The 115343-nt window shown below is 59.5% G+C and carries 101 protein-coding genes, 1 tRNA gene, 5 pseudogenes and 1 riboswitch (1 of these 108 only partly in view); of the genes and pseudogenes, 43 read left to right on the top strand and 64 right to left on the bottom strand.

Annotation, left to right across the window (positions count from 1 at the left end):
• Positions 1–29 precede the first annotated feature (29 nt).
• Positions 30–1016, bottom strand: a complete 987-nt coding sequence (locus tag BLW01_RS06490) for a TRAP transporter substrate-binding protein (RefSeq protein ID WP_092568697.1) — start codon at positions 1014–1016, stop codon at positions 30–32.
• A gap of 310 nt (positions 1017–1326) precedes the next feature.
• Positions 1327–1788, bottom strand: a complete 462-nt coding sequence (locus BLW01_RS06495; protein ID WP_092568698.1) for a GlcG/HbpS family heme-binding protein — start codon at positions 1786–1788, stop codon at positions 1327–1329.
• A 209-nt stretch (positions 1789–1997) separates the two neighbouring features.
• On the opposite strand from BLW01_RS06495, the gene BLW01_RS06500 reads away from it, so the two are divergent.
• Both BLW01_RS06500 and BLW01_RS06505 read left to right on the top strand, forming a co-directional pair.
• Entirely contained in the window at positions 1998–2681 is a 684-nt protein-coding gene (locus BLW01_RS06500; RefSeq protein ID WP_092568699.1) for a GntR family transcriptional regulator, read from the top strand.
• Between the two features lie 253 nt (positions 2682–2934).
• Positions 2935–3828, top strand: coding sequence for a DMT family transporter (locus BLW01_RS06505; RefSeq protein ID WP_092568700.1), 894 nt, complete (start codon positions 2935–2937; stop codon positions 3826–3828).
• On the opposite strand, the gene BLW01_RS06510 is transcribed toward BLW01_RS06505, so the two are convergent.
• From BLW01_RS06510 to BLW01_RS06525, 4 genes are all read right to left on the bottom strand, one after another.
• Positions 3806–4555, bottom strand: a complete 750-nt coding sequence (locus tag BLW01_RS06510; RefSeq protein WP_092568701.1) for an ABC transporter ATP-binding protein — start codon at positions 4553–4555, stop codon at positions 3806–3808. The two genes, BLW01_RS06505 and BLW01_RS06510, sit on opposite strands and share 23 nt — an antisense overlap.
• The gene (locus tag BLW01_RS06515; RefSeq protein WP_092568702.1) at positions 4549–5631 is read right to left on the bottom strand and encodes a FecCD family ABC transporter permease; all 1083 of its coding nucleotides are present in this window, start codon (positions 5629–5631) and stop codon (positions 4549–4551) included. The genes BLW01_RS06510 and BLW01_RS06515 overlap by 7 nt, the downstream gene beginning before the upstream one ends.
• A gap of 13 nt (positions 5632–5644) precedes the next feature.
• A complete protein-coding gene (locus tag BLW01_RS06520; RefSeq protein ID WP_229806433.1) occupies positions 5645–6691 on the bottom strand; it encodes an ABC transporter substrate-binding protein in 1047 nt (348 codons plus the stop codon).
• A 294-nt stretch (positions 6692–6985) separates the two neighbouring features.
• A tRNA-Arg gene (locus BLW01_RS06525) sits at positions 6986–7062 on the bottom strand.
• Between the two features lie 174 nt (positions 7063–7236).
• On the opposite strand from BLW01_RS06525, the gene BLW01_RS06530 reads away from it, so the two are divergent.
• Positions 7237–7809 (top strand): hypothetical protein, encoded by a 573-nt coding sequence (locus BLW01_RS06530; RefSeq protein WP_092568704.1) that lies wholly within the window; start codon positions 7237–7239, stop codon positions 7807–7809.
• Positions 7810–7814: 5 nt separating this feature from the next.
• Here BLW01_RS06530 and BLW01_RS06535 read toward each other — a convergent pair whose 3' ends face one another.
• Positions 7815–9578: a TRAP transporter permease gene (locus BLW01_RS06535; RefSeq protein ID WP_092568705.1), complete on the bottom strand. Its 1764-nt coding sequence runs from the start codon at positions 9576–9578 to the stop codon at positions 7815–7817.
• 17 nt (positions 9579–9595) lie between these two features.
• A complete protein-coding gene (locus tag BLW01_RS06540; protein WP_092568706.1) occupies positions 9596–10576 on the bottom strand; it encodes a TAXI family TRAP transporter solute-binding subunit in 981 nt (326 codons plus the stop codon).
• Positions 10577–10792: 216 nt separating this feature from the next.
• On the opposite strand from BLW01_RS06540, the gene BLW01_RS06545 reads away from it, so the two are divergent.
• Positions 10793–11689 (top strand): c-type cytochrome, encoded by an 897-nt coding sequence (locus BLW01_RS06545; protein ID WP_229806434.1) that lies wholly within the window; start codon positions 10793–10795, stop codon positions 11687–11689.
• Between the two features lie 12 nt (positions 11690–11701).
• Here BLW01_RS06545 and rep read toward each other — a convergent pair whose 3' ends face one another.
• Genes rep through pyrE form a run of 3 tightly spaced genes read right to left on the bottom strand, consistent with a single transcriptional unit; the run spans position 11702 to position 14893 of the window.
• Positions 11702–13759, bottom strand: a complete 2058-nt coding sequence (rep, locus tag BLW01_RS06550; protein ID WP_092568708.1) for a DNA helicase Rep — start codon at positions 13757–13759, stop codon at positions 11702–11704.
• Position 13760: 1 nt separating this feature from the next.
• Positions 13761–14234, bottom strand: coding sequence for a tRNA (uridine(34)/cytosine(34)/5-carboxymethylaminomethyluridine(34)-2'-O)-methyltransferase TrmL (trmL, locus tag BLW01_RS06555; protein ID WP_092568709.1), 474 nt, complete (start codon positions 14232–14234; stop codon positions 13761–13763).
• A gap of 5 nt (positions 14235–14239) precedes the next feature.
• Positions 14240–14893, bottom strand: a complete 654-nt coding sequence (gene pyrE, locus BLW01_RS06560) for an orotate phosphoribosyltransferase (RefSeq protein ID WP_092568710.1) — start codon at positions 14891–14893, stop codon at positions 14240–14242.
• Positions 14894–14996: 103 nt separating this feature from the next.
• Between pyrE and BLW01_RS06565 the strand changes: the two genes are divergently transcribed.
• Positions 14997–15764, top strand: coding sequence for an exodeoxyribonuclease III (locus BLW01_RS06565; RefSeq protein WP_092568711.1), 768 nt, complete (start codon positions 14997–14999; stop codon positions 15762–15764).
• A 75-nt stretch (positions 15765–15839) separates the two neighbouring features.
• Here BLW01_RS06565 and rph read toward each other — a convergent pair whose 3' ends face one another.
• Positions 15840–16562 carry a ribonuclease PH gene (rph, locus tag BLW01_RS06570; protein WP_175529788.1) on the bottom strand — a complete coding sequence of 241 codons (723 nt, stop codon included), beginning with the start codon at positions 16560–16562 and terminating at the stop codon, positions 15840–15842.
• 167 nt (positions 16563–16729) lie between these two features.
• Here rph and BLW01_RS06575 point away from each other — a divergent pair, with 167 nt between their 5' ends.
• Together BLW01_RS06575 and BLW01_RS06580 are read left to right on the top strand one after the other, a co-directional pair.
• Entirely contained in the window at positions 16730–17593 is an 864-nt protein-coding gene (locus tag BLW01_RS06575; RefSeq protein ID WP_092568713.1) for a YicC/YloC family endoribonuclease, read from the top strand.
• A gap of 639 nt (positions 17594–18232) precedes the next feature.
• The gene (locus BLW01_RS06580) at positions 18233–19546 is read left to right on the top strand and encodes an aminotransferase class V-fold PLP-dependent enzyme (protein WP_229806436.1); all 1314 of its coding nucleotides are present in this window, start codon (positions 18233–18235) and stop codon (positions 19544–19546) included.
• 213 nt (positions 19547–19759) lie between these two features.
• Here the strand turns inward: BLW01_RS06580 and BLW01_RS06585 are convergent, their stop codons facing one another.
• Both BLW01_RS06585 and BLW01_RS06590 read right to left on the bottom strand, forming a co-directional pair.
• The gene (locus BLW01_RS06585) at positions 19760–21088 is read right to left on the bottom strand and encodes a hypothetical protein (RefSeq protein ID WP_092568715.1); all 1329 of its coding nucleotides are present in this window, start codon (positions 21086–21088) and stop codon (positions 19760–19762) included.
• 8 nt (positions 21089–21096) lie between these two features.
• Positions 21097–21975: a TauD/TfdA dioxygenase family protein gene (locus BLW01_RS06590; protein WP_092568716.1), complete on the bottom strand. Its 879-nt coding sequence runs from the start codon at positions 21973–21975 to the stop codon at positions 21097–21099.
• A 453-nt stretch (positions 21976–22428) separates the two neighbouring features.
• On the opposite strand from BLW01_RS06590, the gene BLW01_RS06595 reads away from it, so the two are divergent.
• The 6 genes and pseudogenes from BLW01_RS06595 to BLW01_RS18670 all read left to right on the top strand — a co-directional run.
• Positions 22429–22719 (top strand): RraA family protein, encoded by a 291-nt coding sequence (locus tag BLW01_RS06595; RefSeq protein WP_092568717.1) that lies wholly within the window; start codon positions 22429–22431, stop codon positions 22717–22719.
• A gap of 55 nt (positions 22720–22774) precedes the next feature.
• Positions 22775–23992 carry an alpha-hydroxy acid oxidase gene (locus tag BLW01_RS06600; RefSeq protein WP_092568718.1) on the top strand — a complete coding sequence of 406 codons (1218 nt, stop codon included), beginning with the start codon at positions 22775–22777 and terminating at the stop codon, positions 23990–23992.
• A 46-nt stretch (positions 23993–24038) separates the two neighbouring features.
• Positions 24039–25100: a hydroxyacid dehydrogenase gene (locus BLW01_RS06605; protein ID WP_229806438.1), complete on the top strand. Its 1062-nt coding sequence runs from the start codon at positions 24039–24041 to the stop codon at positions 25098–25100.
• Positions 25101–25181: 81 nt separating this feature from the next.
• A complete protein-coding gene (locus BLW01_RS06610) occupies positions 25182–26081 on the top strand; it encodes an NAD(P)-dependent oxidoreductase (RefSeq protein ID WP_092568720.1) in 900 nt (299 codons plus the stop codon).
• A gap of 96 nt (positions 26082–26177) precedes the next feature.
• Positions 26178–26711 carry a transposase gene (locus tag BLW01_RS06615; RefSeq protein ID WP_175529789.1) on the top strand — a complete coding sequence of 178 codons (534 nt, stop codon included), beginning with the start codon at positions 26178–26180 and terminating at the stop codon, positions 26709–26711.
• A gap of 96 nt (positions 26712–26807) precedes the next feature.
• Positions 26808–26942: pseudogene (locus BLW01_RS18670) on the top strand (IS3 family transposase); the annotation flags it as partial.
• 74 nt (positions 26943–27016) lie between these two features.
• On the opposite strand, the gene BLW01_RS06625 reads toward BLW01_RS18670, so the two are convergent.
• Genes BLW01_RS06625 through BLW01_RS06635 form a run of 3 tightly spaced genes read right to left on the bottom strand, consistent with a single transcriptional unit; the run spans position 27017 to position 29991 of the window.
• Positions 27017–27946 (bottom strand): dihydrodipicolinate synthase family protein, encoded by a 930-nt coding sequence (locus BLW01_RS06625; RefSeq protein ID WP_092568723.1) that lies wholly within the window; start codon positions 27944–27946, stop codon positions 27017–27019.
• A gap of 4 nt (positions 27947–27950) precedes the next feature.
• Positions 27951–29285 carry an alpha-hydroxy acid oxidase gene (locus BLW01_RS06630; RefSeq protein ID WP_092568724.1) on the bottom strand — a complete coding sequence of 445 codons (1335 nt, stop codon included), beginning with the start codon at positions 29283–29285 and terminating at the stop codon, positions 27951–27953.
• A complete protein-coding gene (locus BLW01_RS06635; RefSeq protein WP_092568725.1) occupies positions 29272–29991 on the bottom strand; it encodes an RraA family protein in 720 nt (239 codons plus the stop codon). The genes BLW01_RS06630 and BLW01_RS06635 overlap by 14 nt, the downstream gene beginning before the upstream one ends.
• Positions 29992–30380: 389 nt before the next feature.
• Here BLW01_RS06635 and BLW01_RS06640 point away from each other — a divergent pair, with 389 nt between their 5' ends.
• The 5 genes from BLW01_RS06640 (at position 30381) to BLW01_RS06660 (ending at position 35183) form a co-directional block, all read left to right on the top strand.
• The gene (locus tag BLW01_RS06640) at positions 30381–31349 is read left to right on the top strand and encodes a tripartite tricarboxylate transporter substrate binding protein (RefSeq protein ID WP_217635493.1); all 969 of its coding nucleotides are present in this window, start codon (positions 30381–30383) and stop codon (positions 31347–31349) included.
• 48 nt (positions 31350–31397) lie between these two features.
• Positions 31398–31856, top strand: coding sequence for a tripartite tricarboxylate transporter TctB family protein (locus tag BLW01_RS06645; RefSeq protein ID WP_092568726.1), 459 nt, complete (start codon positions 31398–31400; stop codon positions 31854–31856).
• 2 nt (positions 31857–31858) lie between these two features.
• Positions 31859–33364: a tripartite tricarboxylate transporter permease gene (locus BLW01_RS06650; RefSeq protein ID WP_175529790.1), complete on the top strand. Its 1506-nt coding sequence runs from the start codon at positions 31859–31861 to the stop codon at positions 33362–33364.
• Positions 33361–34068, top strand: coding sequence for a GntR family transcriptional regulator (locus tag BLW01_RS06655; protein WP_092568727.1), 708 nt, complete (start codon positions 33361–33363; stop codon positions 34066–34068). The genes BLW01_RS06650 and BLW01_RS06655 overlap by 4 nt, the downstream gene beginning before the upstream one ends.
• 140 nt (positions 34069–34208) lie before the next feature.
• Positions 34209–35183, top strand: coding sequence for a D-2-hydroxyacid dehydrogenase (locus tag BLW01_RS06660; RefSeq protein WP_092568728.1), 975 nt, complete (start codon positions 34209–34211; stop codon positions 35181–35183).
• Between the two features lie 222 nt (positions 35184–35405).
• Here BLW01_RS06660 and BLW01_RS06665 read toward each other — a convergent pair whose 3' ends face one another.
• Positions 35406–36086 carry a GntR family transcriptional regulator gene (locus BLW01_RS06665; protein WP_092568729.1) on the bottom strand — a complete coding sequence of 227 codons (681 nt, stop codon included), beginning with the start codon at positions 36084–36086 and terminating at the stop codon, positions 35406–35408.
• A gap of 144 nt (positions 36087–36230) precedes the next feature.
• Here BLW01_RS06665 and tnpC point away from each other — a divergent pair.
• Positions 36231–36848 (top strand): annotated as a pseudogene (tnpC, locus tag BLW01_RS06670) (IS66 family transposase); the annotation flags it as partial.
• Between the two features lie 311 nt (positions 36849–37159).
• Here tnpC and BLW01_RS06675 read toward each other — a convergent pair.
• Positions 37160–38178 (bottom strand): annotated as a pseudogene (locus BLW01_RS06675) (IS110 family RNA-guided transposase).
• 108 nt (positions 38179–38286) lie between these two features.
• Here BLW01_RS06675 and BLW01_RS06680 point away from each other — a divergent pair.
• Positions 38287–38508, top strand: a pseudogene (locus BLW01_RS06680) (integrase core domain-containing protein); the annotation flags it as partial.
• A 205-nt stretch (positions 38509–38713) separates the two neighbouring features.
• Here BLW01_RS06680 and drmB read toward each other — a convergent pair.
• From drmB to BLW01_RS06720, 7 genes and pseudogenes are all read right to left on the bottom strand, one after another.
• Positions 38714–40603 carry a DUF1998 domain-containing protein gene (drmB, locus tag BLW01_RS18355; RefSeq protein ID WP_139243920.1) on the bottom strand — a complete coding sequence of 630 codons (1890 nt, stop codon included), beginning with the start codon at positions 40601–40603 and terminating at the stop codon, positions 38714–38716.
• Positions 40600–44313 (bottom strand): helicase-related protein, encoded by a 3714-nt coding sequence (locus tag BLW01_RS06695; protein ID WP_217635494.1) that lies wholly within the window; start codon positions 44311–44313, stop codon positions 40600–40602. The genes drmB and BLW01_RS06695 overlap by 4 nt, the downstream gene beginning before the upstream one ends.
• Complete coding sequence (locus tag BLW01_RS06700) at positions 44306–46042, bottom strand: nuclease-related domain-containing DEAD/DEAH box helicase (RefSeq protein WP_092568732.1); 1737 nt, start codon at positions 46040–46042, stop codon at positions 44306–44308. Before BLW01_RS06700 ends, BLW01_RS06695 begins: the two co-directional genes overlap by 8 nt.
• Positions 46043–46053: 11 nt before the next feature.
• Positions 46054–47553, bottom strand: a complete 1500-nt coding sequence (locus BLW01_RS06705; protein ID WP_092568733.1) for a hypothetical protein — start codon at positions 47551–47553, stop codon at positions 46054–46056.
• A 2-nt stretch (positions 47554–47555) separates the two neighbouring features.
• A complete protein-coding gene (locus BLW01_RS06710) occupies positions 47556–48482 on the bottom strand; it encodes a hypothetical protein (RefSeq protein WP_092568734.1) in 927 nt (308 codons plus the stop codon).
• Positions 48483–48912: 430 nt separating this feature from the next.
• Positions 48913–49452: pseudogene (locus tag BLW01_RS18675) on the bottom strand (IS3 family transposase); the annotation flags it as partial.
• Between the two features lie 277 nt (positions 49453–49729).
• The gene (locus BLW01_RS06720) at positions 49730–50191 is read right to left on the bottom strand and encodes a very short patch repair endonuclease (protein ID WP_092568735.1); all 462 of its coding nucleotides are present in this window, start codon (positions 50189–50191) and stop codon (positions 49730–49732) included.
• A 45-nt stretch (positions 50192–50236) separates the two neighbouring features.
• On the opposite strand from BLW01_RS06720, the gene BLW01_RS06725 reads away from it, so the two are divergent.
• The gene (locus BLW01_RS06725) at positions 50237–51928 is read left to right on the top strand and encodes a DNA cytosine methyltransferase (RefSeq protein ID WP_092568736.1); all 1692 of its coding nucleotides are present in this window, start codon (positions 50237–50239) and stop codon (positions 51926–51928) included.
• Between the two features lie 307 nt (positions 51929–52235).
• Here BLW01_RS06725 and BLW01_RS06730 read toward each other — a convergent pair whose 3' ends face one another.
• Positions 52236–53144 (bottom strand): LysR family transcriptional regulator, encoded by a 909-nt coding sequence (locus BLW01_RS06730; RefSeq protein WP_092568737.1) that lies wholly within the window; start codon positions 53142–53144, stop codon positions 52236–52238.
• 144 nt (positions 53145–53288) lie between these two features.
• Between BLW01_RS06730 and BLW01_RS06735 the strand changes: the two genes are divergently transcribed.
• From BLW01_RS06735 to BLW01_RS06750, 4 genes are all read left to right on the top strand, one after another.
• Complete coding sequence (locus tag BLW01_RS06735; RefSeq protein WP_217635496.1) at positions 53289–54422, top strand: 4-oxalomesaconate tautomerase; 1134 nt, start codon at positions 53289–53291, stop codon at positions 54420–54422.
• Positions 54423–54488: 66 nt separating this feature from the next.
• Positions 54489–55607, top strand: coding sequence for a Bug family tripartite tricarboxylate transporter substrate binding protein (locus tag BLW01_RS06740; protein WP_092568738.1), 1119 nt, complete (start codon positions 54489–54491; stop codon positions 55605–55607).
• Positions 55608–55686: 79 nt separating this feature from the next.
• Complete coding sequence (locus BLW01_RS06745) at positions 55687–57636, top strand: tripartite tricarboxylate transporter permease (RefSeq protein ID WP_092568739.1); 1950 nt, start codon at positions 55687–55689, stop codon at positions 57634–57636.
• Positions 57637–57769: 133 nt separating this feature from the next.
• Positions 57770–58987, top strand: a complete 1218-nt coding sequence (locus tag BLW01_RS06750; RefSeq protein WP_092568740.1) for an MFS transporter — start codon at positions 57770–57772, stop codon at positions 58985–58987.
• A 14-nt stretch (positions 58988–59001) separates the two neighbouring features.
• On the opposite strand, the gene BLW01_RS06755 is transcribed toward BLW01_RS06750, so the two are convergent.
• Positions 59002–60183, bottom strand: a complete 1182-nt coding sequence (locus BLW01_RS06755) for an MFS transporter (RefSeq protein WP_229806439.1) — start codon at positions 60181–60183, stop codon at positions 59002–59004.
• A gap of 159 nt (positions 60184–60342) precedes the next feature.
• Here BLW01_RS06755 and gmk point away from each other — a divergent pair, with 159 nt between their 5' ends.
• The 6 genes from gmk to BLW01_RS06785 all read left to right on the top strand — a co-directional run bounded on the left by gmk (position 60343) and on the right by BLW01_RS06785 (position 65034).
• Positions 60343–60975, top strand: coding sequence for a guanylate kinase (gene gmk / locus BLW01_RS06760; protein ID WP_092568742.1), 633 nt, complete (start codon positions 60343–60345; stop codon positions 60973–60975).
• A gap of 59 nt (positions 60976–61034) precedes the next feature.
• The gene (gene rpoZ / locus BLW01_RS06765; protein ID WP_092568743.1) at positions 61035–61286 is read left to right on the top strand and encodes a DNA-directed RNA polymerase subunit omega; all 252 of its coding nucleotides are present in this window, start codon (positions 61035–61037) and stop codon (positions 61284–61286) included.
• Positions 61287–61364: 78 nt separating this feature from the next.
• Complete coding sequence (locus BLW01_RS06770) at positions 61365–63497, top strand: RelA/SpoT family protein (protein WP_092568744.1); 2133 nt, start codon at positions 61365–61367, stop codon at positions 63495–63497.
• 70 nt (positions 63498–63567) lie between these two features.
• Positions 63568–63957, top strand: a complete 390-nt coding sequence (locus BLW01_RS06775; RefSeq protein ID WP_092568745.1) for a RidA family protein — start codon at positions 63568–63570, stop codon at positions 63955–63957.
• A 24-nt stretch (positions 63958–63981) separates the two neighbouring features.
• Positions 63982–64497: an RNA 2',3'-cyclic phosphodiesterase gene (gene thpR / locus BLW01_RS06780; RefSeq protein WP_092568746.1), complete on the top strand. Its 516-nt coding sequence runs from the start codon at positions 63982–63984 to the stop codon at positions 64495–64497.
• A gap of 21 nt (positions 64498–64518) precedes the next feature.
• Positions 64519–65034 carry an acyloxyacyl hydrolase gene (locus tag BLW01_RS06785; protein WP_092568747.1) on the top strand — a complete coding sequence of 172 codons (516 nt, stop codon included), beginning with the start codon at positions 64519–64521 and terminating at the stop codon, positions 65032–65034.
• A gap of 6 nt (positions 65035–65040) precedes the next feature.
• On the opposite strand, the gene BLW01_RS06790 is transcribed toward BLW01_RS06785, so the two are convergent.
• A complete protein-coding gene (locus tag BLW01_RS06790) occupies positions 65041–65913 on the bottom strand; it encodes an SDR family oxidoreductase (RefSeq protein WP_342341870.1) in 873 nt (290 codons plus the stop codon).
• A gap of 80 nt (positions 65914–65993) precedes the next feature.
• On the opposite strand from BLW01_RS06790, the gene BLW01_RS06795 reads away from it, so the two are divergent.
• Together BLW01_RS06795 and recG are read left to right on the top strand one after the other, a co-directional pair.
• Complete coding sequence (locus tag BLW01_RS06795; RefSeq protein WP_092568748.1) at positions 65994–66914, top strand: hydrogen peroxide-inducible genes activator; 921 nt, start codon at positions 65994–65996, stop codon at positions 66912–66914.
• Entirely contained in the window at positions 66911–68992 is a 2082-nt protein-coding gene (recG, locus tag BLW01_RS06800) for an ATP-dependent DNA helicase RecG (protein WP_092568749.1), read from the top strand. Before BLW01_RS06795 ends, recG begins: the two co-directional genes overlap by 4 nt.
• Positions 68993–68995: 3 nt before the next feature.
• Here the strand turns inward: recG and yccS are convergent, their stop codons facing one another.
• The 4 genes from yccS to BLW01_RS06820 form a co-directional block, all read right to left on the bottom strand.
• Positions 68996–71218 carry a YccS family putative transporter gene (yccS, locus tag BLW01_RS06805; RefSeq protein WP_175529791.1) on the bottom strand — a complete coding sequence of 741 codons (2223 nt, stop codon included), beginning with the start codon at positions 71216–71218 and terminating at the stop codon, positions 68996–68998.
• Between the two features lie 73 nt (positions 71219–71291).
• Positions 71292–71648: a hypothetical protein gene (locus BLW01_RS06810; protein ID WP_092568750.1), complete on the bottom strand. Its 357-nt coding sequence runs from the start codon at positions 71646–71648 to the stop codon at positions 71292–71294.
• 152 nt (positions 71649–71800) lie between these two features.
• A complete protein-coding gene (locus tag BLW01_RS06815; protein ID WP_175529792.1) occupies positions 71801–72097 on the bottom strand; it encodes an HU family DNA-binding protein in 297 nt (98 codons plus the stop codon).
• A gap of 139 nt (positions 72098–72236) precedes the next feature.
• Positions 72237–73397, bottom strand: a complete 1161-nt coding sequence (locus BLW01_RS06820; RefSeq protein ID WP_092568752.1) for an FAD-dependent oxidoreductase — start codon at positions 73395–73397, stop codon at positions 72237–72239.
• A 73-nt stretch (positions 73398–73470) separates the two neighbouring features.
• Between BLW01_RS06820 and BLW01_RS06825 the strand changes: the two genes are divergently transcribed.
• The 4 genes from BLW01_RS06825 to phoR all read left to right on the top strand — a co-directional run bounded on the left by BLW01_RS06825 (position 73471) and on the right by phoR (position 77057).
• Entirely contained in the window at positions 73471–74019 is a 549-nt protein-coding gene (locus tag BLW01_RS06825) for a chorismate--pyruvate lyase family protein (RefSeq protein ID WP_229806440.1), read from the top strand.
• Positions 74020–74048: 29 nt separating this feature from the next.
• On the top strand, positions 74049–74933 hold the full coding sequence (gene ubiA / locus BLW01_RS06830; RefSeq protein WP_092568754.1) for a 4-hydroxybenzoate octaprenyltransferase: 885 nt from the start codon (positions 74049–74051) through the stop codon (positions 74931–74933).
• 101 nt (positions 74934–75034) lie between these two features.
• Positions 75035–75724: a phosphate regulon transcriptional regulator PhoB gene (gene phoB / locus BLW01_RS06835; RefSeq protein ID WP_092568755.1), complete on the top strand. Its 690-nt coding sequence runs from the start codon at positions 75035–75037 to the stop codon at positions 75722–75724.
• 16 nt (positions 75725–75740) lie between these two features.
• Positions 75741–77057 carry a phosphate regulon sensor histidine kinase PhoR gene (phoR, locus tag BLW01_RS06840; RefSeq protein WP_092568756.1) on the top strand — a complete coding sequence of 439 codons (1317 nt, stop codon included), beginning with the start codon at positions 75741–75743 and terminating at the stop codon, positions 77055–77057.
• On the opposite strand, the gene cysZ is transcribed toward phoR, so the two are convergent.
• The 6 genes from cysZ to BLW01_RS06870 all read right to left on the bottom strand — a co-directional run bounded on the left by cysZ (position 77045) and on the right by BLW01_RS06870 (position 83327).
• A complete protein-coding gene (cysZ, locus tag BLW01_RS06845) occupies positions 77045–77782 on the bottom strand; it encodes a sulfate transporter CysZ (protein WP_092568757.1) in 738 nt (245 codons plus the stop codon). The two genes, phoR and cysZ, sit on opposite strands and share 13 nt — an antisense overlap.
• Positions 77783–77884: 102 nt before the next feature.
• Entirely contained in the window at positions 77885–78613 is a 729-nt protein-coding gene (phoU, locus tag BLW01_RS06850; RefSeq protein ID WP_092568758.1) for a phosphate signaling complex protein PhoU, read from the bottom strand.
• 33 nt (positions 78614–78646) lie between these two features.
• Positions 78647–79462: a phosphate ABC transporter ATP-binding protein PstB gene (pstB, locus tag BLW01_RS06855; RefSeq protein ID WP_092568759.1), complete on the bottom strand. Its 816-nt coding sequence runs from the start codon at positions 79460–79462 to the stop codon at positions 78647–78649.
• Between the two features lie 25 nt (positions 79463–79487).
• On the bottom strand, positions 79488–81044 hold the full coding sequence (gene pstA / locus BLW01_RS06860) for a phosphate ABC transporter permease PstA (RefSeq protein WP_092568760.1): 1557 nt from the start codon (positions 81042–81044) through the stop codon (positions 79488–79490).
• Entirely contained in the window at positions 81041–82285 is a 1245-nt protein-coding gene (locus BLW01_RS06865) for an ABC transporter permease subunit (protein WP_092568761.1), read from the bottom strand. The genes pstA and BLW01_RS06865 overlap by 4 nt, the downstream gene beginning before the upstream one ends.
• A 76-nt stretch (positions 82286–82361) precedes the next feature.
• Positions 82362–83327, bottom strand: a complete 966-nt coding sequence (locus BLW01_RS06870) for a PstS family phosphate ABC transporter substrate-binding protein (RefSeq protein ID WP_092568762.1) — start codon at positions 83325–83327, stop codon at positions 82362–82364.
• A gap of 131 nt (positions 83328–83458) precedes the next feature.
• Between BLW01_RS06870 and BLW01_RS06875 the strand changes: the two genes are divergently transcribed.
• Positions 83459–83866, top strand: a complete 408-nt coding sequence (locus BLW01_RS06875; RefSeq protein ID WP_092569018.1) for an acyl-CoA thioesterase — start codon at positions 83459–83461, stop codon at positions 83864–83866.
• A 22-nt stretch (positions 83867–83888) separates the two neighbouring features.
• Here the strand turns inward: BLW01_RS06875 and BLW01_RS06880 are convergent, their stop codons facing one another.
• The 3 genes from BLW01_RS06880 to hexR form a co-directional block, all read right to left on the bottom strand.
• The gene (locus BLW01_RS06880) at positions 83889–84977 is read right to left on the bottom strand and encodes a TRAP transporter substrate-binding protein (RefSeq protein ID WP_092568763.1); all 1089 of its coding nucleotides are present in this window, start codon (positions 84975–84977) and stop codon (positions 83889–83891) included.
• A gap of 88 nt (positions 84978–85065) precedes the next feature.
• Positions 85066–87273 (bottom strand): DNA helicase II, encoded by a 2208-nt coding sequence (gene uvrD / locus BLW01_RS06885; protein WP_092568764.1) that lies wholly within the window; start codon positions 87271–87273, stop codon positions 85066–85068.
• A gap of 83 nt (positions 87274–87356) precedes the next feature.
• The gene (gene hexR / locus BLW01_RS06890) at positions 87357–88235 is read right to left on the bottom strand and encodes a transcriptional regulator HexR (protein ID WP_092568765.1); all 879 of its coding nucleotides are present in this window, start codon (positions 88233–88235) and stop codon (positions 87357–87359) included.
• A gap of 177 nt (positions 88236–88412) precedes the next feature.
• Between hexR and BLW01_RS06895 the strand changes: the two genes are divergently transcribed.
• Positions 88413–88613 carry a PA3496 family putative envelope integrity protein gene (locus BLW01_RS06895; protein ID WP_092568766.1) on the top strand — a complete coding sequence of 67 codons (201 nt, stop codon included), beginning with the start codon at positions 88413–88415 and terminating at the stop codon, positions 88611–88613.
• 72 nt (positions 88614–88685) lie between these two features.
• On the opposite strand, the gene BLW01_RS06900 is transcribed toward BLW01_RS06895, so the two are convergent.
• The 9 genes from BLW01_RS06900 to cbiE form a co-directional block, all read right to left on the bottom strand.
• A complete protein-coding gene (locus BLW01_RS06900) occupies positions 88686–90026 on the bottom strand; it encodes a sodium-dependent transporter (RefSeq protein WP_092568767.1) in 1341 nt (446 codons plus the stop codon).
• 183 nt (positions 90027–90209) lie between these two features.
• Complete coding sequence (locus BLW01_RS06905; protein ID WP_092569019.1) at positions 90210–91061, bottom strand: DUF72 domain-containing protein; 852 nt, start codon at positions 91059–91061, stop codon at positions 90210–90212.
• A gap of 87 nt (positions 91062–91148) precedes the next feature.
• Positions 91149–92633: a cobyric acid synthase gene (locus BLW01_RS06910; protein ID WP_092568768.1), complete on the bottom strand. Its 1485-nt coding sequence runs from the start codon at positions 92631–92633 to the stop codon at positions 91149–91151.
• On the bottom strand, positions 92630–93346 hold the full coding sequence (gene bluB, locus BLW01_RS06915) for a 5,6-dimethylbenzimidazole synthase (protein ID WP_092568769.1): 717 nt from the start codon (positions 93344–93346) through the stop codon (positions 92630–92632). Before bluB ends, BLW01_RS06910 begins: the two co-directional genes overlap by 4 nt.
• A gap of 83 nt (positions 93347–93429) precedes the next feature.
• A complete protein-coding gene (gene cobO / locus BLW01_RS06920; protein ID WP_092568770.1) occupies positions 93430–94035 on the bottom strand; it encodes a cob(I)yrinic acid a,c-diamide adenosyltransferase in 606 nt (201 codons plus the stop codon).
• A 68-nt stretch (positions 94036–94103) separates the two neighbouring features.
• Complete coding sequence (gene cobF / locus BLW01_RS06925; protein ID WP_092568771.1) at positions 94104–94874, bottom strand: precorrin-6A synthase (deacetylating); 771 nt, start codon at positions 94872–94874, stop codon at positions 94104–94106.
• On the bottom strand, positions 94871–95677 hold the full coding sequence (cobM, locus tag BLW01_RS06930) for a precorrin-4 C(11)-methyltransferase (protein ID WP_092568772.1): 807 nt from the start codon (positions 95675–95677) through the stop codon (positions 94871–94873). The genes cobF and cobM overlap by 4 nt, the downstream gene beginning before the upstream one ends.
• Before the next feature lie 2 nt (positions 95678–95679).
• On the bottom strand, positions 95680–96039 hold the full coding sequence (locus BLW01_RS06935; protein WP_092569021.1) for a cobalamin biosynthesis protein: 360 nt from the start codon (positions 96037–96039) through the stop codon (positions 95680–95682).
• Positions 96036–97244, bottom strand: coding sequence for a precorrin-6y C5,15-methyltransferase (decarboxylating) subunit CbiE (gene cbiE, locus BLW01_RS06940; RefSeq protein ID WP_092569020.1), 1209 nt, complete (start codon positions 97242–97244; stop codon positions 96036–96038). The genes BLW01_RS06935 and cbiE overlap by 4 nt, the downstream gene beginning before the upstream one ends.
• A gap of 137 nt (positions 97245–97381) precedes the next feature.
• On the opposite strand from cbiE, the gene BLW01_RS06945 reads away from it, so the two are divergent.
• Positions 97382–98128: a cobalt-precorrin-6A reductase gene (locus BLW01_RS06945; RefSeq protein WP_092568773.1), complete on the top strand. Its 747-nt coding sequence runs from the start codon at positions 97382–97384 to the stop codon at positions 98126–98128.
• Here BLW01_RS06945 and cobJ read toward each other — a convergent pair.
• From cobJ to BLW01_RS06985, 8 genes are read right to left on the bottom strand one after another with little or no spacing between them, the layout of a single operon-like run.
• On the bottom strand, positions 98107–98862 hold the full coding sequence (gene cobJ, locus BLW01_RS06950) for a precorrin-3B C(17)-methyltransferase (RefSeq protein ID WP_092568774.1): 756 nt from the start codon (positions 98860–98862) through the stop codon (positions 98107–98109). The two genes, BLW01_RS06945 and cobJ, sit on opposite strands and share 22 nt — an antisense overlap.
• Positions 98859–99584, bottom strand: coding sequence for a precorrin-2 C(20)-methyltransferase (cobI, locus tag BLW01_RS06955; protein WP_092568775.1), 726 nt, complete (start codon positions 99582–99584; stop codon positions 98859–98861). The genes cobJ and cobI overlap by 4 nt, the downstream gene beginning before the upstream one ends.
• The gene (locus tag BLW01_RS06960) at positions 99581–100210 is read right to left on the bottom strand and encodes a precorrin-8X methylmutase (RefSeq protein ID WP_092568776.1); all 630 of its coding nucleotides are present in this window, start codon (positions 100208–100210) and stop codon (positions 99581–99583) included. Before BLW01_RS06960 ends, cobI begins: the two co-directional genes overlap by 4 nt.
• Positions 100194–101375 (bottom strand): cobalamin biosynthesis protein CobG, encoded by a 1182-nt coding sequence (locus BLW01_RS06965; protein WP_092568777.1) that lies wholly within the window; start codon positions 101373–101375, stop codon positions 100194–100196. Before BLW01_RS06965 ends, BLW01_RS06960 begins: the two co-directional genes overlap by 17 nt.
• Entirely contained in the window at positions 101365–105201 is a 3837-nt protein-coding gene (gene cobN, locus BLW01_RS06970) for a cobaltochelatase subunit CobN (protein WP_092568778.1), read from the bottom strand. The genes BLW01_RS06965 and cobN overlap by 11 nt, the downstream gene beginning before the upstream one ends.
• Complete coding sequence (cobW, locus tag BLW01_RS06975; protein WP_092568779.1) at positions 105201–106295, bottom strand: cobalamin biosynthesis protein CobW; 1095 nt, start codon at positions 106293–106295, stop codon at positions 105201–105203. The genes cobN and cobW overlap by 1 nt, the downstream gene beginning before the upstream one ends.
• On the bottom strand, positions 106286–107665 hold the full coding sequence (locus tag BLW01_RS06980; protein WP_092568780.1) for a cobyrinic acid a,c-diamide synthase CobB: 1380 nt from the start codon (positions 107663–107665) through the stop codon (positions 106286–106288). The genes cobW and BLW01_RS06980 overlap by 10 nt, the downstream gene beginning before the upstream one ends.
• Positions 107658–109409 (bottom strand): AAA family ATPase, encoded by a 1752-nt coding sequence (locus BLW01_RS06985; protein WP_092568781.1) that lies wholly within the window; start codon positions 109407–109409, stop codon positions 107658–107660. The genes BLW01_RS06980 and BLW01_RS06985 overlap by 8 nt, the downstream gene beginning before the upstream one ends.
• A gap of 144 nt (positions 109410–109553) precedes the next feature.
• A riboswitch (cobalamin riboswitch) is annotated at positions 109554–109764 on the bottom strand.
• Positions 109765–110004: 240 nt separating this feature from the next.
• Here BLW01_RS06985 and BLW01_RS06990 point away from each other — a divergent pair.
• The 3 genes from BLW01_RS06990 to BLW01_RS07000 are packed head-to-tail and all read left to right on the top strand — an operon-like array spanning position 110005 to position 112846.
• Entirely contained in the window at positions 110005–111021 is a 1017-nt protein-coding gene (locus tag BLW01_RS06990) for an ABC transporter substrate-binding protein (protein ID WP_092568782.1), read from the top strand.
• A complete protein-coding gene (locus BLW01_RS06995; RefSeq protein WP_092568783.1) occupies positions 111018–112085 on the top strand; it encodes a FecCD family ABC transporter permease in 1068 nt (355 codons plus the stop codon). The genes BLW01_RS06990 and BLW01_RS06995 overlap by 4 nt, the downstream gene beginning before the upstream one ends.
• Entirely contained in the window at positions 112082–112846 is a 765-nt protein-coding gene (locus BLW01_RS07000) for an ABC transporter ATP-binding protein (RefSeq protein WP_092568784.1), read from the top strand. Before BLW01_RS06995 ends, BLW01_RS07000 begins: the two co-directional genes overlap by 4 nt.
• A 69-nt stretch (positions 112847–112915) precedes the next feature.
• On the opposite strand, the gene BLW01_RS07005 is transcribed toward BLW01_RS07000, so the two are convergent.
• The 5 genes in view from BLW01_RS07005 to cobD are tightly spaced (each overlapping or abutting the next) and all read right to left on the bottom strand, a layout consistent with a single transcriptional unit that may run on beyond the window.
• A complete protein-coding gene (locus tag BLW01_RS07005; RefSeq protein WP_092568785.1) occupies positions 112916–113353 on the bottom strand; it encodes a bifunctional adenosylcobinamide kinase/adenosylcobinamide-phosphate guanylyltransferase in 438 nt (145 codons plus the stop codon).
• Positions 113308–113946, bottom strand: a complete 639-nt coding sequence (locus BLW01_RS07010; RefSeq protein ID WP_092568786.1) for a histidine phosphatase family protein — start codon at positions 113944–113946, stop codon at positions 113308–113310. The genes BLW01_RS07005 and BLW01_RS07010 overlap by 46 nt, the downstream gene beginning before the upstream one ends.
• Positions 113898–114653 (bottom strand): adenosylcobinamide-GDP ribazoletransferase, encoded by a 756-nt coding sequence (locus tag BLW01_RS07015; RefSeq protein ID WP_092568787.1) that lies wholly within the window; start codon positions 114651–114653, stop codon positions 113898–113900. The genes BLW01_RS07010 and BLW01_RS07015 overlap by 49 nt, the downstream gene beginning before the upstream one ends.
• Positions 114650–115195, bottom strand: coding sequence for a bifunctional adenosylcobinamide kinase/adenosylcobinamide-phosphate guanylyltransferase (locus BLW01_RS07020; RefSeq protein WP_092568788.1), 546 nt, complete (start codon positions 115193–115195; stop codon positions 114650–114652). The genes BLW01_RS07015 and BLW01_RS07020 overlap by 4 nt, the downstream gene beginning before the upstream one ends.
• Positions 115192–115343, bottom strand: the end of a protein-coding gene (gene cobD, locus BLW01_RS07025) for a threonine-phosphate decarboxylase CobD (RefSeq protein WP_092568789.1). It continues 958 nt past the right edge of the window; only the last 152 of its 1110 coding nucleotides appear in the window; its start codon lies off the right edge, out of view; its stop codon occupies positions 115192–115194. The genes BLW01_RS07020 and cobD overlap by 4 nt, the downstream gene beginning before the upstream one ends.

A 115343-nucleotide genomic window follows, 5' to 3' on the forward strand; every position in this document is an offset into this window, starting at 1 on the left:
GAGCGGTCCGTGGATTCACTCAGATAGGCTCATTCTTCCTCACCGAGCTCCAGCACGCGGTCGATCAGGTCGCCGCCGCCTTCCACTTCCTCGTCGAAGCGCTTGTAGATCGGATCACTGGCATCGATGAAGGCTTGCTGATCAGCCTCGTTGATCTCCATGCCGGCCGCCTCCATTTCGCCGAGCAGTTCTTCATCCTGCTTGGCAGCCGTTTCGTAGACGAAATCCTGAACCTCTTGAGCCGTTTCCTCCAACACGTCACGAACGTCTTCGGGGAGGCTCTCCCAGTGATCCTTGCCGACCACCACATAGGCAGGGGTATAGACGTGGTTGGTCATGGAGAGGTAGTCCTGCACTTCCTGGAACTTCTGCGAGTAGATTTGTACCAAGGGGTTTTCCTGACCATCCATGGTACCGGTCTGTAACGCCGTGAAGACTTCCGAGAGCGCCATGGGCGAGGGGTTGGCACCGTATTCCTCGAACATGCGCACCCGCCAGGTCCCCTTTGGGGTACGTAGTTTCAGACCATCCAGATCCTCCGGCGTGTTGATGGGCCGCTCATTGTTGGTGATCTGGCGGAAACCGTTCTCCCACACTGCGAGAATCTTGTACCCCTCCTCCTCGACCAGCGGATAGAGATCGGGTTCGAGCACCTCATCGATGACGCGCTTCATGTGCTCCCGATCCTTGATCAGGTACGGCATTTCGAACAGGCCGAATTCATCGACCACCGACGACATCACGGTGGAAGGCAAGGAGAAGGTGACCTGACCAAGCTTGAGTTTCTGCATCATGGACTCGTCACCGCCGAGTTGGCTCGACCCATAGACTTCTACCTCGTAGTCATCGCCCAACCGCTCATTGGCTCGCTCGGCGAACTCGGTGGCCGACACATCGAACAACGACCCTGGATTGCCGACGTGGCCGAACTGTAGCTCGGTCTGAGCCATGCCGAGCGCTGGCGTCAGGCTCACGGCCAGGAAGGTGCTCGCAAATGCTGTCTTGGTGATTTTCATTGAGTGCTCCAGTGCTGGCTTGTTGTTGTATGCATTCTGCCCGGGCATGAAGTCCTCTTTTGTCAGTCTCCGGGCCCACAGGCGACCAACGGGCCGCACAACGGCACGACTCGCCCCAGGTCTCTCTGGCAGCTTGGTGAGTCCGACCGTCACGAGTTAAATTTGAATTCAAAATTCATTATTAGATATTAAACTTTGGTCGACCACCTGACGAATACCTACGATTTACAAGCCGAATCAGTCAGTTGGCACTAACGCAATAGCGCACCTGCTAAACATCATGTGGTTCACGTCATGGGCATGGAATGCATCAATCGGGTTCTATACCATAAGCCAGCCCCGCTGCCTCAATCCCGGCCACCGCTGCCGCCTCATCTTCGCCCGATGAGGCACCACTGGCACCGACGGCACCAATGACGCATTGCTGATCATCAAGAATGAGCACGCCGCCCGGTACAGGAATGAACTGCCCTTCCGAGGCAGCCGCCACACTGGCCAGAAACGCCGGTCGTTCCGCATTGCGCTGCCCGACCACGCCACTGGAGGCACCATTACCGATAGCCGCGAACGCCTTGCCCTTGGCGACGGCATAACGCAGTGGGGCACACCCATCTTCGCGTTCCGCCGCCACCACATTGCCGCCGCCATCAAGCACGACGACAGTCAAAGGCTCCATGCGCATTGCGCGCGCTTTGACAAATGCTCCGTCAATGATCTGCCTTGCTTGCATACGACTTAGCAATACGTGACTGCGATACCCCTTGCCCGCCATGGATGTCTTCCTTACTTGTGAGCACCGAAACCAACATCAACGATAGCGCTTGAGACTCGGCCGATCGTTGACGAAATGAATATTGAATTCATAATATTTTTTGCTTTAGAGTGTCAATGTCCCAGTATTCTGAGCGAGCAAACCGTATTTGATATGATCAGTGTGTTACACGGCTGAACATGGAGCCAACGCCTGACAGGACCCTTCCCATGAGTAAAATCCAGAATCGTAGCCTGTACCTTGAAGTGGCTGACCGTGTACGCGAGCTCATCGAGCAAGGCGAGTTGGCCCCGGGAGAGCGCATATCGGAAAAAGCGCTCTGTGAGCGTTTCGGTGTCTCCCGCACACCGCTGCGCGAAGCATTGAAAGTTCTTGCCTCCGAAGGATTGGTGGAATTGCTGACCAATCGCGGGGCCAGAGTCATGCGCCTGACGGTGAAGATGGTCAAGGATACGTATGACTTGATGGCAGCCCTGGAAGGGCTGTCAGGGGAGCTGGCTTGCCAGAATATCAGTGATGAGGAAATCGAGGCTATCTGCCGACTTCACGAAGAGATGCTTCGGCACTATCAAGAGCGCAACCTCATGCCGTACTTCAGGATCAACCAGCAGATTCACGAGAGCATTCTGGCCGCCTCGGGCAACGAGGTCCTGCAGGAGATGTACAGCAACCTGAGCCAGCGGGTGAAGCGCGTTCGCTACTCGAAAAAGATGACCGACAGCTTCTGGCGACAAGCCGTGCAGGATCACGAGAACATGATATCGGCACTCAAGGCCCGTGATGGCAAGCGTCTCGGTCAGATCCTGCGGGAACATCTCTGCAACAAGCTGGAAGTCGCATCGATCGCCGGCATGATCGAGGACGATGAGGAGCTCAGCGTCGTGAACTCTTGAGCCGCCCAGGCGGCTCGTCGCGATATCAGCCAGGCCCAGGCTCCCGACTCAGCCAGCCTGCTCATGCACGGCAAGCATCACGTTCATAGAAGCAACGCCATCGGACCAGTCGACAGAGCCTGGTCATAGGAAGATCTTTTTTCGATGTGGGCTTCCAGAGCGCAAGGACGACGCATAAGATACCGACAGAAATCCACCAACGGGAAGTCAGCAGGACTCTCGGCCAGTCAAGAATCCAAGGAAAACCGTGTCCATGGAAAACACGACGGACAGGCCGTTGGCCGGCATCGCTCTCCGACTGCTGTCAGGCATTCTCTTCACGGCGATGGTGGTATGCGTCAAAGCGGTGAGTACGGTGGCCCCCCTGGGACAAACCGTCTTCTTCCGGTCGGTCTTCGCGCTCCTGCCTATCGTGGTGTTCCTCGCATGGCGGCGGGAGTTCCCTGCCGGCCTGGCCACCCGCCGACCGGCGGGACATCTGTTGCGCTCGGGCCTCGGCGCGGCAGCAATGTTTTCCTCCTTTGCCGCAGTCGCGCTGTTGCCGGTGGCTGAGGCGACACTCCTGGCACAGCTGACCCCCGTACTGATGGCATTGGGCGGGGTGTTGCTGATGGGTGAGCGGTTCACGGCCCATCGTGCCGGGGCGCTCTTGCTGGCGCTGGCCGGTGTGGCTGTACTGGTGCTACCTGAGTTGGGCGCCGGCGGCACCTCATTGACAGGATATGCGCTGGGATTACTCGCGGCCCTGTTGTCGGCGGGAGCGCTACTGACGGTACGTCACATCTCGCGTACGGAGACGGCGGGTGCGATTGCCTTCTACTTCATCCTCGTTTCGGCGTTGGCGGGGCTGGCCACCCTGCCTCTGGGCTGGGCCACGCTCACGGGGCATACGCTGGGGTTGTTGATCCTCTCGGGACTCTTCGGCGGGGCAGCCCATATCTGCATGACCCTGGCGCTGCGTTACGCGGAGGCGTCGCGCCTGGCGCCCTTCGAGTACGTCGCCCTGATCTGGCCGATCCTGGCCGACTTGCTGGTGTTCGGACTGCCGATATCCAGCGGCTTCCTGCTGGCCCTACCCCTGGTGCTCGGCGGAGCAGGCCTGGCAGCGCTGGAAGGACGGAGCGTCAGACGGCCTGCTCGACAATGAGCTGGGGATAGCCCTTCGAACAAGGCTCGATGCGGGCTTCTACGCGATAGACCTGATGGAGAAGCGTCGGGGTGACTACCTGGTCTGTCGAGCCACAGGCGATCAGGCGGCCATTCTCGAGCATCATCGCTTGATCGGTGAATCGCAAGGCATGGCCCAGGTCATGTAGCGCCACCAGGATCAGCATACTGCGCTCCCGGGCCAGCCGCCTCAGAACCGTCAGCAGGCCGATCTGACGGTGGAGATCCAGGGCCGAGGTCGGTTCGTCGAGCATCAGGATCTCAGGCTCCTGCACCAGGGCCTGGGCGGCACTCACCAGCTGGCGCTGACCACCACTGAGATCGCCGATATCACGCTTGCCCAGTTCGGTGATCTCCAGTTCCTCGAGGGCACGGTCGACCTGGGCGAGGTCCTCGGCTTGCACTGTCAGCGCTCGTCCCTGCATGCGTGCCAGAAGCACCGACTCGTAGACCGTCAACACTGCCTTGGCACCGGTTTCCTGAGGCATGTAGGCCACGGGTCGCTCCGAGGTAGTGCCGGCAACCATCACTTCCCCCGCTCCCTTGAGCAGACCGAGGATACGTCGAAAGAGGGTGGATTTCCCCGCGGCATTGGGGCCGAGCAGGGCAACGACCTGCCCCCCTTCGAAGGTTGGGGTGCTGATCTCCGCCAGGATCTGATGACGACCATAACTGGCTGAAAGGCGGTCTAGCTTGAGCGTTACCATGAAGCCTTCTTGCGGTTGAGCACGAGGAACAGGAAGAAGGGGATACCCACCAGTGAAGTAATGATCCCGATGGGAATGACGGTGCCGGGAATGATGACCTTCGACAGTACCGAACCGACGGAGAGGATCAAGGCGCCGCACAATGCTGAGCCCGGCAGGAAGAAACGCTGATCCTCGCCCAGTAGCAAGCGCGCGATATGCGGTCCGACCAGGCCAATGAAACCGATGGTACCGACGAACGACACGGCAATGGCCGCCAGCAACGAGACGAGCACCAGGACCTCGAGGCGCAGAGCGCGTGGTTTCACGCCCAGGCTCTCAGCCTTGTCGTCACCCAGGCGCATGGCGGTGAGCGCCCAACCGTGGCGTGCCAGCAGCGGCAGTACCGCAGCGAGAACGCCCAAAGCGATCCACAACTTGGGCCAGGTCGCCTTGGTCAGGCTGCCCATGGTCCAGAACACCACCGCGGCTACGGCCTGCTGACTGGCGAAGAACTGGATCAGCGCCATCAAGGAATTGAAGATGAACACCATGGCGATGCCCAGCAGCACAATGGTCTCGATCGTCACCCCACGCCGCAGACTCAGCGCATGGATGAGGAAAGCCGTCAGCATGGCCATGGCAAAGGCATTGATTGGTACCACGTACTCGATAGCAGCGGGAATGAGCACGACGCCGAATGCCAAGGCCAGCGCGGCACCGAAGCTTGCCCCCGCCGAAATGCCCAGTGTGAAGGGGCTGGCCAGCGGATTGCTGAGGATGGTCTGCATCTGGGCACCGGCAACCGACAGACTGGCCCCAACGACCAGTGCCATCAACGCCACCGGCATGCGGATTTCCCACAGAACCACGCGGACCTGCTGGCTGACGGCATCTGGGGTGAGCAGGCCGGCAAGCACCTCGTCCAGACTGAAGCGGGCAGGTCCCAGGGCCAGGTCGATACACAGGCTCAAAAACAGAGCCAGCGTCAGCATCGCGAGAATAAGCTGACGCTTGACCACCAGGGCACGGTAGAAGCCCTGCCCCGGGGAGACACCGTTCACCGCAGTGACCTGATCGGTGGTCGAGACGTCCATGTCGGTGTTTACCCTAGCGGTCATTCAGAGAAAGCCAGTAACCAGGCATATAGTCCACGGGCAGGAAGCGCTCGTGCAACTCCTCCATCGTCGCCTCGGGGTCAAGGTCGGCGAACAGTTCCGGGTGGAACCACTTTGCCAACTGTTGCACCGCAACGAAGTAGTAGGGACTGTTGTAGAACTGGTGCCAGATGGCATGAAAGTCGTCGTTCTCGACGGCCGTGATGCCAGTCATGGCAGTACGCTCGGTCAGCCCCTTCAGCTTGGCACGCGCGGCGTCCATGTCGGCACCCGGCCCCACGCCGACCCAATCGCCGCCGGGGACGTAGGCGTCCCAGTTGCCTCCGGTCACCACCACGTGCTCGGGATCGGCGGCGAGGATCTGTTCGGGGTTAAGTGAGCCGAAGGTGTCGGGAATGATGTCGCTGGCAATATTGTTGCCGCCGGCGATCTCCACGTATTCGCCGAAGTTGCCGGCGCCGAAGCTCATGCAGCAATCCTCGGAATAGCCCCCTGCGCGATCGATGAAGACCCGGGGACGCTCGGGATTCGACTCGGTAATGACATCCCTGACGCGATCCATCTGGGCCTCGACGTAGGCGATGAAAGCCTCGGCATCTTCCTCTTCGCCCAGCAACTGGCCCATTAATCGCATGGAGGGAATGGTGTGCTCGAGCGGGTCCTCGCGAAAGTCCACATAGACGATGGGGATACCGAGTTCCGCGAGCTTGTCGTCGTAGCCCGCATCCTCGGTGGCCGACCTGGCCTCGAGGTTCATCAGCACGACGTCCGGCTCCAGCGCGGCGGCCTGCTCCACGTCGAAGGTGCCATCCTTGAAGCCGCCGAAGGTGGGTATCTCTTCCATTTCGGGAAACTGCTCGGCATAGACGGCATAGTTATCAGGGTCGGCCTGGGAGAAATCCTCCCGCCACCCTACCACACCGTCGAAAGGGTCCTCCGGCTGCAACGCGCCGAGCAGATAGATCTGGCGACCTTCGCCCAGAATCATACGGTCCACAGGCGCGTCAACGGTGACCTGGCGGTCAGCGATATCTGTCACGGTAATCTCTTCGGCCGTTACACTCGTGCCGACGAGAGCAAGGGTAGCGCCGCAGAGGGCGATCAGCAGTCGTTTATACATGGCAGAGCCTTTCACTCTCTGGCTAGGGGATTAATCTGGCCGCCAGGATATGACGTGGGCAACCATTTAAAACAGATTATCCCACGCACTTAATTCTCATTCAACTGCGGAAATGCGTGTGAATCCCGTTGGAGAGGGGTTATCGAGCACGGGCATCATTCGGACACACCCATGAAAAAAGGGCTTGCGCGTTAACGCAAGCCCTCGGGATTCTGGCCCGCCCTGAAGGATTCGAACCTTCGACCTTTGCCTCCGGAGGGCAACGCTCTATCCAGCTGAGCTAAGGGCGGATGCTTTCAGTTTATCGACTGATATCGCTTCACCATGCGGGCAACGCTGCTCATGCTGCACCCAGCAGCTATGGGCGTATCGCTGCAAAGCGGGCACAATGCTACCCGCCCATCGGCGACGTGTCCAGCGCCGCGGGGCTCGTGACTAGAGAACGATCACCAAAGGGGACATTCATGATCTTTGCCACTCTGGGCCCATCAGGCAGTAACCATGAACTGGTGTTGCAACGTTACCTGCATGTCCGACAACCACCGGACGCCGACATTCGCTTGTTCGAGGATTTCGACGATGCCTTTCAGGCATTGACCGAACACCGCGTGGATTTCGTGCTGCAGGTATCGGCCCACCCCAGTCACTCCGACTGTGTGGGCAAGTACATGAATCGTGCCCATATCGTCGACACCTTTATCGCGGCCAGCAAGCCACTGGCTCTCTTGTGCCGCCGCGAGATCGCTCGGCCGACAACGTTGGGCCTGCAACCCGCCACTCGCCATTACACCGACCTGTCCGGCTGGACGACGCAGATCGAAGAGCCTTCCATCGTTCGGGTCGCCGAGGGGCTGCTGGAAGGACGCTACGATGCGGGTATCACCGCGGAGGAGTTCGCTAGACAGCATCCGGGACGATTCTATATGCAGCAGCGTCTTGGTGCTGCTCGTGATGCCTGGATACTGTTCAGTCATCGACCTCTCGACGAGACATGGATCCTGTGGCCCGAGGCGCCCGTCACACGCTTGTTCAGATGACGCGCCTATATCAGGAAAATGACGGCCGCCCCCGCGAGGATCAAGGCCAGCCGCAACCAGACAGGCCGACGGGCAATCACACCGTAGCTGATACCAACCAGCCCTATGCCGATCTTGCCCGTGTCAATCAGCGCAGCGGGCAGATCCTCTGCAAGAGCGATGACACCGGTATTGGCCACCATCGCCAAAGGAATCAGGTAGAGTCCGATTCCCAGTGCCATGGCGCGCAATGCGACTTTCAGCCAGTTTTCTCCGACCATGCCGGCCGCGATGAACACACCCCCACAAACAGGGGGCGTGATGGTCGATAGCAACGCAAACCAGAAGACGAAAAGGTGTGCCAGCAACGGCGCCAGGCCAAGCTCCGTCAGTGCCGGACCAGCCACGGAAACGCAGATCACATAAGCCGCCGTGGTCGGCACTTCCATGCCGAGAATCAAGCAGGCAATGGCGGTCAATAATAGTGCCGGCCATAGCGCCTCCTGGGAGAGAGACAGGATCGCTGAAGTCACCTTCACCCCCAGTCCTGTCATCGACAGCACGCCGATGACCAGCGAGGCACAAATGATGATGGATGCAATCACCGACACCTGTCGCCCGGCCGTTACCGCCGCCTCAGCCAGCCGATGACCAAAATCCCGCCCTGAAACTTGTAGCCGCACATTGAACAGCAACAGAGCCAGTCCGGCGAAGATAGCGATGCTGGCCGCAAACTGGGGCGTATTGCCACCATGGAAGATACGCTCCAGCAGAATGGCGAAAGGTACGGCAAAGAACAGCGACGTGATCAGGACCTCACGGGGGGCCGGGGCATCATCGGCAGCGATGGGGCGCAAGTCATGGCGGGTAGCGAATGCATTGATGCCCACCCAGACCGTCGTGAAATAAAGCAAGGCCGGCAGTACCGCCGCCGCCATGATCTGGACATAGGGCGTACCGGTCAACTCGACCATGACGAAGGCACCGGCTCCCATGAGCGGTGGCATGATCTGACCACCTGACGAAGCCACGGCCTCTACTGCGCCGGCCAGCGAACGTGGATAACCCAGCCGCACCATCGAGGGAATGGTGATCGATCCCGTCGAGGCCACATTGGCCGAGGCCGACCCGGAAATCGACCCCATCAGGGCCGAGGAAATGACCGAGACCTTGGCGGCTCCCCCCGTCAGGCGACCGGCGAAGGCACTGGCCATGTTCATGAAGCCCTGCCCGGCTTCACCGGCGTTGAGGACGGCGCCAAAAATCACGAAGATGGCGACCACACCGACGCTGACGCCCGTCAGCTCTCCCCAGAGCCCGCCTTCCGCAATGGTCAATGTCCCCACCAGGCTCGCTGTCGGCATGCCCTGATGGCCGAATTCGCCCGGCACATGACTGCCAAGAAAAGCATATGCCAGAGCACATAACGCCACCAGCGGCAGCGGCCATCCGATAGCTCGACGCGCCGTTTCCAACGCCAGCAGAATCAGGAATCCACCAATGGTCATCTGCCATGCGTTATCGATGAAGCCGTACTGACTGGCCAGAGCGGCCTCATTGAGAACGATATAACCACAGGCCGCCACACCCAGCAGGGTGAGTAACCAGCCACTCCAGCGCTGCCAGCGCGTCCTGGCCATGAACACCAGAATCCATGGCAGTGCCAGGGCCATGTGCATAGGCCGGCTGATCAACGCCGGGGCCAGTCCGTAGAAAATCAGCCCTAGATGAAACAGGACCGAGATCGCACCGAGCGCTACCCACCCCGGGTGAAGCTGGCGGGACAGCATGTCAGAACCGTGCTCGCTCAACGCAGTGACTCGGGCACGTCGATACCGGCCTCCTCATAGTAGCGCAAGGCACCGGGATGCAGCTCTCCCGCCATGCTCTCGAGCATCTCGGGATCGATGACCTCCCACCAGGATGACTCCTCGGCCATGGCATCACGCCGCTCCCAGAAGGTCCTGGTGATCGCATAAGCGGTATCGTCATCCATCCGGGTCGTGGTGTAGGCAATGACCGGCAAGGATGTCGTCTCGACATCCGCCTCCACGCCCGCATAGGTATCGGCGGGAATGGTCTGAGGCGTTGCACCGGTTGACTCGATCTGCTCCTCCGTCAATGACACCAGGCTGATCGGCATACTGGACGCCGTTTCGATCACGTTGGGAGTCGGGAAGGAACTGGCCGTGACGAAGCCATCGATCTGGCCATTCTTCAGGGCATCGGGGCCACTACCGATTTCCGCATCAGCGATCTCGATATCCCCCGCCAGATCGAACAGCTCGATGTAGCGTTCGGCCTCGCGGGCCCCGAAGGTTCCCCGGCCAATCAGAATTTCCTGCCCTGCCAGGTCCTCCATCGCGATCACTCCGTCATCATCATCGCCATCCTCATTCGCCACGACCCAGTGCATGGTGATGGACGGAATCGGGAACAGACCGCGGATTTCCTGGAAATTGGGGCTCGGGCGTTCAGCGAAATCACCTTCACCCGCCAATGCCTGCTCGACCAGCCCGGGCGGGGTAGTGAATACATAGTTGCCCGTACGGGCCGCCACTTCCATCACGTTCTGTACCGACCCCTGGCTCTCTTCCAATGTCAGAACGATCTCGTCGTCGGTGCCCGATTTGATCGCCTCGGACAACTCGACACCCATCTGGTAGTACGCCGTTCCCGAGGCGGCAGACTTGTAGGTCACACGTGTCTCGGCCTGAGCAGACATGGCGTGAATCCCCAACCAGGAAGAGACAAACAGCAAGGTTGCAAGGCGGACGGAATGAGGCATGAGCTTCCTCTTTATTCTATTCACTGAAGATGATGAAGTGGCGATATAGTAGACGTTTGCAAATGGTATTGAGAACCCCGACCCTCTTCGTCTGGGCCCAAAGGAGCATATGCTGGCCATTTTCCCGGCAAACCGGTTGCCGCTATACTGACACCCTTTGCGCTGATGCACCCAACAGCTCCCGATTACAAGACCGTGAATAATGAGGTGGTGAGAGTGAGATTCAACAATCTGATCATGGGGTGTCTTGTCGCCCTGGTGATGATGGTGGTATCGGCCACCACGCACGCCGACATATCTCGTGACGCTATCGAAGAACGCTTGAAGCCCGTGGGCGATGTCTGCCTGGAAGGGGACGACTGCGGGACGGCGGCGCAAGCTGCCAGCGATGGCGAGGACGGCAGCCAGTCCGGCGAGGAAATCTACGGCGATGTGTGCGCTTCCTGTCACGACAACGGCACGGCCGGTGCGCCGGCACTCGATGATGACGATGCGTGGGCGGAACGCACCGAACAGGGCATCGAAACGCTCTATGATCACGCCATCAATGGCATTGGGAGCATGCCACCCAAAGGGGGCAATTCAGACCTCTCGGATAACGATGTCAAACGCGCCGTCAATCATATGGTCGAGAACCACATGGACGACGTGCCGGAAGTCGGTGGCGACGATGAGGACTCGACCGACAACGACGAAGCCACAGAGGATGAGGCATCCTCCAACGGCGACGATGACAGCGGCAATGGTGAAGACGACTCGTCCAACGGCGAAGAGGAAGGCGGCACCGACGAGGAAGAATCGTCCAATGGCGCGGACGACGGTAACGGCGAGGCATCGGACAGCGACGACGCAAGCGGTGATGGGGGAAGTGACGTCGACGGTGAAGCGGTCTACGCCGACGTCTGTGCCGCTTGTCACGACAGCGGTGCCGCCGGCGCGCCGAAGCTGGGTGATGCAGAAGGCTGGGGTGATCGGCTGGATCAGGACACCGCCACGCTCTATGAGCATGCCATCAACGGCATCGGTGCCATGCCCCCCAAAGGCGGCAACAGCGGCCTGTCCGATGAAGAAGTCGAAGCCGCTGTCGACTACATGATCGAGGGAACCGAATAACGCCGGATCACATCAATCCAGCAGCGATCGCAGGCCCGCAATGGCATCCTTGCCGCGGGCCTGTTTCTTCTCCGGGTCTTCCTTGTCGGCACGCCCTTCCCACTCCAGATCCGCCTCGGGCAGCTCATCCAGGAAGCGGCTGGGCGTGCAGTCCAGCAACTCCCCGTAGGCTTTGCGTTGCCTGGCCAGCGTCAGTGTCAGCGTGCGTCGTGCCCGGGTGATCCCGACATAAGCCAGGCGGCGCTCTTCCTCGACGGTGTCGGCCTCGATCGCATTGCGATGAGGTAGCAGCGCTTCCTCCATACCCATCAGGTAGACGTGCGGGAATTCCAGTCCCTTGGCCGCGTGCATGGTCAAGAGTTGTACCCGGTCGGAATCGTCCTCCTCTTCCTGCTGTTCGAGGATATCGCGCAACACCAGCCGTGAAATGGCAGCCTCCACACCGTCGGTTTCGGTGGCTGTGCTGTCAGCGTCCGTGTCGGCATCACCATCGAGTGATTTCTCGAGTTGGTCGATCAGCGTCCAGACATTGGCCATGCGCCGTTCAGCAATGGCGGGCGAGCTGGCGTTCTGATAGAGCCAGGCTTCATAGTCCATCTCGCGCAGCATGTCGCGGATGGCGGCGATGGCGTCATCCTGATCCATGCGCCGGCGTATGCCATCGATGAAGTGGGTGAAACGCCCCAGCCGCTCCACAGCCCGGGTCGACAGCACCTGTTCCAGCCCCAGTTCATGGCAGGCAGCAAACAGAGAAACGCCACGTTCGGTGGCATAGTTGGCCAGCTTCTCCAGCGTACCGGGACCGATTTCTCGACGCGGTACGTTGACGATGCGCAGGAACGCATTGTCATCGGCCGGGTTGATCAAAAGGCGCAGGTAGGCCATGGCATCCTTGATCTCGTTGCGAGAGAAAAAGGAGGTCCCTCCGGACAGTTTATAGGGGATCTGATAGTGCTGAAGCTTGAGTTCCAGCAACCGGGCCTGGAAGTTGCCCCGATAGAGCACCGCGAAGTCCCGCCACTCGGCACGCTCCTTGATGCGCCGGGTGAGGATCTCGCCGGCGACACGCTCGGCTTCTGCTTCTTCATGGCGATTGACCACCACACGGATCGGGACGCCGGGCCCCATATCGGACCATAGTGCCTTCTCGTAGACGTGGGGGTTGTAGGCAATCAAGGCATTGGCGGCACGCAGAATCGTACCGGTGGAACGATAGTTCTGCTCCAGCTTGATGACCTTGAGGCGCGGGAAATCCTCTCCCAGCGTGACGAGGTTCTCCGGACGAGCACCGCGCCAGGCGTAAATCGACTGGTCGTCATCACCCACCACGGTGAAGGTGCGGCGCTCCGCCATCAACAGCTTCACCAGTTGGTACTGACTGACGTTGGTGTCCTGATACTCGTCGACCAGCATGTAATGAATGCGGCGCTGCCAACGAGCCAGTACCTCAGGGTCATCACGCAACAGCACCACGGGCAGTAGAATCAGGTCATCGAAATCGACCGCGTTATACGCCTTCAGATGACGCCCGTAGGCTTCGTAGACTCTTGCCGCATACTGCTCGTCATCATCGGCGGCATGCGAGAGGGCTTGTCCCGGCAGGACCAGATCGTTCTTCCACTGCGAGATCCGATGTTGCACCCGCGCGATCTGGTCGGCATCGACCTGGGCGTCTTTCTGCATCAGATCGCGCAATAGCGCCTTGGCATCCTCGGGATCGAACAGCGAGAATCCCGGCTTGTAGCCGAGCGTCTTGAGTTCGCTGCGGATGATAGTGAGCCCCAATGTATGAAAGGTCGACACTGTCAGGCCGTGGCCTTCCTTGCCCTTGAGCATCGACCCGACCCGCTCCTTCATCTCGCGCGCGGCCTTGTTGGTAAAGGTCACCGCCGCGATACGGCGCGCACTCATGCCGCATTCGCGTACCAGATAGGCGATCTTGGTCGTGATCACACTGGTCTTGCCGGAACCGGCACCGGCCAGCACCAGACAAGGACCGTCGATATAGCGCACGGCTTCCTGCTGGCGCGGGTTGAGAGCGGAAAGACGCTGTTGAATCGTGGACATCATTTCACTCGTCGAGATCGGCACCGACAAAATCAAGCTGTCGCCAGGCCTCGTAGACGATCACCGCACAGGCATTGGACAGATTGAGGCTGCGACTCTTGGGCTTCATGGGAATACGCAGGCACTGTTCCCCGGGCAGGGCATCGAGCATCGCCTGCGGCAGTCCTCGCGTCTCGGGGCCGAATACCAGGGCGTCGCCCTGGCGGTAACGGGGCGTATGATAGCCGCTTCGCCCACGCGTCGAGACGGCGAAAACTCTCGCCGGTTCGACGGCTTCGATGAACTCTGGCCAACTCGCATGGACAGAGACCCGAGCCCACTCATGGTAGTCCAGTCCGGCTCGTCGCAACCGCTTGTCATCGAGCGTGAACCCCAACGGTTCGATCAGATGCAGCCGAAAACCGGTGTTGGCGCACAACCGGATCAAGTTGCCGGTATTGGGCGCGATCTCGGGCTGATACAACACCACATCGAGCATCGCGTTTACTCTGCCACGCCGTATCGGGCACGATAGGCGCGAACGGCCTCGGCATGCGGCGCCAATTCCTCGCCGGCATGCTGCTCGAGATACGCCAGCACGTCATCCAGCGTCACGATACTGATCACCGGCATGCCATAGCGCGCCTCGACATCCTGAATGGCGCTGGTCGCTCCGCTACCCCGCTCCTGACGGTCAAGTGCGATGACGACACCGGCCGCCGAGGCTCCTGCGGCATCGATCAACGACATGACCTCGCCGATGGCCGTTCCCGCCGTGATGACATCGTCGATGATCAGGATCCGGCCAGACAATTCGGCACCGACGATATTGCCGCCTTCACCGTGATCCTTGGCTTCCTTGCGGTTGAAGGCGAAAGGCATATCGCAGTCGTGATTGTCGGCCAACGCCACGGCACTGGTTGCCGCAAGCGGTATGCCCTTGTAGGCCGGACCGAACAACACATCGGCCGTCACACCGCTGTCGATAATGGCCTGGGCATAGAAACGTCCCAGGCGGGCCAGCGAGGCGCCACTCTTGAACAGGCCGGCGTTGAAGAAGTACGGACTCACCCGTCCTGACTTGAGAGTGAACTCACCGAATCGCAATACGCCCTGCTCGATGGCAAACTCGATGAATTCGCGCTGATAAGGCTGCATTTGCTTGGACACCCAACCCCCTATCACTTTTATAAGCTAATGCCATTTACCTAAACGTCTAATCGTCGGGTATCATACAGGCGCGACGGAAAAGGGAACATGTATGAAAATCGCCAGCATCAATGTCAATGGTATCCGCGACGCGGTCGACCGAGGCTTTCTCGACTGGTTGGCCAACCAGGACGCCGACGTCGTCTGCGTGCAGAATCTCAAGGCCAAGAGCTTCGAGCTCGATGACAGTATTCTCTACCCGGAAGGCTATGAGGGGTATTTCCTCGACGCCGAACAGGATGGTTTCTCGGGCGTCGGCATCTACAGTCGCAAGATTCCCAAGGCCATCATGTACGGGCTGGGCTTTCCTCAATGTGACAATGAAGCCCGCTTCCTCCAGGCTGACTACGAACGTTTCAGTATCGTCAGTTTCCTGATGCCGGACGGCAGCGACCCCGATGCCAAGGCAGCCTTCATGGAACAGTATCAGGAATACCTGGCCAAGATGGCACGCAAACGCCGTGAATATATCATATGCGGCACCTGGCATATCGCCCACAAGACCATCGACCTGGCCAACTGGGCCGACAACCAGACCACGCCTGGTTTCAAGCCGGAAGAGCGTGCCTGGATGGACCAGGTTTTTGGTCCCACCGGCTTCATCGACGCCTTCCGGGAAGTCAACCGCGACGCCGGTGAGTATACCTGGTGGCCAGCACTGGATCAGGATCAGCCACGGGCCCGTCAGGAGGGATGGCGTCTGGACTATCAGGTCGTGGGCACCCAATTCCGACGGCATGTCGTCGATGCCTGGATCGATGAAGATGCCACCTTCTCGGAATTCGCCCCGTTGATCGTGGAATACGATCTGAGCCTGTAACGTACCACTTTCCGTCGCCGTTCCTCTCGTCTGCCGGCCCACAAGCCGGCAGACGGATAGTCGGGTTGGCGTGGGTCAGTGCCGTATATCCAGGGCATCGCTCTGAGCCGCGAACAGTTGCTGTCCGGCGCCTTCGGCCAGATCGAGCATGGCATCGAGTTCACCACGGAAGAACGGTGCCGCTTCCGCCGTGCCCTGAACCTCAATCAAGCCGCCATCCTGCGTCATGACCACGTTCATGTCGGTATCCGCACCGCTGTCTTCGGGATAGTCCAGATCCACGACGGGCGTACCTTTGAAAATACCCACCGACACCGAACTCACGAGTTGTTTGAACGGATCGCTCTTGATCTGCTTCTTCCGCTGCATGTGACGAATGGCATCCACCAACGCGACGCAACCACCAGTGATCGAAGCCGTACGCGTACCACCATCCGCCTGGATCACATCACAATCGACAGTAATGGTGAACTCGCCCAGCTTCTTGAGATCCACAGCCGCACGCAGCGAGCGCCCGATCAACCGCTGGATTTCCAGAGTCCGCCCCCCCTGTTTGCCACGGGTCGCCTCACGGCCACCGCGCGTATGCGTCGCCCGTGGCAACATGCCGTATTCAGCGGTCACCCAACCCTGGTTCTTGCCTCTCAACCAACGTGGCACCCCGGCCTCGACACTGGCATTACAGAGAACCTGGGTGTCACCGAAAGCCACCAGCACCGAGCCCTCGGCGTGACGAGTGTAGTTGCGTTGCAGCCGGATCTCGCGAAGCTGGTCGGGTTGTCGTCCACTCGGGCGCATATCACCTCTCATGCCATTGCCATACGAATTGAGCGCCCTATTCTACACGTTTGAGGGCAGGAATCGGTTACACTATTTCGCCGTAGCCGGATGGCCTCGCCGCCTCTTCCTCTTACGCATCGCGCAGGAGCCTCGTGACGTTCACCCATCTTTGACCAGGAGATCGCATGGTTCACAGCATGACCGCCTTCGCCCGCCGCAGTCAGGATGCGGACTGGGGAAACCTCCAACTGGAACTTCGCTCCGTCAACCAGCGCTATCTCGATCTGCACTTTCGCCTGCCCGAGGCACTACGAGATATGGAACCGACCTGGCGAGATCAACTGCGTTCGCGGCTGGCACGTGGCAAGGTCGAATGCACCCTGCGATTCATTCCCAATGCCGAAGGCACATCGGTGACCGTGAACCGCCATCGCCTCGATGAGCTGGCCCGAGCACTGCATGAAGTACGCAGCCTGGTTCCCGATGCCACCATGCCGGATGCCCTGGCGCTGCTGGATCATCCCGGCGTGATCGACACGGAAGAGACCGATATCGAGCAGATCAAGCATGCCGCTCAATCCCTGTTCGCACACGCCCTGGACGACCTGATTGCCGGTCGGGAGCGTGAAGGCGAGCAACTGGCCACACTGATCCGCACGCGCCTCGCCGGTATTCGCGAGCAAGTGGATGCGATACGCATACGCCTTCCCACTATCATCGAAGGGCAGCGCAACCAGCTCCTCGAACGCCTGGAAGCCGTGCGTGCCGAACTCGACCCGCAACGACTGGAATCCGAACTGACCCTGATGGCCCAGAAAGCCGATGTGGACGAAGAACTCGACCGCCTGGCAACCCACGTCAACGAAGTGGAACGGCAACTCGGCCAGTCAGGCCCCGTGGGCCGGCGGCTGGACTTCCTGATGCAGGAACTCAATCGCGAGGCCAACACCTTGTCATCCAAATCGGTCGTCGCCGACACTACCCGCAGCGCCGTCGAACTCAAGGTCCTGATCGAACAGATGCGCGAACAGATCCAGAATATCGAGTGATGTCCACTACCATCCACACAAATTCATAATGCTATGTTTTTGAGAAAAAATTTCTGACTGCTTGTCTATAGCTGTCTACGAAAATCCAGCTTAAGCCAGCGCAAAGTGGGGAATAAACCAGTGTACTACCCACCAAGAGGCTCGATTTTCCTATGGGTACTCCCCACTTCAAACGCTCACCCCTGGACTGAAGCCTCCCTCCCAGGGAAACAAGTCCTGCGCCAACCTGGCAGAAAAAGCCGTGTAAACATGCTCTTGGATGCTTCGATACACGTTCGCCGGAAAGCGGCGTGAGCTGACGCTGGATAAGTAAGCGGACCGTCGTTCCTTGGCCGAGGCTCGAGAGCATGCTGTGGAAGCCCAGAAGGCCATCCGTAAAGGACTCGATCCTGTCGAAGAACACAAACGTGAGGAGCAGGTTACCATTCATACTGTCCAAGGCTTTTTCACCGATTGGCATCAGATAAAGAGTGGCAGGAAGACGAGCCTGTCTCAGGCCCGCCACCCGACCCCAAATAAGCGATTGATCGCCAGAAGGCTTGTGGTACTGCCACTCTCATGGGCCACGCCGCGATTGTTGCGACTCAGGGTCATGCCTTAGTGTTGAATTCCTTTGCTGAGTCGACGGAGATATCCATCATGACGACTACTTCGGCCCACATTATGTCCATACCTCAGACCATCCCGGCGGAGGGGGTTTTCCTGCCGGATGACCTTCTGACCCAGATACGGGAGTCCTTCCTGCACATCGATGCCTGCCCCTTCACTGGCAAGCGAGTCTTCTTCGAGAATGCAGGTGGTTCATTAACACTCGAGTCGGTCGCTGAACAAAGCGCCAAGGTCGCCGGCATTCCCGATAATGAGCACCGCGACAATCCCGCCTCCCGCGCCGTGTCGCAGATTGTTTCTACCGGACGCAATGATCTGGCCAACTTCATGGGCGCTAACAGCGGCGTTATCTTTGGCGGTGAGACCGGCACAGAGTGTCTATTTCGTGTAATCCGAGCAGCGGCACTTTCCGCCAAGGAGGGAGGCAGCATCGTCGCAAGCTCGGTGGAGCACCCTGCAACCTATGATGCTACCGCCCAGTGGGCGCGCCGCACCAATCGCGAGTGGATCGAAGTCCCCTTCGATGTCGAGACTGGTCAGGTGACAGCGGCGCACTACGCCAACTGCGTGCGTCCGGACACCCGTATCGCGACGATTTTGCATTCCAGTCCGGTAACCGGCATGAGCATGGATATCGTCGAGATCGTGCGAACCATCAGGACTGTGGCCCCCGAGTGCATCATTGTTGTCGATGGTATCCAGCATGCGCCACACGGGACGCTGGCCGTCGATGACTATGATGTCGACGCCTATGTCATCTCGCCCTACAAGGCGTACTGCCGTTTCAACAATGGTTATGCTTGGATCTCTGATCGCCTGAGCATGGTCAAGCACGACCGGCTGTTGGGCAAGCCCGCTGATGCCTGGGAGTTGGGTAGCCGCGACCCCTCAGCCATGGCCGGTGTCAGTGCGATGGTCGACTACCTCACCTGGCTGGGCGGTCACTTCACCGAGGAGACGTCACGCCGCGACTGCCTGGTGGCCGCCAGTCGGGCAATGCAAGCGCATGAGCGTGCCCTGGTGCACAGACTGCTGCACAGCGGTGCGGGCCTGCCGGGATTGTGCAGCTATCCCGGGCTGCATCTGATTGGGTCGGCGGAGTCCCCGAACCGCGAGGGAGTGGTGTCGTTCGCCGTCGAGGGGTACGAAGCCAAGCAGGTCGTCGCCGAGCTCGGGGCTCGGGGGATACGCGTCCACGCCCGAAGCGACGATGTTTTTTCTGGCAATATCCTTCGCCCGATGGGACTGAAGGCAGTGACTCGAATCTCCCTCGCTCACTACAATAGCGCTGCAGAAATTGACCTCTGTCTGGAAGCGCTTGCGGAAATATTGACTCAGGGTTGATGAGTGTTGTTAACCCTTAGGTGCCTATGTCAACTCTACTGGAGTTAACCCTGTTCAGTGGATTTCACCACAAAGGGTCAGATGCCTACCGAAACGGTAAAACGCCAACACTTTGAAAATGCGCGACACTATCATAGGCTCAAATTCCAACGAGGACAGTTTATCCCTCCCGCCACTAAAAGTGCCGGGTATCTCGCGCAAGACTGATGTCCCTTACAGGAACAGCATAAGCGTGCAAGCGATCCCGATGAATACCGCCATGAAACGCATATTCTCGCCCTTGGCGAGGGCTGCAGGCGAGACCGCGAAAGCCTTGCAGGCGGTGAGAAACGCTAATGATCCTAGTGCCGCCATGGCACCATAGGCCCACCCCACCAGTGCCGCGATGCCGAGCAAAGCGACGTGCAGTTCAGTCGGCATGACCGGCCCGAACATCGTCAGAGTGATCGTCGCCGGTACTACCATATGCAGACCTAGCGTGGCGAGAATAGCGATCACCAGCGCCGTCAGCGCGATTAATCCATTCGCGCCGACGCTATGCGCCAGCATAGCCACCCACTCTTGCACTTCCGGCGTCGAGGTCACGGCGACCGCGAAGATCAGAGCGCCGGAAAAGATGGTGATCTCGCTATCGAAATCTCGCCAATAGCCCTCGGTTAGCGTCAGCATCCTGCTGCGAATTCCAGCACCACGCCACAGCGCGAGACCTAGTGCCAGCGGTGGAATGAATAGGGTGGCGCCCTGGAGCGGGTTGAGGCCGATACTCATGTACAGCACCAGATTAAGGGCCACCAGCCCCAGCACAGGCGCCAACACCCAGCATAGGGCCTTCCAGAAACGTGCGGGCAATTGGCGGGGTAAGCGACAGCGACCAGCAAGGAAGCTGAGCGCCAGCAGCGCAGCGGCCAACAAGAGGCCAATCATCAGCACCCGCCATAGCTGCAGCCGTTCGCCGAGGGAGGCGGTCACAATACCCATCGCGACCGTGAAGGGCGAGAAAAGCACCGACAGTCCGATACCACGGATCGACCAACCGGCGATGTCTTCTTGAGCATCCATGTCGTGGTCCTGATAAGTCGCCAGCGGCGCGATGACACTCACGGCCCCCACGGCCAACGGAACACCGAAGCATACGCCAAGTAGTTGCACCATGCCGCGTCGGGGGCGCAGCGACAGAGCAGTGAACGAGGCATTGACTTCACTCAGGCTCGGCGAGGTCTGGATCACCGCACGCAGCACGTAGAGGCTGGCGAGAAAGGCGGAGATCATCGCCGCGCGCTCCAGCCCCTCGGCAATGGCGTTCCAATGCTGAGAATGGGCGTTCAATGCCAGGGTGGCACCGCACAACACCAGGAAGATACCGCGGTTCAACCCGGACCGGGTCAGGCATGAAAGCACGACGATCCATAGCGCGATCCCCCCGGCCAGCTGGCGTATCGCGTCACTATCGAAGAGGATGGACAGGGCCCCGCAGCACCACAGCCCCAGCACCCATACCGGCATCGTCCGGCGCGGGGCGGGGTGCCGAAGGACCAACGGCATACCTCGTCTCAGGCAACCTGGGCGGATTGCGGCTTCAGTGGTACCTCGCCAATGGCCGTGCAGCGATGCATCAGGCGATCGCCCAGCCCATCATAATCCATCACTGCATAGTGCATGGTGCAGCGGTTGTCCCAGATCACCAGATCGTTGAGCTGCCACACGTGGCGATACTGGAAATCAGGCTTGGTGCAGTGCTGGTAAAGGAACTCAAGTACCGCCCGGCTTTCCTCCTTGCTGAGCCCGACGATGTGGGAGGTGAAGCCGGGATTGACGAACAGGCTCTTGCGACCGGTTTCCTGGTGGGTACGTACCACAGGATGCGACATCGGCGGCGCCTTATCGAGTTGGTCCTTGGTGACGCTCTCGTTGCGGAACCCGCCGGACTGGGCGACTGCAAAGTCGTGCACCGCCTCGAGCCCTTCGAGGAAATGCTTCATGGTGTCAGATAGTGCGTCGTAGGCTTTGTACATGCTGGTATAGACGGTATCGCCGCCGTAAGGCGGAATCTCCAGCGCGTAGAGCACCGAGGCCATGGCGGGAGTCTTCTCGTAAGATTGGTCAGAGTGCCAGTAAGTACCGGCTCCCTTGCGACCCTGCGGCTTGCCGTTCGTTACCTTATTCGAGACGCGATAGATCTCGGGGTGGTCTGGATGAAGGTACTTGGTGACAGTGTGGCCCTGCAAGGTGTGCAATTCACCGAACTTGCGGCTGAAGGCGATCTGCTGTTCCTCGCTGATCTGCTGGTCGCGAATTACCAGCACACCGTTGGCACGGTTCCACAGTTCCCGGATCTCATCGAACAGCGCATCGCTGCAACCGGCGGCGAGATCCAGGCCGCGCACTTCGGCGCCGAGAGCGGGACACAGGGGGCGATAGTCGAGTTGCATGGCGTTACCCCTTCGTAACTTTTGTAGCTTTCATTTGTGGCCATTGGCCATGTCCGGCGTCGCTTCGGGCGATTGTCGTTGTTGCCGACCATTGAGCGTGGACAGGGCCTTGCGGATGAGTGGGGCTAAGGATCGTCAACGAGGGAGGTGGCGCCAAGAAGATACAGTGTCTTGGCATTATCGAAGCTAGCGTTCATTGTCATCTCCTTTACGTGCGAAAATTGTACTTATAAATACACAATCCAATCCAAGCACACAAGTCGCCAGCCTACAAGGGTTGCCTAGCACCCGCCCCGGACTCACTCGTTATTGCATATATATCTCACTGTTTATTATTGATTTAGTATAAGTTAATACTTTTGTCTATGGCTGGATAACCCAAATAGGCGCTAGACGCCCATAAAAAATTGTACTTATATTGTTTTTTAAAAAAGGGCATGGTATGAATCCGACATCCCGGTCTTCTCCAAGGGGCTTTCCCTCAAGGCAACCAACAAGACGCCGCCAGGCCAGATCAATGAGCCGATTACCTGCGTCGGTGTGCCCGTTCGGCCTGGCGACATCATCGTCGATGACCGCGATGGCCCCTTGGTGGTGGCTCCCGAGCGAATCGCCGAAGTGAACGAGGCATCTCAGCCACGCGAGGACAAGGAAGAGAGTATCCGCCAGGTACTCGAGAAGGGCCGGACCACAATGGAGTTGCTCGACCTCATCCCGGTGCTGGCACGCCTGGGTGTGCGCTGAAGCACTATATGGGAAAGGCAAATCATGAATCATTCGATGACAACGGGATAGCATCATGTCGTCATTAGACAGGCAGCGAGACGACGCCAAACAGGCACCAACCAGACCCCACCGGGGGCGGCGTCTCGACGGCATCCATAACCTGCATGATTTCGAGCAGGCCGCGCGCCGGCACCTGCCGCATGCAATCTTTTCCTACATCGCCAATGCGGCAGAAGATGGCAAGTCCCTGCGGACGAATGCCCGCGCCTTCGATGACTATGGCTTCGTGCCGAGGGTGCTCGTGGATGTCTCGCAAACCAGCCAGACTACCACGCTGTTCGATCAGCGATTCAGCTCACCGTTCGGCATTGCGCCCATGGGCTTGAGCGCACTCTTTGCCTACCGCGGCGACCTGACCCTGGCCAAAGCGGCCGGCCGCCAGGGCATTCCCATGATCATGAGCGGGTCGTCACTGATCCCCCTGGAAGAAACTGCCAAGCTTGATGAATCGACCTGGTTCCAAGCCTACCTTCCCGCGGGCCGGGAAGGGATTCGCGCCCTGCTAGAGCGCGTCGAATCAGCTGGATTCCGGCATCTGGTCATCACTCTGGATACCCCGGTGGCCACCAATCCAGAGAACAACCGGCGCGCAGGCTTTTCCTCACCGCTGCGGCCCAGTCTGAAGCTCGCCTGGGATGGAATGAGCCACCCGCGCTGGCTGTTCGATACCTTCTTCCGGACACTCATCCGGCATGGTATGCCCCACTTCGAGAACAACTACGCGACCCGCGGGGCACCGATTTTCTCGTCTCGTGTCAATCGTGACATCTCCGACCGAGGGCATCTCGACTGGGATGACATGGAATTCATCCGCGACCGCTGGCCAGGCAAGCTGATCCTCAAGAGCGTGCTGCATCCCGACGATGCGCTCCGGGCGGCGCGGCTCGGCGTCGACGGGCTCATCGTCTCCAACCATGGCGGGCGTCAGCTGGACGGCGTCATCTCCCCACTAACCATGCTGCCAGAGATCATACAGGCAGTGGGCGACCTTCCGGTGATGATCGACAGCGGATTCCGGCGGGGCACGGATGTACTCAAAGCCCTGGCACTAGGGGCACGTTTCGTCTTCGTCGGGCGCCCCTTCGCCTATGCAGCGGCTTGCGCGGGGGAAGCCGGCGTCGAACACGCGGCTTCCCTTCTGTCCAGCGAAATCGCCCGCGACATGGCCTTGCTGGGTATCACCGACCTCACGCAATTGCGCGCCGATCATCTGCGCCGGCTCCCCCAATGAGGCAGCCGGGAACGAGACAACGACGATCACCGATAAGGAGCAGACCTTGGCTTTTCCTCCCCTCCCCCGATCCGTTATCCGACTCGACGTTTGGTACGACCCCGCCATGCAGGCGATCTTTGACCAACATCCGGACTATGCCCTGACGACGATTCCCCGGGACGCCGATATGCACAGCGTTGCCACGACATTGGGTAACGCACATGCCTACCAGATCTCGTCGGCCAAGGATGAGAACCCTACACGCTGGCGCGCCGATGCCGAGCTGCTCGCCCAAGCACCGAACCTGCTGTGCGTATCGACCTCGGGCGCCGGCTATGACACCGTCGACGTGGAGGCCTGCACGCGGGCAGGGGTACTGGTAATGAACCAGTCGGGTGCCAATGCACAGTCGGTGGCAGAACACACCATCGGCTTGATGATCGGGGTGTCCAAGCGACTCACCGAGACCGACCGCCGTCTGCGCCGGGAGCGCGGATTTACCCGCGAGGCCGTGATGGGCCGTGAGATCACCGGTAAGACCCTGGGGCTGGTGGGGCTTGGCCATATCGGCCGACGTGTCGCCGCAATCGCCCAGGCCTTCGACATGCGTGTCATCGCCTGCGACCCAGCCCTCGACGAGGCAACGATGGCCGCACGCGGGGCCCAGAAAGTATCGCTGGAGACGCTGCTGGCCGAGTCAGATCATGTCTCGCTTCACTGTCCCCGCAACGCAGACACCCTCGAGCTGATCGATGCCGAGGCCTTTCGCCTCATGAAACCGGGCGCGGTGTTCATCTCCACCGCCCGAGGCGGCATACACTCCGAACCGGCATTGATCGAGGCGCTACACAGCGGTCACCTGGCCGGCGCGGGCGTCGATGTCTGGGACGTCGAACCCCCGCCGCTCGATCACCCCCTGTTGGCGATGCCGAACGTGATCGCCACCTACCACACCGCCGGAGTCACCCACGAGGCAAGGCGCAATGTGGCCACCTGGGCCGCCGAACAAATCATTCACACCCTCGACGGCGGTACCCCGGCGCGCCTCGTGAACCCCGATGCCTGGCCTAGCTACGCGGCTCGCTACGAAGCAATATTCGGCGTCAGACCCAATGCCTCCCCCTGACCTCGCCTCAGGGTCAGCCTTTTAACCCTATTTATGAGTCTGACCCAGAGGCCCCCGAATGCAGAAGAGAGGAACTGATACATGAACACGATGGTCGGATTTATCGGCCTGGGCGTCATGGGCGCCGGCATGGCCAAGAACATCATCGAGGCAGGCATCCCGTTGACGATAACCACCTCCTCACCCCAGAAGGCGGATACCTACCGCGAGATCGGCGCCCACGTTGTCTCCAGCCCGCGAGATGTGGCGGCCAATGCTCAACTCATTGTTACCTGCGTGCCGGACGCCGCCGCCCTGCGCGCCATTATTGCTGGGCCTGACGGCATCGCCGCGGGTAACTGGCAAGACGGACTGCTGCTCGACTGTAGCACCATCGCCCCCTTCGAGGCCGAGGAGATGGCCGAGCGTCTTAGTGAGATAGGTGCCCAATTCATAGACGCCCCCGTAAGCGGTGGCCGCAAGGGCGCTGAGAGTGGCTCGCTGACCATCATGTGCGGCGGGGACGCAGTCTTAATTGAGCGCGCGCGCCACGTTCTCGACGCGATGGGCAATAATATCCATCATGTCGGCCCACTCGGCGCAGGCCAGGCAGTAAAAGCCTGCAACCAGTTGATGGTGGCCGTCAATTTGATGGGCGTCTGTGAGGCCATCGCCATGGCCCGTTCAGCGGGTGTTGACCCCAAGTTAATGCAACAAGTGTTATCGACCGGCGCAGCCCGCAGCGGTGTCCTAGAGGCGCATGGCCAGCGCTACATCGATAACCAGTTAGAGGGCGGTTTCCGTTCTGATTTGATGAAAAAGGATCTCGGTATTGCCGCCGCTGTCGGCACCCATTATCAGCGCACTCAGCCAGCTACCAACCTGGCACATCAGCTTATGCAGGCCTCATGCAATGCTGGCTTCGCCCATCTCGACAGTGCGGCTCTCGGGCTTCTCTACGACAGTCTCAATGGCGCCGACTCCTGGGGTGATAACGAATGATAGGGACTTTCTCAGTGAAGCAGCTGCGAGCCTTCTCAAGCAGCGTTTTCGAAACCGGTGGCCTAACCAGACAAGATGCCGCCACGGTGACTGATCTTGCCCAGCAACGTCGATGAAGAAGACCCATATACCCGTTACTACCAGGCCTACAAGGACGAGGTCCGGGCACTCGCTGACCATGTTGGTGCCAGTGCCGCCGCTCGTGAGCTGGGTCTTCAACCCAGCCAGCTCTACCAATGGCGAACCAAGGCTCAGCAGCAGAGTGCCTCGGCTCGCGAGCAGACCTTGGCTGAAGAAAATGCGAGGCTCAAGCGTCATCTGGCTGAGAAGTCGGAAGAGCTGGAAATCGCAAAAAGCCGCGGTGTACTTCGCGAAGAGCCTGAAGTGAAGTGTACGCCTTCATCGAGCAGCATCGTCAGGCCTTCAGCGTTCAACGGATGTGCACGTTTCTCAGCGTCGACCGCAGCGGCTACTACACCTGGCGACAGCGTGGAGGTGAGCCGTCTCCCCGCCGCCGACAAGCGATCATCAATCAGCGCGTGGCTCAGGCCTTCGAACAGGCGAGGGGCGCTCAGGCGCTGCCAGGCTGACCATGACCTGAACGTTGCCTTGGTTTTGAGCCACACTTGAATGGAGAGCCGTATGCGCTGAGAGGTGCACGGACGGTTCGGAGAGGAGAAGCAGGGAGATAGTTCGACTACGCCCTGCTTCCTCTACTCGGAACCTGATGCCTTCTCCCGCCGGCTCATCGGCTGGCGAGTCTCCCGCACGCCCCGCACCGACATGGTGCTGGATACGCTGGGGCAGGCGCTTCATGATCGGCCTCAACGGAGTGACACCGACTTGATCCACCACAGCGACTGAGGCGTGCCAAGGGCCACTTACACGGTTCAGGTCAGAAGACCGTTTCACCCCGCGCTGTCCGCCCGGTTGTCTCATCCATGACTCGCCTCCTCCAGCCCCTCCATACGAAATCCTATTTCCTCCAGGGCGGACACGAGTTCACCGGTGCGCTCCTCATCCAGCTCAACCAGCGGCGGTCGCACGCGACGCCAGCCGGGCGCCCCGGAGAAGTGAGCCGTGGCAGCCTTCATGGCGGGAATCAGCGGAAAGCGCTCGAAAAGGTCGCGTACCGTGTTGAGCGAGCGCTGTCGCGTGTCTGCGTCCTCGGCCTGCCAGTTTGCGCCCAGACCGGCGATGGCGCCCGGATTGACGTTGGCGGTGGCGCTGATGCAGCCGGCGCCTCCCGCCCGCAGGGTATCCAGCAGAAAACGCTCGCTGCCGGCATAGACGGCGAAGTCGCCGCCACCGAAGCGCTCGATCAACGCCTGGGTATGCGACCAGTCGCCACCGCTGTCCTTGATCCCGGCGATGGTGCCGGGGAAGGCGTTACGCAGGCGCTCGATCAGTTCAAGCGACAACGGAACCTGGGCGACGGGCGGGATGTGATAGAGATAGACCTGCAGCCGCGAGTCCCCCACCCGCTCGATCACCTCGCTGTAGTAGCGGAACAACCCCTCGTCGCTGACACCCTTGTAGTAGAACGGCGGCAGCATCAACACGCCATCGCAGCCGACTGCTAGGGCCTCGCGGGTCAACGTCACACTGTCACCGATGGCACAGTGCCCGGTGCCTGGCATCAGCCGGGCGGGGTCGATTCCCCCCTCCACCAGGGCCGCCAGCAAGCCCTGCTTCTCGGCCACGGTCATGGAGTTGGCCTCGGAGTTAGTGCCGAACACCGCCAGACCGACGCCATGGGAGGCAAGCCAGCGACAGTGCGACACGAAACCCCGGGCATCCGGCGCCAGGTCGGCGCCGAAGGGCATGATCACCGGAGACCAGACGTCTCCACGCGTTTGAGACATAACCTCACTCCTCGTGCTGTGAATGTGTTCTGTGCCAGGGTTCGGTGGCGTAGCTGTCGAGCGCTGCCGAAGCCTCCTTTTCCACCTGCGAACGGTGAAGCACAAAGTGGGAGTTCCCGTTCGCGTCCCGTATGCCCGATAGCGACTGAAGTCCAATCATGGCCATGTTCCGGTCGACTTCTTCCGACAGGATGTCGAACGCACGCGTCACGCCGGGCCGGCCGGCGAGCGCAGCGGCATAGAGGAAAGGCCGACCGACGAAAGCGAAGTCCGCCCCAAGAGCCAAGGCCTTGAGGACCTCGGTGCCACGCCGGAGCCCACTGTCGATAAGAACGGGCACGTTCGGACCCACTGCGGCGCGGATCCCGGGCAGTGCGTCGAGCGGCGCGATCATGCTGTCGAGTTGTCGGCCGCCATGACTGGATACGATCAGCCCGTCGCACCCCACGTCGAGTGCGCGTATCGCGTCATCCGGGCGGAGAACGCCCTTAAGGACCAGGTTGCCTTTCCAGTGCTTCCGCGCTGTCTCAAGGTGCTCCCAGGCGAAAGCCTCCCGCCCGCTGAACGAACGCTCGATGTTGCGCGCAACGATCGGGGGACCTTCACCTACATCGAGATTCGCAAAGCGCGGCATGCCATGACGCATAAGCGTCTTGAACGCCGTCCCAAACGACCAGGCGGGTCGGGTGGCGCCTTGCAGAAACAACTTGGGTGTCGGCTCGATGGGTGTCACGAAGCGATTTCGTTTGTCGATTTCCCGATTTCCGTTCACCGGAACGTCAACCGTGACCACGAGCGTCTCGAACCCTGCGGCGGCGATCCGCTCGACCATGGCACGGACGCGATCATGATCCCCGGGGAAGTAGGCCTGGAACCAGTGGCTCGGCCCCTCCTTGGCGACGCGCTCGAGCGGTGTAAGCGAAGTTGCGCTCAGGATAGCGACGGTGTCGCGATCATATGCGCCATTCGCCAGTGCGATGTCGCCATCGTAGGCGGCGAGTGCCGACAGGCCCATGGGAGCAATGCCGAAAGGGCGGGAGTAGCGCCTCCCGAACAGGCCGACCGACTGGTCCCGATCCTTGGTCCCGCGAAGGACGTTCGGAGAAAAAAGGTATTTTTCAAACGCACTTCGATTGCCGGTATAGGCTGCGCCAGACTCGGCCTGTCCGGCGATATACCCGAAGATCGGAACAGGCAGATGTCGGCGTGCACGTGCCTCGAGGTCGTCGAGAGAAACGACGCCGCGCATCCCCCTCGGGACGTTCTGGCGCGCCGGTATCGCCGTATCGGGGCTGTGGGGTTCGACGGGGGATTTGCGGGAAGTGTCAACGGCTGTCATCGCAATACGTACCTTCGTAGATGACGCAGCCACGCTCATTCAGCAGCCGGTCCACCCAGGACCGATCCACCTTGCTCTCCCGTATCGAGGCGAGTTCTTTCATTTCCGCCTCAAGCTTCGCCTCACCAGCGGCCAGGATCTGATTGGCATCCGCAGCGGGGATGGAAAGAGTGCCGTCACCATCGCCGACAACCAGGTCCCCAGGATTGACCACCATGCCGCCGATGCGTATCGGGACGTTGACCTCTCCGGGACCGTCCTTGTAAGGGCCTCTATGGGTAATGCCGCGGGCGAACATGGGCATTCCCATCTCGGTGATTTCGTACCGGTCGCGGACGGCCCCGTCGATCACGAACCCTTCTACGCCATTCGTCTTGGCGAGGAGCGCCATGATTTCTCCCATAGTCGCCGTGGTCAGATCACCCCCGGCGTCGACAAGGATCACGTCCCCAGGGCGGGCCATGTCGATCGCCTTGTGGACGATAAGGTTGTCTCCAGGCCTCGTTCGCACTGTCAGAGCGGTGCCGGCCATCGACTTGCTCTCTTTCGACCAGTGGATGGGGAATATGCCAGCGCCCCCTGCATCCATGCGGTTCATCATATCGGATATGTTCGCCACGGGCAGGCGCCGGGCGCGGTCGATCAGCCCGGCGTCGATTTGCGGAGCGCATCCGAAGACACGAAAACCGTTAGTCACCTTGCTCATTCTTCCTCCTTGGGTCTGTCGGCGTAATCGGCATCAGCACCGAGAGCGCACAGGACCTTCAGCACAACGCTGCTCCCGCCCCGCTCGTGGCCGTCACCGAAACTCATGACCTGCCGCGCCAGACTGGATCTAACTCGCCCGTTCTATGCCCCTTCACAGGAGCACACGCAGCTATTGGTACTTCGTTGATTATCGTTCCAAGCTCAATTTTGGATACAATCTCACCTAAAGCAAATCAGCGCAAGGCGGCATATTGCCCTATTTTATGCAACTATAGTCGCATTTTATGGGGCTATTACAACAAGAGTTAATCGTCTAGGGTGTGGATTGGGTCCAATCTGAACAATTCACGAAACAACAGGACCCACCACGACTGGGAGGAAAGAAGCATGAAACTTAAAACTAAGATTCTTTACGCCGCTCTTGGCTCGACAATGCTCGCCGGATCGGCGGTAGCGGAAGAATACCCGACTCGCTCTATTGATATGATCGTTGCCTATAGTGCCGGTGGTGGCACAGATGTCGCCGCGCGAACGCTGGTTCCATTTATCGAGGAAAACTTGCCAGGCGACGCTACGATCAATGTCGTCAACCGCCCCGGAGCTGGGGGTGAAGTCGGCTTCACTGCCCTGGCCAATGCGGAACCCGATGGTTATACATTTGGTTTCGTCAACCTGCCCAATCTTCTATCAATCCCCATCCAGCGCGATACGGATTATGACCTGTCCTCGTTCCAGCCGATCGCCGACATCGTCTATGATCCAGGTGGCTTTGGAGCAAGCGCGGATGCCGAGTTCGACGACCTTGAGAGTCTCGTCGAATACGCCGAGGACAAATCCGGGCCAGTGACCTACGGCACCACTGGCATCGGTTCAGACGACCACCTTTCCACACTTGCGTTTGCCCGTCAGGCAGATATAGAGATGCGACACATCCCGTTCGATGGTGCAGCCGATGTCAGGGCGGCGCTTATGAGCGGTGAAATCGACCTCGCAGGTACAAACGTAAGTGAACTGGTCGACTATGCCGATTCCGGTGATATCGCCATCCTTGGGCAAATGGCCGAAGAGCGCTGGGATGGAGCGCCAGACGTTCCTACGTTCCAAGAACAAGGTTTCGATGTTGTGATGGGCTCCGACCGCGGGCTCGCCGCACCGGCGGGCTTCCCGGAAGACGCTCTATCTACCTTGGAGAAGGCTGTAGAAGAGGCCGTATCCGATCCTGAGTTCCTGGAGAAAGCGGAGGAGCAAAACTTGCCATTGTCCTACATGGATTCCGAAGAATTCGGCGAGAAACTGGAACGTATGAACGAGAACATCCAGGAGCTCTGGGAAGAGCAGCCTTGGGTCGAAGAGTAATGGCTCGCTGGCGGCCCCTCGCTGGGCCGCCAGGTATAAGGGTGAAACATGAACCGATTAACCTTTGAATGCGTCTCAGGACTCGTGGTCCTTGCTGCGTCCGTAGCAGGCCTCGTCGAAAGCCTCAGTTTTAATAAACAAAGCGCGATTTTGCCAGTTGCCGTGACTGCGCTTGCATGTGCACTGAGCACGATCTGGCTTGTGACCTCGGCAGTTGCCTTCCTGCGGGGATCAGGGGAGCGCATCGAGCTGGATACTCGTGAGATCATGAAGTTAATCATGATCCTTCTCACGGCATTAGCCTATGTCTACCTGATGGTTCTTATCGGGTTTTTCACGACTACCTTAATCGTGGTGCCCGCACTCGCATTCATGGCGGGGTATCGTAATGCGAAGGTGCTTACAGCAGCGACCGTCGGCTTCGTGGTCATTCTCTACGGCGTCTTTCGTGGCCTGCTCTCCGTACCATTGCCTGATGACATTCTCTTCTCGCTCATCGGAGGCTGATAATGGAAATTTTTTCGGCGATTGCATCGGCCGTCCCTGGCGTGTTCTCAATCCAAGTGATCATCGCCATGTTGGTGGGAACAATGGTTGGCATCGGAGTGGGTGCGTTGCCAGGTCTGTCGGCGACGATGGGCATTGCTGTCCTCATTCCGCTGACCTTTTCGCTGGAACCTCTGGTGGCATTGGGAATGGTTGCCGGTATCTATAACGGAGCGATGTACGGTGGATCAATTCCCGCTATATTACTACGTATCCCGGGCACGCCCGCGGGTATCGCTACGGTCTTCGATGGCCACAGAATGGCTAAGAAAGGCGATCCGAAGCTGGCGCTCGACATTTCTCTGGTATCGTCATCTCTCGGCAGCGCCGTGAGCGCGATAGCCCTTCTTCTTCTCGCCCCCGCACTGGCGACAGTCGCCCTGAAGTTCGGGCAAGCTGACTATTTCTGGCTCGCCGTTTTCGGCCTGACGATTATTTCGGTTCTCCTCGCCGGTAACCCGGTGAAGGGGTTCCTCAGTGCATGCCTTGGCTTGTTCGTTGGCCTCATCGGAATTGATAGCTTGACGGGAAACCAACGCTTTACCTTTGGCTCGTCTGAACTCCTCAGCGGGGTCGACATCATTGTGATCCTGACTGGGCTCTACGCCATCCCACCGGCGTTCGACCTTATGACTGGAAAAGCTGGAATCTCCGCCGGACACATAGACGTCTCAGGTTCGCGGGAAAAGTTTCCTTGGCACACACTGATCCCTACCTGGATCCGGTCGTCGGGAATCGGCCTGGTAATCGGACTCATCCCGGCTTTAGGCGGCAACATCGCTTCGCTCCTCGCGTGGAATGAGCAGCGACGCTGGACAAAAAATCCGGACACCTACGGGACTGGAGAGCCCGACGGGATCGCGGCGCCTGAATGCGCGAACAACGCCGATACAGGCGCAACTCTGATCCCCGCCTTGACGCTCGGTATCCCTGGAAACGCCGTGGCGGCCGTCGTTCTCGGCGCCCTTCTTGTCCACGGACTCCGTCCCGGACCGGACCTATTCCGTGCCAATGCAGATGTCGTCTACGGCTTCATGCTCACGATGCTTATTACCGCCGGATTCATGTGGCTGATTGGCAAGTTCGGCTCGCGGCTCTACGTGAATATACTCCGTATGCCGGGGACGCTGCTGGGTCCCTTCGTGCTCGGGCTTACCATCGTGGGCGTATATTCGATCAACAATTCCTTGTTCGAGGTCTGGCTGATGCTCGGATTTGGGGCGCTTGGCTTCATCATGGAAAAACTGGCCATCCCGACCGCTCCGGCTGTTCTTGCCGTGATACTCGGCCCAATTGCCGAGGAATCTTTCCGGCGAACTGTCCTCATCTCCGGCGGCGATATGAGCGCCTTGCTCGCCGGCCCGATCTCTTGGATACTGGCTACTCTCACGGTAATCGCCGTTATATCGCCGCTTTGGAAGGCAATCTGGCCGCGGCGGGCGGCTAATTCGGGTGATGAAGCATCATGACTGTTCTCGAAGACATACTAACTAGGCTGAGAGAGCGTCTGGTCGGAGGGCACTACAAGCCCGGCTATAAGCTCCGAGAGCAAGCCATCGCGTGCGAGTTCGATGTCAGTCGCACACCGGTGCGCACCGCAATACAGAGGCTCGTGGCTGAGGGACTGCTCGAATACGAAGCTAATCGTGGGGCAGTTGTCCGCGAATGGACCGATGTGGACCGGGAGGAAATCTTCGAGCTGAGGATGCTCGTGGAGAGCCACGCAACGGGTCGTACGGCGAAGGCAATATCCCCTGCAGCTCTCGCCGAGATGGAGTATCACAACGATCGCATACGCCGCGCGGTTTATGAACAAGGCGAAGGTGCTCTGGACGAGATGCACGAGGGCAACTTTGCCTTTCATATGGCTGTGTACGAGAACTGCGGCAGCACTTACCTAGCGCATTACGGGCGCAGTCTGCTCGACTACCCAATGGTGATCAGAGGGTTCTACATCTACTCGGAGGATGAGATATACGAGAGCATCCGCCAGCACGAGGAGATACTTTCTGCGCTCAGGGCCGGGAACGAGCGCTGGGCTCGGGCTGCAATGGAATGCCACTTGCTGGGGGCGATCATGAGATTCCGCAAGTCTTCTCAAGAAAAGGCCGCCCGAGAAACGGATAAGACTGACGTCCCCGCTTCCGCTCCCGCGAAGGCGATGTCGGACTGACGTGCCGCCGCTTCGCCCCTCCGAGACCACCATGAAAACAGGCGTCCCGACAGGCTCCGGCGACATGTCGAGCCCGGGAGCCTCCTGCAAGGAAATCTAATGCGTATCGCCACACCCACCGTCATCGCGGAGGCTAGCTGATGTCCGCATCGAATTCCGTCACCCGTATCGTTTTCCTGGATCGTGAGACGCTATCGCGGGAAACGACGATTCGGGAGCCCGCGTTCCCTACGGAGCTGATCGAGCACGACCGGACCAGGCCGGACGAGGTCGCTGGCAGGATCTCTGAAGCCGAGATTGTCATCACTAACAAGGTGCCACTCGGTGCCGAAGTTCTTGCCGCCGCGCCACGGCTCAAGCTGATCGCGGTTGCGGCGACGGGGTATGATCGGATCGACCTGGATGCGTGCCGCGAGCGGGGCATCACGGTCTGCAACATTCGCGCCTATGCCGGCAATACCGTTCCGGAACACACCTTCGCACTGCTCCTCGCCCTCCAGCGCAGCATCATGCCGTATCGCCGTTCAGTGATCGACGGGCGCTGGGAAGATGCAGATCAATTCTGCTACTTCGACTATCCGATCGCCGATCTTTCAGGAAAGACCATCGGCATCGTAGGCAACGGTTTGCTTGGAAAATCGGTGGCCCGCATCGCCGAGGCCTTCGGGATGCGTGTCCTGTTCTCGAGCCACAAGGGCGTTGAAGGAATGGACCCGTATTACACGCCTTTCGAAGAGGTCATGCGGATTAGTGACGTGATCACGCTCCACTGCCCCCTACTGCCGTCTACCAAAAACCTCATTTCGGATGCCGAGTTCGGGATGATGGAGCGTTGCCCGCTCCTGTTGAACACCGCTCGAGGCGGCTTGGTGGACGAGGCTGCTCTGGAGCGGGCACTCGACGCTGACCGCATTTCCGGTGCGGGCTTTGATGTTGTCAGTAATGAACCACCGGGCGAGGACCACATCATGCGGCGCATCGCTCAGCGCGACAACGTGATTGTCACGCCCCATGTCGCCTGGGCAAGCCGCGAGGCTATCCAGTCGCTCGCCGACCAACTCATAGACAATATCGATGCCTTCATGGAGGGCAACCCCAAGAACGTTGTCGTTTGAAAAATAGGCAATAAGCACCTTGAGCCGCGACGCTTCCTGCATGAGTTATTCGAGGTAGCCGTCGTGGCGTCTCAATCCAAGTGACGCTTCTTCTGCGCTTCCGTCTCCGCCGCAGTGCCGTATGGTCGTCCGCCGAAAAAGGGGCCCAGCGAAAGGGGCGAGGTACTCGAGGCGGGCCGGCTAATGAAGTCAGGATATTATAATGGTAATGTTTACTCCCAACTACAATGTGCTATGACGTAGATTTATATCCTCATTCTGTCTTTTTTCACGGTGAATTAAAAATGTACATAATGTCGCTCTTAGATGAACAGTCATAACCTCGCTAGCATAGTCTTCTGACCCGATTTTTATAGCATGAACAAGCTCACGATGGTGATTCATAGACCGTTGCATATCTTCTTCTGAATAAATATAGAATCCTATTGTAATGGGTATCTCTACGAGATTTTGGGCAATCGCTGCAAGTCTTCTGGATCTGGCAGCATCCATTAGAGTAAAGTGAAATAGACGGTTTTGTTCCTGTATTTTTTTTAAATACCCTTCTGGCTTTGTCCTTACCAGTTCATCCATTTTAGTGGAAAATTCCAACAGGTTATTAATTTGTTCAGGCGTTGCTCTTAGTGCAGCCAACCCAGCAGCTTTCGATTCTATCTTTATTCTGAGTTCGAAAACTTCTTTGATATCATCAGTGTTCCAGGCAGAAACGAAGGATCCACGTCCCCGTTCTCGATACAGAAGACCGTCACGTGTAAGTCGGTTCATCGCCGCACGAACAGGTGTGCGACTAACGTCAAGAAGCTTTGCAATCTTTTCTTCCTTGACTTGCTCGTCAGGAGCAAGCTCGCCCCCCATTATCTGTCGCCGTAGAGTCGTATAGACTTGGTCAGTCAGTTTTGTCATATTGTCTATTCAAGAAGGTTGTCCAATATCTTAGCATGGTAACTCAAAGTGTCAGGTGGCTGTACATTGGCTGAATCGCTTCGAGTTTTCGTCAAGTCTGGTGGATGGTGGTCAGGCCGCATCTTCGTCTGATTGATCGGTTACGGCCGTCTGGTCACCGATGGCTATGAAGGCTATGCCGAGGTCGTGCGCCGTAACGGCCTCACCCATGCCGGCTGCTGGGCGCATGCTCGTCGCAAGTTCGTCGAGGCCCGGAAGGTGCAGCCCAAGGGCAAGACCGGTAAGGCCGACTGGGCCATAAACCAGATCCGCAAGCTCTACGCGGTGGAGAAACAGGCCAAGGCGCTGGAGCCCGAGGCTCACCGAGCACTGCGTGAGCAGCAGAGTCGACCACTGATCGACCAACTGCGTATCTGGCTCGACAAGTCGCTGAACCAAGTGCTGCCGAAGAGCGCGCTGGGCAAAGCGCTGCATTATCTGGATGGTCAGTGGGAGCGACTGACACGCTTCCTCGATGATGGCCTGATCCCGCTGGACAACAACCCGGCCGAGAACGCCATCCGCCCTTTCGTGGTGGGTCGCAAGAACTGACTCTTCAGTCACACCCCGAGCGGTGCCCACGCCAGCGCAGCGATCTATAGTCTGATCGAGACGGCCAAGGCCAATGGGCTCTCACCTTACGACTACCTGCAGTTCGTGTTCGAGACCCTGCCGACGCTCGGCGCGGATGACGAACTCGATTCGCTACTACCTTGGAACTGAAAGGATACCCTGCCAGCTTAAGATGGGGTTCGTGGACCGTATATGGAATCCTCCCCGTTTGCTAGCATGAGACGCGATGAGCGGTAGGTACGACTGCACACGTATATCCGGTCTCGTTAATGATGCTAATCGCATCGGACCCTGATGGGCTATCCGCACGTCAGCTCCCATTCGCTTACACGAGCTTTACGGCTCAACGGTCCAGAGGGGTTTTCTGACGTCGGTTCGACCTGTTCGCCATCTAGCAGCATGCTCAGCAATCGTGGTAGTGGATCACCCTTGTGAACAAAACCTTGAAATACAAGGTGTGACTATTGGTACGCAGCCTGCGAAGCCAAGTCGGGATCGTAGTCCACATCCCAGCGGGTGATGGCCCAGGCAATACGCGCCGTCTTGTTGGCGAGGGCGACGACGGCCACATTGGCATGCTTGCGCTCGGCCAACTGCCGGACCCATTGGCTAAGGTGGTCCTCCTTGTTCCCGGTGTGGCGGAAAACCGCCCTGGCGCCATGCACTAACAGCTTGCGCAGGTAGCTGTCGCCGCGCTTACTGATGCCCAGCAGACGGTCGCGCCCACCGGTGCTGTGTTGGCGGGGTGTCAGGCCCAGTGAGGCGGCAAAGTCCCGGCCGCGCCGGAACGCCTGGCCATCGCCAAGAGCGCCCGCCAGGGCACTGGCCGTCAATGGGCCGACACCCCGTAACGTCATCAAGCGTGTTGCCACCGGGTCGGCTTGCACTTGCTGCTCGATGCGCGCCGTGATCGTCGTAATACGTTCATCCAGATGGCGCAGATCCTCGGCAAGGCCGGCCAGTAGCACGCAGAACGCATCGGTCAGACCGTTCTCGGCATCTTCCAGCCAGCGTGGCAGGATCGCTCGCAGTTGACCGACACCGACCGGCGCCACTAGACCGTACTCGCCGACCAGGCCGCGAATCTGGTTGGCCTTGGCCGTCCGCTGATACACCAACTCTTCACGGATCCGGTGCGCTGCCTGGACATCCCGAAACGCATGTTGGGCCGACTCATGGTTTCACAGATTGCCTCAGCATCGACCCGGTCATTCTTGTTGCTCTTGACGTAGGGCTTGACGAACTGTGCCGCGATTAGCTTGACGTGATAACCGCGCGTCTGAAGTTCACGCGCCCAGTGGTGGGCGGAGGCACACGCTTCCATACCGATCTCGGCACCGACAGGGACGCGATTGGCAATGGCGTCCAGCCACTTGTCCCGTGAGTATTTGCCACGCCACTGCACCTGGTCATGGCGATCCACGCCGTGGACGTGAAAGACTGACTTTGCGATATCGACGCCGACCCGACTAATGTTCATGGGGAGTTCTCCTCATCCTTTGGCTGGTCAGTGATGCACTCACCCACCAGTGTGGCGCAACGACGCCGAAGTAGGGTGGGGAGGACTCCATCCCATTGCTTACATTACTACGACAACGCGCTGGCCGAGACGGTAATCGGGTTGTTCAAGACCGAGGTGATCCGCCAACGCGGGCCATGGCCGCACCTGGAAGCCGTTGAGTTCGCCACTTTGGAATGGATCGTCTGGTTCAATCACCGGCGGCTCCTGGAGCCGATCGGCAACATGCCACCGGCCGAGCGAGAAGCCCTGTATTATGAGCAACAGGGTCAGGCCAAGCAGGCGGCCTGACTCAAACCAACGAGTCTCCGAGAAAGCCGGTACGGTTCAGCTAACGCCTGAGACGGGTATCATGTCTCGCTTAACGCGGTGTCCAGAATCAGCGGGTCGGATCACCCTGATCTACTTGATCCAACGAACACACAGCGTCAGGCTGCTCGCTACTGCCATTAGTCATCAAAACCTCCCCAAAGGCGCTCTTTTCATGGAGGAATTTCTAAGCTTCATTCCTCAACAGGCCGTCAAAGAAACCACTGCCATCCTGCGTTTCAGAAACCAATAGTCGCCTGTCGAGGAGCATGTTCATATGTTCGCACGAGGTCTCCGGCAACAATGCGCAGCCATGGCACGCTGCCAGATTCAATGAATTGGGCCCCTGCCCGCCCATTCGGGCCGCCTCAGTACATACAGGATCTGATGAGCACCAGGCTGCCTCTGAAAGCGCTTGAAGGGTAATCGGAATGAGCAGATCAGGGTCCGACATCGACATCAGCCCTCCGAGAGATCCCTCGGTATCGCCGGCAGCGGTATAGATCAGCACGCCGGTCATGGGCGCTTCTGGCTCCGCAGAGACATAAAGCCGTTCGCGCAGGGATGCAGTACTGTAACCGCATTCAAATATCAGACTGTTGATCAGAATATGTGACAGGGTATGCACCAGTATGTAACGAGGAGAAATAATCTCGACGTCAAAATTGATCATTGGATTGTCATGAGCCCGATCCCTGAGTCCTGATATCCTTTTACTCAGCCAGACTTCATTTCGCGACTCCCACTCAGAAAGCCTGCTTTCGTCAAGTTCAACGTAGATGCCCTCTCCGTAAACCCTTAAAGCGGGAAGCCAACGATTCTTCGGTTTTTCAGGAATACTCCTGCAGATGGTGGAATAGTATCCATTACCAGAAGATCTTCGCCCCGACTCAAGTCGGTCGAAGCCCTGCAATGCCCGCGTTTCTGTCAATCGCTCAACCCGACTAACCGTTGAGAAGAAACGATTAAAGTTATTCTCTCCAAATCGTTCCATGTCCAGTGACCAGGAGCGGATTGGCGTCCGATCAACATCCGATATCAGAATGTTTCTTTCCTGTCGCCGATGAGTGGTCTCTTCACTGTCGCCGGGAACATTTTCATGTTTCAAACCACTCCCATCTCCAAGAACACACTCGGCAGCTTTTAGAAGGGTTTGCGAGTCAAAATCCAGAATTCGGGGACCGCCTCTATTACGCAATTCCCCGAGTAACTCATCATGATCGTCTTCATCTTCGAGCAGGGCCTTGAGCCATGGCCGGGCTTTCCTACCTACAGACGTTTCAAGTATATCGACCACTTCAGCGAGACCCTCGGCGGCCTCGACCGGAATCTTCAACGAGCTAACGAGGCGCGGAAAATGCAAGTTAGTGGCCTGTCTGAGAATACCCACCAAAGGCCGGCCACAACCGCCTTCCTCCTTGAAAGCACTACCAAGCCAGGGCATCGCCCCATCACAGGCAAACAATTGGTCGGGCGCGAGACTGGATGTGAGTTCACTCTTAGGACCTTCCCGGGTGTCTTCAAAGCGTGTAATTCCCGCAAGGCTTCTTTTTACATTGGGACCGCATTCGCAACTGACCCAGAGACTGGCGAGTGAACCCCCACTCCCTGTCAACCTCATCGGTTGTCGGCAGGTAACGTCTACCTGCTTGTGGACCCACTCCCGCCATGGGAAATCATGAATATGTCCATTGCTGCAGGCGGCAACAAAACGCACCTGGTGCAGACGGCCCCTGCATCCATCTTGCTCACAGGCTGGCGTCCTCCTAGCCAGAGGTGTGATCTTCTGCAGGCGGTTACAGCTCCCGCAGACATGCCAGGCAGGGAACCGAAACGTTGGCAGCGGCTTCCAACGAGCATCCTCGGTCTCAACATGATCCGGAGGTAACCTGAAATGATCTACCCCAAGTCGATTCGCCAGCCTGTCATCTTCCAGCCTGCACTCATCAATCTGCCTGCTGCCACTTGCAAACCAGTGGTCAATACCGGAGATCAGCATGGAAACGCCGCGCTCATCCACGTAAAGAGCGCCGGGACCAAATGTGGTTATGAGTTGTCCCTTTCTAATAGCGGTCATCCCTCATCTCCTTCCTCTGCATACGGGTCGGACCAAGCAATGCCCAGCCTTACCTCACCGTCCACAGTCCGCATACTGGTTGGCGCAGGCCACGCGTATTTTCGCAGCTGTCCCGAATCAGGAGATCCGAGCGGAAAAATCGCATCACCATCTTCAAAACGGTTCAGATTTCCCCAGTTCGCAAAATTTGGTTGACGTTTTTCCCACAGATCCCTGCTTTGTCTGAGAAATCTCGAAACATTGCTTCTTTCAGACTCAGACATAAAACTCCCTCGCTTATCCAGAAGAAGTTCGATGAACTCATCGAGGCGCTCCATAGCCACACCCTCCCCTGGCCGGGTCCCGGAGGGTGTTGTCTGCCTGATATAACCGACACAGACTGCACGAAGCGCCCTTTCAATAGCAGGCAATGACCAGGGCGTAACGCTGGCAGGCTCAACCTGAGAATAGAGGCGCTGGTGATAGGCCCGGAACCTCTCATAATGGGACCGATCGCGAGGCCGCGTCGCTGAGTACAGCGTGACGACGAGCCCCGGCCTTTCCGACCACTTTCGCCCAACTCTGCCAGACACCTGAATATACTGTGCTGTTGTTTTCGGTTGCCCGACTATCGCCATCAGACTCAGCCGGTCGATATCAATGCCCACCTCGATAATATTTGATGCGAGACATATATCGACAACGCCCTTTCCTTTGAGTATGTCCATGACCGACTGCAATTCGGCAGGCACGTTCCCTGTCCGGCCTCTGACGTCTTGCTGAACGTCATGAAGAATTCGGTAACTCTCGACGGGAATATCACCGCTCTTTAGCGCTTCCAATAGCCATTCGGCGTTTCCCCGGACCGTCCTGTCACCGAGGCCACTAACCACATTCTGCAAAGCTGATTGAATGGTTTCGGGCGATATGTCTTCTAGCTTCTGCTGCAGTTTGTGGATCGCCATTGGCACCTGTTCAGCGGTGAGCCGGCTTGTCAGCTCTTCATCCCTGTTGATGTATCGACTGAAATGCAGCGGTGACGCCCTTCGGCTTATGGACGTCAATCGCTCCGGGATGTCGCTCTGCACAATTGTTTTTGCGCCGCCAAGCTCCCGGATCGAGTTATAAAATACAAGCAAGGACCGGTAAGCATCCCTATGGTCAAAAGGCCTCAGATGATTTGATGCATCAACAAGGGCTGCGAACGCGTTCCTCTGAACACTCAGCTGGGACCCGAGACCCGGACTGTGAATGCCGACGTATTTTCGACCGGGAGACAACGCACCATTTTCCTGTCGGTGGTACCTCGCGAAAAACGAATCCTCTGCATCAAGGGCAGGGGGCGGGAAAAGCCGGGTCTCGCTGCGACCATAAAGTCCACGCACCTGAGCCTCGTATCGTCTCGTCGTGGCCGTGGCACAAACAATTTTCGGCAGTTTATTTCTGCCACTGCGGTGATCTGTACAAAGCTCCTCAATCAACGGTTCATAAAGACCAACCATGGATCCCAGCGGCCCGGTAATAAGGTGAAGCTCATCCTGAATGATCAGTCCCGGCGGGTTGGTTTCACGCTTCCCGCTTTCTCCAATACCAAAGAGGTTCCGGATCTCAGGTTTCCACGCCAGCATGGCGAACTTATCGACCGTACCAACGACGAGCGACGGCCTGTGCCGATAGATGTCAGTATCCACGATGTAGATAGGGAGGTGATCCGAAAAATCGCACTGGGGATCACTGCACCTGAACTCTACTGTGGATGGATCCGACGTCTCATGGTAGCCAAAGACTTCGTTCCCCTTGCCGCCGGACTTTTCCTGAGGTCCCATCTGAGCGGAACACCATGGACAGCGATCAAAGAGAAAAGGATTGGGCGCAGAAGAATCTTTTCTCAGTTTCTTAAGCGCTTGAGCTGCCTCATTTCCCCGGTTCGGAGTGGTGGAGCCACCAACCCAGAGTCCGATTCCGAAAGCCCCTCCCGGGATGTTATGTTCTTTCCTTAGAGATTCCAGGGCACACATCAACGTAGCGCCTCTCTGAAGCTGCTGTGCAGTCAGGAGTCGGAGAGTGTAGCGCATCAGAACCTGCACTCCCGCAGCCTCATCTCCGAAACAGAATCGTTCATAGAGCATCAGAAACGCTGCCAGGCCGAGATAGGCCTCCGTTTTCCCTCCGCCTGTTGGGAACCAGATGAGTTCAACCGCATCATGCATTGGATCATCGTGGTTAACCGCAGACTTCAGACTCATCAGGATAAAGCCAATCTGGAAGGCCCTCCACCGTCCATGAGTTGCAGACGGTTTGAAGGGGGCATCAAATGAAATACAACCAAGGTCATCCCGAGTGAATTTCCTGATTCCCTCGGGCGCATGCTGTTGTTGCAAGAGCATGGCCCGATTCATAAGGGAAAACGCCTTCAGTGCTGCATCGTCAGAGGCAAGAAATCGAAACCCATCCTGCATTCGCTTCATTGCCTCATGACAATCATTCAGGTTCTGGATTCCCTGCTCCTGAAGATCATCAGGAATCCGTCCGGAATCCACCTTATTCTGCTGCTCATCAATCCATTCGCCATAATGGTCTACAACCTGGCGCAGCTGCCAATAACCATCTCCTTCCGGCTCATCCGATATCTGGGCACAGGCCTCCATGGACACCTGAAGACTTTCGCCAGAAGGAAGCGTTACATCAGGGGTGATACTCGGAACCTCGTATTCAGGAATGACTGCTGAAGATACACAGTCCACCCGCTGAGCACCCTCTCCCGTAACGGCATTCCAGTCCACCGAACAACCATGTCCGACAGCAAAAACCGGATCTTTACGATACAGAAGCTGGTTGCTTACAACCTCGGGATCATCAGACTTCCCCAGGATCTCGGGATAAGGAAGAATACTTTCCTCACCGTCTTCACCTGAGAGTTCAACTTCGAAATGAGACTGAAAAAGGGCACATTCATTCCGGGCCTGATAAGTGCCCGGTTCGCTCTCATTGACAAGAGCGACTGTGACCAGCCGTTGTCTGGGATCATGGTGAGGGCGCGAGTAAACATACAGGGCGAGCCTGATGCCACGCCCATACAGCGGATCATTCCGGTCGATACAATCGATTCTCAGCCCGTTACTATGACGCCACGACTCAGGTACTTCAAGCTTTCTGGAAAACTCCTGTCTGTACCACCACTTCTTTTCACTGTCTTTCACGCCGACATCGAAGGGATGGTAAAAGCCCCCCGAGACAGTAACGTCAAATGTTCGTGCTGTTGCCGTATCACCCAGGAAGCTGAGTGCCATACTTCTTGGAAGGCGGGCATTGGAGAGTGAGAGGTCAAGATCATAGCCTTGATCCTCGCCAGGTTCCTCCTGGTCATCATCCGGATTCTCAAAACCCTCCGACGGCTCTTCCGATGTTTCTATATCACTATCTGGTTCGCTCCCATAGGTTTCCGAGCCGACCTCCACTTCTCCTTCCACGGCATCTTTTGGGTAGAGAATACCCGTGCCATAACGAAGTAAAGGGGTCTCCCTAAGAATTTCTTCTCCAGTCTCAGCAACTACCCAGTTTCTGTGCAGTTCTTCCGGCTGCATTACCACGAACGGCTTGACTGAAAGCGGTTCGCCCGCCGGATCAGGCCCCAACATTTCCCGCTTCAGTCTGTCCAGGACAACCTCATCTCTCGACTGATCTCCTGACAAGGCCGTTTGCGCCATCGTCCCTGCGTTATTCTCAGCCATAACCATCACCTGCTAACAATCTCTGAACCTGCGGCATTGCCTTGCGATCGAGGAAAAGATAAAGATTCACTTTGGCCCTGGTCGTCGCCGTGTAGAGGAGCTTCCTCGACTCAAGACTCTCGATGTCTTCGATATCCGTAACCATCACAACTGAATTCTCCAGCCCCTTGAAGCTGTGGATCGTCGTATAGCCCACATCCCCCGTCCCTCTTTCCTTTTCCGGTCTAAGCGCTGCGAAGCCTTTCTCACGGGCAAGTTCGGAAGAAGAGGAGCGGGCTCTCGAAGACAGAACCGTGATCGATTCCGGAGGGTAGCCGGCATCGAGCAGGACTTGGAGTTCCCGTACCAACTTTTCCGCCTGTTCATCGCGATCCCGGTAATAAAAGAAGCGCGGCTGCAATTCTTCTTCTCTTTCACGCATGATCAGGCTGTAAAGCTCTCCAAACTGCCCCAGCATCTGACTCTGTTCGACAACCTCATGAGGGTTACGGCAGTTGACGGAGAGCGGGTATACAGCAATATCAGGAATACGATCTCTGACTCTCTCCAGGAACGAGCTTTCCGGTTCATCTGCAAAAATGGCCTGCCCCCTGAAATCACCGAAAAGCTGCAGCCGTCCGGCGCTGAGGCCGCCGATTACCGCGAGGTCAAGCAAATCAAGCCATACATCGTGAGATACAATATCCTGCGCCTCATCCATAATGACCTGATCGTACTCCGCACCTTCGAGAGCTCCTTCAAGCAAACTGTCTGTCGCGAGAAGTGGCAAAGACTCATCCCAGAACTCCTGACTGTCTTCAACCTTGACCCCGGGAGCGAGTTTCATAAGAAATGAGTGGAAGTTTGTGACATCAACACGATCTGAAAGGGGTTTCAGGATATTCCTAACCTGGTCGGCCAGAGGCCTGTTGAAGCAAAGCCACAAAACCTTCCTTTTAGAATCGGAACTCCTCCGGGCTGCCTCAATCGCAAGCACCGTCTTCCCTGTTCCTGCGGGTCCTGTATATAGAACTCTCGAATTGAATTCAGCCAGTTCGAGAGCACGGAACTGCTCTTCCGTGTAGCGGATGACCTCATTCTCATATAATAAGAGCTGTTCCTCAGGGGTCTGACTGATCTCCACCGGAGGCCTGAGCACCATCAGCAGCTCTTCAACCTGTTTTTTACCGGGTACATTCTGGCCGTTAAACCATCGACATGAATCCAGGGTCCTGTAATGTTCCCGCTCTTTTTCAAGCACCTCGTTGATGACCCGACCAATGCCACGAGCTCTGTAACGCCGGGAACTTATCGACTGCCAAGGGCGCCACTCCGGAGACTGCTGCTCAAAGTTGCAGTGCGTGAAAATTACCGCAGAAAAGAAAGGGATCGAGTTGAACTTTGTTGACCGGTTCTGCACGTATTCTCTGAGAGAGTGCATCGATTCGGAGACTTGGGTGAATGGGCTGGTATCATTACCAGTACTATCTGCCCCGAGATACCATCTTCCCTCTTCATCCCGTTTTACCTGCCTGTGCGCCTTTACCTCAAGCGCCAGAACACCCATTTCTGGAACAATGATCAGAAAATCCAACTCTCCAGAAATCGAACTTCGATGATTTGCTACTTCAAGCTGATGCAGCACAACCCAGTTTCTGGTCAGAGGATCGTCTCTCAACCTCTGGAAAAGTTCCCTTTCCCCAGGACTTTTCACAGCCTCATCACACTTCGAAGGAATCATACGCGCCATTGAAAAGCCCTTTAACTGAAATCCATGCCCACTGCATGAATCTCATGGATCTGAAAGGTAAACCCATGAGTCTCGAAAACAGCACCATCCGTAAAAGCTCCGGACTTCAGCTCTGATTCCAGATCTGAAACAGCTGTTTCAAACCTGCTGGCCACCGCATCCCTCCCGGACTCACGGTGGGCAGTGCGCACCCTGCTGACCAGATCCATGTAGTACCTGTGGCACCCTTCAGGAATCTGCGCATAGCGAAGGACGGCTCTGAAATCATTCTCAAGATCCCTGGGTGCGTTAACCCTTATATCACTGGGTTCCATCCAGTTCTTTATATTAGTCTCATTCGCGCTGCTGCCAGCACCCAGCTCCCTTAATCTCCTCTCAAGAATATATGGCTGGGACTGGAGCTTTCTCAGCGGTTTTTTCCAGTTCTCCATTTCCTTCTGCCAGCCTTCCGGCGCTCCCTCATCCAGATCAATATCGTTTTCGGCTCCGTCTTCCCATAAAGCTAATGAACTGCCAACTGAAAGTTCCTCAGCCGATTGAATCCTTTCTATTCTGACGTTCTTATTCTGATCAATGATCACGCGTTGGAGCCCAGTGTCCAGTGCACGCCATCCGGCCTTGAAAAGGACCTTTATTTTGTGAGTGGACGAAACGCTAGTACCCGATTCTGTCTGAGACCGATGATTTGGAGGTTCGAGTGTTTCATCACTGTTTTCCTCCTCCCTAGGTTGCTGAGACCAGCCGGAACTAGGTGCCTCCCAAACCGTTAATGAAACGGCCTCCTCGTCAACCCTGACAGCTTCCGCCCCCATTCCTATCGACCTACCAGTCGGAGTCTGGAATAGATCAACCTGAGAGAGACTAGCCGCATGCCAACCGGGCTGGATGATTACCAGCCTTTTGGCGGGTGGCACCCGAAGGATGGGCTGGTGCCACTTCAAAGGTCCACCCAGAATCAGGGGAACGGAGCTTCCCTCCCGGATAAGGCTCTTCCAGCTGCAGCTTTTACAGTACGTCGTAAGTTCCGTTTCCGTGAGAGAGGATTCAATCTGTGGAGTAGCCTTGGAAAACCTGACACCAAACGAGAAAGGAGCTTGCTCAACTTTCAACCCCGCCCTGTCCAAATAACCATCGAGGAAAAACTTTTCCAGCGCAGCCTGAACCAGAGTTACCGGGCTCCTCTCAAGCTCTTCAATAAGCAGCCGAAGCTCCGACAGGGACCCAGCTGCATCCGGATACCCCTGGGAAATATCTTCAATTGACTGGTACAGACGGGGCAGATCGACTCCCATTGTGGAAGTCCAGTCCCTCAGTGGCTGGGTGTAGCCAATGGTAAGGACCTCTCGAATCGTCTGAATGAACTCCTCAACAACCTCATCCGGCTCCTGCCCCATTATTCGCTTAAGCCCAAAATAGCACCGCTCAAGCCGCAAATAGACCGGGTGATTTACTTTTACGATAGTCAGGCGCGTGGGACTATCATCTTTCCATACCTCAAACGGCATCAGCATTATTATCGCCCCTGAAACGCCAACGCTGATATTTCAACATCCGCAGGCTTACGCTCAAGGAGCTCCGAGAACTCCTCATCCGGACACTCCCCATCGATGATCAGTGGATACCAGCCAAGCTGCCCCATCCGCCCGGTCAACTGCTCAGTGAATGTAGCAGCCTTGTAAGCAAGATTGACATCGTTCGCGCCCAGGCAGCATACAACCGACTGTTGAGGAGACGGCTCCTGCGGCGGAATATCACCACTCCATATTTCAAACTCGGACTGAACCGTGCCCTGTGTTCGGGAGCTGAGGAGCTTTATGGCTTCGGTATGGCGGGGAAGGTTTTTAGTACCTTCAACCTTGAGGATATCGCCAAGGGAGCGAGACAGCAAGCTACCACAAAAATCCACTGAGAAAACCTCCAACCTAGCGGCTTCCATTAAGGCCGTTCTGTTCCCTATAATTCTTGTTGAGGCAACATTCAGTTGATGCTGAGAGACTCGTTCTTTTCTTTCTATCTTTTTAAGCCAGTCACCTGCCCTACTGGTTTTGGGGATTACCATTCCATCCAATCGACTCGGGGGAACATATTGAGTTAAACTCGTGCGCTGAAATTTGCAGAGGTAATCCCCATTGATTTCTTCCAGCCCTAAATAAATAGCCCTGACGGCATTCAAGCCGTCTTCACTTAAAAGGACATTTGGCTTACTTTCCAGTTCATCCAGAATGTCTTTATCATTCTGATGGCTTTTTTCAAGAAGGGAGCTCGCAACCGCAAAACTTGAAAAAACATCGTCAGGGCATACCACGCAGACGTAAAGGCCGACCCTAGCATACGCCCATTGTCCTATTGCATTCAGAAACTCCCACCAGTCAGGCATCGATCTGCGGGACGTATATAGGATGTCCATAAAGTTCCACCTCGTCCCGGTTTCCTTGGTCATTAACTTTCGCGTCATTGAAGGTGCTGCTTTCAAGTACCATATAGTAGGCTCGTCTCCTGTTAAACCCCCAATTCCGAGATGGGTGACATGTTCTACCAAGGAAGTTTAGAACAGACTACCAAGCAGGTCGCAGCGTAGGCCTACAATGCAACAGAGACGGTAATGATCCTACGCAGACTTGCCCAAGGGACAAGGGAACGCGCAGAGTCAGGCAGGATAAAAACTTGAGGAACTGGGGACCCCGAAGAAGCCAACTCCTCAGAACGCAAAATCGAACCTTACAGAGAACAAGCGGGGAAGGCGTTTCTCCCAGTATCGATATACTCCCGTAGATAACGCCTCCGTCCCGTTGATAATTTCTTCCCATATCCAATATCGGCGTCAGAGCTATAAGTCCGTAGAGGGTCGCGGCGCTTTTTCATGGGCTCTTTCATGCTGTGTTCCCTAGGCTTTCACGGTATTCGAGAGGGCTCAAGGCACCTAGTGACATTTTAATCCTTATCTCGTTATACCACCGTATGTCGGTATCCACGACCTCCATGAACTGCTTGAGAGAGGTGGTTCGCCAATTTCTGTGGCAGAAGAGTTCCGTCTTGAGCCGACCAAAGAACCCTTCGCAGGCTGCGTATCCGGTGTGCAGCCTATACGAGACATCGATCGAGTCAGCTTCGCATCCTTGATATGCGTTAGCCATCCTGGCCAACGGTAGTGTGCTTCTCGATCTGAGTGGACCATAGGCCACTCGTCGGCGCCCAGCGTGTTGATGGCTTAACCAAGCATCGTGTTCGCCATCTAGGCACCAAGCCTGGTACCGATTGACCAACTGACTACCAGGCCATCAAAACAGTCGATCATCGGGGATAGGTACACCTTGCCTTCAGGCAGTTGGAACTCCGTCATGTCAGTCAACCACTTCTCGTTAGAGGACGCTGTATGAGAAATTGGGATTGACTAGGTTGTCTACCGCAGGGCCTTGGGGTGCCGAGAGCGACGTTGTAGCGCAGCGGCAACCGTATCGTGCGGGCAATAGTAACGGAATCGGAGTAGAGGGCGAAGCGGATTCACATGGCTGATCCACCTCTCTGGCCAAGAGGTACTACAGGCAAGCAGCTGAGACACACTGTCGGCACCGTTCCTAATACCATCTCCGAACCTGGTAATTCTAGCTCCACGAGGATAACCTGGTATCATACGCCGTCCGGAAACGGTTTCGACGGATTACGGTCTCCGTCTTGGAAAATTTTAGGCTAGGCAGGGCGAAGCCTTGGCGGGCAGGATGGCCATTCTTGATACTGGTTGACAGCATGGATCAGTTCCGGAATGTCGGGCAACTGGTCACGGCAGTGCTTGAAACCGCATTCCCAGACCACGAGGACACGCCATCCCAATTGCTTCAGATTCTCGCATGCCTCCCGGTCGCGGCGAACATTTGCCTCGAACTTGGCTTCCCAGAATGACGCTCTAGTGCCAGGTGTCGTGGCGTAGTAGCAGCCAGTGTGCCGATGCCAGAAGCAGCCATGCACGAAGATGACAAGGTGATGACGCGGCAAGACGAGATCAGGGGATCCCGGCAGATCCTTGCGGTGAAGCCTGAACCGATATCCCCGGGCATGAAGGTACTTGCGCAGAGCGAGTTCAGGATGAGTGTCACGCCCCTTTATCGTCCCCATCATACGCGAGCGAGTCGAACGATCGACAACATCGGGCATAGTTATCGCCCCCAATTTCCATGAACGTATTGCAGGTTTTCATCGATGACGAAGCCGATTCACGTGGTTGACCTCTTCGCCGGGCCTGGCGGTCTGGGCGAGGGTTTCAGCTCGATCCGGAGGTCCGACGGAAGTCGGCAATTCAAGACACTCGTGTCCGTAGAGAAGGAACCTCCCGCCCATCGCACGCTGACGCTGCGCGCATTTTACCGACTCCTGCTTGACAGTGGGATGGGCATGTCAGCGTACTATGACTACCTGCAGGGAGGCGAACATCCTTCAGAGCGTGCAGACGTTCAGCACCTGTGGGATCAAGCCCAGGAAGAGGCCCTTTGCCTCGAGCTGGGAAGTGATGATGGCAACCGAGTCCTCGAGCACTGCCTCCGGGAAAAGCTGGCAGGCTGCGACAACTGGGTGCTGATTGGCGGGCCCCCCTGCCAGGCATACTCGGTTGTTGGTCGAGTCCGCAATCGCGGCAACAAGGATTATCGCCCCGAGGAGGACAATCGGCATTTTCTATATCGAGAATATCTGGACGTGATCGCCAAGTTCCAGCCGGCCGTGTTTGTCATGGAAAACGTCAGGGGTATGCTGACGTCACGGATAGGCAAAGAAAGGATCTTCGGTCAGATACTGGAAGACCTGCACGACCCAACCACGGCTACCGGGCATGAGGGACCGGGGAGCCCAATTTCCGGCAGAGATAGGTACACGCTTTTCTCTCTTGAGAATGACCGAGTCTACTTTCCGAGAACCACAAGACTGTTCGGCTCTCCAGAACCCCTCGAGGAGAACGAATATAATTCTTTCGTGATCAAGGCCGAGGATCATGGAATCCCCCAAGCTCGTCATCGCGTCATCCTGGTCGGAGTTCGAAACGATATTGTCAGTCGTGTCAGCGCACCGACCATGGCAACTTTTTTGCAAATGCCGAAGACCGAGGAAACGACAACTGTCGGACACGTTCTTTCCGAACTACCGGCGTTGCGTAGCGGATTGAGTCGCGGTGATTCCGAAGAGGGCTGGTATGCAACTATCAGGAAAGTTGCCAAAAGAGTTGCTGAAGAGTTACTACAACACCATAGCGAGCACATCAGCCAGGAGTTGAGGGAGCGTATTGCGGAAGAACTTCAGGAAATTGCGAGAACCCCACATGAAGGGCTGAACAGACGCCACGAGCCCGTGGCCGTGACTAGAAACGTTGGCCCGACATCAGAACTCGAGAAGTGGTACCACGGCGCTCAGAGTCCGAATATGAAGGGGGTGTGGTACAACCATGAGGCTAGGAGTCACATGGAGGAAGATCTTGCCAGATATCTGTACTGCGCGACCTTTGCCAAGGTCGTGGGGCACTCGCCGACTGGTACCAAGGAAATCTATCTCGACTACCTTGCTCCCAGGCATGCCAACTGGAAGTCCGGCAAGTTTGCCGACAGGTTCAAGGTAGTCCTTGAGGATCAGCCATCCAAGACAATAACGAGCCACATATCCAAGGATGGTCACTATTTCATCCATTACGATCCAAGACAGTGCAGAAGCCTGACTGTGCGAGAAGCAGCACGGCTGCAGACGTTCCCGGATGATTACTACTTCGAGGGCAACCGCACCGAGCAGTACGTTCAAGCAGGAAATGCCGTACCCCCACGACTTGCTCAGCGCATTGCCGTCAAAGTGATGGAAGTTCTGGACCGGGCACAGGCAAAAGAGGAGGAGCAGGCTCCGGAAATGCAGGCCTGAGCCAGAGTCTCAGGTATTTCCCGGCTATTCAGTATCCTGTCACACCTTTACCTGAAGCTCAGATGTCAACATCAGTAAAAGAGGCCCGGACTTATAGCTCCGATGTCGACAGAGCCGCCATTACCTCGCCGCTACCCCTGCTTGCCGCTGCGATGAACCTCACTCTATTGGCGGAGGAGTGTGCAAGTATTGCGGCTTCGGGTTCGCCATGCTGCTGGTGCTGGGCTTGATGCTGTTCATGCCACCGATCCGAGTCCTCGGTATTCGCTGTCCAGATATGAAGCACCACTGCGACATCCAAAATCTTTCAGGCACATGTGGAACTGCCCCAATGCTCGAGAAGCATATCGATGAACAGCTGGGCGGTGCTGGAAATACTGTGCGTGTTGCTTCTTACCAGGCCGATGGTGCGTTGGATATGAGGTTTGGGAAGCTCACGTGCGCAGAGAGAGTCATGGTCTGCGCCAGGCATTGTCATTCTAGGCAAGATAGCCACGCCCAACCCCGACTCGACCAGACCCAGCGAAGTGGAAAGATGCTGGACTTCGTAGAAGCTGTTCAACCGGATGCCTTCCGCCGAGAGGGTGTTGTCCAGCAGGATTCGATTACCGCTGTCCCGGCTCACCGTGATCAACCTGACCTGTTCAAGATCCGACCATTCGATCCTCGGCTTATCCACAAGAGGATGGTCCGAACGCAATGCCAGGACGAAAGGGTCTTTCAGCAGTGGGGTGAAGGAGACTTCCGGACTCTGGGCGCTGAACATGTTGATGCCGAAGTCGGCCTCGCCGCTGATCACCTTCTCCAGCCCTTCCTTGGCACTCACGTCGAGGATCCGGATGCGGATGCCGGGCCAGGCTTCGCTGAATCCACGGATCACACTAGGCAGGAAATAGAACGCCGCGGTAGGGATGCAGGCAATGGTGACCGTGCCCTTCTGATGCGTGGCCAGTTCTCGAATGCCCAGGATCGACGATTCGTACTCCTCGATCATGCGTCTTGCCCGAGGCAGGAAGTCCGTGCCGATGGGGGTCAGCCGCGTTCGCCGGGTGGTGCGTTCCAGCAACTCGATTTCCAGGAGTTCTTCGAGCTTCTGAATGCGGCGGGACAGCGCCGGCTGAGAGAGATGGAGGCGTTGTGCAGCTTCGTGAAAGGAACCCAGCTCTGCGACCAGAATAAAGGCTTGTAAATCGAGGAATTCCAGGCGATGTAACATATCGTTTTTCTTGCATGGGGTGAAGTATATTAATGACCATAGCACATTAATGTGCTTTTCGAATTGATCGCCGCTTCTATTTGCATTTGAGGCATCAAAAGCGCCCTGACATGCTCATATCACATCTTTCAGACGCGATATGGCATGACGATGATGAACAGCATTCCCTGCATGATCATGCGTGGTGGCACCTCCAGAGGCCCTTTCCTGCGCATGAGGGATCTTCCCGATAACCAGGCGGCGCAAGCCGAGATCCTGATCAGCCTGATGGGATCGGGGCATGCTCTGCAGGTCGATGGCATTGGAGGCGGCGATCCGCTGACCAGCAAGGTCGCCATTGTGGAGCGTTCATCGCATCCCGAGGCGGATGTCGACTACCTGTTCGCGCAGGTCGATGTGCTCAATCGGCGTGTCGACTTCAACCCGAACTGCGGCAACATGCTATCGGCCGTCGGTCCGTACGCCCTCGAAACGGGTCTGGTAGAGCTCCAGGAGGGGATGACTACCGTTCGGGTGCGCAATCTCAACACCCAGCGATTGATCGAGTGTCATGTGCCGACCCCGGGGGGCCAGGTCGCTTACGAGGGCGATACGACGATCAGCGGCGTCCCCGGATGTGCCGCCGGCATCCAGCTCGGTTTCCTGGATATCGTCGGCACCAAGACGGACGCGCTACTGCCGACCGGTAACGCCATCGACACGATGGATGGCCTCCAGGTCACATGCCTCGACGCTGCCACTCCCATCATGATGGTCAACGCGGCCGACCTGGGGCTCAGTGGCCGGGAGTCTCCCGCTGAACTGGACGCTCATCCTGCCATGCTCGAGCGGCTGGAGTCGATTCGTCGCGAGGCGGGGCTGCGAATGGGGCTCGGGGATGTCAGCCAGAGCGTCTTGCCCAAGCCGGTGCTGGTGTCGGCACCGTTCGACGACGACAGTACGTTATGCACTCGCTATTTCGTGCCTCATCGCTGCCACAAGGCCATTGCCGTCACTGGCGCCATTGCGGTGGCCACGGCCGTCAGTGTGCCTGGCACCGTTGCCAACCGCATCGCGGTTGAGGCGGGAAAGCTCGAGGCCGATGGTCAGCTGTCGCAGGTAAGGCTGGAACATCCCTCCGGGGTCATCGACCTGAATGTCGAGCACCGCAACGGAAACCCTGTCGACATTGCGCGCGTTTCCCTCATCCGCACCGCCAGAAAGATCATGAGCGGGACCATTTTCTACTCGCTTCCTTCGGCTCCCGGTCAGGATATGCTGACATCAAGAGCCAGCTGAATCCTTGCATCCGCTGAGATGACCGTCATCAATCATGACAACGACAACACGCCAGGAGTAAATGCCATGAATATCCAAAAGACGGCAACTTCTTCTCATTCGCTCGGCCTGCTCAAGAGAGCCGCGTTGGTTGGGCTTGCGATCACCGGACTGGGCCTGACGACCTCTGTCCAGGCTCAAGACGTCGAGGTGCCCGGTAACATCAAGTGGACCATTCCCTTTGGCGTCGGCGGCGGTACCGATGTCTGGGCGCGTTTCTTCTCCCCCTGGCTCAGCGAGTCTCTGCCGGGCGAGCCGACCATCATGATCGATAACGTGCCCGGTGGCGGCTCCATCAATGGTGCCAATCTGTTCGCCGTGCGTGCCAAGTCGGATGGAAGCGACTGGTTAGGCACCTCGGCCTCGACACAGTATCCGGCCATGCTCGACGACCCTCGCGTTCGCTATGACTACAGCGATTGGACGCCCATCCTGGCCACGCCGACGGGTGGGGTGGTCTATGCCCAACCCAGCCTCGGCGAGTCGGCCGATACGGCGCTGGACGCTCTGCTGGAACAGCCGGTCAAACTGGCGGCGCAGAATCCCACCGGCGTCGAGCTACCGGTCCTGATCGCGCTGGACATGCTGGGGGCAGACGTACAGGCCGTGTTCGGCATGCGCAGCCGAGGCGAGGGTCGCCTGGCATTCGAGCGTGGTGAAGCCGACATCGATTTCCAGACCACCTCCGCTTACCTGAGTAACGTCAAGCCGCTGGTGGAGGCCGGCAAGGCAGTGCCGCTCTTTTCGCTTGGGGTACTGAACGACGAAGGCAAGATTGTGCGTGATCCGACTTTCCCGGATTTGCCCACTTTCAACGAGGTCTACCAGGCGCGGTATGACGAGGCACCGTCGGGCAATGAATATGAGGCGTTCCGCAAGTTCTTTGCCTCCGGCTATGCCTTGCAGAAGCTGATCATGGTACCGAAGGACACGCCGCAGGCCCTGATCGACACCTATCGCCAGGCAGCCCGTGACTTCGTGGACACCGAAGAGTTCAAGGAGGCGGCCGAAACCCAACTGGGGCCATACACGCCGGTGATCGGCGACACCGTCCAGCGACACCTCGATGATGCCATGTCCATCGATGACGCCACTCGCGACTGGCTGGCCGACTGGCTAGAGTCGGAGCACGACGCCAAGATCTGACGCGCAGCCGGGTATACCGGTCTCACTGGGCCCGGAACATCCGGCTCCATCCGGTCACACAAAACAAGAGCCATACGCCATGCTCGATATTCTTCTCTCCAGCCTGGGACAGCTCTTCACACTGTCCCATCTGCTCTTCATGGTGCTGGGCGTGCTGGTCGGCCTCGTTGTCGGCATCATCCCCGGCCTCGGTGGCATCGCCGGCATGTCGCTGCTGCTGCCCTTTCTCTACGGTATGGAACCGGCCGTGGCTCTCGGCATGCTGATGGGCCTGGTCGCCGTGATTCCCACCGGCGATACCTTTGCCTCGGTACTGTTGGGCATTCCCGGCTCCAGCGCATCCCAGGCAACCGTCATCGATGGTTTCTCGCTGGCCAAGCGTGGCCAGGCGGCACGCGCGCTGTCCAGTGCCTTTCTGTCCTCGATGATCGGGGGCCTCATCGGTGCCGTCATCTTGACCGGCTTTATCCTGATCGCCCGTCCGTTGGTGCTGTCATTCTCCTCTTCCGAGCTGTTCATGCTGACCCTGCTCGGCCTGTCGATGGTGGCCGTGCTCTCCGGGCGCGACCTCTTCAAGGGGCTGGCCGCCTGTGGCCTGGGCCTGCTGGTGGGTGCCATCGGCATGGCGCCGGCCACCGGTGAATTTCGCATGAACTTCGGTCTCGACTATCTCTACGATGGCTTGCCGTTGGTGGTGGTGGGGCTCGGGATCTTCGCCCTCCCGGAGATCGTCGATCTGCTGGTCAAGCGTGGGGCCATCGCCGAAGAACCGTGCCAACTCGGCAAGGGCTGGCGGCAAGGCATCCGCGACGTCCGTGAACAACGCGGTATCGTCGCGCGCTGTGCGGCTATCGGAAGCCTGATCGGCACGATTCCTGGTTTGGCCGGCTCCGTGGTCGATTGGCTCACCTATGGCCATGCGGTGCAGAGCGCCAAGGACAAGTCGGAATTCGGCAAGGGAGATATTCGCGGCGTGATCGCCCCCGAATCCGCCAACAATGCCTGCGCCTGCGGCGCCATGGTCCCCACCCTGCTGTTCGGCGTGCCGGGCTCGGGGACGGCCGCGGTATTCCTCGGCGGGCTATTATTGCTCGGGCTGCAGCCGGGTGTCGGCATGATCGAGACACATCTCGACCTGACCTACACCATCATCTGGTCGCTGGCCCTGGCCAACATCCTGGGGGCCGCCCTCTGTCTGGTTCTGGCACGCCCCGTCGCCAGCCTGACCCGAGTCCCCTTCGCCACGCTGGCGCCTCTGATCACGGTGCTGATCATGTTCGCCGCTTTCCAGGCCACGCGTTCCACGGGCGATCTTCTCGCCCTGGGGGCGGTGGGTATCCTGGGCGTTCTGTTCAAGCAGGCGAATTGGTCGCGCCCTGCCTTCCTGATCGGTTTCGTGCTGGCGCCGGGAGCGGAGGGGTACTTCTACCAGGCGGTACAGTTCCAGGGCACGGAAGCCTTCATGCGTCCCGGCGTATTGATCATCTGTGCTCTGATCCTTGCGGCTCTCTTCATTCCCCTGCTGCGTTCGCTGTGGGTCAAGCGTCGCCAGGCCTCCTCGGTCGGTGCCGCATCCACGGTCCGTACCGAACCTCCTGCCCTGGGCGTCATCGATGTGGTGCTCTTCATCACACTATTGGGGACGGCTATCGTTGCATGGATCGATGTGGCCGACCTGACCTTGATCGGCGGTATCATGCCGCGGCTGGCCATCGCGATCCTCGCCGTTTCCTGCCTGATGGAGATCGCCCGTTGCCTGATGCACCGTCCCCAGTGGCAGCATCAAGCCATCGGCCTGCATGGTCTCTGGCTGGCGGGCTTCTTTACCCTGGTAGGTGCCATGCTGCTACTGGGTTTCATCACCGCCGCGACGCTGTTCTGCCTCGTTTTCCTGCTGGCCATCGCGCGTCTCAAGCCTTGGGTTGCGGCCGTCATGGCGTTTGGCGTCACAGCCTTCCTGGTGGGCATGGCCGAATTCCTGACCCTGACCTACCCGAGCGGACTGATCGATCCCTGGCTGTTCGGCTGAAATTCGGGAGGTTGTATTTCCCGAGCAAGACAACCTGTCGAGCGACAGACCACTTTATACTTTCGTCTAATCCTGCGATCATGGCGCCCTCATCGCGCAGTCCCCACTGCGCTCCATATGAGGGAGAGCCATCATGCAGGACGCGCCCCCAACATCGACCGGTACCTACGCCGATAGTCCACGCCTGGCCGAGTTGTCACTGGCAATGGGTGGCTTCGGTATCGGTACCACCGAATTCGTGATCATGGGGCTGATGACGCCCATTGCCGGTGACCTGGCGGTGAGCGTACCGCAAGTCGGTTATGCCATCAGCAGCTATGCGCTCGGCGTGGTTGTCGGTGCCCCGCTGATTGCCTCACTCGGCGCCCGGGTACCGCGCCGAGCGCTCTTGATCGCGCTGATGCTGATCTTCGCCATCGGTAACCTGGCCAGTGCCCTGGCGCCCGGTTTCTGGTCATTCGTGGGGTTGCGCTTCCTGGCCGGTCTACCACACGGCGCCTATTTTGGCGTCGCCGCACTGGTGGCGGCAGGCGCGGTTCCCGTCGAGGAGCGCGCCAGAGCGGTGGCACGGGTCATGATGGGGCTCACGATCGCGATCCTGCTGGGGGCACCACTGGGTACCTGGTTCGGCACACAGTTCGGCTGGCGGGTTGCGTTTGCAGCGGTTGGTGGTATCGCACTGCTCACAGCACTGATGATCCGCTGTTTCGTTCCCCCGCAACCCCGCGATCCTGATGCCAGCCCGGTGCGAGAACTCACGGCGTTGATCAAGCAGCGCGTGCTGTTCACCTTGGGTGTGGCCTGCATCGGCTTCGGCGGAATGTTCTCTATCTTCAGCTACGTGATGCCGACACTGGTGGAACAGGCGGACATGAGCGAGGCGCTGGCGCCCATGGTGCTGGTCATCTTTGGTGTGGGAACGATCATCGGCACGCTGGCGGGTGCCCGACTGGCAGACCGTAACCTGTTACGGGCCATTCCCTGTATCCTGCTGTGGTGCGCTCTGGTGCAAGGGCTCTTCTTTTTTGCTGCTAACCATGTGCTGACCGGGCTGCTATTCGTCTGTCTGACCGGTACCAGCATGGCCTTGGGGCCGGCATTACAGACCCGGCTGATGGATGTGGCGGAAGATGCCCAGACCATGGCTGCGTCACTCAACCATGCAGCCTTCAACATGGCCAACGCCCTGGGCGCATGGCTGGCGGGGCTTGCCATCCAATGGGGGTTTACCTGGTCGACGACGGGGTTGGTCGGCACCGTTCTCGCCATCGCTGGCCTGGCCATCTTCGCCACCGGCCTATGGCTGGAACGACGCACATCAATGGCCGAACCTTGTATCCAACCCTGCTAGGATAGCGCGGGCCATCAGGGCATTACCGGACGACGCTGACGCCGCAACAGCACCAGCGCCATCAAGACCAGCAACGCGACGAGAGCGGCAAATATCTCACCCGTCGCTTGCAGGCCAATGAGTCGTGCCGTCACTCCGATACCCACCACTGGCAGTGAGATCGCCACATAAGCGACCACGAAGAAACTCGACGTCACCTCTGCTCGTCGCGTCAGTGGGCTGGCCGCCACGACTTCGCCAAGGCCGGCTCGAAACGCGATGCCCTGCCCGATGCCGGCCACAACGGCACCGCAGACGAACCACGTCAGCGACGCCAGGGCAATGCCGGCACCGATCGCCACCACGCCCAGCAACAGGATCACGCAACCGAGGGGCAGCCGATACGATAGCGGCACCCGCTCCTGCGCCAGTTGTCCAACGGTTGACGCGAAGAATGGCAGCCCCGCAACCACACCGATCGCCAATAGATTCGATACATCCATGATGCGCCCCATGAAGGCCGGCGCCGTGGCGGTGAAGAACCCCAGTACCGAAAAACCGGCGAAACCGGCAATGGCAGCGGGTACGAACACAGCACGTACCTCTGTCGGCACACTGAGCCGTTGCAGCCTGAGCCGGATTCGTTCAGGACGCGTCACCGTCTCGGGCGCTTGCCAGATGGCCAGCATCGCCAATCCTGCCAGCCCCAGATGCAACAGGTAGGGTAGCCACAGTGGATCGGGGAGATAACGGGAACACAGGCCGGCCACTACCGGACCCAGTCCCAATCCGCCCATGTTGGCGGCGGTTGCTGCCAATGCGGCATGGCGCTTGAGGTAGGAAGGAGCCAGTTCCATGACGGCCACTGTTGCCGTGCCGGTGAAGACTCCCGCCGAGAGGCCGGAGAGAACCCGCCCGGCAAGCATCGCCCCCAGCCCATCGGCCTGCAGGAACACGGCATCGCTGATCATCGCCGCAAACAGCCCGCCCAGCAGTATCGGGCGCCGACCCAGTTGATCCGACCAGCGCCCCGTCACCAGCAAGGCGGCAATCACACCTACCGCATAAGCAGCGAAGATCACTGTGATGATGAGTTGCGAAAATCCGAACTGGGTCTGATAGAGCGGATAAAGCGGTGTCGGGAGGGTTGTACCCAGCATGGTGGCGAGGAAGGCGAACGCCACCCCGAAGAAGGTCAAGGGTCGTTGCTGTGACACTGGCATGCTTCCTTTCCAGCCGTGAGTCAGAAAGACATGAAGTCTAGCACGCCTGGGCGGCCATACCATGACGCGACACCCGGCATGCGGTTATAATGCGCCGCCTGACGCCAGAGCCCGCCTTGGCAGGCGCAGACAGTCGCGACCCGGAGCCTCTACATGTCTCAAGGTACCCTATACATCATTTCCGCTCCTTCCGGTGCCGGAAAAACCAGCCTGGTGCGAGGATTGATCGAGCACCTCGATGGCATCCAGGTCTCGGTCTCTCATACCACCCGAGCCATTCGGTCCGGAGAAGCCGATGGTATCAACTACCATTTCGTCGACGTCGCAACGTTCGAACGCATGATAGAGCGCGGCGATTTCTTCGAGTACGCTCGCGTGTTCGACAACTACTACGGCACCTCACGTCCGGCAGTACAGGCTTTGCTGGCCGCCGGCCAGGACGTCATCCTGGAAATCGATTGGCAGGGTGCCCGCCAGGTCCGCGAGCAGGTACCCGATGCCGAATCGGTATTCATCCTGCCGCCATCGCGAGATGCACTACGCCGTCGTCTGGCTGATCGCGGCACTGATGACGACGACGTGATCGCCCGACGCATGCGCGATGCCATCAGCGAGATGTCGCACTACGACGAGTACGATCATGTCATCATCAACGACCAGTTCGACACCGCACTGGCCGATCTGGAAAGCTTGGTGCGTGCCCGTCGGACAAGACTCGATCGGGTGAAGGAAACCCGTGGCGCTCTACTCGAAATGCTCTTGTCACGGGATGAAGGCGTCGAGTAAACTATATCGTCCTGCAAATTTCACCAAAGACGTTCCGTATCGAACTCAGGTAGCTACTCATGGCGCGAGTCACCGTCGAAGATTGTCTGGATCATGTTGAAAACCGTTTCAAGCTGGTGATGATTTCCACCCAGCGCGCGCGCCAACTGGCTCGTGGATCACGTGATTCCCAACTCCCCTGGGAAAACGACAAGCCCACTGTCATGGCATTACGCGAAATTGCCGCTGGCTTGATCGATGACAATGTGCTGGACGAGCCGATCGAGGCCACGACCCGCACGACAAGCGAACCCTCGCCTCGCGAGGAGTGACGCAGCGCCTCGAATCGGATAACGTGACACTATCACCATTGTCGTCAACGTTCGTCGTTTCGGGTATAGGCGCGTTTCATGTTCACCATCGATGACCTGGCCGATCGCCTCGGCGGCTATCTTCCACCGGATGAGATCCAGCAGGTCAGGCGCGCCTTTTATTATGCTGAACAGGCCCATGACGGGCAGCAGCGTCGTTCAGGCGAACCCTATGTAACCCATCCTCTGGCGGTCGCCAACATCCTGGCCAATATGCACATGGACCATCAGAGCCTGATGGCTGCCATGTTGCACGATGTCATCGAGGACACCGGTATTTCCAAGGATGCCCTGGCTCGGCAGTTCGGTGAACCGGTTGCCGAACTGGTCGACGGCGTGTCCAAGCTGACGCAGATCACCTTCGAGGACAAGGCCGTCGCCCAGGCCGAGAACTTCCAGAAGATGGTGCTGGCAATGTCACGTGACATCCGCGTGATCATCGTCAAGCTTGCCGACCGCTTGCACAACATGCGTACTCTGGGTGCCCTGCGTCCCGAGAAGAAACGCCGCATCGCCCGCGAGACGCTCGAGATCTATGCCCGTATCGCCAGTCGCCTCGGCATCAATACCATCCGCGTCGAACTGGAAGACCTGTCATTCCATGCGCTCTACCCGATGCGCAGCGAACGCATCAAGCGCGCCGTCAGCAAGGCTCGCGGCAATCGCCGGTCCACCATTCGCCAGCTTCAGAACAGCTTGCAGAAGTGTATCGACGACGAGGGCCTGACCGGCACGGTAATCGGTCGCCAGAAACATCTGCTGTCGATCTATCGCAAGATGCGGGACCAGCGGAAATCGTTTGCCGAAATCATGGATGTCTTCGGCTTCCGCATCATTACCGACAGTGTCGACAGCTGCTATCGTATTCTCGGCGCCGTGCACAATCTCTATAAGCCTGTCCCGGGACGCTTCAAGGACTATATCGCCATTCCCAAGGCCAATGGCTACCAGAGCCTGCACACGACGCTGTTCGGTATCCGCGGCATGCCGATCGAGGTTCAGATCCGCACACGCGAAATGGAAGCCATGGCCAACAACGGCATCGCCGCTCACTGGCTATACAAGGCGGGACAGACGGAACGCCCCATCGCTGCCGGCAGCCACGCCCGAGCACGCGAATGGGTGCGCGGTCTGCTGGAAATGCAGCGCCATGCCGGTAACTCACTGGAATTCATCGAACACGTCAAGAACGACCTGTTCCCCGATGACATCTATGTGTTCACCCCCAAAGGGGACATCATGGAGTTGCCCCAGGGCGCGACAGTGATCGACTTCGCCTACAGCGTGCACACCGATATCGGCAACAGCTGCATTGCTTGTCGTATCGACCGGCATCTGGCCCCACTGTCGACTCGGCTCGAAAGTGGCCAGACACTCGAAGTGATCACGTCGCCCGGCGGTCGCCCCAACAGTTCCTGGTTGTCGTTCGTGATCACGGCGAAGGCGCGTTCAGCGATACGTCATGCCCTCAAGCACCAGCAACATACGGAATCCGTCCAGTTGGGTCGTCGCTTGCTCAACAAGGCACTGGCAGAGTACGAGACCAGTCTCGAGGAGTTGCCTGACGGACCGGTGCAGCAGTTGCTCGAGGAGCTCTCCTTGAAAAACCTGGATGCGCTGCTGGAATCCATCGGACTGGGCACCCGATTGGCCCACGTCATTGCCAGGCAACTGGTCGATGAACCCAAGACGTGTAGCGAACCGGGAGCCGTGACCACGACCCAACAGGGGCCCATCATGATCAGCGGCGCCGAAGGCATGGTGATCAGCTTCGCACGCTGCTGTCACCCGCTCCCCGGCGATCCTGTCATCGGTCATCTATCGGTCGGCAAGGGAATCGTGGTACACCGAACGGACTGTCGTAATCTGGATGAACTCAGGGGTGATCCGGATAAGCTGTTTGCGCTACAGTGGTCACAACATATAGAAGATGACTTTCCGGTTGCACTGCGAATCGAAGTCGAAAGCCGCCGAGGGCTGGTCGCCGAATTGGCTAGCCTGATAACGGATGCCGATGCCAACATCGAACGCATCGGTATCGAGGAGCGTGATGCTCGCCTGTCGATCGTCAACCTGACATTGGCAGTACACGATCGCGTTCATTTGGCACGCATCATCAAACGGACCCGCAACCTACCCCACGTCGGTAGAATCACGCGCGTCCTTAACTGAACCCTGGCGAACGCTCGACCGCCGCGATCAGCGGTGGGGCGGTCGTCTTTTTTCTTACAGGAGATGTCTCATGAGCAACAAGGCCGTCATCGATACCGACAAGGCACCGGCTGCCATCGGTCCTTACTCCCAGGCCATCAAGGCAGGCAACACCATTTATCTATCCGGCCAGATTCCGCTCGATCCGGCCACCATGGCGCTGGTCTCGGACGATTTCGAGACTCAGGCACGCCAGGTGTTCACCAACCTCAAGTCGGTCTGTGAAGAGGCTGCCGGCTCGCTGGGCGATCTGGTCAAGATCAACCTCTATCTGGTCGACCTGGACAATTTCGCCATCGTCAACCGCGTCATGGAAGAGTTCCTTGATTCGCCTTTCCCCGCACGTGCCGCGGTCGGCGTCAAGGCGCTGCCCAAAGGCAGCCAGGTCGAAGCAGAGGCCATCATGGTCCTCGGTGACTGAACCAGTCGCGGGAAAGAGCCAACGATGCGACTCTTCCTGGCATTGCGACCTGACCCCACATTACGACGGCAGTTGGGTGAACTGGCCGATCAGGTTCACGCCCGCTACGGTGGGCGTCGCATGCCTGACTCGACACTGCATGCGACGCTGGCCTTCCTGGGCGAAGTCACGGAAGCCCGCTGCCAGGAGCTCGAGCAGTTCACACGAGAGTGGCGGGTACCGTCAGCCACCTGGCGTCTGGATCGCTTCGGTTACTTTCACGGTCCGAAGATCCTGTGGGTCGGTGGCCACGACCATGCCGACTCACTGCTGCGACTGCACGGCGAGCTATGGCAGCAACTCGAACGTTTCGGATTCTCGCCACCATCGGGCCATTTCGTACCCCATGTCACTCTGCTCCGCAAAGCTCCACCCCCCGATTGGACAACACTACCCGACATCGGCCTCGAATGGCGCTATAATCAGTTAACACTGATACAATCGATTGCCACGGAGTGCGGCCAGCAATACCAGCCGCTTGCGCAATCGCCGACATCGTAACCGGGTCACCAGGGAGGGACGATGGTCAAGTGTTTACGGTATGCGCCGAGAACGGCACTGATACTGACATGGATGCTGGCCGTTCCCTCGACCAGCCAGGCCGATCTTTATATCGCACCGGGAATGACCAGTGAAGATACGGTGACGCTGACCCTGGGCATCGATCGCGACTTTCCGTTGGATGATTGGTCGCCCGCTCTCAGTCTACGCCTGACCGGTAGTTTGCTACTGCTGGAACGGCATGGTGGCGACAATGCCGCGCTGACTCTCTCGCCCGCCTTGCGATATACCTTCGCCGATACACCGACAAAGCCATTCCTGGAAGCCGGTATCGGCGGGGCCCTGTTTCTCGATGCCAGCATGGAGGACCGCGACCTGTCGACCGCATTCCAGTTCGAGGATCGCCTGGCCGCCGGTCTTCATCTCGATGGCGGCAGTGAAATCGGCCTTAGTGCCACACACTACTCGAATGCCAGTATCAAGAAACCGAATGACGGTTTCGAGGTGTATTCACTGACGTACCGACATCCTCTGTGATATCGGTTACGCTTTCTCGCTCTGCAGGTAACCGCCTTGTTTCAATATCTGGGTATAGCCTTCTCGATAGGTGGGATAGCGAAAACGATAACCGCTCTCCCGCAGTCGCGTATTATCACAGCGCTTGCTGGAACGGCGTCTGAGCGGCGACTGAATGGTTTCGGTCGAGGTCACCTTGAGCTTGGCCGCCAGCCAGGTCATCACATCATGCAAGGGTGCCGGTTCGCAGTCTGTCGCCAGATAGAGTTCGTGAAGCGGTGTGCCGGCCAGTTTCAAGTCGATGAGATGTGCCAGCACCCCGGCACAATCGTCACGATGGATCCGGTTGGAGTACATCGGCGGGGCCGCAGCGGCAATACGCCCTTCACTGACTTGGCGGATGAGACGGTCACGACCTGGCCCATAGATACCCGAAAAGCGAACCACCGTGCCGGGCAGTTCATGGTCGATGAGCGACTGTTCCGCTTGTCGCATGAGCGTCCCGGAGAAACCGGTGGGCACCGTTTCACTCGTTTCATCCACCACTTCGCCCTGCTGCTGGGCGTAGACACTGGTCGACGAGACGAAAAACACATGCGCAGGCGGTGCATCCCGGCGCGCGAATTCAGCCAGCACCGATCGCAATCCGGCCGGGTAGGCAGTGCGATAAGCCTCCTCCTCGAACCGATCGGCGCTAAGCACATAGACCACGATATCGGCATCCGGCAGCGTCGCGGCGGCACCATCGGCGTTGATGTCCTGAGACAGCGGTTCGATCCCGTACTCTTTCAGTTCACTGGCATTGCGGCGTACACCGATGACTCGCTGCCCGGCTTCCAGAAGCTGGCGCCCGAGCGTCATACCGACATCGCCACAACCGATTATCAGAGTCGTCTTCACCTTTCTCTCGCCCCTTGATAAAAAGTCCCTATTGGAAATTCTGATCCATCCGCTTCGAGAGGATGCCCGCAGGCACCACCATGACTCTAACAGAACTCCGTTATATCGTAACCTTGGCGCAAGAACATCACTTCGGACGCGCCGCCGAGCGCTGCTTCGTCTCACAGCCGACCCTGTCGGTTGCAGTCAAGAAGCTCGAAGAAGAGCTCGGTGTCGCTTTGTTCGAGCGCTCCAAATCCACCGTACAGGTCACACCGCTGGGTGAACAGATCGTCGAGCAGGCACAACGCGTATTGGAACAGAGCAGCATCATCAAGGAACTGGCCAATGCCGGTAAGGACCAGTTGTCGAGTCCGTTGCGTGTCGGTGCGATATTTACCATCGGTCCCTACCTGTTCCCTCACCTGGTACCGGAACTGGCCAGGACCGCACCCCAGATGCCGCTTTACATCGAGGAGGGCTTCACCGCCTCGTTGCGCAACAAGCTGCGCAGTGGCGAGCTCGATGCGATCATCGTGTCATTGCCGTTCACCGAACCGGATGTGGTGACGAAATCGCTTTATGAAGAAGAGTTCGAGGTGCTGATGCCGGCCAACCATCCCTGGGTTGCCAAGGAAAGCATCAATAAGGAGGACCTGCTCAACGAGCGTCTGTTGCTGCTCGGCGAAGGTCACTGCTTCAGAGATCAGATACTCGAGACATGTCCGGCCATCAGCCATCAGCTCAATAGCCCCAGTAACACTCTGACGGCCGAGGGCGGCTCACTGGAGACGATACGCCATATGGTAGCTTCCGGACTCGGTGTGACGGTACTGCCTCACTCGGCGATAGGTACCAGCCACTACGAAGCGGGAGTGTTGGCAAGTCGGCCCTTTACGCCCGAAGCGCCATCCCGGACCGTGGCCCTCGCCTGGCGGGCAAGTTTCCCTCGACCCAAGGCAATCGATGCGCTAACGAAAGCGATCACTGCCTGTCGGCAACGACAGCTCGAGCCGGCATGAACGAGCTCGAGCAGGATGTCAGAGCACTGAAGGGAGTCGGCGAAGCACTGGCTGTCAAACTGGCCAGACTGCGGATCTCCCAGGTGGCCGATCTGCTCTTTCATCTGCCGCTGCGCTATCAGGACCGAACGCGCATCACCCCCATCACCACCCTGCGTTCCGGCGACGAGGCCGTGGTCGAAGGCGACGTGGCGGCCGCGGATATCGTCAAGGGGCGTCGTCGCAGCTTGCTGGTCCGCCTCAAGGACGGTTCGGGCATTCTCAGCCTGCGTTTCTTCCACTTCTCGCCGGCACAACATCAGCAATTCCGCCCGGGAGTCAGGGTCCGCTGTTTCGGCGAAGCACGCGCCGGCGCTACCGGTCTGGAGTTGTACCATCCCGAATACCGTGTACTGAGCGACAGCGACGCCCCGGTCGAGGATCATCTGACACCGATCTATCCCACCACTGAAGGTCTCAATCAGGCCAGGTTACGCGGACTGATCGGTCAAGCGCTGGACTGTCTCGACGCCTCCCCTGAGGCGCTACCGGACTGGATACCGGAGACACTGCGTCAGCGATTCGATCTTCCCGCACTGTATGACGCCCTGACTTACCTTCACCGACCGCCTCCGGATGCGGATCTGGCCAGTCTGGCTGACACCCGGCATCCAACCCAACGCCGTCTGGCCCTGGAAGAGTTGTTGGCTCACCAGCTCAGCCTGCGTCAGGTCCGCTTGAAGATTCGATCCGATGCGGCGCCGGCCCTGCCGTCCGGCCGCAATCTACAGGCGACCTTCCTGACACGCCTGCCCTTCTCGCTGACCGGTGCCCAGCGGCGTGTGCTCGATGAAATCGCCGGCGACCTGGCCTGCCGGTCACCCATGTTGCGACTGGTGCAAGGGGATGTCGGCTCCGGCAAGACGGTCGTCGCCGCCATGGCAGCGCTCTCGGCACTGGCCGGCGGATTTCAGGTCGCCTTGATGGCCCCGACCGAAATCCTGGCCGAGCAGCACTATCGTAGCTTCCAGGAGTGGCTCGACCCGATGGGAATCGATGTCGCCTGGTTGGCCGGCAAGCTCAAGGGCAAGGCGCGTCTCGACACCAAGACAGCTATCGGTGATGGTCGCGCGCAAGTGGTGGTCGGTACGCACGCGCTGTTTCAAGACGATGTCCATTTCCATCGACTCGGTCTGGCCATCATCGATGAACAGCATCGCTTCGGTGTACATCAGCGTCTGGCACTTCGTGAAAAAGGGGAAGCCGGTGGATTCACCCCCCATCAATTGGTGATGACTGCCACGCCCATTCCCAGGACGCTGGCGATGAGCGCCTATGCCGACCTCGATATCTCGGTCATCGATGAGCTGCCGCCGGGCCGCACACCGGTCAAGACCGTCGCGATTCCCGACGAACGCCGGCCGGAGGTCGTGGACCGTATTCGTCAGGCCTGTACCGAAGGCCGCCAAGCTTACTGGGTCTGCACGCTGATCGAGGAATCGGAAGCCCTGCAGTGCCAGGCGGCCGAAGCTACACGAGACAGTCTGGGCGATGCCTTGCCGGAACTGGCGATCGGATTGGTTCACGGTCGCATGAAAGCGACCGAGAAAGCCGAGGTCATGGAGGCATTCAAGGTCGGGGAACTGGATCTACTGGTGGCCACGACCGTCATCGAGGTCGGTGTCGATGTGCCCAACGCCAGCCTGATGATCATCGAGAACCCCGAGCGCCTGGGTCTTTCCCAGCTGCATCAGTTACGTGGCCGGGTGGGGCGTGGCGATACGGAAAGCTTTTGCGTGCTGCTCTACCACCCGCCTTTGTCCGCGCACTCGCGCGAGCGTCTCGGGGTCATGCGAGATACCAGTGATGGGTTCCGCATCGCCGAAAAGGATCTGGAGCTTCGTGGTCCCGGCGAGGTGCTGGGAACCCGCCAGACCGGCCTGGCACAAATGAAAATCGCTGACCTGGAGCGTGATCGCGATCTCCTGGATCGTGTCACCCTGCTGGCCAAGTCGTTGCTCGAGCTGGCCCCGGAAGCCAGCACGCCGCTGATTCATCGCTGGCTGGGCGAAGAAGCGGGACGCTACGGCCAGGTGTAAAAATCAAGCGAGCGCTGATTCCGACACGGTATCATCGTGATGGGGATCGATGAGGCGATTGGCGGCATCCCCCAGAGGACGCAACTGCCGGCAGATCAACAACAGTTGCGTCTGTATCGGCCGGTAAACCTGGCTCCCTTTCTCCTCCTCGCTGGCTGCGCTTGTTTCGGTCAATTGCGCCACCAACGCCGCCTGTTCGCCTTCCAGGTCGGCAATCGGCTGACGTGCCTGCAGCCGTCCTGCCAGTTGATCGAGAATCTCGGCCACCCGCCTGGCCACAGGCATCAACGTGATATCCTGCTCATCTTCGCTCATGCGATGGCGGTGGGCTCCCAACGCCGACAGATAGCTCAGCAGCGTGTGCGATATCACCAAAAACCGGAATCCGTCATCGGCATCGTGCTTACGATAGTGACCCGGCTCCTGAAGCATGTTGGCCAGCATGGTCGATAACGCCGCATCGGCATTGTGGGCATTACGCCGTGCCAGGCGGTAAGCGAGATCATCCTGCTTGCCGGTCTCGTACTGGTGAATGATCTCTTCCAGGTATTGGCGACTGGAGGTCAACACATTCGCTGCCTCGCGATGCATGCGGCGTCCCTGCCAATCCGGAAGAATCGTGAAGACTGCCAGACCGGCGATCGTGGCTCCGATCAACGTATCGAACAAACGCGGCCAGATCAGATCGAAACCATCCCCCACCTGATTGAAGCTGCACAGCACCATCAGCGTGATCGATGCGGTGGCCAGTACATAGTGCTGCTCTCGATTGGCGAAGAAGGAAACGCCACCGACAACGGCGATCATCGTCTGGATCAGCGGATGAGGAAACAGGGAGATCAATGCCCAGCCCGCAACCAGACCCAGCACCGTACCGATGACACGCTGGCTCAGGAAGCGACGCGTCGCGGCAAAGTTGGGACGACAAACGAATAACGTCGTCAACAGGATCCAGAAGCCCTGGGTCGGATGAATCAGATGCAGCACGCCGTAGCCGACCAGCAGGGCAATGGGCAAGCGTAAGGCGTGGCGGAACGTCGGTGATCCCAGCGTGAGGTGGAGTCGAATCCGCTCCCAGCCGTCCCGCAAGCTGCGCGGTGAACGGTTGAACAGGCTATCGTCCTGCGGCTCACCCTGAGCATCCGGATTGTGGGCGCTGGCCAGTTGCTCCTCGAGCGTAGCGAGGTTATCGGCCAGGGCTCTGAGCGGCGGCATCAAGGCATGCCATTCAGTACGATGCATGGACTGCAGATAATCGATCGAGCCATGCAGATCTTTCAGCGCCTGTTCACTCTGGTCGTGGTCGAAGGGTCGGTTGAGTAATAGTGCCTTGCCGAGCCGTTTGCACGCCTGACCTTGCTGATCCAGTAACCGCTGGCAGCGAAACAGCACATCATGATGAAAGAACGCTTCGATCAGTGCCGAATACGGGTAGTGAGAAGAGCTGGCTCGCTCGTGGATATCCTGGGCAATGAAATAGATGCGGAGATAGCGATTGAGTTTGCGCTCACCACGCTGCCCCTCGAGGCGACGGTAGATCATCTCCTTGGCCTGGTTCAGCGCCATGACGACACGCCCGTTCTGCCGGGCCAGACGTAGACGCTGCTCCTCGACATCCACGCCACGCAGCGGCTCGAACAGCGTCGACTTGATGATCAGGTATTCCCCCAACTCCTTGTACAAGCGCGCCATGCTCTGTTTCACCGGCTGACGGGAAAACAGCGCGCACCAGATCACGGAAATGGCACCGTACCATGCTGCCCCCGTCACCAGCAGCAGCGGCTGGTGCCAGACCCCCTCTTCCGGTACGCCGCCCTGATGCTCGAGGTTGATCATGGTATAGATCGACAGGATAAGAGTACCCGAAGCGATGGTCGCATATCGCTGCCCCACGGCACCCAACATGATCAGCACGAACGTGGAAACGGCCAAGCCTGCGGCGAACAACCACGGCCAAGGATATAGCCACTGGACGCTCAGCGACGCCGTGGCGAAACAGACCAGCGTCACCAGTAGCGCCTGTAAACGCCCTTGCCAGCTATCATCGGTCTCCGACAGGGCGCTGGCGATGATACCCAGGAACAACGGAATCACCAGGGCGATATCCCCTTGATACCAACTGAGTACGAGGGCACCAACGAAGGCGAGGAAAACACGGAAGCTGTAGGCAAACTTATCGAGCGTCCAAAGGCGTCGCAAGTATCTCGATAACGGCGTCGGCATCATGGAGGACTGCATTGAAGTTAGACTTTAGTATAACGTCTATCGGAGCATTTATCGCCCCACTCCCGTCAACGCATCACAGGTGGGCGAGCAGACGCTGCAAGCGCTGCAGATCACTGGAATCGCCCACCAGACGGACATGCCCGGCCATCATGCCGTCGAGGAAAGCCCTCCGTGACGGCTGACGCAACAGTTTCAGTGCCATATCGGGCTCGTCGAAACGTAACTCCAGATCGAGGTCGACCGGCAGTCCCGGCCCTGTCTCGATACCCTGAGCTGACATGCGGTAATGACGGGCGATCGACAGATCCTCGGTCGCGACTCCCCAATCGAAGCGAGTGCGTTCACTCAGCGCTTGCCGAAAGGCGGGGTTACGGCGTAGCGCACGCTTGAGCAACCAACCGATGAACCACAGCAACAATCGCAATTTCATCGCGACTCCGAAACAAACAGGGAAGTACGGGCAGGAAATCCGCCGGCTACATGCGTGCAGCCGGCGTGGTTCGGCTCTTTGTCCAACCGCTCATGTGGCGGATATCGGCCGAACGACACCGCGGGGTCAAGATCCCCGCGCTGCGGGCTCGCTTACTTGGCGACAGCGTCTTTCAGTGCTTTACCGGGCTTGAAAGCCACGGTCTTGCTCGCCGGAATGGTCAAGGGTTGACCGGTTTGAGGATTCTTTCCGGTACGAGCGGCACGTTCACGAACGGTGAAGGATCCGAAGCCGATCAGTGATACATCCTGACCCTTTGAGACACTGCCCGTAATCTCATCGAGAATGACATTGAGCACTTGGCCCGCTTTATCCTTGGAAAGATCGGCACGCTCGGCAATCGCCGCAGCGAGTTCTGGTTTGCGCATAAAGCCCTCCTGGTTTGGCATGGCAGGCGACCCAGGTCGCCCTTCTTGTTGTTGAGAACAAATGAATCGTCCCCGCGCGAGCCGCCGAAAGCATCGTGTCGCGAAGCAACAGGACCGTCGCCTGCCGCGACACTGAGCCGGTTCACACGGCACAACGCTTCTAGCCTAGCAATGCGGGGGCGGATCGCGCCAGTTCGACTTTCCTCCTGACACAGGCGCCTGTCAATGCAAACCCGATCAAACGACCGTCTTCCGCCTCGGCGAGCGCGGTCAAATCATGGCCTTCACCTTCGATTCGCCAACGTGCCGGTTCATGCGTCGGCGGCAAGGATACCACCGGCAGCGCCGGTGTCTTGACCAGAACCGGCCAGGGGCCGTAAGCAACACGCGTCGGCGTTCCCGTCAGCGTGGCAGCCAATGCCTTGACACTCGCCTGCAATGGCTGGACATACATGGCATTGACGCCATCCACACAGGCACCATCGCCCAGCGCATAAATCGCCGGCGCCGAGGTACGCAGGTAACGATCAGTCTGGATGCCGCTTTCGTCGGTTTCGAGGCCGGCTGCTTCGGCCAGGTCGGTACGAGGGCCCAGTCCGGTGGCCACCAGGACCAGATCGGCCGACAAGCCGTGCCCGTCATTCAGGGTGATGGCAATACCGCTACCCTCGGCCTGCAGGGCCGCCACCCCACGCCCCAACCGCAGATGAACACCCTGCTCCGCCAAGGCTTCGCCCAAGGCATATCCCAACGGATCAGGCAGCAGGCGTGGCAATGGGGCCTCCTCGGGCGCGATCAGGGTGATCCCATGCCCGCCGGCAACCATATCGTTGGCGAATTCACATCCCACCAGGCCCGCACCGATGATCGCCACCCGTGCCGGTCGGCCAAGCGCACTCAGTGCAGCATGAAATGCCCGGTAATCATCAAGGTCGTTGATGGAGAACACACGACCGGACAGCTCATCCGTCACGGAGAAGGGCAAACGGGGCAACGCTCCGGTAGCAAGTACCAGTTCACCGAAGCCTGACGTTTCCACTCCCAACTGCAATTGGCGACTGGCCGGATCAATGGCAGTGACACGCGTGTGCGTACGCATCACGACCCCTTGCTGATCAGCGACCTCCAGTGCCGAGCGGGTGGCCAAGCGATCGGGCGGCAGATGTTTGGCAAATCCCGTGGATAACAGCGGCTTGGCATACTCGTCACCGCTATCGGCCGTGATCACGGTAATGGCTCGGTGCGAGTCGTGGGCGCGAATCTGTCGAGCAAGGCCCAGACCCGCCATACCGCTACCGATGATGATCAATGGCTCGTTCATGACACTCCCGACGCACAGCTCCAAGGGATGACCATGGTACACTACCGGCCTTGACCTTGACTCGGAGGCAATGGTGCACGACGGCCATGATAGATCCCAAGGATGGCTTCCCGACTGGCGACCGGCCGACGCCTGGCGTGCCGACATGAGTCCCGATTGGTGGCAATGGGTTGCCTCGCGTGACTCCCTGACATCACGCCTGATCGAAGCGGCCGGCGACCGGGACTTCCGTGTGCGTCTGATCGATCAGCGTCTGGGCCGCCCCAGACTGGACGAAGCGCGAGCCCTGGCACTCGATCCCCGCCAGCAGGCATGGTTGCGGGAAGTCGCCCTGTGCATCGATGAACGTCCCTGGGTAGTGGCACGCTCGGTCGCGCCCATGAACCGCCTCCAGGGACAACGACTTGCCCAGCTCGGTGAGCGCTCCCTCGGCAGTTGGCTGTTTCGTCAGCCCGATCTCCAGCGAAGTCGTATCGAAGTGACTCACCGCCCGGCGCCGTTCTTCCCGGAACAGGGGCCGTGGGGCCGTCGCTCGGTGTTTCAGCATGGCCGCTTCAAGGTGTTGGTCCAGGAGTTCTTCCTTGATCGAATGGCGGATGATTTGCGCTTGCCGTCGCGTTAGGATATCGCCTCTGGCTACTGGAGATGTCGATGGATCAGACAGCCCCCCGACGCGGTATCGCACGGCTTCCCGATTTCCTCGCCCTGACGCGTCTGGACCGTCCGATCGGTACCTGGCTGCTCATGTGGCCGACATTATGGGCCTTGTGGATCGCGGCCGAGGGAGTGCCCTCGCGCGATGTGCTGCTGATCTTCATTGCCGGCGTTTATGTCATGCGTGCTGCCGGCTGCGTGGTCAACGATTACGCTGACCGCCACTTCGATGGCCATGTCAAGCGAACCCGGGAGCGTCCGCTGGCCACTGGCCGCATCAGCGAACGCGAAGCCAAGGGGCTATTCGTGTTGCTGGTGACAACGGCGTTCATTCTGGTGTGTTTCACCAACCGTTTCACCATCCTGTTGTCGATCGGCGGCGTGATCCTGGCCTTCATCTACCCCTTCATGAAGCGCTATACCCATCTGCCGCAGTTGTTTCTGGGCGCCGCTTTCTCCTGGGCGATTCCCATGGCATTCGGCGCAGTACAGCAAGGCGTGCCGTTCGAGGCATGGTTGCTGTTCCTCGCCAATGTGATCTGGACGGTGGCCTACGATACCGAATACGCCATGGTCGATCGTGACGATGACCTGAAGATCGGCATCAAGTCCACCGCCGTGCTGTTCGGCCGGGCCGACAAGGCGATCATTGCCGTGCTGCAGGGATTCACCCTGCTCTTGCTGGCCTGGGTTGGGTGGCGACTGACCTTGGGTGGCTTCTTCTGGCTGGGCCTCGCAGCCATGGCCGCCATCTTCGTCTATCAGCAATGGTTGATACGGGACCGATCCCGCGAATACTGCTTCCGTGCCTTTCTCAACAACCACTGGGCAGGTCTGGTACTGTTCGCCGGCCTCGTTCTCACCTGGTGGCCCGATGCATGACGGCAGCGGCCATTCACTTGGCAAGGATGCGCTGTCATGACATTGTCATATACTCGTGCTGTCATCGTCATCAGCTTGTCATAGCCATGATGAGGTCCAGGATGACTTCCAAAACCGTGCTTATCGTCGATGATGAAGCCTCGATCCGCGAAATGATCGCGGTGGCGCTGGAAATGGCCGACTATCGAGTACTCGAAGCCGACAATGCCCAGGATGCCCACGCGATCGTCATCGATGAGCATCCCGACCTGATGCTGCTTGACTGGATGATGCCAGGAACCAGCGGTATCGAACTGGCCAGACGCCTCAAGCGTGATGAAACGACCGCCGAACTCCCGATCATCCTGCTCACCGCCAAAAGTGAGGAGGATAACAAGATCCAGGGACTGGAAGCCGGTGCCGACGACTACATCACCAAGCCTTTCTCGCCTCGCGAACTCGTCGCCCGGCTCAAGGCCGTACTGCGTCGCAGTACCCCCAAGGGGGTCGAGGAAACCGTCGAAGTCGAAGGACTGGTCCTCGACCCCGCCAGTCATCGCGTCAGCACCAACGGCAGTGCGGTGGACATCGGACCGACCGAATACCGCCTGCTGCAGTTCTTCATGACGCACCAGGAGCGTGTCTATACGCGGGATCAATTGCTCGACCAGGTCTGGGGCGGTAATGTCTATGTCGAGGAGCGTACTGTCGATGTGCACATCCGTCGTTTGCGCAAGGCACTGGGTGACAATCACAAGCACTTGATCCAGACCGTACGCGGCACCGGTTACCGTTTTTCCACACGCGACTAGGAGGATCGACCCCGGCGTGCGCTATTGGAACCAGGAACTTTGGCGACTTGCCGGCCTGGTGATCGTCCTGGGCCTGGCCGGCTGGGTGATTGATGCCCCCGGGTTCGGTATTGCCCTGGGACTGGCGATCTATCTGGCCATCCACCTGCAACGTCTGCGCTCCCTCTATCGTTGGCTGACCCGTCATCCTCACGATGAGCCGCCCGCGGCGTCGGGAATATGGGGCGAACTCTTCGACAAGCTCTACAAGTATCAGAAAGCGCAACGCATCACCCAGAAGCGATTGCGCGATACGCTCAAGCGCATCCAGGACTCGTCCGAGGCGATGAGCGACAGTGTCGTCATGCTCGATCGTCGCGGCGACCTGGAGTGGTGGAACAGCGCCGCCGAGCGCATGCTGGGTCTCAAGGCGTCCCATGATCGCGGGCAGCATATTACCAATCTGGTGCGCGACCCGCGTTTCATCGACTACTTGAATACCCGCGACTATCAGGAACCGCTGACACTCACGTCACCGATCGATGAGCGACGGGTTCTTCAGTTCCAGATCACACTTTACGGTGACGATGAACGTCTGCTGATGGCGCGCGACATCACACGTCTACACCGGCTTGAACAGATGCGGCGTGATTTCGTGGCCAATGTGTCACACGAGTTGCGGACGCCGTTGACGGTTCTGGCCGGTTATCTCGAGACCTATATCGACAACGCCGATCAGTTGCCCTCACGCATGGCTCGGGGGCTGCAACAGATGCAGAGCCAGACCCTGCGCATGCAGAACCTGGTCAACGATTTACTGCTCCTGTCACGTCTGGAGATCGACCAGCGCACTGACGACTCGGTGCCGGTGGACGTCGGCGACATGCTGGAAGCCATCCGCAACGATGCCGAATCACTTTCGGGCGGTCATCATCATCTGAGCGTGGATATCGATGACGTGGGCGCATTGATGGGCAACGAGAAGGAGTTGCACAGTGCCATTTCCAACCTGACAGTCAACGCCGTACGCTACGCCGGTGAAGGGTGTCATATCACCCTGCGTTGGCGGCAGTACGGCGATAATGCCTGTATCGAGGTGGAAGATGATGGTGAAGGCATCGATCCGGTTCATATTCCGCGCCTGACGGAACGCTTTTATCGGGTCGACAAGGGGCGCAGTACGTCAACCGGGGGAACGGGGCTGGGACTGGCCATCGTCAAGCATGTGCTCCTGCGACACGATGCCCATCTCGAGATCGACTCCCACCCTGGACAGGGCGCCTGTTTCCGCTGCGTATTCCCCCCCGAACGTGTGACGCCCGCCCAATCCATCCCGCGTATTCAGGAAGCCTGAGCGAGATCCTGGCTCAGACCACGATAATGCCGCTCCCACATTTGCACGGCGCCAGCCACAGCACCGGGCAGTAGAAAGACATTGGCCAACGGCACCCAGGTCAACAGCGTCACCCAGGCACCGAAGGTCAGGCTTTGCCACCAGCGCTTGCCCAGGCGGCGTTTCATGTCCGGGAAGCTGACCCGGTTGTTATCCATGGGATAATCGAGGTAGGTGATCGCCATCATCCAGGCGGCAAAGACCGCCCACAATACCGGGGTGACGAGATTGATGAGCGGAATCCAGCTCAACACCAGCAGGACGGCCAGTCGGGGCAGGATGTAACCCAGCTTGCGAAGCTCCCGACCCATGGCGTCGACGCCTGTCCTGATCAGGCCCCGATCGTCAGCCGGCGGGCGTCCTGTCAGACGCGTTTCCACCTTGGCCGCCAGAAAGCCGTAGAACGGGGCGGCGATCAGGTGTGTCACCAGGGTGAACGTGAAGAAGACCACGATGATCAGTGCTACCACGAACAGTGGCCAGATCAACCACTCCAGCCATTCCAGCCAGCCCGGAACCATGGCCATCCAAGCGTCCAGCCAGCCTCCGAAGTGCGTCCAGGTCACATGAAGCGTGACGGCATAGATCATCAGATTGATGGCAATGGGCATGAAGACATAGCGACGCATACCCGGGGTATATACGGTTCTGACCCCTTGGGTCACAGCGGCGAGTGAGCTGAACATCTTATCCTTCCCTTGATCCGGCGTTTTCCCTCGGTCGGGGAATGACTCGGTCGTCGCGTCTGGCGACGACCGACACCATTGATCATCAACGGGAAGCGCGGGTCAAGACGATCCCTTGAGAGCATCCTCATCGAGTTCATCGGGATCGATATGGCGGATATCCAGGCCCTTGACCAGATAGATGACATGTTCCGCCAGATTATTGGCGTGATCGCCGACCCGTTCGAGTGCCCGCAGTACCCACATGACACTGAGAACGGACGTGATCGAGCGTGGATCTTCCATCATGAAGGTCATCAGCGAGCGCATGGCACTGGTGTACTCAGAGTCCACTGCATCGTCTTCGTGCACCACCTGCAAGGCCAGATCGATATCGAATCGGGCAAAAGCGGTCAGGGAATCGCGCACCATCTTGCGCACATGCTCACTGATGTGACGGACTTCCACCAATCCCTTGGGACCATTGCCGGCTTCGCTTAGCGCCACGGCATTGCGCGCGATCTTGCTCGCCTCATCGCCGATACGCTCGAGATCCGAGGTAGCACGGATGACTGCCAGCACCAGTCGCAGATCGGAGGCGGCCGGTTGGCGGCGGGCCAGGATCCGGGTGCATTCGTCATCGATCTTGAGCTGCATTTCGTTGACGGCCTTGTCGTCGTCACTGACCCGCTCACCGAGGCGGCTGTCGCTTTCGAGTAACGCCGTGACGGCATCCTGAACCTGCTTCTCGACTTGTCCCCCCATGGTCATCAGGTGGGTCTTGAGCTCCTCGAGTTCCTGGTTGAACTGCTTGGAAATGTGCTGGCTATGTGTATCGCTGGTGATATCCATGGGTCTCTCCTGAAAACACCGGGCAACGACTTTTCAGTCGGTGCGCCCGGTGATGTAGTTCTCTGTACGGGCTAAACGTGGATTGGTGAACACGGTATCGGTCGCGCCGTACTCGATGAGCTCGCCCTCTTCGAGAAACGCGGTATAGTCCGAGACTCGCGCGGCTTGTTGCATGTTGTGGGTCACCAGTACCAGTGTCAGATGTGACTTCAGGTTGCGTATCAACTCCTCGATCTTAAGCGTCGATATCGGATCCAACGCCGACGCCGGCTCGTCGAGCAACACTACTTCGGGTTGGACGGCCAGAGTCCGAGCAATCACCAGGCGTTGCTGCTGTCCCCCGGACAGCAACAACGCTGACTCATGCAAGCGGTGCTTCACTTCATCCCACAAGGCAGCCGATTCCAGAGCCCATTCGATCACCTCATCGCGACGTCGTTTGGGTAATGCTGCCTGGAGCCGCAATCCGAACGCCACATTCTCGTAGATCGACATGGGGAAGGGGTTGGGTGTCTGAAAGACCATTCCCACCCGCCGGCGCAAATCCGCCACATCGACCTCGGGTGCATGGATTTCCTGGCCCTCCAGAACGATGCGTCCCTGACGCGCAACATCCTCGTTGAGGTCATGAAGGCGGTTGAAGGCTCGCAACAATGTTGACTTACCGCACCCTGATGGCCCGATGAACGCCGTCACACGATGGCGCGGCACATGCAGACTCAAGCCGGACAAGGCGGTCTTGTCACCATACGCGATCGTCAGATCCTCGATCTCGAAACAGCGATCCGTCGACGGAATATCCCTCACGATCTCGTGCAGGGTTGCCGGTGTTGGCGATGCATCGGCCATCAACAAGGGTCGCCCCTCCCATTCATCAATGCGTCCGGACCCTATGACGTGTCCTGATAGTATGACGCAGGAATATTGCAGTCAGGTTAAGCACCAGGATGACCAGCACCAGCAGCAATGCCGTGGCATACACGAGGGGCATGGCAGACTCGACATCGCCACCGTGAAATCCGGCGTCGAAGATGTGGTAACCCAAGTGCATGAATTTCCGTTCAAGATGAATGAACGGAAAAGTGCCATCCACCGGAACCTGAGAAGCCAGCTTCGTCACCCCCACCAGCATCAAGGGTGCCACCTCCCCCGCAGCACGGGCCACGGCGAGAATCAAACCGGTCAGCATGGCCGGCACAGCCATGGGCAGGACCACGCGTCGCAACGCCTCGCTGCGTGTGGCCCCCAGTGCCAGGGCCCCTTCTCGCTGGGCATCGGGAATACGCGCCAGCCCCTCTTCGGTGGCGACGATTACCACCGGCAGTGTCAACAATGCCAGGGTCAGAGACGCCCACAACAACCCGCCGGTGCCGAACGTCGGTGATGGCAGCTCATCGGCGAAGAACAAGCTGTCGAGAGTGCCACCAATACCATAGACGAATACGCCCAGACCGAAGACGCCATAAACGATCGACGGCACCCCGGCCAGGTTACGCACTCCGATACGGACCAGACGTGTCAGTCGCCCTTGTGGTGCGATTTCGTTCAGATAGATCGCAGCCAAGACACCAAAAGGCATTACCAGCACTGACATCAGCAGCACCATCATGATGGTGCCGAAGATCGCTGGCCAGATCCCGCCGGCAGTATTGGCGTCACGCGGCCCCTCGGAGAGAAATCGCCAGACGTTATGTCCCCAGCTGGACAGCTTGGCTGGCAACGACATCGCATTGGGACGCGTCACGTCGATCAACGCATCCAGTGTGAGGGTCAACTGCTGGCCTTCGAGACTCTCGAGAACGACCCGATCACGCTGCATCGCCTCCTGGAGATTGACTATACGCGCCTTGAGTGCCTGCAGCTCGTCTTCATCATCTGCCACCTTTTCGCCATTGGCGAGACGTTCAGCCAATGGCTCCAGGTACTGCGTTCGCACGACATCACGCTCACTGCGCAATTGCGAAACCCGGTTCAGGCGTTCATCGAGCTGCTGCCAGAGCGTATCGCCATCCTCGACGGTCCAACGCGTTTCAGGCCCCTCAAGAGCGACGACACGCCCAATGAATGGCCCCCAGCGTCGGCGCTCGACGATGACCAGGTCTTCAGGCGTGGCTCGTGTGTCGATATCGGCAACATCCACCCATCGCCACTGGGCGCCTTGCAGATCCCGATTCCCGGTTCGGTAGAGCCGCTCGCGGCCGTCGACTTCACCGGGAAGACCCTGTTCACGCACGACCTGTCCAGCGAATTGCGCCCCATCCTCGAGGGTGACCGCTTCGATATCCTGAGGCCAGAAATGCGCCAATCCGCGTCCTGCCAACAGGACCAGCAAGGCGATGACCATCAATAGCGATAATGCCACACCACCGGCGGCCAGCCACGCCCAAGGCCCCTCGGCAAGCCATGGGCGACGCGACGTTGATCGCCTCATGCCAGGCCTCCCAGGCGTCGATAACGGTGAGAGAGACGTCCACGAACGATTTCGGCCAAGGTGTTGACGCAGAATGTGAAAACGAACAACAGGAAGGCACACAGCAGTAGCACTCGATAGTGCGTCCCTCCCGCCGCCGCTTCGGGGAGCTCGATGGCGATATTGGCCGCCATCGAACGCATACCGTCAAGCGGGCTGAGTGTCATCAAGGCGGTGTTACCGGTCGCCATCAACACGATCATGGTCTCGCCCACGGCGCGTCCGGCACCGATCATCACTGCCGAGAAGATACCGGGACTCGCCGCCGGCAGTATGACGTTCCATAAGGTCTGCCAACGCGATGCCCCCAATGCCTGGGCCCCTTCGGACAAGGAATCGGGGACACCGGAAAGTGCCTCTTCGGCCAGCGCATAGATCGTGGGAATGATGGCAAAGCCCATCGCCAATCCCACAATCATGGCATTGCGCATGGCATAGTCGAGCCCCAGCTGTTGTTCCAGCCAGGCGCGCATGTCCCCCCCGAACCAGACCACTTCCAGATAAGGCGACATCACCATCGCCAGTGCCACCAGCAAGGCCAGCCAGGGAATCAACCACAAGCCTGCTCGGCTCAGTGATAGAGCGCGGGCCAGAGTAGCAGGGAGGCACGAATGGACCACTCCCGCTACCAGTAATCCCAATGGCAGGATCAGCACGAGCGCCAATGCCCCCACCAGGTGTCGCTCGACGTACGGTGCCAGCACCAGTCCGGCCACGAAGCCGATGACGACACCGGGCAGTGCTTCCATCAATTCCAGGGCCGGCTTGAGTCGATGGCGCAACCGGCGGGACATGAAGCAGGCGGAGTGAATCGCCGCTCCCAATGCAAGAGGAATCGCAAACAGTAGCGCATAGGCCGCCGCCTTCAGCGTACCCCAGGCCAAGGGCGTGAGACTGAACATCGGAGTGTCGTCCTCGGACAGCACATTGGCCTGCCAACGATATCGAGGTGTTTCATAATCGGGGTATTGCTGAGGAAGCCAGAGCGATTCGAAATCAATCTCTGTCGTCGCTTGCGTCTCGGATGCCGGTGTGTCGCCGCCGAACAGGGGCACAACCTCGACGAACAAGAAAACGCCTATCGCCAGTACCGCCAGGATCACGCCGATACCACAGGCGCCCACCAGCAGTGTGAACAAACGGTCACGCAAGTCGCGAAAACGCCGGCGTACTGGAGCTGGAGGCGGATAACGGTCGATCATGGCCGGCACGCAGCAAAGGGGGTGGATGAATCAGCACAACAATAAGACAGGCATATGACAAAACGATGACACGCCATCAGCTCGATCCCTCTCCCCAGGGACGATTCAGCCCCATCGCCTGGCGGATAGCGGCAATCACCATATCAGGCAAGGGAATGAACCCTGACTCGCGAACCCCGTCTTGACCCTCTGGAGACAGTACCAGGTCCAGGAAGGCGTGCTCGGTTGCTGGCAATCGCTCCCCAGGTGGCAGGTTGACATATAAGTAGAGGGTTCGCGACAGCGGATACTCACCACTCAGCGTCGCCCGTTCGCTCGGCGATACCGCTGGCCCGTCTCCCTTCCGCAGGGCTAGCGGTTTGACCGCCACTGTCACATAACCGATACCGGAATAGCCGATGCCACCGGTGGTCGCCGCCACCGCCGCCACCACGGCCGATGAACCGGGATGTTCATTGACATCGACCCTGAAGTTGCCACCACACAACGCCTCACGGCGAAAGACCCCATAGCTTCCGGAGACCGAATTGCGGCTGTGGCGGTCGATCGGTCCGGCAAAATCCGGCGTGCCGAGCGCCTCCCAACGATCGATCGAACGCTTCGCACCACAGTCGTGGGTATCGGAGAATATGGCATCGAGCTGTTTCATCGACACCTCATCGAGAGGATTGTGCCGATTGACGAAGACCGCCAGCGCATCCATGGCGACCGGAATCTCGACAGGGGGATAGCCATGGTGGGCTTCGAATGTCTCACGTTCACTGGTCGTCATCCGTCGCGACATCGCTCCCAACCGTGTCGTGCCTTCAGCCAGCGCCGCGGGTGCCGTCGATGATCCACTCGCCTGCATCTGCAACCGGACCGCTGGATGGCGCTCCTCGAGACGTTCTCCCCAGCGCAGCATCAAGCCTGCCATGGTATCGGAACCGATCGAATCCAGATTGCCGACGACAGGACCCTCCGGTGCCTGTGCCATAGTGCCGACCACCGGCCATATCAGCAGGATCCATAGCAGCAGGGCTGTACGACAGCGAATCGACATGCTGGCTCCTGAGTCGTTCCAATTCGAATCATGAGGTGGAGATTATCCGGGATTGGCGTTTAAGATGCGCCTATCACACGGCCATGATGGATGGCGACGATAACAACAACCCAGGACCCCATGAATCAACGATGACTGAACTAGACGATATTCCCGCACCCCAAGGCGAGTTGACGCTACGGCTGGTGGCAACGCGCCACGACACCAACTTCCATGGCGATATCCCCGGCGGCTGGCTGACCCGCCACATGGATCAGGCCGCTGAACTTGCCGCCGGTCGTGAAGCCGGCGGTCGGACTGCCAACGTGGCGATCGAAGCCATGGACTTTCTCTGCCCGGTGCGTGTCGGCTCGACCGTTCACATCTACACAGCCGTACGCGATATCGGCCGCAGCTCGATCAAGATCGATGTCCAGGTATGGATTCACCCGCCTTTCGAAGGCGATCCCGACGCACTCTACAAGGTAACGGAAGCGCGTTTCATCATGGTGGCACTGGACGACAATGGACGCATCCGCGCGGTTTCCCAGGAGACATAGCGCCCCGGATCAACGACACTTCTCATCCCCGTACCATGTCACGGGCCTTGAGGTAGGCGAATTCCCCGACATCAGTATAGGTACGCAATACGCCCTGAAACTTCCGGTAAGAATCGTAGATCTTGCGCGACGCCTCATCGGATTCGACCTGTTCCTGAAGTACGTCGCGGGATGCTTCCGCCAGTGCGCGCAAGACATCATCCGGTAACTGCTTGAGCGTCACCCCGTGCTCCTCGACCAGGGAGTCGAGTGCCTGAGCATTGCGGTAAGTAAACTCATTGATCATTGCCAGGTTGGCGCTGCGAGCGGCCTCGCGGACGACATCCTTGAGATCGTCGGGCAGTTCATTCCAGGCATCCAGATTGACGCTGCCTTCCAGAACGGCACTGGGCTCATTCCATACCGAGGTATAATAATAGTCGGCGACCTCATGAAGCCCAAAGGCCTGATCGTTATAGGGTCCGACCCAGTCGGCGGCATCCAGCACACCGCTCTGCAGCGAGCTGAATATCTCGCTGCCCGGCATGTTGACCGCCGAGGCACCGATGCGATTCATCACCTCACCAGCCAGGCCGGGAAGACGGATCTTCAGGCCTTCCATGTCCTCCAGTGAGTTGATCTCCTTCTTGAACCAGCCGGCCATCTGCGTACCGGTATTGCCCACCGCAAACGGCTTGAGATTGTGCTCGGCGTACAATTCATCCCACAGTGTCATGCCATTGCCCTGATAGAGCCAGGCATTGGTCTCGGTGGTGTTCATGCCGAAAGGCACGGCGGTAAAGAACTGGGCAGCCGCGACTTTGCCCCGCCAATAGTAGGAGGCCGAGTGTCCCATCTCGGCCGTTCCGGCAGAGACCGCATCAAAGACCTCCATCGCCGGCACCAGTTCTCCCGCCGCATAGACCTTGATGCGTAGCCGGCCACCGGAAAGTCGCTCGATACGCTCGGCGAGATCATTGGCACCGGTCCCCAGTGCGGGAAAGTTCTGGGGCCAGGAAGTGACCATTTTCCATTCGATGGTCTCCTGGGCCTTGGCAGTGGAGATGAAAGGGGCGGCAACGGCACCGGCAGCGCCGGCGCCCAGCGTGCTGAGAAACTGTCTACGTTGCATGTCGGACGTGACTCCCTCGATCGAGTTGTATTATCGCCGAAAGAGTATGCGTTAAAGACGTTTTGACCGGCAAGTCAACGCCATCACCTCACAGCGGCGTCAGCTTGGCGAACCCCAGGACCAGCCATTTGTCACCTTCGCCTTCGAAACTGACTTGAACGCGTGCCCGTTGCCCTTCGCCTTCCGCATTGAGGATGACGCCCTCACCGAATACCGGGTGACTGACTCGCTGGCCAAGCGACAACGATGGTAGATCATCGCCTCCATCGACCGTGCTCTGCTGCGACACCCCGACACCCGGGCGGGTAGCCGTCACCGGACGCGAGACCTGCCCCCGCAACCTGACTTCCTCGAGCAGCTCTTCCGGTAATTCACGAAGGAAACGCGACGGTCGTTGAAACGTTTCCTTGCCGTGCAGACGCCGCAATTCCGCGTAGGTGAGATAGAGCTTGCGCATGGCGCGGGTCACGCCGACATAGCAAAGACGGCGCTCCTCTTCCAGACGCCCCGGCTCCTCCATCGACATCTTGTGCGGAAACAATCCTTCTTCGACCCCCGCGATGAAGACCACGGGAAACTCCAGCCCCTTGGCCGAATGCAGGGTCATCAATTGAACGCTGTCCTCGAACTCATCGGCTTCGTGGTCGCCGGCGTTGAGCGCGGCCTCGGACAGGAAAGGCTCGAGTACAGCGGCCCCTTCTCCGACTTCGGGGGGGTCGAGTGCCTCGCCCTGTGTGAAGGCGCGCGCCGCATTGACCAGTTCCTCGAGGTTCTCGACCCGGGCCTGACCTTTTTCGCCCTTTTCGCTGCGATGATGCTCGATCAGCCCCGAGGCACGGATGACGTGACGGATGATTTCATGCAGCGACATGCCCGCGGTATCGTTATCGAGCTGCTCGATCAGGTCCGCAAACCCTTTGACAGCGCTGGCGGCACGGCCTTTCAGCATCCCTTCCGCCAGGCTGTCATGCAGCGACTGCCAGAGCGGAACATTGGACTGTCGGGCCCGCTCACGCAGCGTCTCCACCGTCCGAGTACCGATGCCTCGCGCCGGCACATTGATAACGCGTTCCAGGGAGGCATCATCCTCGCGGTTCATCAATAACCGCAGATAGGCCAGCGCGTTCTTGATCTCGAGCCGCTCATAGAACCGTTGACCGCCATAGATACGGTACGGCATGCCCTGACGTATCAGAGTTTCCTCGATAACCCGGGACTGCGCATTGGAGCGATAGAGGATCGCGATCTCGCGACGAGCCATACCCTCATTGATCTTTTCATTGATGGTATCGACGATGAAACGGGCTTCGTCGAGATCATTGAAACCGGCATAGACGGAAATCGGCTCGCCCCGCTCCCCTTCGGTCCATAATTCTTTGCCCATACGGCCGGCATTATGGGTGATCAAGGCATTGGCGGCGTCGAGTATCGCGCTGGTCGATCGGTAATTCTGCTCCAGTCGCACGGTCTGTGTATCGGGAAGCTCCTGCTCGAAACGGCGGATATTCTCGACCCTGGCCCCACGCCAGCCATAGATGGACTGATCGTCGTCACCGACAACGGTCATGGGAATATGCTGGCCGGTCAACAGCTTGAGCCAGGCGTACTGGAGCGTGTTGGTATCCTGGAATTCGTCGACCAGCACCTGGCCAAAACGCTCCTGGTAATGGGCCAGCAGGGCCGGATTGTCGCGCAGCAACTCGAGGCTTCTCAGCAACAGCTCACCGAAATCGACCAGGCCGCCCCGCTCACAGGACAACTGATAGCGCTCATAAAGGTCGACCATCTGCGACAGATAGGTATCGCCATGGGTCTGAACCTGATAATGGCGCAACCCCTCCTCCTTGCAGCCGGAAATGAACAGCTGCACCTGCTTGGGGGGAAAGCGCTCATCATCGATTTGATGGTCCTTGAGCAATCGCTTGATCAGTCGCAGCTGATCGTCGGCATCGATGATCTGGAAATGCTGCGGTAGACGGGCATCCTGCCAATGAGTCCGCAGCAACCGGTGGGCGATGGCGTGAAAGGTTCCCACCCACATGTTGCGTAACGAGATACCCAGCAGCGCTTCCAGACGCGTGCGCATCTCGCGCGCGGCCTTGTTGGTGAACGTCACGGCAAGAATCGCATACGGTGACAGCCCCTCGGTCTGCAGTAACCAGGCAATTCGGTGTACCAACACCCGCGTCTTGCCGGACCCGGCACCGGCCAATACCAGCACATGCCCCTGAGGCGCAGTCACCGCTTCGCGCTGGGCTGGATTGAGAGAATCAAGGATCGCCGTCACGTCGTCCATAAAGAGGGAGGAAATCGATAGTTGAAAATGGAGGCTCAGCTTAGCATATCGGGCTAGCGTCCGTCGTAGACCGACCGATTTCCTCAGCCCCCCGGCGAGTCAACGTCGTCATCCGATTCCGGATAACGCAGCGGATTGAGGCTGCGCTTGACCGCCTTGAGTTGTTCGGCCAGTTTCGGACCTCGTGTCTTGGCCACACCCACCGCCAGAACATCGATCAATACCAGATGGGCGATGCGAGAACTCATCGGCGTGTAGATCTCGGTATCTTCATGAACATCGATATACAGCGGCACGTTGACCTCATCCGCCAGGGGCGACCCGCTCGGACAGAGGCCGATCACCGTGGCGCCAGTCTCGCGCACCAACCGGACACTGGCAACGAGCGCCCGGGTTCGTCCGGTCTGCGATATCGCCACAACGACATCATTCTTGCCAAGTGTAACCGCAGACATGTTCTGCATATGGGGATCGGTATACGCCGAGGTGGAAATCTGCAGACGGAAGAACTTGTGCTGTGCATCGAAGGCCACAGCGCCTGACGCACCAAATCCATAGAATTCCACGCGATTGGCGGCAGCCAAGGCATTGATGGCCTGGCTCAAGTTGTCATTATCGAGACGATCGCGCACCGACAACAGCGTCCCCACGGTCGAATCGAAAATACTGTGGGAAAACTCGGCGACACTGTCGCTGTCGTTCATCGAAAACTGTGCGAACTGGCTCCCCGTTGCCAGCATCTGAGCCAGACGCAGCTTGAAATCCTGGAAGCCGTCACAACCGAGTGCCCGACAGAAACGCACCACGGTCGGCTCACTGACCTTGGCTTCGGTAGCCAGATCGACGATCCGCATATGGATGACATCGTCGGGATTGCGCAGCACGAACCGCGCCACCTTCTGTTCGGAGCGACGAAAGTGCTCCATGCGGCCTCTCAACTCATCGAATAGGGCACGGCTCACGCTTCGCTCCTCTTTGCTGCATGACTTGCCTACATCCTACACCATGATGAATGTCCATTCGCCCTGACAATCCAAACGTGAGAATGCCGTTATGGAAATGACGTCATCATGATGTCATGTGGTTTATAGTAAAAGATGTACGACATCGACACGTTTCGTCAGCAGGAGAGTCGATCAATGCGTAATGTCGAACAGATATCGTCAGTCAAGAGTGAACTTCTCGATATTTTCATGAGCCTGGAAGTCGCCGAGCACGCACAGCGCAAGAAGAGCGCCGCGAGCCGTTATCTCCGAGCCCGTCGCGGTATCGAACTGCACGACGAGTTCCGTCGTCTGGAGAGAGACATCACGGACTGGGACGATGACATGACGCAATAGACTTTCTCGCTGATGACACGGGGCGCCCATGAGGCGCCCCGATATCCGAACGGCCTGGCATCCGTTTGGCCGTTACAGGCTGGTAACGAAGACGATGATCACCCCGATGGGGGCCACGAACCGAGTCAGCAGATGCCACACTATGGCCCCGGTCCTGCCGAGCCCCAGTTCGTTGCTGACACTATGACGGTCAAGGCGCCAGCCGACGAAGAGAATCGCCGCCAGACCGGTCAGAGGCAGCATGAATTTGCTGGTGAGCGTATCCAGGAAGTCGAATATACCCAGCCCGAGAATCAGGAAATCACCCCAGACATTGAAGGAGAGCAGCGCGGCAATGCCGAGTGCCCACGTCGCGATGCCGCCGACCAGCGTCGCCCCGACACGTGACAGCGGCGTGCGCTCCTCGATGAACTCGACCGTCGGTTCCAGCAACGAGATGGCCGAGGTCAATGCCGCAAACGTCAGCAGCAGGAAGAAGATCAACCCGAGAAGGGCACCGCCGCTGAGACTGCCGAAGGCCAATGGCAATGTCACGAAGATCAACCCGGGACCTGCACTGGGATCCAACCCGTTGGCGAAGACAATGGGGAAGATCGCCAGGCCGGCAACCAGGGCAATGACGGTATCCAGAATCACCACGGTTCGGGCGGTCCGAAGCAGATCGACCTTCTCGCCCAGGTAGGAACCGTAAGCCATCATGATGCCCATCCCCAGTGACAGGGTAAAGAACGCCTGACCCATGGCCGCCAGTACCACGCCACCATCCACTGCGCCCAGATCAGGATTGAACATGAAACCCAGTGTCTCGCCGAAATGGCCGGTCGTCATGCCGTAGCCCACCAGGACCAGCAACAACAGTCCGAGAGCGGGCATCATGGTGCGTACGGCACCTTCCAGCCCCTTGGTGACACCTCTGGCGACAATACCGATGACCAGCACCATGAACAGTGAATGCCAGGCCAGCAGGACACCCGGACTGGCCAGCAGGCCATTGAAAAGTTCGCCGATGGTATCGGCATCCTGTCCGGTGAACGTGCCACCGATCGAGTTCACTGTATAAGAAAGCGACCAGCCACCAATCACGCTATAGAAAGAGAGAATCAGGAAGCCGGCCAGAACGCCACTGAGGCCAACGACTCCCCAGGCGGAACTGCGACCGTTCTGGCGCGCCAGTTCGGTCATGGTATTGATAGGATTCTTCTGGCCACGCCGACCGATCAGCCATTCGGACACCAGGATCGGCAGGCCGACGAGAGCAATACAGGCCAGGTAGACGAGCACGAAGGCCGCCCCGCCACTATCCCCTACCATATAGGGAAATTTCCAGATATTGCCCAGCCCGACAGCCGAGCCGGTGACCGCCAGGATGAAGGTCAACCGGGAGGACCACTGCGCATGAAGTTGTTTCGCCATTGATTCACCTGATATTGCGTATTCGCTGTCTGTTTCATCAGTCCACGGAGACGATGACACTTGTGCTTGTTATCACTAGTCGACCCGATGAAACGCATCGGGAAATGAAGGGGGACAAAACTAGCCGATCATACGCTTGATTGCCAGAGGGGTGGCTCATCGATGTCGATATCGTACTGTCTTCTAGAAGAGAAGCGTCTGACGCTCGCCGGCAAAACCGGCCAATTCGGGAAGAACCAGGTGTGTTGCCAACTGATGATAGAAGTGCCTTGCCAACTCCGGCGCATAGCGATTATCCGGTGTATGCACAAAGAGAAAAGGGGTTTTCCCCTGATTTATCCACAGCTTTATCCGTTCTATCCAGGGGGCGAAATAGTGATCATTACGCGCTTGATCAAAATGGCCGATGAACCGGATGATCGGCCTGGTTCCCGTGGAAATCACGTGTAACGGGCGTTTCGGCTTTTCCGACTGGGCTTTTGCCAAGACTGAATCAGTATCGGGCGGCTGGGAAAACAGCGGTCTGACATCCAGCATCACGCGATCTATCCCATGACTTATCAACAATTGGTTGAGGTGGCGTTCTTCGTTCCCCTTGTGGAAAAAATGGCTGTGTCGCACCTCGACCGCGCAAGGAAACGCCTTGGGCCAACGTGATAGCAGCGATTCGAGTCGAGGAAGCTCGTTTACACCGAAATCCCGCGGCAACTGGATCATGATCGGACCGAGGCGATTCTGAAGTGGCTCCAAACGTGCCAGGAAGGCATCGATGTCCGCATCGACGTGGCATAACCGACGCTGATGGGTGAGCTCGGCGGGCAACTTGAAGCAGAAACGGAAATCGGCGGGTGCCTGACGAGCCCAGGAGGCTACCGTCGCTTCCGACGGAGCACCACTGTAGAAGGTGGTGTTGCCTTCCACACTGTTGAACACCCTCGCATAGTCAACAAGGAGACCTTCCCGTCCCCCATGAGGCGGGTACAGACGTCCCTGCCAATCGGAATTGGCCCACATGGCCAAGCCTAAGTGCATCATGAACTCACCCAACGAATACAATGCTGAGCTTCTGAGCCAGCATCTCGGACCTCCCCATGGATGGTCCGAGATACTTGGTATCCAGCCTCAACCAGCATGCTTACTGCCGTCATGGCCATGCAGCAGAGACGTCAACATGGCGGTATCCAGATTCTCTTCCACGGCATCCGCCAGACGGTCCAGTGCCTGTTGTCGGTGTTGGTGATAATCGATGGCCCCACGATTCCCGCGGGGTGCGCCGAGGGTCTCCAGCAGTGCCGTGCAAGCCTCGGGGCGATCGAATACGCCGTGCAAATAGCTCCCCATCACCCGGCCATCCTCGCTGATGGCACCGTCGACACGTGCCGGTAGCTCGATCAACGGCCTGTTCAACGCGGCACCGGTCGTGACGCCATTGTGAATTTCGTAACCCGTGACGACGGTATCCACCCCATGACCCGTCAACAATCGTCCTGTGACGTTCTTCAACTGCTTGCCCGCGACCATACGGGTTTCCATATCCAGCAGGCCCAAACCGGCAGTGGTTCCCGGTTCGCCTTCGAGCCCCTCCGGGTCATGTACCGCATTTCCCAGCATCTGGAACCCGCCGCAGATCCCGTAGACGTGACCGCCGTAACGCAAATGGCGCTGGATGGCGTCTTCCCATCCCTGGTGGCGCAACCACGCCAGATCATGACGGGTACTCTTGCTGCCCGGGAGAAGGATCACGTCAGCGGCAGGGATCGGCTGATCCGCACCGACGAACTGGATGTTCACGTGGAGGTGCAAGCGTAGTGGGTCGAAATCGTTGTGGTTACTGATGCGTGGCAGAAGCGGTACGATGATATTCAGGGCATCGGCTTCGCTGTCGCTGTGGGTACCCACCGCATCTTCGGCATCCAGGACCAGCCCGTGCAGAAAGGGCAATACGCCCAACACCGATTTGCCCGTGTGCTCAGTCAACCATTCCAGCCCGGGATCCAGCAGAGCCCGATCGCCACGAAAGCGGTTGATGACGACGCTCACGATCCGGTCCCGCTCACTCTGCGAGACCAGTTCGAGTGTGCCGACCAACTGGGCGAATACGCCACCCCGATCGATATCGCCGACCAACAGGACGGGACAGTCGATCGCCTCGGCAAACCCCATGTTGGCAATGTCATTGGCTCGCAGGTTGATTTCGGCAGGGCTGCCCGCCCCTTCGGCAATGATGACATCATGGCGCCGGGATAACGCCTGCCAGGCAGCCAAGACGCTCGTCCGCGCCTCGGTCTTGTAGGCATGGTAGTCCAGTGCATCCATGTTGCCGTGTACTCGTCCCCGCAGAATCACTTGAGCTCCACGATCACTCTGGGGTTTGAGCAATACCGGGTTCATATCGCTATGGGGAGCGATACCACAGGCCAGCGCCTGCAGCGCCGTCGACCGCCCGATCTCGCCGCCATCGACGGTCACGGCACTGTTCAGTGCCATGTTCTGGGGTTTGAACGGCGCTACCGAAACGCCCTGACGAGCCAACCAGCGACACAGCGCTGCCACCACCGTACTCTTGCCGGCATCAGAGGTCGTCCCCTGGATCATCAAGGTGGTCATGAATGCGTCTCCGCCACTTCATCAAGCGCCTGCAGCAATGCCGGATCGTTCAGTGGCCGACCCCAGCCATTGCTGTGAACCAGATCCGTGAGGGGTAAACGCTGGCGCCAGCCTTTTCCGGCCAGTTCGGGGCGATCGAGAAATTCGCTGACATAGCCCAGACACAGATACGCCAGAGGATATACCGACTCCGGCAATCCCAGTACCTCCGCCAGTTCGTCCTGATCGAGAATACTCACCCAGCCGACGCCGATGCCCTCGGCCCGGGCCGCCAACCAGAAATTCTGGACTGCCAGACAGGTACTGAACAGGTCCATGTCGATAATGCTGTTGCGTCCCAGCACATGGTCACCGCCCCGCGTTCGATCACAGGTGATGCACAGATTCATCGGGCTCTCCAGAATGCCCTCGAGCTTGAGACTGCGGTAGGTGCGGAACCGCTCACCGCTGTAGTTGGCCGCCGCCTTTTCGTTTTCCCGCAGGAAAATGCCATGAACCTGGCGCCGCACGTCGAGACTGTCGATCAGCATGAAATCCCAGGGTTGCATGAACCCGACCGAAGGTGCGTGATGTGCAGCATCCAACAAGCGGCTCAGTACCGGCGAGGGAATCGGGTCGGGCAGGAAGTGAGAGCGAACGTCCCGACGCTCATGGATGGCACGATAAAAGCCATCTTTTTCCTGTTCCGAGAACGGGGCATTAGTGTCGTTCATGACATTCTCCCATCAACCAATCGTCGAGTTGCGTGATCACGCCTCAGGCAAAAATGCGGAAATCCGGTTTCGCCATTAAGGGGTTACAGTTCCACTCCTCGTTGGGCTTTGATCCCTTGCTCCTTGAAGGCGTGCTTGACCACTTTCATCTCGGTGACGGTATCCGCCAGTTCGATCAATGCCTCGGGGGCGTGGCGACCGGTGACAATCGCGTGCTGCATGGCCGGACGCGCCTGCAGGTCGTCCAGCACCCGGTCGAGATCCAGATACTCGTGCCGCAGGGCGATGTTGAGTTCATCGAGTAGTACCAGATCATAGCTGGCATCGGCTAACATCCGACGCGCTTCGCTCCAGGCAGTCTCGGCGGCCTTGAGGTCCTTGTCGCGATCCTGGGTATCCCAGGTATAGCCTTCGCCCATGACGTGATATTCCACGTTCGGCAGGTCCCGGAAAAAGGCTTCTTCGCCTGTCTGGAACTTGCCTTTGATGAATTGCACGACACCCACTTTCATTCCATGACCCAGCGCCCGGGCCAGCATGCCGAAACCGGAGCTGCTCTTGCCCTTGCCGGGGCCGGTAAGCACCAGCAACACCCCCTGCTCCTTGTCGGCCCGGGCGATGCGCTCGTTCATGATCTTCTGCTTGTGGGCCATGCGCTCGGCATGGCGCTGGGGATCGATCGTCTTCATCTTGCTCTCCTGGAATCGAAGTACTCACGTGACGAATGAGACGTTGTCTGAAACGTCGACGAGCGAAGTCAGTTGTCGTAAAGCGGCGTCCGGGCCAGCAAATAGGTATCCATGATCCAGCCATGCCGCTCGCGCAGAACGGCACGATGTTCGATGATCGATGGCGCCGCATCCACCAGCCAGCCCTCGATCAGAGTCTGCTTGTCCATGCCCAGGTAGGCGCCCCACCAGATGTAGAGCCCTTCAGGGGGTAACGCGTCGAAAGCGCCGCCACTGTCGAGCATGACCGCAACGCTGGCGGCATCAGTGGGCCAGCCGCGCTCGCGCAGACGCCGTCCAGTGGTAATCTGGACCGGCTCGGCGACGGCATTGAGGGGAATACGGTGTTCGGCGGTGAGCACCTGCAGGCTGGTGATACCCGGCACCACCTCTACCTCGACCGCTCGCCCGACAGCACTCAGACGCCCGGCGATACGCAGGCTGCTGTCATACAGCGACGGGTCCCCCCAGATCAGCATGGCGGCTTGCCCGCCTTCCGGCAGATGGGTCGCCATGAGCTCTCCCCAGACACGCGCAATGGCCCCGTGCCAGTCATCCACCGCGTCCAGGTAATCGCTACGAGTATCACGTTGAGGGAGATCGAACTCCACGATCCGGGTCCGCGATGACGACTCCAGGAGATCCCGGCACAGCAGCCGACGCAGGTCGACCAGATCCGACTTGGCGTCTCCCTTGCGGGGCAGCAGGACAAGGTCCGCGGCATTGAGTGCACGCACGGCAGCCAGCGTGACGTGATCGGGATTGCCCGTACCGATGCCGATCAGCGAGAGCCGGGTCATGTTTGATCCTCCACATCGCCGACTGCCGTACTGGCGAAGGGCGAGTCCGCCGACTGGGGACGGAAGCGGCGATCGTAGCCGAGCGCATACAGACAGCTCTCCTGGAAATCCTCGCTGCCCAGCACCGGGCCCACCACGATCAGCGCCGTGCGCTTCAGGCTGTCGTCGATCTGCGAAGCCACCGTCGACAACTGCCCTCGAACCACTCTCTCATCGGGCCAGCTGGCCCGCCAGACGATAGCGACCGGGCAATCGCCACCGTAGAACGGCACGAGTTCCTCTACCACCTGGTCAAGCTTGTGGACGGACAGGTGAATCGCCAGTGTGGCGCCGGTCTTCGCAAAGTTGGCCAGGGTCTCACCGTCCGGCATGGCGCTGGCACGCCCCGAGGTCCGGGTCAGCACGACCGATTGCGCCACGCCCGGTAACGTCAATTCCTGCCCCAGCGCCGCCGCCACTGCAGAGAAGGCCGGCACACCCGGCGTGATGGCATAAGGGATGTCCAGTTCGCGCAGTCGGCGTAATTGCTCCCCCGTAGCGGACCAGACCGACAGATCCCCGGAATGGAGCCGGGCCACATCCAGGCCGGCGGCATGGGCGTTGCGCATCTCTCCGATGATCGCCTCCAGGGATAGGGGCGCGGTATTGATGATCCGGGCGTCCGCTGGACAGTGTTCGAGCATTGCCTCGGGTATCAGCGACCCGGCGTAGAGGCACACGGGACTCGATGCGATGAGGTCCCGGCCTCGCAGTGTCAGAAGGTCGGAGGCACCTGGACCGGCGCCGATGAAATGTATCGTCATGATCAAGCTCCTTCCGCCACCGCCACGGTGGCCAATCGATCCACGGAAATCAGTCGGGGGCCGAACAAGGTCGCGTCAGGACCGGCCGCCAGAAGCGCGACGGCCTCGGCTACGCTTCCCGTTCCCCTGGTCCGGAGGCTGTGCCTGGAGTAAGTCAGGGTGGTGACCGACGCCAGGGCCGCGTCAGCCACGGCAATCACCGCGATTCCTCGCCTATCACCCAGCTCCTGTACCAGCGAGCTCATGGTTTGTGTCGCAGCCAGTCGATCGACGACGCCATAGTGTGTTTCCAAGCGCGCCAGCGCATCGGCCAGCGATTCCAGCCGTGCCGCCCGTCGGAAACCGAAGCCGGCCACTCTCACCGGATTACCCGCCACTGTACGATGGGATAGCTGGCCTTCCAGCCCCGTCGTCTGCCGATGGGGGCCGCATCGGCCAACTCGAGGCGCAACAGCTCGCCGCCGCCCCGCTGCTGCCAATGGGCCAGCAGGGCCTCGGACTCCAGCGTCACCGCATTGGCCACCAGGCGCACACCGACCGGCAGACGCTGCCACAGTGCCTCCAGCAATGTTTCCGATAGCCCGCCCCCGACGAAGACCGCGTCGGGCAACGGCTGATCGCTCAGCGCCTCGGGGACACGCCCCTCCACGACCTCCAGCCAATCGACGCCCAGCAAACGTGCATTGTGACGCGCCCGCGACGCACGCTCCGTGACGTCCTCGAAAGCCACTGCCCGGTTAGCCGGATGAGCCAGCAACCACTCGATGGCAATCGAGCCCGATCCCGTGCCGATATCCCATAACCGCTCCCCCGCCACCGGGGTCAGGGCAGCCAACGTCATGGCGCGCACGGCCTGCTTGGTGATCTGGCCATCATGTTCGAACCATTCGTCCGGCAAGCCGGGAGTCAGCGGCAGGGTCGGCCCGTCACCGGCGACGTCCAGCCCCACCGCGACCGGATGGGCGATATCGGCCGGCAAGGTGGCATCCGCCCGCACGCAGCGAATGCGCTCGTCGTCACCGCCTAGCGCTTCCAGCACATGCAGCTGCGAGCCACCGAAACCGAAACGCACAAGCCAGCCGGCCAGTTCGGTCACGGCGTCTCCATTCCTTACCAGCACCAGCAAGCGCTGTCCGCACTGAAGATATGGCCGGATCCGCGTCAGGGGCTTGGCATGCAGGCCCAGGCAAGCGCAGTCGTCCAGCGGCCAGCCCAGCCGCGATGCCGCCAGGCTGAAGGTGGAGGGCGATGGCAGCGCCTGCCATTCTTCGACACGCAGGTAACGCGCCAGGGTGTTGCCCGCCCCGAACCAGAACGGATCGCCGGACACCAGCATGACGACCCGACGCCCCCGCTCGGCCAGCAGTTGGGGAATGCCGTCCGCGAACGGCACCGGCCATTCCCGCACTTCGGCAGCCAGTGACGGCAACAGGCGCAGGTGGCGGCGCGCACCAAATACCACCTCGGCGTTTTCCAGCGCGTCGCGGCTTGCCGGCGTCAGCCCCTTTGTGCCACTCTCACCCCAGCCGAGAAGCGTCAGCCAGGGAACGTCGTTCACGTCAGCCATCATCCGAGTCTCAGTAAAGGAGATGGGCCGTTCCGGCGCCAAGCTTTGTCATCCATGGCAAAAGACCCTCGCTGCGCCTTGTCCCCGGCACTCATCTTGCCAACAGCTTGAATGGGAAAGGAGCTCAAGAAGCCCCAATGAAAGTCCTGATCCTGGGGGGCACCACCGAAGCCAGTACCCTGGCCAGTGCGCTGGCCGCACGCTCGATTCCCGCCCTGTTCAGCTATGCCGGCCGGGTAGCCAAACCCAGACCGCAGCCGCTGCCCACCCGCGTCGGTGGTTTTGGCGGCGTGGAAGGCTTGGCCGCTTTCCTGGCGAAAGAGCGCATCACCCACCTGGTCGATGCCACCCACCCTTTCGCCGAACAGATGAGCCGCAATGCCGTGTCGGCTGCCGCCCTCGATGACATCGATGTCATCGCCCTGACTCGTCCTCCCTGGGCGCCACTGGCCGGTGATCGCTGGACACGAGTCACCAGTGTTGCAGCAGCGGTGAACACTCTGACAGGACCGCCGCAGCGGGTTTTGCTGGCCATCGGGCGCATGCATCTCGCCGACTTCGCGGCTCAACCCCAGCACCGCTATCTGCTGCGCCTGGTCGATCGCCCCAATACACCGCCACCCCTGCCCGATCATCGGGTGATCATCGATCGCGGCCCCTTCACATTGGAAGACGACCTGGCCATGCTCCAGGCACATGGCGTCGAGCGGCTGGTGTGCAAAAACGCCGGCGGCACAGGCGCGGTCGCCAAGCTCACCGCGGCTCGACAATTGGACCTGCCGGTGGTGATGATCGAACGTCCGTCTCCTCCACCGTGTCAGGAAGTCCACTCTGTCGAGGAGGTCCTGGTCTGGCTCGATCATCACGCCGACCTCGGCGTATAAACCCACGGCATTCCACCGCGCTCGATCCACCGTGTCTGGCTGGATCCCACCATCACCAGGGTCCGCATGTCGGCCATCTCCGGCACGGCATCGCCGAGGGTCGTGACCCGAATGCTCTCCTCCGGCGTTGAGACGGCCCGTGCGAACATGATCGGACGTCCTGCCCCGCAGGCATCCCGTAATACCCGCAAGACGCGACCGAACCCTTCCGGCCGCGCTCGGGAGCGGGGATTGTAGAAAGCCATGGCAAAGTCGGCCTCCGCGGCCAGCTGCAGGCGCCGCTCGATCAGGGCCCAGGGCTTGAGGTTGTCGGATAGATTGATGCAGCAGAAATCATGCCCCAAGGGCGCACCCAGCCGCGCACTGGCCGCCAGCATGGCGGAGATGCCCGGCAATACCTGGATATCCGGCGCGCACCACTCGGGCGCTGCTTCCTCCAGTGCCTCGAAAAGGGCCGCCGCCATGGCGAACACGCCTGGATCCCCCGATGAGACCACCACGACCCGGCGACCCTCGGCAGCCATCCGCAGCGCCTGTTCCGCCCGCCGGATCTCCTCACGATTGTCCGAGCCGTGACGCACCAGCCCCGGTCGCGGTGCCACGCGTTCGACATAGGGTACATAGCCCACCACATCGGTGGCATCCGCCAACGCGGCTGACACCTCCGGGGTGATCAGCGCCTCGTCCCCAGGCCCCAACCCGGCGATCTTCAGCCAGCCTCCTCGATCGCTCATGGTCGTCTCCCATTTCCGTGGATCACGAGAATGGAAAAGTACGGCACGCTATCGACAGCCTCATTGAACGGCCGTATCCGCTCTTCCGGCATGGCGGCATATTCGATCAGCCAGGCATCTTGCTCCCGACCGGCCCGGGCCAGCGCCCGTCGCAGCTTGTCCAGGTGGCGCCCGATCTTCATCACCACCAGGGCATCGGTCCCCGCGATGTGCTCGACCAGCATCGCCTCAGGCAGCGTGCCCATCAGCACGGTCATGATGTCATCGCCCCAGGTCACCGGCTGGCCGGTGGCGGTCCAGGCGGCGGACATCCCCGTGATACCGGGCACGACCGATACCGGCACTCGTCCCTGCAGTCGCGTATAGAGATGCATGAAAGAGCCGTAGAAGAACGGATCGCCTTCACACAGCACCACCACATCGCGGCCGGCATCGGCAATCTCGGTCAGCTGCGCAACGCTTCTGGCATAAAAGGCCGCCAGCAGTTCGTTGTACCGCGGGTCGTTGAACGGAATCTCGGTGGTGACCGGGTATTCCATCGGCAACTCGATGGCATCAAGCGCCAGCAAACCTTCCACGATGCTGCGGGCGTGGCCGGTGCGGCCCTTCTTGCGGAAATAGGCGACATGTGAGGCCCCACGGATCAACCGATCCGCCCTGACGCTCATCAGATCCTGACTGCCGGGCCCGAGACCGACCCCGTAAATGGTTCCTTGTTTCATTCGCTACGATCCGCCATGGCATTGATGGCGGCCACCGTCATCGCACTGCCGCCGGGTCGCCCGCGCACGATGCAGCAGGGGACCGAAGTACTCGACCAGAGGGCCTCCTTGGATTCGGCGGCCCCGACGAAACCGACCGGACAGCCGATGATGGCCGCCGGACGTGGGCAATCCGGCGCTTCCAGCATGTTCAACAGGTGAAATAGAGCGGTCGGCGCATTGCCGATCGCCACCACCGCCCCGTCCAGATAGGGCCGCCAGAGCTCCACTGCCGCCGCCGAGCGGGTGTTGTCCAGGTCCCGGGCCAGGCCGGGAACCCGTTCATCGTGCAGGGTACAGAGTGTGGCATTATCAGCCGGCAGGCGCTTACGCGTAATGCCCTCCGACACCATACGAGCGTCACACAGGATCGGCGCGCCCCGCTCCAGCGCCTCGCGTGCCCGGTTCACCGCATCACCGCGGAAATGAATGGATGACGCAAGATCCACCAGGCCGGCGGCGTGGATCATGCGCACGGCCACCGGTTCCTCTTCTTGCGCGAAGCGATCCAGCTCGGCCTCGCGCCGAATGATGGCAAAGGACTCCCGGTAGATGGCCGGGCCGTCCGTTTCATAGACGTGAGGCATCTTCATTCTCCAGATAAGCCAAGACATCAGATTCGTTGAGTCCGGTCGCGACCGGCGTCCCATCGGCACGATCACTGAGGATCAGATCGAAGCGTCCATCCCGACCCGTCAGACACAGGTCGGTCGGCTGCCGGCAAGCGCAGCCCTTGGCGCAACCGGAGACATGGACGGAGCCCTCGACCCGTCCACTGAGCCGCTCGGCCAGGCCCAGCGTCTCGACGCTCGCCTGCTCACAGTGGGGAGCGCCCGGACAGGCCTGCATGTCCAACCGCGGATCACCTTCATCATTGAGCAGCCCCGAAAACGCCACTCCGCCGATTTCATCCCCTTCGATCAGCAGGCGTCGCCAGGGCGTGACGCGCACGACAGTGACCGATGCGGAATCTACAGCGGCACGCAGCACCGGGGCCGACACCCGCCCGAACGGCAGGCCAACCACCCGGCCCCGTGCATGGTCACCCAAAGCCAGCCGAGGACCGGCCTTGGCCGGTGGTATCGAGGCCGGTGCCCACGCCGGCAGCGATATCTGGTGCCGGTGCATCCGCCCGGACTGCCGTCCGCCGCTGGCGACGAACCAGTGAGCCAGCCGCAACAGTAGTTCGACGGCAGAGGCAGGCGAGTCCACCGGCGTCCCCAGCGCCTGCCCATCGGCCCGGACTAATAGGCCGCCCGAAGCCCGCGGCTGCAAGGCGCCCGATGCCGACCGCTCGATGCGGAAGTCGGCGGATGCCTCGCCCAGCACCGGCGCCTCACCGGCATCGATGGCGATGCCCATCTTGTCCGGCAGTTCCGCCATATCCGCGAGACGGGCCAGCAGCAGGCAGGCTGTCTCATGTGTGGCATCACCCGCTCGCCAGTCCGGGGCCAGCAGCAGTTGGGGTCGACGCTCGACCTGCGGATCCGATTCGACCAGATCATGCTCGACCAGGAAGGACATCAACCTCGGCCAGGACGCTTCCGTCACGCCACGCAACTGCAGGTTGGCACGGCTGGTGAGCTCGATCAGGCCGCTCCCGAAGGTCTCGGCTGCTTCGCACAGTGCCAGCATCTGATCCCGGGTAAACTGCCCCAGGCGAGGCCGGACGCGCACCAGCAGGCCATCGCCGGTCGCCATGGGTCGCCAGGCCCCGGGGCACCAGCCCTTGATCCGCGACTCAGCCACCATGGGAGCCGACCTCCCTGGTCTCGTCGATCTGCAGCAGCAAATCCTGCAGGGCCTGGCCCTGTTGGCCGGGCTCCTGCCACATCCCGCGCTGGGCGGCTTCCAGTAATCGCTCGGCCATCTCCTCCAGCGCCGCCGGGTTATGCTCGCGCAGGAACGCCTGGTTGGCGTCTTCCAGTACCAGCGTCTCGCTGACCTGAGCGTACTGGTAGTCGGCTACCAGATCGGTGGTGGCGTCATAGGCAAAAAGATAGTCCACCGTGGCGGCCATCTCGAAGGCGCCCTTGTAGCCATGCTCGCGCATGGCCTCGATCCATTTGGGATTGAGTACCCGGGAACGGATCACCCGCGCCAATTCCTCCTTGAGGGTACGGATCCGCGGCTGCGCCGGATTGGCGTGATCGGCATGATAGACGTTCGGTGACTGCCCGGTGAGGGCACGGCTGGCATTGGCCATCCCGCCCTGAAACGCATAGTAGCTGTTGGAATCGAGGATATCGTGCTCATGATTGTCCTGGTTCTGCATCACGGCATCCAGGCCCTTGAGCTGTTGCTCGAAAGCCGCCCGCGCGGGAACGCCGGATTCCGGGAACTGACCATAAGCGTAGGCGCCGGTGTCGATGAAGGTCTCGGCCAGTTCGTCCGCGTCGTCCCAGGTGCGGTTGTCGATGAGACGATTCAATCCGGTGCCGTACTCGCCGGGCTTGCTGCCGAAAACCCGATAACCGGCCTCCTGGGCGGCTGCCTCCGAGGAAAGCCCCTGCCCTTCGAGGGTCCGGTGATGTGCCTGCACCGCGGCACGAATGGTGTTGCCATCGCCCGGCTCCTCGTAACTGGCCACCGCACGTACCGCGCGATCGAACAGCCGGATGACGTTGGGAAAGGCATCGCGAAAGAACCCGGATACCCGCAGCGTGACGTCCACCCGAGGGCGTTGCAGCAGCATGGCAGGAATCACCTCGATATCGATCACCCGCTGCGAACCCAGCGACCAGACCGGCCGTACTCCCATCAATGCGAAAGCCTGGGCGATGTCGTCGCCACCGGTACGCATGGTCGCGGTACCCCAGATCGACAACCCAAGTCGGCGCGGATAGTCACCGTTGTCCTGCAGGTAACGCTCCACGAACGCTTGTGCCGACTTTTCGCCCAGGGACCAGGCCGCTGGTGATGGAATCGAGCGGTTATCGACACTGAAGAAGTTGCGCCCTGTCGGCAGGGTGTCCAGACGGCCGCGGGTGGGGGCACCGCTCGGTCCCGGCGGCACGAAGACACCATCGAGTCCATCCAGTAGCGACTGGATCTCCATTTCCGCACTGCGTTGCATGTCGGCCCAGAGTCCTTCACGGGCATAGCGACACTGTGCTGCAGTGGCGGGATAATCATGAGCCAGTTCGGTCAGGCAGCCCGGCTCGAGCACGTAGTCGGTCACGAGCCGATGGGCCAGTCGTTCCAGGCGCTCACGCGTGTCGGCATCGGTACGCCAGGGAGACACCTCCAGCTCGGCCAGGGCTTGCGGCCTCGGGCCTGTCCAGGGTTCGGCGCCGGCCGCCAACGGATCGAAGCGACTGCCTTCCTTCTGCAGGCCCAGATCGTCGGCCAGATCATGCAGCAGACCACGCTGGGCCGGCCCCTCGCCCCGCGGCAGCCGCAGGATGGCGACCAGGGTCCCGGCCAGCTTGTCCTGTGACGGCAGGGTCCCCAGCACGTGCAGGCCATGGCGTATCTGGGACTCCTTGATATCGCACAGATAGGTATCCAGCTCGTTGAGCAGGCACTCATCATCCGTGTTATCCGCCGTCTGTGCCAGCTCCTGGTCGATACCGGTATGGCGGAGATGTTCCAGGATCTGCTCGCGTAGCAGCGCCTCGCGCCGCGGATCCATGCCCAGGGCCTGATAATACTCGTCGGTCAGGGCTTCCAGTTCCGCCATGGCGCCGTAAAGTTCGGCACGGGCCAGCGGCGGCATCAGGTGATCGATGATCACGGCCTGGCTGCGGCGCTTGGCCTGAGCCCCCTCGCCCGGATCGTTGACGATGAACGGATAGAAGTGTGGCACCGGCCCCAGGGCAATATCCGGCCAGCAGTCGGCGGAAAGCGCCGTACTCTTGCCTGGCAGCCACTCCAGATTGCCATGCTTGCCGACATGGATCACGGCATCCACCCGGTAGTATTCACGCAGCCACAGATAGAACGCCAGGTAGCTATGAGGCGGTACCAGTTCGGTGTCGTGGTAGCTCTGGGTCGGATCGTCGATGAAATCCCGCTCCGGCTGGATGCCGACGAAGGTCTCCCCCAGGCGGATCCCGGCGATCATCAGCCGATCCTCGCGGCACTTGGGATCTGCCGATGGCGCGCCCCAGCGCGTCCATACCGACTCTCGCAGCGTCTCCGGCAAGGTCCGGAACCACGCCAGGTAGTCATCGATCCCGATGCTCTGCCAGCAGGCGCGCTGATCCAGAACTTGATGATCATTGGTGACAGCGCCCTGCAGTAGCCGGATCAGGGCATCCCCGTCATCCGGTACACCGCTCACCGGGTAATCCTCCGTCGCCAGTGCTCGCAGAATTTCTACCGTCGAGGCTGGCGTATCCAGGCCGACACCGTTACCGATGCGTCCCTCACGGTTGGGATAGTTGGCCAGTACCAGTGCCAGACGCTTGTCCCGATTCGGGATCTGGCGAAGATCGCAGAAGCGACGCGCCAGTCGGGCAACGAAGGCGGCACGCTCCGGATGCAGTGCATGGCGGATCACCGACAACTGGCACCGCTCGCTGTAATGCGCCTCCGTCTTGAAACCCACCGCTCGAGTAATGATGCGGCCATCCATCTCCGGCAATACCACCTGCATGGCCACATCGCGGCTATGCAACCCTCCCGCCGAAGTGTGCCAATCCTCGTCGGTGCAACTTGCCAGAATCGCCTGCAGAACCACCGGACGCCCGATGAAGGAAGCCTCGGACGGCACGCCTTCCAGGGTTTCCGTCTCGTCCGGATTGCGATTGACGGAGAAACCGGTGGTATTGACCACCAGCATGGCGCCCGTCCGCTCGATCAGATGGTTCACGAAAGCAACGCAGGACTCCTCCTTAAGCGACGCCACCGCGACCGCCAGTGGTTCGAGCTCCTGGGCCCGCAACGCCTCGATCAGGCCATCCAGTACGGCGGTATTGGCCCCTTGAAGATGACTCCGGTAGAACAGCAGCAGGCATACCGGGCGTCCCGGCATCCGATGCGCGTTCCATTCACGCAGACTGGCTTCCTCTCGCCCCGTTGTCCGGGGATCGTAAAGCCGCGCCGCCGGAATTTCCTTGGGTTCCTGCCACGCCAGAGAAAGCCCGAGACATTCGGTACCGATGCAACGCAGCAGTTGTTCGGCATTGTCCACCCCGCCCTCTCGCAGGTAACGCCAAACCCGGTGAGCCAGCGCGAAAGAGACGCTGGACTCCTCCAGCAGAGCGTCGTCCGGCGCATCACAGCCCGGTACCAGGATCAACTGGCGCCCCTGGCCGGCGGCCGCCCAGGCCAGCAGACGCTCATATCCGTACTGCCAGTAGGCATTGCCCCCCATCAGCGAGACGACCACCAGACGCGCCTTTTCCAGCACACGATCCTCGTAGAGATCGTAGGCAGCGGGCTTGACCAGATTCATCCAGTTGGCGAGCCGTACCGTCGGCACATCGTCCCCCAGACGGTCGACCGCCTGGGCCAGTGCCGACAGGCTGCTGTCGGCGGCTGACAGGATGACAATCTCGGCGGGGCTCTGCTGGAGGTCGACGATGCCTTCGTCATCGACGAAGCCCCCGGGCTTGGCGGCAAAAAGGTGCATCAGGAAGCCTTCGCGATCTCGGCACTCGCCAGGGTCGCATGCAGGTCATGACGGTTCAGCGCCCTGCCGATGATGACGATTTGGGTGTGGCGCGGCTCGTGCTGTTCCCATAACCGATCGAAATAGCCGTCCAGGCGCTCCCCCACGGCCTGGATCACCCGGCGCATGGGCTTGCCCGGAATGGCTGCAAAGCCCTTGGCCCGATAGATCTCATGGGTTTTCAACAACTGCTGGAGCCGCTCCGCCATGGCGTCGCCATCGACTTCTCCCAGCCGAATGACGCAGGAATCGAAATGATCATGCGCGTGGTCGTGATGCGCCCCCTCGGCATGATGGCGATCATGGTGGTTCTCGATGTGGTCGATGCCTTCCTCGCTCGCGGCGCCGATGCCCATCAGGGCTTCCAGCCGTGCCGCATCCGTGGCCAGGGTCGGGTCGATGAACAGCGTCTTGACGGATTCCGGTACCCGTTCAGCCACCAATGCTTCCACCCGTTGTCGATCGGCCGGGTCGAGCAGATCGGTCTTGCTGACCAGCACCAGGTCGGCCGCACTCAGCTGGTCGTCGAGCAATTCGCTCAGGCTGGGATCATGGTCCAGGGACTCGTCTGCCCGGCGTTGCGCCTCGATCCTGTCGACATCGCTGGCGTAACGGCCGGCGGCGACCGCCGGGCCGTCGACCACGGTGATGATGGCGTCAACGGTGCAGTGCTGGCGTACCTCCGGCCAGTTGAATGCCTGGACCAGCGGTTTGGGCAGCGCCAGGCCGCTGGTTTCGATCAGGATGTGATCGATATCGTCGCGGCGGGCCACCAGTGTTTTCATCACCGGCAGGAATTCCTCTTCCACCGTACAGCAGATGCAGCCGTTTGCCAGTTCGTAGATACCACTGTCGTCTTCCACGGCGGGTTGGTCCTCGCAGCCCAGGGAGCAACCGCGCAGCAGACTGGAATCGATATCCTGCTCGCCGAATTCGTTGACGATGACGGCGATACGCTTGCCGGTAATCTGGCGCAGGATGCCGGCCAGCAGCGTAGTCTTGCCACTGCCCAGAAAGCCGGTCACTACTGTGGCGGGGATCTTGTTCAGTTGCATCCGTTGGATTCCTCTGTCTCGATAGTCTGGTGTGCCGACGCTGCTCCCTGCCCAAACAGATGCGCCACGGTGGCGGGATTGTCGGGAAAGAACAGGTGCAGATAGGTCGCCGTCAACCGTCGCTGGCGATAGATGGCTTCTCCCGGCGCAGGATGGCGCTGACGCCGCCCGTGGGCGATCGGCTCGGGTGTACCCTCCGCCATCGAGCGGTGATGGGCATGGGCCCGGACCGCCCCTTCCGGCAGCTCGGCGGTCTGCATCCCCTGACAGCCTCGACGCCCTCGCATGGCGCCATGCCCGGGTAGCAGACCCAGCATGGTGTGGGTCCGGTTGTCGTAGTCCGTCAGGGTGTCCAGACAATAGAGCAGACCGCCGCATTCGGCGAGGATAGGCTTGTCCGCAGCAAAAAAACCGCGGATGTCATCGCGCATGGAGACATTCGCTGCCAACTGCCCGGCGTGAAGTTCGGGGTATCCGCCCGGCAACCAGAGCGCATCGCATGAGGGCAGACAGTCATCAGTCAGCGGCGAGAAGAAGCGCAGGGTTGCTCCCATGCGTTCCAGCAGATCCAGATTGGCCTGGTAGATGAAGCTGAATGCCGCATCCCTCGCCACGGCGATGGTCCGACCGTGAAGCGCGAGCGGTATCGTGTCATTGTCGGGCACCGCATCAAAGATGACCGGCGGCAATTGCAGGAGTGCCTCGGCCAGCCCTTCGGCCAGCAGCGCGTCGGCGCCGGCCTCGAAACGAGCCTCCAGGTCCTCACGAACCTCCTCGGCCTGAACCAGCCCCAGGTGGCGTTCCGGCAGGGCCAGGGCCGCATCCCGGGGCACGGCCGCCAGCAGCGGAATCGTGGCCGGCAGTGCCGCGTCGATCAGTTCCCGGTGGCGCTGGGAACCGCAATCGTTGGCGATCAACCCGGCGATGCGAATATCGTCACGGAAGCCTGCCAGGCCGGCAACCAGCGCCGCCGCCGTCTGGGCCATCCCTTTCACGTCCATGACGATGACCAGGGGCAGGTCGAACAAGACCGCGAGATCGGCGCTGGACGGTTCGCCATCGAACAGGCCCATGGCGCCTTCCACCAGGATCAGGTCCGCCTCGAGGGCGGCATCAAACAGGCGCTGACGGCAGTAGGATTCGCCGGCCATCCACAAATCGAGTTGATCCACCGGCTGGCCCGACGCCTGGGCCAGAACCTGGGGATCCAGGTAGTCCGGACCGGTCTTGAAAACCCGTACTACCTTGCCCTGGTTACGCAACATCCGGGCCAGGGCTGCCGTCACCGTGGTCTTGCCCTGCCCCGACGACGGCGCAGCGATAAAGACCGCAGGACACGCGGCACTCGCCTGGGAAGTGGCATCACCCATCAGCAACCCCCTCGTTCCGAGTCAACAAGGATAAGGGCCGATACTGGGCGCCAAGTTGCCGAGCGATAAGTGCCCCTCGCCCCCGCTTGACGGCCGACCGTTCGGTATCCACGACGATACAGTCACCCAGCGACGGCAGGCCCGCCAGGGATTGCCGGGTGCGACCGTCAGTGATGAGATAGGTCCGGACATGCAGACCGGCATCCTGTCGACGCCACTGGCGAATCAGGCGTGCCGTCCGCAACACGGCTTCACGAATCGGCGTGCCTCCGCCACCATCCGCCGCATCGAGCCGCTCGCGCAACGCCTTGGGAGCACGGCGCCGTGGCAGAATCGGCGTGACACCGTCATTGCCGAACCCCAGGACCGCGATTTGCTCGCGAGCGGCGTAAGCCTGACGCGCCAGCCGCTCGACCAGTCCCTTGGCCCGGCCCAACAACTGCTGGCCCAAGGTGGAGGCGGAGGTATCCAGCAGCACGACATGCAGTACCGGCTGGCCGGTGCGAGCCTTGCGATAATGCAGTCGACGCCAGGGCCAGCGCCCCCGATTGGCGATCAGGGTAGCGAACCAGTCCGGCCGTTGCGTGTCACCATGCGTCCGACGCTGCCCCGGTTGGTATCCCTTGCGCAGGCGCGAAGCAGGTGCCGATGACGTCGATGTCGTGCGGCGTCCCGCGACTATCTCCGGCCAATCCGCAGCCGGCACGCTCAGGCTCTTCTGGGTCACCGGCGGCATGGCCCCCCACTGTCCCTGCGCTTCCGACGCGGTTGAACGGCCATTGTCATCGGCTGGCGCCTGCCTGTCGTTACCCGTGTCTTCGCCTTTCGAGGGGGGCGGCGGCATGCCGGATTGCGGCGGGGGGGGCGTGTGGTGATGGTTACGTCGATGGGCCAGAACCCAGGGCTCGACCGTGTCCAGGTCCACTTCAGCTACGGTGTTCGCGCCCCGCCAGGCGGCATGTGCCTGAGCCGCTCGATGCCACGTCACATCCGCCCGCAGGCCTTCGACACCGGCACGTTCACAGCGAGCCGCAATGTGCTCGTAGACCCAGGGTTCCGTGGCGATCTCGACCAATGCCCGCTGCGCTTGTGTAATGCGCCGGGTCAGCGCTGCCTGAGCATCCGCATACTCCTCGACATAGGCTTGCCGATCGCGATCGAACGCTTCTCTCTGCTGCACGATGGCAATCCGCTGCTGGACGCTCATCACCGCTTCCTGTTCGATACAGAGGCCAAAGCGATCGATCAGCTGGGGGCGCAGCTCTCCCTCGTCCGGGTTCATGGTACCGATCAGGCTGAAACGAGCGGAATGCGTATGGCTGATACCATCGCGCTCGACGATATTGGTGCCACTTGCCGCTACATCGAGCAGCAGGTCCACCAGGGTATCCGGCAGCAGGTTGACTTCGTCGACATACAGCACGCCGCCATCCGCCTTGGCCAGCAACCCCTCGTGAAACGTCGCTTCACGCTCGGACAGCACCCGCTGCAGATCCAGGCTGCCGGTCAAGCGCTCTTCACTGGCCCCCAGCGGCAGCGTGACGAACGGGGGCCGATGCCCGTCGGCGTCATCGGGCAGGATTGCCGCCAACGCCCGTGCCAGGGTGGATTTGGCGCTCCCCCGGGGACCGCTGATCAGCACACCGCCCACCCGGGGATTGATGACGTTGAGCAGCAAGGCGGTCTTGAGTGCCTCCTGGCCAACGACAGCGGCAAAGGGAAACTCATTCACGGATGTCATCATGGCCTCGCATCGGGCCGGGTAGAGGCGTCAGAACGGTGGCATACGATCGTCCAGCCGCCGGCCGGCCCGAACGACAGACTCGTCGGCAAGACAAGTGAGGGATCAAAAACATAAGCTATCCCGGTGCCCACCGCACCGTTACCAGATGAAACGAATCGACGGGCCGGTCTCCGGGCTCAAGAGGACGTATACGTAGGCACACGACGACACCTGCACCTTCCCGGCCATGCCAGTGGTTCTCGCAGGTGATGCTCTTATTACCGTTGCGGGGGCAGCGATGGGATTGGCTGATGCGCCGCACCATACTTCCCGATTATCTCCTGCAAACAGGAGCACCCGTCCCCAGAAACACCATCCTAAAGTAATTCGCACGATAGAAGCAATCTAGGGCGTCGTCCCCATCGCTTGGTGTCCGGCGACCCCAGCGCTGGACGTCGGGAGAGGGATTCATTAACATTAAGTTATATTATAACATAACACTAAATGAATGACGCCGGTAGCAATCGAGGCATCTAGTATGGAGAATACGTTGACTCGCTCTTGTTGCATTCATGGTTTATAGGATTTTTCAACTTATTGATATACAGGAAAATACATGAAATTCACCGGCAAGGTACTGGCAACGCTATGCTTGTTGCCCGCCGCCAATGTCCTGGCCGACACCACGTCCTATCCGCTGACGCTGTCCAATTGCGGTCAGGAAATCAGCTTTCAATCGGCACCTGATAACATAGTCACCGTCGGTCAATCGGCCACCGAAATTCTCTATGCCCTGGGACTGTCCGATCGCGTCACGGGGACCTCGGTCTGGTTCAATCCGGTGTTGCCGGAGTTCCGCGACGTCAATGCCGACATCGAACGAATCGCCGACAATGATCCGAGTTTCGAGGCGGTGGTCAACAAGAAGCCCGAGCTCGTCGCCGCTCAATATGAGTGGCACGTTGGCCCTTCCGGCAGCGTCGCGACCCGGGAGCAGTTTCACGACCTGGGTATCGCCACCTACATCATGCCTGCCGATTGTGATACCAAGGACAATACCACGGGCGGCGACGGGACCCGCACTGACGCTTTCTCTCCCGATTCGGTCTACAAGGGCATCACCGAGCTTGCCACGATCTTCGATGTCCAGGATGCCGGAGACGCGCTAGTGGCCGACTTCGAGGCACGCGAGAAGGAAGCCGTCGCTCGAGCGGAACGTCTCGAACTGCCGGAGGATCTGTCGGCGGTGTTCTGGTTCTCCTCTCCCGAGCAAGTTGCCGATCCCTATGTCGCCGGCCAACTCGGGGCGCCGGGCTACATGATGGATAAACTCGGCATCCGCAATGTGGTTGAATCGGACGAGGAGTGGCCCGTCGTCGGTTGGGAGACGATTGCCCGGGCCGATCCGGACATCATCGTGGTGGCCCACATGGATCGTCGTCGTTATCCGGCCGATGATGTCGAAAAAAAGCTCGAATTTCTTGAAAACGATCCAGTGGCCCGCGAAATGTCGGCGGTCAAGAACGGCAATATCATTGAAATGGACGCCCACGCGATGAGCGCCACGATGCGTACGATCCTTGGCCTCGAAACACTGGCCGATGCCTTGTCGACCCTGTCCTTCGATCAATGAATACCGCCATCGCGCTACGTTTACCGGCCCGTTTTCGATGGTCCTGGGCCTGGCTGACACCACTGATTCTGTTCGTCGCCGTAATGGCCGGCACCGCCATCGGCGAGACGTCGATCCCGATGGACACGATCCTCAAGGTGTTGGCCAACCGGCTGCTTGGCACAGAGTATGCCGTCGATAACATCGATGCCGGCATCATCTGGAACTATCGACTCAGTCGTGCCATTGTCGCGGCCTGCTGCGGGGCCGGGTTGGCCCTGGCCGGCGTCGTGCTGCAGGCACTACTGCGCAACCCTCTGGCCGATCCGTTTCTGATGGGCATTTCCGCCGGCGCTTCGACCGGCGCCGTGGTGGTCACCATCGCCGGATTCGGTGCCGGCGCCCTGACACTCTCGCTCGGAGCCTTCGTCGGCGCGGGCCTGGCCTTCTGCCTTGTGGTGTTGCTCGCCCATGCCGCCAGCAGTGGCACAGGGGGCGGTCGTGGCACTCAGGCCGCGGGGGCCATTATTCTGGCCGGCATTGCCGGATCGCAACTCTTCAATGCGCTGACCGCCTTCATCATTGCCAAGTCAGCGAGTGCCGAGCAGGCGCGTGGCATCCTGTTCTGGCTCATGGGCAACCTCTCCGGGGTACGTTGGGATGATGTGCTCCAGGGAGTGCCTGCCGCATTGAGCGGGCTAGTGGTCTGTGTCTGGCACCGTCGGGCACTTGATGCCTTTACCTTCGGCGCCGACAGTGCCGCCTCGATGGGCATCGCCGTGCGGCCTGTCCGGGGTATTCTGATTTCTGTCATGGCACTGGTAACCGCTGTGATGGTCTCGATGGTCGGCGCGATCGGCTTCGTGGGTCTCGTGATTCCCCATGCCATGCGCTTTCTCGTCGGCAGTCGGCACACCCGGCTGGTACCTGCCTCGGCGCTGGCCGGCGCAGTCTTCCTGATCGGCTCGGATATCCTGTCGCGCATCCTCGTGGCCGGCCAGGTGTTGCCGATCGGCGTGGTCACGGCACTGATCGGGGCGCCGGCGTTCGCCATGATTCTGGTTCGAGGGAAGAGGGTCCAATGAGACTGACTGCTGAACGTGTCGACTGGACGGTCCACGGGCACAAGTTACTGGACGACGTCAGTCTGATGGTCGCACCCGGTGAGACATTCGGTCTGATCGGTCCGAACGGCTCGGGAAAGACCACGCTGCTGCGGGTACTCGCCGGGTTGCGCAAGCCGAAAAACGGACGCGCTCTATTGGACGACGTGCCGATGAGCCGGATGCGTCAGCGTGACATCGCCCAAACCATCGCTTTCGTCGAACAACAGGCGGAGACTCTCGATCGGATAACGGTGCAACAGGCGGTGGCCCTGGGTCGAACGCCCTTCCTCTCGCCACTGCATCCCTGGTCCGACCAGGATGATGCCATCGTGTCGCGGGCCCTCGACGATGTCAGCATGCGGCATCTGGCGGATCGTCTCTGGCACACGCTGTCCGGCGGTGAACGCCAGCGCACCCATATTGCGCGTGCCTTGGCTCAGCAGCCGAGAATCCTGCTGCTCGATGAACCCACCAATCATCTCGATATTCGTCACCAGTTATCGATCCTGCAATTGGTCAAGCAACTACCTCTGACAGTGGTGATTGCCTTGCATGACCTCAACCAGGCCATGAATTGTGACCGCATTGGTGTCATGGAGGCCGGCCGCTTGGTCGACATCGGCCCCCCCCGGCAAGTCCTGACGGTCGACAGACTGCGCCGCACTTTCGGTGTGTACGCCGATATTCTCGATGATCCCATCGATCACAGCCGGGTCATGCGTTTTCGCAACGCCGTATAAGTGCGACATCCGATATCATGGAAAAGACGCCGGACGACGTGCGCCGCGATTCAGCCGTCCCGCAAGCGATCATCCGCTTCCCTCCAGTCGTTGCATGAGTCCATGACGGACATACCAGACCGCCTCGCAGACAGCAACGCTATCCTGGACCAACCAGCCATTGAGATCACGCAATCGGCGTTGCGCTGGTGCCATGGGGATAATCCCCCGCCCCATCTCATCGAGGATCAGCACGACAGTCATGGCTTCATCCGTCTCTGCACGGCCCAGCGCTGACAGCAGCTCCCGCCAGCGAGCTCGAATGACCTCATCATCGGCGACCTCTCCGATAGCCGAGTCAAGCCAATCCGCCCAGCCTGTCACGATCAAGGAATGGGTCGACCCCAGACTGTTGCGCCAGCCTTCGCTCTCCTCGCCGGAAACCAATCGATACCAGACAGCGTCGGGAAAGCGCTCGGCGACTAGGGCGCGTCGGCCAGAGCAGGCACCGCCGATGAAGAGCTGCATCGCCAATCTCCTTCACCATAATATTCGATGACGAAACACCGTCCCTGTGCCTGGCCTACCGTTCCTCCCCAGAAGTCGATTGCCTCCAGGCGTCGGCGCAGTTCCCGTATCACACCGCCATGGCTCACTGTCAGCACACGCTGGTGGTCTTGCCTTTGTGCCTCCTCGATTACATCTTTCAGCCAGTCCGAGAGACGATTCCAGAGGACCTCGGCGGACTCACCGCCGGGTGGGGCCAGCTCTCCGCGACTGTCGATCCAGGCACGATAACCGGCATCATCCTTGAGTTGATCATAGGTTCTTCCCTCGTAGTCACCGAAGTCGAGCTCACGCAATCGTGGGTCGAAGCGGGGTGTCATGGTATCCCGCCCCTCGAATACATGAGCCAGGGTCTGTCGGCAGCGACACAGATCGCTGCAATGGACCGCGTCGATATGCTCATCAAGCAACGACTCACGTAGCCGATCCAAATCCGGCAAGGCATCAGGTATCAGCAATGGGATGTCGCGCTGCCCCTGATAACGACGTTCTCGATTCCATTGGGTCAGCCCATGACGAACCACCACCAACTCCAGACGCAGAGCAGCAGCCATAGTTCTCCTCCTTCGATGGCGGCACCGACGATATCGCCATTGATACCTGTAAACAGCCTGACCATCAGCAAACCGTAAAGCCCCAGGAATCCCGACAGTGCCGCCAGCAGCCAGATACCACCGGGCTGCCAACCGAACACCAGCAGCAACGGCACCAATGCCAATGCCAGGTCATATCGAGACAGATGTTGACGCCAGGTCCAGGCCAGGCCCTCTCGTTGAGCACAGGGCGCCAGGCGTAACAGCACGAGTGCTCCGAAACGCGCCAGTGCGGGCAAGGCCACCAGCGACCAGGGACTGGCCTGGATCGCAAGCAATGACCATAACAGCATGCCTTTCCAGACCAGCAGGAACACCAGCGAGAGAATGGCGAAGCTGCCGATCTGCGAATCTTTCATGATCGCCCAGCGCTGCTCCAGGGATGCATTGCTGCCTATAGCATCGGCAACATCCATCACGCCATCCAGATGCAGCCCACCAGAGAGCCCCACCCAGAGACTGAGCAGAAGCATCGCCAGCAGTGGGGTCGGCAATGCCTGCCCCAGGTCGGCCAGGATAGCCAGCAGAACGCCTATCAGCAGCCCCACCAACGGGTAACAGCGTAATGCCCAGCGACAGGTTACGGCATTCCAGGGACAGGCTATCGGGATGGGAAGTCGCGTCAGAAACTGCAGTGCCAATACCAGCCCATGAAGGGCATGCTTCATGAAATCGCCTCCTTGGCTGTTTTCCATTCGATGGGCAGTCCCGCTATCACTTCCTGTACGCTATCGGCCTTTCGTGCCAGAAGAGAGTGCAGCCGCTGCAGGAACGCTAGATAGCGCCATGTCTCGCTATCTGTGGGGGGAAGACCTTCATTGAGATCGTTGGACACCACGACAAGGGCGATTCGCCGTTCTCGGGCCATATCCAGTACCCGCGTCAACATGGCTTCCCCCCCGGCATCACTGCCCCCACCGGCGTACAGCCATTGGCTGGACCAGAGAGTCAGGCAGTCCAGCAACACTGTCTCTTCTCGCTTCACTTCGGCCAACGCCGTATCGAGATACAGTGGCGCTTCCAACGTATGCCAATCATCGCCGCGTTGACGGCGATGGCGATCGATGCGCGCAGAAAGCTCAGCATCCCGCGCCTGGGCGGTGGCCAGATAGACCAGCCGTCCGCCACGTTGGGCGTGATAGGCTCTGGCCAGGGCCTCGGCATGTCGGCTCTTGCCGGAACGGGCACCACCGCTGACAAAGGCGATCATACGTAATCTCCGGCACCGATGTCGTCCAACACCTCCACCAGCGCGGCGAGCAGGCGATCATTGCTTTCGGCATCGAGTACTGCCAAACGCAACCACTCCCCCTCGAGACCTGCAAAACTCTCGGTGTGACGAATCAGGATGCCACGAC

Origin of the sequence: Aidingimonas halophila, from assembly GCF_900106955.1 — a bacterium.
GTDB lineage: Bacteria > Pseudomonadota > Gammaproteobacteria > Pseudomonadales > Halomonadaceae > Aidingimonas > Aidingimonas halophila.

Excerpts from the sequence above, each read along its gene's own strand:
- BLW01_RS06510 (WP_092568701.1), bottom strand. The coding sequence starts at position 4,555 with ATGGTAACGCTCAAGCTAGACCGCCTTTCAGCCAGTTATGGTCGTCAT.
- BLW01_RS06610 (WP_092568720.1), top strand. The coding sequence starts at position 25,182 with ATGAACACGATGGTCGGATTTATCGGCCTGGGCGTCATGGGCGCCGGC.
- BLW01_RS06770 (WP_092568744.1), top strand. The coding sequence starts at position 61,365 with ATGTTCACCATCGATGACCTGGCCGATCGCCTCGGCGGCTATCTTCCA.
- cobI (WP_092568775.1), bottom strand. The coding sequence starts at position 99,584 with ATGAAACAAGGAACCATTTACGGGGTCGGTCTCGGGCCCGGCAGTCAG.
- uvrD (WP_092568764.1), bottom strand. The coding sequence starts at position 87,273 with ATGGACGACGTGACGGCGATCCTTGATTCTCTCAATCCAGCCCAGCGC.
- BLW01_RS06655 (WP_092568727.1), top strand. The coding sequence starts at position 33,361 with ATGACTGTTCTCGAAGACATACTAACTAGGCTGAGAGAGCGTCTGGTC.
- BLW01_RS07005 (WP_092568785.1), bottom strand. The coding sequence starts at position 113,353 with ATGCAGCTCTTCATCGGCGGTGCCTGCTCTGGCCGACGCGCCCTAGTC.
- BLW01_RS06575 (WP_092568713.1), top strand. The coding sequence starts at position 16,730 with ATGGTTCACAGCATGACCGCCTTCGCCCGCCGCAGTCAGGATGCGGAC.
- BLW01_RS06580 (WP_229806436.1), top strand. The coding sequence starts at position 18,233 with ATGACGACTACTTCGGCCCACATTATGTCCATACCTCAGACCATCCCG.
- BLW01_RS06540 (WP_092568706.1), bottom strand. The coding sequence starts at position 10,576 with ATGCCTCATTCCGTCCGCCTTGCAACCTTGCTGTTTGTCTCTTCCTGG.
- cbiE (WP_092569020.1), bottom strand. The coding sequence starts at position 97,244 with ATGGCTGACGTGAACGACGTTCCCTGGCTGACGCTTCTCGGCTGGGGT.
- BLW01_RS06665 (WP_092568729.1), bottom strand. The coding sequence starts at position 36,086 with ATGACAAAACTGACTGACCAAGTCTATACGACTCTACGGCGACAGATA.
- BLW01_RS06785 (WP_092568747.1), top strand. The coding sequence starts at position 64,519 with ATGGTCAAGTGTTTACGGTATGCGCCGAGAACGGCACTGATACTGACA.
- ubiA (WP_092568754.1), top strand. The coding sequence starts at position 74,049 with ATGGATCAGACAGCCCCCCGACGCGGTATCGCACGGCTTCCCGATTTC.
- BLW01_RS06700 (WP_092568732.1), bottom strand. The coding sequence starts at position 46,042 with ATGGCGCGTATGATTCCTTCGAAGTGTGATGAGGCTGTGAAAAGTCCT.
- BLW01_RS06530 (WP_092568704.1), top strand. The coding sequence starts at position 7,237 with ATGATCTTTGCCACTCTGGGCCCATCAGGCAGTAACCATGAACTGGTG.
- phoU (WP_092568758.1), bottom strand. The coding sequence starts at position 78,613 with ATGGATATCACCAGCGATACACATAGCCAGCACATTTCCAAGCAGTTC.
- BLW01_RS06865 (WP_092568761.1), bottom strand. The coding sequence starts at position 82,285 with ATGATCGACCGTTATCCGCCTCCAGCTCCAGTACGCCGGCGTTTTCGC.
- pstA (WP_092568760.1), bottom strand. The coding sequence starts at position 81,044 with ATGAGGCGATCAACGTCGCGTCGCCCATGGCTTGCCGAGGGGCCTTGG.
- BLW01_RS06995 (WP_092568783.1), top strand. The coding sequence starts at position 111,018 with ATGAATACCGCCATCGCGCTACGTTTACCGGCCCGTTTTCGATGGTCC.
- BLW01_RS07010 (WP_092568786.1), bottom strand. The coding sequence starts at position 113,946 with ATGGCTGCTGCTCTGCGTCTGGAGTTGGTGGTGGTTCGTCATGGGCTG.
- cysZ (WP_092568757.1), bottom strand. The coding sequence starts at position 77,782 with ATGTTCAGCTCACTCGCCGCTGTGACCCAAGGGGTCAGAACCGTATAT.
- drmB (WP_139243920.1), bottom strand. The coding sequence starts at position 40,603 with ATGACCGCTATTAGAAAGGGACAACTCATAACCACATTTGGTCCCGGC.
- BLW01_RS06730 (WP_092568737.1), bottom strand. The coding sequence starts at position 53,144 with ATGTTACATCGCCTGGAATTCCTCGATTTACAAGCCTTTATTCTGGTC.
- BLW01_RS06810 (WP_092568750.1), bottom strand. The coding sequence starts at position 71,648 with ATGAAATTGCGATTGTTGCTGTGGTTCATCGGTTGGTTGCTCAAGCGT.
- BLW01_RS06870 (WP_092568762.1), bottom strand. The coding sequence starts at position 83,327 with ATGTCGATTCGCTGTCGTACAGCCCTGCTGCTATGGATCCTGCTGATA.
- BLW01_RS06600 (WP_092568718.1), top strand. The coding sequence starts at position 22,775 with ATGTCGTCATTAGACAGGCAGCGAGACGACGCCAAACAGGCACCAACC.
- yccS (WP_175529791.1), bottom strand. The coding sequence starts at position 71,218 with ATGATGCCGACGCCGTTATCGAGATACTTGCGACGCCTTTGGACGCTC.
- cobF (WP_092568771.1), bottom strand. The coding sequence starts at position 94,874 with ATGACCCGGCTCTCGCTGATCGGCATCGGTACGGGCAATCCCGATCAC.
- BLW01_RS06905 (WP_092569019.1), bottom strand. The coding sequence starts at position 91,061 with ATGATGCACTTAGGCTTGGCCATGTGGGCCAATTCCGATTGGCAGGGA.
- BLW01_RS06650 (WP_175529790.1), top strand. The coding sequence starts at position 31,859 with ATGGAAATTTTTTCGGCGATTGCATCGGCCGTCCCTGGCGTGTTCTCA.
- BLW01_RS07015 (WP_092568787.1), bottom strand. The coding sequence starts at position 114,653 with ATGAAGCATGCCCTTCATGGGCTGGTATTGGCACTGCAGTTTCTGACG.
- BLW01_RS07020 (WP_092568788.1), bottom strand. The coding sequence starts at position 115,195 with ATGATCGCCTTTGTCAGCGGTGGTGCCCGTTCCGGCAAGAGCCGACAT.
- BLW01_RS06745 (WP_092568739.1), top strand. The coding sequence starts at position 55,687 with ATGCTCGATATTCTTCTCTCCAGCCTGGGACAGCTCTTCACACTGTCC.
- pyrE (WP_092568710.1), bottom strand. The coding sequence starts at position 14,893 with ATGCAGCCTTATCAGCGCGAATTCATCGAGTTTGCCATCGAGCAGGGC.
- BLW01_RS06945 (WP_092568773.1), top strand. The coding sequence starts at position 97,382 with ATGAAAGTCCTGATCCTGGGGGGCACCACCGAAGCCAGTACCCTGGCC.
- BLW01_RS06900 (WP_092568767.1), bottom strand. The coding sequence starts at position 90,026 with ATGGCGAAACAACTTCATGCGCAGTGGTCCTCCCGGTTGACCTTCATC.
- pstB (WP_092568759.1), bottom strand. The coding sequence starts at position 79,462 with ATGGCCGATGCATCGCCAACACCGGCAACCCTGCACGAGATCGTGAGG.
- BLW01_RS06960 (WP_092568776.1), bottom strand. The coding sequence starts at position 100,210 with ATGCCTCACGTCTATGAAACGGACGGCCCGGCCATCTACCGGGAGTCC.
- BLW01_RS06740 (WP_092568738.1), top strand. The coding sequence starts at position 54,489 with ATGAATATCCAAAAGACGGCAACTTCTTCTCATTCGCTCGGCCTGCTC.
- BLW01_RS06990 (WP_092568782.1), top strand. The coding sequence starts at position 110,005 with ATGAAATTCACCGGCAAGGTACTGGCAACGCTATGCTTGTTGCCCGCC.
- cobJ (WP_092568774.1), bottom strand. The coding sequence starts at position 98,862 with ATGAGCGATCGAGGAGGCTGGCTGAAGATCGCCGGGTTGGGGCCTGGG.
- BLW01_RS06660 (WP_092568728.1), top strand. The coding sequence starts at position 34,209 with ATGTCCGCATCGAATTCCGTCACCCGTATCGTTTTCCTGGATCGTGAG.
- BLW01_RS06645 (WP_092568726.1), top strand. The coding sequence starts at position 31,398 with ATGAACCGATTAACCTTTGAATGCGTCTCAGGACTCGTGGTCCTTGCT.
- recG (WP_092568749.1), top strand. The coding sequence starts at position 66,911 with ATGAACGAGCTCGAGCAGGATGTCAGAGCACTGAAGGGAGTCGGCGAA.
- BLW01_RS06630 (WP_092568724.1), bottom strand. The coding sequence starts at position 29,285 with ATGACAGCCGTTGACACTTCCCGCAAATCCCCCGTCGAACCCCACAGC.
- cobN (WP_092568778.1), bottom strand. The coding sequence starts at position 105,201 with ATGCACCTTTTTGCCGCCAAGCCCGGGGGCTTCGTCGATGACGAAGGC.
- BLW01_RS06980 (WP_092568780.1), bottom strand. The coding sequence starts at position 107,665 with ATGGGTGATGCCACTTCCCAGGCGAGTGCCGCGTGTCCTGCGGTCTTT.
- phoB (WP_092568755.1), top strand. The coding sequence starts at position 75,035 with ATGACTTCCAAAACCGTGCTTATCGTCGATGATGAAGCCTCGATCCGC.
- BLW01_RS06695 (WP_217635494.1), bottom strand. The coding sequence starts at position 44,313 with ATGGCTGAGAATAACGCAGGGACGATGGCGCAAACGGCCTTGTCAGGA.
- rpoZ (WP_092568743.1), top strand. The coding sequence starts at position 61,035 with ATGGCGCGAGTCACCGTCGAAGATTGTCTGGATCATGTTGAAAACCGT.
- trmL (WP_092568709.1), bottom strand. The coding sequence starts at position 14,234 with ATGCTCGATGTGGTGTTGTATCAGCCCGAGATCGCGCCCAATACCGGC.
- cobM (WP_092568772.1), bottom strand. The coding sequence starts at position 95,677 with ATGACGATACATTTCATCGGCGCCGGTCCAGGTGCCTCCGACCTTCTG.
- BLW01_RS06820 (WP_092568752.1), bottom strand. The coding sequence starts at position 73,397 with ATGAACGAGCCATTGATCATCATCGGTAGCGGTATGGCGGGTCTGGGC.
- BLW01_RS06505 (WP_092568700.1), top strand. The coding sequence starts at position 2,935 with ATGGAAAACACGACGGACAGGCCGTTGGCCGGCATCGCTCTCCGACTG.
- BLW01_RS06710 (WP_092568734.1), bottom strand. The coding sequence starts at position 48,482 with ATGACCAAGGAAACCGGGACGAGGTGGAACTTTATGGACATCCTATAT.
- BLW01_RS06965 (WP_092568777.1), bottom strand. The coding sequence starts at position 101,375 with ATGGTGGCTGAGTCGCGGATCAAGGGCTGGTGCCCCGGGGCCTGGCGA.
- BLW01_RS06705 (WP_092568733.1), bottom strand. The coding sequence starts at position 47,553 with ATGCTGATGCCGTTTGAGGTATGGAAAGATGATAGTCCCACGCGCCTG.
- BLW01_RS06490 (WP_092568697.1), bottom strand. The coding sequence starts at position 1,016 with ATGAAAATCACCAAGACAGCATTTGCGAGCACCTTCCTGGCCGTGAGC.
- thpR (WP_092568746.1), top strand. The coding sequence starts at position 63,982 with ATGCGACTCTTCCTGGCATTGCGACCTGACCCCACATTACGACGGCAG.
- BLW01_RS06985 (WP_092568781.1), bottom strand. The coding sequence starts at position 109,409 with ATGATGACATCCGTGAATGAGTTTCCCTTTGCCGCTGTCGTTGGCCAG.
- BLW01_RS06515 (WP_092568702.1), bottom strand. The coding sequence starts at position 5,631 with ATGGACGTCTCGACCACCGATCAGGTCACTGCGGTGAACGGTGTCTCC.
- cobW (WP_092568779.1), bottom strand. The coding sequence starts at position 106,295 with ATGCAACTGAACAAGATCCCCGCCACAGTAGTGACCGGCTTTCTGGGC.
- BLW01_RS06585 (WP_092568715.1), bottom strand. The coding sequence starts at position 21,088 with ATGCCGTTGGTCCTTCGGCACCCCGCCCCGCGCCGGACGATGCCGGTA.
- BLW01_RS07000 (WP_092568784.1), top strand. The coding sequence starts at position 112,082 with ATGAGACTGACTGCTGAACGTGTCGACTGGACGGTCCACGGGCACAAG.
- BLW01_RS06625 (WP_092568723.1), bottom strand. The coding sequence starts at position 27,946 with ATGTCTCAAACGCGTGGAGACGTCTGGTCTCCGGTGATCATGCCCTTC.
- BLW01_RS06875 (WP_092569018.1), top strand. The coding sequence starts at position 83,459 with ATGACTGAACTAGACGATATTCCCGCACCCCAAGGCGAGTTGACGCTA.
- BLW01_RS06590 (WP_092568716.1), bottom strand. The coding sequence starts at position 21,975 with ATGCAACTCGACTATCGCCCCCTGTGTCCCGCTCTCGGCGCCGAAGTG.
- rph (WP_175529788.1), bottom strand. The coding sequence starts at position 16,562 with ATGCGCCCGAGTGGACGACAACCCGACCAGCTTCGCGAGATCCGGCTG.
- BLW01_RS06910 (WP_092568768.1), bottom strand. The coding sequence starts at position 92,633 with ATGACCACCTTGATGATCCAGGGGACGACCTCTGATGCCGGCAAGAGT.
- bluB (WP_092568769.1), bottom strand. The coding sequence starts at position 93,346 with ATGAACGACACTAATGCCCCGTTCTCGGAACAGGAAAAAGATGGCTTT.
- BLW01_RS06640 (WP_217635493.1), top strand. The coding sequence starts at position 30,381 with ATGAAACTTAAAACTAAGATTCTTTACGCCGCTCTTGGCTCGACAATG.
- cobO (WP_092568770.1), bottom strand. The coding sequence starts at position 94,035 with ATGAAGACGATCGATCCCCAGCGCCATGCCGAGCGCATGGCCCACAAG.
- BLW01_RS06895 (WP_092568766.1), top strand. The coding sequence starts at position 88,413 with ATGCGTAATGTCGAACAGATATCGTCAGTCAAGAGTGAACTTCTCGAT.
- BLW01_RS06795 (WP_092568748.1), top strand. The coding sequence starts at position 65,994 with ATGACTCTAACAGAACTCCGTTATATCGTAACCTTGGCGCAAGAACAT.
- BLW01_RS06495 (WP_092568698.1), bottom strand. The coding sequence starts at position 1,788 with ATGGCGGGCAAGGGGTATCGCAGTCACGTATTGCTAAGTCGTATGCAA.
- BLW01_RS06725 (WP_092568736.1), top strand. The coding sequence starts at position 50,237 with ATGACGAAGCCGATTCACGTGGTTGACCTCTTCGCCGGGCCTGGCGGT.
- BLW01_RS06535 (WP_092568705.1), bottom strand. The coding sequence starts at position 9,578 with ATGCTGTCCCGCCAGCTTCACCCGGGGTGGGTAGCGCTCGGTGCGATC.
- BLW01_RS06500 (WP_092568699.1), top strand. The coding sequence starts at position 1,998 with ATGAGTAAAATCCAGAATCGTAGCCTGTACCTTGAAGTGGCTGACCGT.
- BLW01_RS06735 (WP_217635496.1), top strand. The coding sequence starts at position 53,289 with ATGACGATGATGAACAGCATTCCCTGCATGATCATGCGTGGTGGCACC.
- BLW01_RS06635 (WP_092568725.1), bottom strand. The coding sequence starts at position 29,991 with ATGAGCAAGGTGACTAACGGTTTTCGTGTCTTCGGATGCGCTCCGCAA.
- BLW01_RS06720 (WP_092568735.1), bottom strand. The coding sequence starts at position 50,191 with ATGCCCGATGTTGTCGATCGTTCGACTCGCTCGCGTATGATGGGGACG.
- BLW01_RS06775 (WP_092568745.1), top strand. The coding sequence starts at position 63,568 with ATGAGCAACAAGGCCGTCATCGATACCGACAAGGCACCGGCTGCCATC.
- BLW01_RS06565 (WP_092568711.1), top strand. The coding sequence starts at position 14,997 with ATGAAAATCGCCAGCATCAATGTCAATGGTATCCGCGACGCGGTCGAC.
- rep (WP_092568708.1), bottom strand. The coding sequence starts at position 13,759 with ATGATGTCCACGATTCAACAGCGTCTTTCCGCTCTCAACCCGCGCCAG.
- BLW01_RS06880 (WP_092568763.1), bottom strand. The coding sequence starts at position 84,977 with ATGCAACGTAGACAGTTTCTCAGCACGCTGGGCGCCGGCGCTGCCGGT.
- BLW01_RS06815 (WP_175529792.1), bottom strand. The coding sequence starts at position 72,097 with ATGCCAAACCAGGAGGGCTTTATGCGCAAACCAGAACTCGCTGCGGCG.
- BLW01_RS06750 (WP_092568740.1), top strand. The coding sequence starts at position 57,770 with ATGCAGGACGCGCCCCCAACATCGACCGGTACCTACGCCGATAGTCCA.
- gmk (WP_092568742.1), top strand. The coding sequence starts at position 60,343 with ATGTCTCAAGGTACCCTATACATCATTTCCGCTCCTTCCGGTGCCGGA.